The organism is Legionella sp. (genome assembly GCF_965140895.1).
Classification (GTDB): domain Bacteria; phylum Pseudomonadota; class Gammaproteobacteria; order Legionellales; family Legionellaceae; genus Legionella.
Window position 1 is genome coordinate 1 of the sequence record NZ_CBCSKT010000036.1, and the last position, 115,343, is coordinate 115,343.

Below are 115,343 nucleotides of genomic sequence, written 5' to 3' on the forward strand. Positions count from 1 at the left end.
TTTAGTTCGCGTGCACTGGCGTGCTCTGAATGAACCATCATCCACCGTTGGGCTACCCCACCATACCCCGCATCCTTTAGTGGCGTATAGCGATACCCATTGCCCAACGCGCTCCAGCCGCTCGGGCACACGAGACAGCCAAAAAAATGGAACCTCCTCGCTTCTATAGTAAGGTATACTTTTTGAGTATCCGAAAAAAATAACCGAAAGATAATCCGTGCAATAAGCGTGTAGTCCATTTTAAAGAGTGCAAAAAAACGCTGAAGCCTTTTATAACGAGAATTTTTCTCAGCTTTAGAAGGAAACGCTACCGCTAGTTCACTTAAATTAACCGTGCGAACAGTAAATAAAGCAAGTAACATGCGCACAAAACAATCCAATCTGGCTTTGTTCCAAGGTAGATTTTCACTTAATATTCTCTTTAACTCGTTGATTTTATCCATACAACCCTCTTTTTAGTCGAGGTGGATTATATGAAATCATATTGAAATCAGCGAGTTATCTCTTATTTATTTTGCTCATTTAAAAAATTGTCCTGTGCAAAGCTTTTTTTCAGGGCGATCTCATCTTTATGTTGATGAAATCGCTCTGATTAGCGAAAGGGTTGTGTGAATTTTATTCCATTTGCGCGGGTTGAATAAGAGAAATATGCTAGATTTATAGTAAGTTTGGTCAAGGAAGGGGTTAACTAATGAAAGGGTATAAGCTAATTACATTGATTTCATTTTTTTTCTTAGCGTTTACAGCTAATGCATCGCAACTGGAGGCACAAGAGCTATGCGTTAAAAAAACTGTTTCTCGTTGTATGGAGCAGTGTCAAAAAACTAAAACTATCAATTGCGCTACTGCTTGTTCGGAGACGGCCCATAATCAATGTCGCCAGGCAGGGGAGTAGATAGAGAAGAATGCTGCAATTGGGTTTAATTGCTCATTATGATTATAAATGAATCAAGTTGTTTGTTTTTGCATGATTTTTTTGTGGTATGATCCGTTTTGCTTTATTCACGATTGAAATTAAGGAGTTAAAATGGGTTATAAACGTTGCCTGACATTCGCACTACTACTCAGTGTTCCCTCATTGCTATTTGCAGAGACACTTATTTTTGCCGTGGATATTATTCGCCATGGGGATAGAACACCAATAGTATCTATTCCTGGCTTAAATTATGAGTGGGCAGCAGGTTTAGGGCAGCTAACCGCAGAAGGGATGCAACAAGAACATAATATGGGTATGGAGTTCCGTAAAAAATATGTGGAGCAGACACATCTATTACCAGAACACTATGAAGCAGGAACTATGTATGTTCGCTCAACAGATTATGAGCGGACGCTTATGAGTGCTCAATCCTTACTGATGGGATTGTATCCTCCAGGAACGGGGCCTAATACTTCAGAATCCGCTATGCCCGCCTTACCCTATTCGTTTCAACCTATACCGGTCTTTAGTGCACCCTACAAATACGATGATGTAATTGTACAACCTGTCAGCCCTCGGGTGCGAGAGAAGCTAATGCAACAGTATGTTTATCCTACCAAAGAGTGGCAACAAAAAAATAATGAATTGAAAGATAAATATGCGCGATGGAATTCTTTAACAGGAATGCAAATTAATAAATTGCAGGATTTGGGATTACTTGGCGACACCTTATACATTCATCAAATACATCATGCACCAATGCCCGAGGGATTAAGTTCGCACGATGTTAATGAGATTATTAATGCGTGTAGCTGGGCATTTATGGCACAAGAAAGGCCTCAGCAGGTTGCTCGTGTTTATAGTACTAAGATAATGACGAATGTTGCTAATTATCTTAGTAAGGGCAGTCAAAATAAATCCAAGCTGAAATATGTTTTATTATCGGCTCATGATACGACTATTGCCAGTTCATTAAGCTTTTTAGGTGCACCATTAGAGCAGCCACCACCGTATGCATCTAATCTTAATTTTTCTCTTTATGAAGGTGATTCCGGTTCTCATACGGTTAAAGTGACTTATAACGGTAAACCAGTCAGTATTCCTGGTTGTGGCGGCACAGTTTGTGACGTGCAACAGTTTATTCAATTGGCGAAAGGAACGTAGCTTTTTCTCTTCTGTCTTGTGGGTTAGACCATGGGCCTAGCCCACAAATCTATATCTAGGTAAATTCCAAAGTATGTTGGCAGGGTGGGTAGCCTTGATCTGCTGTTTTACGCAAAATTAAATCGCAACAGCGAATTAATTCATGATAAGCCTGTCTCATTTCGCTCTCGTTACTAAGTAATGATGCGGCTTTTCGAAAAAGCGTGACACTAGAAACTAATTTATAAGTATCAATGCTTCCTCCCATTAAGGTTCTAAGTGGTATTGTTTGTAATTGTTTTAAAACCAAATGCAGAATTTCATTATAGTGTTCAAAAAGTGTGGTATTTTGTAAATAATCACAGGCTTCTTGTAAATTTGTAATGCCAAAGTGCCTCGCTGTTGAACTATGCCCTAATGATTGCAGCTGGGGAAAGATGTACCATATCCAATGGCTGGTTTTACGACCCAGGGCAATTTCTTTATATGCCTCTGTGTAGGTAGGGAAAAAGTCTTGTCCTTGCTGGGCCTTTATAAATCGTTCGATACTCATTTGGTATCCTCACTTATTTAATCGGCACCTGTTTTAAATTATTATAGTGTAAGTTAACGTTCCAAGGAAAACAGTAATCATGGCTTCTTCTTTTTCAGCCGGACTAGTTATGGGGTGCATGATTGGTGCTATAGGCCAATATTGTGTGCAATTATTTTTAGGTGGTGGCGCTACAAGCTCGATAAAGAAAAATGAGAAACAAATGGCATTAAATGAGTTGTTTCAGGCTCACGCTCATTTTATGGAGCAATTTAAAAAAGATATTAATGAGCCGGTTAATGCACAGATTAGAGAGTTCTTTGTCGTAGACAAAATGGCAATTATGAATTCTTCTGCTCCTCGCTTACGTTATGATTTATCTGAAGAAATTACCCCTCTTTTAAATCAATTGGAAGATCTGGGTTACATCCAAAAGCTACCTAATGACTCTTTGCTTTATCAGATCAATGAACACTTTATCCGGGATTTGAATAGAATGAATACTTCTCTGGAGTTACTCTTGGTTAGCGAGGCAAATTAATGAATATTGAACAACATTCTATTTACCTGAATACTTCGGGTCGAGGAACTATCGATGTCACGGCTGAAGTTGACGCTGTTGTAGCGAATACAGCGATTGAGCAAGGCTTATGTCAGTTATTTCTTCAGCATACCAGTGCTTCATTAATTATTTGTGAAAACTATGATCAACAGGTTCGCATGGACTTGGAAAATTTTTTAGTGCGTTTGGTTCCTGATGGCGACCCTCTGTTCAAGCATGTAATTGAAGGCAAGGATGATATGCCAGCACATGTGCGTACCGTTCTGACCCAAACCAGCCTTACCATCCCCCTGCAGGATGGAAAATTAGCATTAGGCACATGGCAAGGGATTTATCTTTATGAACATCGATATCAGCCGCATAAGCGCCATTTATTGATTACGATTTTAGGACCGGTACGTACTTAAAAATTATCTTGTATGCCTATCCGATTCAGCTTATAACTATAATGATAAGAAATTTAATTTATGTGGTGCAAAATGGCTGGTAAGGAAATGAGTTGTATTAAAGTTTTGCACTTTCTATTACAAGACATCCGATGCTGTTTGGATTTACAGTATGTAGAAAAAATATTTCCTTTACCTCTGTTGGAAACCATCCCTGGAAGCCCGATTTATCTTGTAGGATTGATGAATTTACATGGAAAATGTATTCCCGTTGTTGATTTGCGAATTTGTGCCGGATTAACTCGTGATGAGCCTTATCCTTTGAGCATACCTATTCTTCTGTGTTCTGATGGAGCACATCGTCTTGGTCTTATTGTTGATAGAATTATAGGGCTTGGTGAGATTGATAAAAATAAAATTGAAATACATGAAGAATTTATTCGCAGTCATTCACTATTTTACGGCGCAGTAACGATTAATAAAGGTGTTTCATTGCTGATGGATGTTGCATCGCTCTTTGCATTGAAATTAATGGAAGAAATGGACCAGGCTTCTGCAGATCATGACTAACTTGCCAGATAGTATAAAAGTTCTTGAGCCTGAGTTTATCAAGTTAATCCATGAACGATTTGGTTTAGTGACTCATATTAATCAAGCAAGAGAGTTAACGAAGATTATTATGGAGACTTGCGTCACGTTTAATTTCCAGCCTGCTGAATATCTGGATAAGTTAAAACATTGCTCAAGTAGCTCTTCATTATTAGCGGACTTAGTTGCAGCAATTACCGTTGGGGAAAGTTATTTTTTCCGTGATAAATCGCAAATGCGATTATTAGAAAAAGAACTTTTACCGAATCTTATACAACAGAAAAAAGATACTCGTACCTTAAAAATTTGGAGTGCGGGGTGCTCGTCAGGTGAGGAACTATATACCATTGCTATGCTTCTTTTGAAGTTAATTCCTAATATTGAGCGCTGGGATTTGCAATTACTGGGTACAGATATTAATCTGACGGCACTCGAAAAGGCAATGACTGGCATTTATGGGCAATGGTCAATGCGTTCTATTCCTGATGAGTATTTGCAAACCTATTTTACCAAAGAAAAACGTACTTACGTTCTTTCTTCTAAGGTTCGCGACATGGTACGTTTTAAGTATCTGAATTTAAGTGATAATAGTTATCCTTCTATTATTAATGGCACTTATCAGGTCGATTTAATATTATGTCGTAATGTGCTAATTTATTTTGAGAATGATTTGGTTGTTAAAATCATGACAAAATTAAGCCAGTGTCTGGCGGAGAGAGCTTATCTTTTATTAGGGGCGTCAGATCCAATTATCATAGCCGATACTAATCTTGTGTTTCATCATGATGGCGCAATTTATTTTACTTTGAGCGACGATAATCAATAAAAAGGATTTTGGCAGTGGCGACTAAACAACAAAAACATGCTTCTGAACTTATGCCTCAAGGTACTGATGCGTTGCGTATTTTGAAAGCACGTGCAGAATTACTTGCCAAGCCAGAAGTGAGCGCAATAGATGTACGTGGTATTGATTACGTACGTTTTCAGCTGAGTCCCAAGGAACATTATGGGATTTCCTACCAGCATGTTTATGAAATCCTACATCACGTCACTGTTTCAAAACCTCCATGCATTCCGAATTTCGTTGTTGGTGTAATTAACTGGCGCGGTTCATTAATTACGGTTGTTGATTTGATGAAATTTTTTCACCCCGAATATTCTGGAGTGGCAGGAAAATTTATTATTATTGTGAGCGTCAATGACATGACGCTCGGGATACTCGCTTATTCCATTGAGGGGAGCCTAATGTATCAACCCAATCAACTAAGTATGCCATTGTCTTCAGCAAAAGTCGCAAATCCTGATTACATCTTAGGATTGCATCAATCAGTGACAGCAATTCTTAATATCGATGTGTTGATACCCGGTTTATACCAAGCAATTAAAGAAGGCATATATAGGATAGGAGATGGCCATGGAAGTAAATAAATCAGGCTTTTTTATTTCACTCCGTGCCCGTTTAATTATCGGGTTTTTAACACTGAGTTTACCCTTACTGCTATTAATCATGCTGTTAATACCCAAAGTTAATGCGGTGGTGTTTTACAGCAAAGAAATTTATGAGGAGAACTTATCTCAAGTTTTGGATACGGGAGTTTTTCAATCACAAAATTTAGTTATTGATTGGATTGTAACTGGGGATCCAAAATATAGAGTTCATTTCGAACACGTTTGGACTGAAATAAATGAAATAAAACAACGTTGGAATGAGGGGCTTACTCGTTTGGGGAATGAGGAGATATTAGATGAATGGAGAAAAGTCAGAGACTTATATGAACCTTTATATCAAGCTCAGTCGGCAGTAATTAATGCGCCAAGAAGTTTAGATATTGTTGACACCTTAAAAAAACACATCGAGACAACTCGACCTATTGAAAATCAAATGATTGATATAATTGATGGGGTTTTCGCTGAAGATATAGGTAGGCGTGTGGGCGGATTAACCAATAGCTTAGTAACTCAAATTGATAAAAATACCTCGCACATTAATCGTAATTTACTTTCCTTGACTCGCTCAGCATACGGGTTATTAATTTTAGGAGTTGTTTTAACTATTATTGTTCCGGTTGGCACGCTGGGTTATTTAGCGAGTCCAATTGACCGGGTGATTGAGATTGCTCAGAGGATTGCTGCGGGTGAGCGTGATATAGAAATTGAGATTCCTGTCTTGGACAGACTTGGCCGTATGTTACTTTCGATTAAAACCATGCAACAGGCCATTAAGGAAAATGAAGAAAAGCTCCGTGAGCAGGAGGAAGAGTCGCGACAATTGTTTGAGCAATTAGTGAAGACATCGAAAAAATTTAGTGAATACAGTAGCAAAGTAGCCGCGGGTGACCTTAGAGAACGGTTAAGTGTAGATAGAGACGATGTATTATATGAGTTAGGGAACGATTTAGATTTAATGACTGACGGCTTGGCATCAATTACCAAAAAAATCACCCAGGTAAGTAGTGATATTGTTGCCATGGCGGATAAGGTTCTTACCTCAGCAAATGAACAAACTGAAAGTATTAATTCGCAAGCATCTGCAATTAATGAAATCTCTGCTTCTTTAGAGGAAATTGATAAAAGCTCTAAACAAACCATGAATAAAGCTCAAACTTTGCGTGAAGTGGCAAAAAATACCTATGAACAAGGAAAGTGGGGTAGTGAGTCAGTTGCTCAAAGTATTGAGGGGATTAAAGCTTCTGAAGAAAAAATGCAGTTAATTGCCCAAACGATTCTTGATTTAAGTACGCATACCCAACAAATTGGTGAGATTACGGCAGTGGTCAATACACTTGCTCAACAATCTAAAATGTTGGCTTTAAATGCGGCAATTGAAGCATCAAAAGCTGGAGAGGCTGGAAGGGGCTTTGCGGCAGTGGCAACAGAGGTAAGAAATCTGGCCGAGCAATCTGAACAATCAACTGCACAGGTGCAAAAAATTCTTGAGGATATTCGTCGGACTACTGAAAAAGCAGTTGAGGTAACTGAAGAAGGTGCTAAATCTTTAGGATCCGGCATGCAGTTAATTGAAAAAGCAGGGGACGTTATCCAAACTTTAAGTCAGATGATTAATGATGCATCCATTTCAAGCCAACATATTGAAGTGGCTATACGCCAGGAGGCGGTTGGGATTGAGCAGATTGTTGAAAGCATGAAGGAGATTAATCGAACGACCTCGACTTTTTCTGGTGGCTTAACGGAGAGGATGAATTTCATTCACAAGCTAAATGAAATCGCCAAACACCTTAAAGATGACGTAAATATCTATAAAGTTTAGGAACTATTATGACTCCAGACGATTCATTACTAAAACAACTGATAGAAACCTTTAGTACCGAACTCGAGTCATTGATTTCAGCAATTATTGATAATTTGCAAAAAATTCAAAAAGAGACGCCTGAGGCAGAACTACACCAAATTGCAGCAGAAATTTCGCGTTCAGGACGTAATATTAAAGTCTCCGCACTTTCTGTAGGCATTAATGACTTGGGTTCTATTGCTCAATGTATTGAAAAGCTTTTTATGCCAACAGAGCAGATTTCGCCAGAACGAGTGAGCTTAACCTACAATGCAGTGGAGGGGATGCGGGACTCTTTGCAAGATTTTATTGCAAAAAGACAATCGTCGATTACGCTGCGTGAGTTAATACATCAACTTCGGCGACAAGCACGTATTCCCGATGGAGAGGAAGACGTAGCTGAGAAGCCTGCATCAGCAGAATCTGCTTTTTCTAAATCCATCATGCCTGAAAGCCCTTCGGAGCGAGAGTTTTTAAAGAAAATCGTTGAAACCTTTAAAAGCGAGCTTCAAGAAAATTTAATGACGATTACAGACGGTTTATTACAGCTTGAAAAAAGGGAGAGCCATGGAGATGACCTTCAGCATTTATTCAAGGTGATTTTTCGAGCAGCACATAACATTAAAGGTTCCGCTCGTGGCGTTGGGGCAATTGATGTGGGGGAAATTGCTCATCAGATAGAAACTTTATTTGCAGAGATCCAGCAACAAAATCTTGAAATATCCCCGGCAATTATCAATCTTTGCTTACAGTCTATTGATTTCATGAATGAAGCGATGCGCTGTTACAGTGAAGAGATACCTTCAACTATTGATCTGCAAGGCCATTTGAAGCAACTTAAATACTATACAGAACACCCTCAGGCTGAATTGCAGCAAGCAGTTGTTGAGACATCGAAGGAAGTGCATGTAGAGAAGACAAAAGCATTAGAGACACGCTTTGGAGCCGGTGAGTTTGAATCAATTCGTGTCTCACTACAAAATCTGGATCGTATCTCTGCTGATATGGAAGAACTTCAGGCAATTAAGATTATTATTGAAGAGTATTACTCTGATTTAATTAAAATAAACTACAAAATGGATTATTTTGTGCACGCTTGGAAAAAGAATTTAGCGAATGTTAAAAACCTGTTTAATAATGAAGACGAGCGTTTTAATGCCTTATTTTCTACACCAGTCACTGAATTAACTGAAATCAATAATTCCATGCATACGATGCAACGTTCGCTGCGCATGCCGATTAATGAATTATCCACCTTACTCAGTTCTCTACAGGATGAGGTCCGTCGAATTCGCTTGATTCCGGTTGACGCACAATTGCGTTACTTACCGCGTGTGGTGCGTGATTTAGCGTATGGATTAAAAAAACAAGTGAATTTCGACATTATCAACAATGATGTCAAAATTGATAAAATGATTCTTGATGGTTTAAAAGATCCAATAGTGCATTTGTTACGTAATGCCATTGATCATGGGATTGAACTGCCTGAGATGCGCCAAGCTGCTGGTAAATCCGCACAGGGAAATATTCTCATTGAAGTGCGCCAGGAAGATCACCAAATTATTTTTGAAATCTCAGATGACGGTGCAGGGATTAATCCCGAAGTGATCATTCAATCTGCCTTGAAAAAAAATATCATTACCCCAGCTGAGCTTGAGGGGATGAGTTCGGAGGCCGCTCTTGATTTAATTTTTCGACCCGGTTTTTCTACGCGTGACATTGCCACAGATATTTCGGGGCGAGGGGTGGGCCTGGATGTGGTTCGTTCTAATTTAGTGCAATTAAAAGGTCAAGTCAGTGTGACAACTCAATTAGGCAACGGGACTCATTTTCTTTTACAAGTACCGATTACTTTGGTCACTGAGCGTGGATTGATTATTTCCTGTAGTGATCAATTATTTGTTCTTATTACTCGGGCGGTGGACAGCGTATTTTTGTTAAAACGACAAGATATTATTGAGGTTGAAGGAAGCCCAACGGTGCTTGTCAATCAACAACCGATTTTGCTATGCTCATTGTCTAAGGTATTGCATCTTAATGAAAAAATACATGAAAAAGAGCATTTGTCTGTGGTTGTGATCCATAAGGAACAGGAGCGCATAGCGTTACTTGTTGATGAAATTATTGGGGAACGCGAAATTGTCTTGAAGCCACTTCAAGAACCTTTAACCAATATACCTTGTGTTACCGGTGCTACTTTATCCGGCAGCAACCAAATTAATTTTGTCTTAAATTCTGCTGAACTTATTAAAAAAGCATTGATTTAACACTAGGCAGGCCATCCAGAATTCGGTACGACTAGTAGAACCAAGCGAGGTAACTCCTCGGGATGACGAGGGTTCGGGATGAAGTGTATTACAAATATAAGTGAACTATTGCCTATGATAAGCGTTCTAATTGTCGATGACTCACCGACGGAAGTTGCCTTGATTCAGCACCTTATTGAGTCGACACACGATATGATTGTGGTTGGCGTTGCCAAAAATGGAAAAGAGGCAATAGAATTAACTGCCAAATTAAAGCCTGATCTGATTACCATGGATATTCAAATGCCGGTCCTCGATGGGCTTGAGGCAACGCGTATCATTATGGCACAGCATCCAACTCCTATTGTTGTGATTAGTTCCACGGTAAGTGATGAATCGCTTAATGCTACCTTCCACATCCTGGAGGCCGGGGCGTTAACCGCTTTGGCAAAGCCCGTTAATATTTTTTCTCCTTCGTTTAAAGACCGAAGTGCTTATATCATTGATACATTACGCAGCCTTTCAGAAATTCGCGTTACTAAAAAACCATTGAAAGGGCCTTTTGAAGAAACAAGAAATATAACTAAGCATGAACATAACGCCCAAGCAGGGCATTACGAACTAATTGCTATGGGTGCCTCAGTGGGGGGGCCTATGGCAATAAAAACTATTTTATCTCGTCTAACTCCTGATTTTCCCTTACCAATTGTCGTTGTTCAGCATATGAGTAATGGATTTATCGATGGCTTTGTTCAATGGCTAGAACAAAATGTAAGCATTAAAGTGAAAGTCTCAACAAACGGTGAATTATTAGAAAAGGGGACTGTCTATATAGCACCAGATCAAAAGCATTTACAAATCAGGCGTGAGCATGACCAATTGGTCAGTAAGCTTGTTGAGGGGGATTCTAGTGATAGTTTTTGCCCCTCAATTACAGCGTTATTGCAATCAGTGGCTAAAGTTTCAGGTAAGAAAGCGATAGGAGTGCTTTTAACTGGCATGAGTGATGATGGTGCTGAAGGTTTATTGGCATTAAAACAAGCACATGGTCATACTTTAATTCAGGACTCTGGAAGTGCAGTAGTTTTTGGAATGGGGGCTGTTGCTCAGTCAATAGATGCTGTTGATCGGGTCATTGAATTAGACAGCATCGCAAGTTATTTAACTACGATTTGTATCTAAGGCTGCGTGACGTGATGGACAAAGAAAATGTGTTGGTCTTAATTGTGGATGATAGCGCTACGATGCGTCTGCTTACCAGTAATGCATTAACTAAAGCAGGGTTCACAATTGTGCAGGCGGAAAATGGGGAACAGGCCTTATCCATCCTAAATACAACAAAACCCGATGCGATTCTCTTAGATGTGGAAATGCCTGGGTTAAATGGTTTTGAAGTCTGTGCTCAAATTCGCAAATTAGCCGAGTATCAGTACACACCAATTATGATGGTTACTGGTTTAGAAGATTATGAATCTATTAACAAAGCATTTGAGGTGGGAGCTACGGATTTCACCACGAAGCCTTTGAATTCAGACTTAATTGGTTATCGTGTTCGTTATATGGTGCGAACTAGTTTTTATTTTCAAGAGCTTCAGGTTGCTGAGAAAAAAGTGCATGCACTTAATGATGAGCTCATTAGTAAACTCATGGAAATTCAACAAAATGCAACTGCTGTGGCTCGTTTCGTCCCTCAGAATTTCTTGAAAATGCTCAATCGAAAAAATATCGCAGACATAAGGGTCGGGGATTGTGTGGAAAAGGTCATGACCGTTTTATTTATGGATATTAAATCGTTTACGATGCTTTCTGAACAGTTAACCTCAGTTGAAATTTTTAATCTGGTCAATACCTTAATGAGTTATATGGACCCGGTTATTGTTAAGCATTCAGGTTTTATTGATAAATATATTGGCGATGCCATTATGGCTTTATTTGATGATGCGGATGATGCCGTATTCGCCGCATTGGATATGTTGAATGCATTAAATATCTTTAATACCGAGCGAGCTAGTCATAACCTGCCTCCAGTAAATGTGGGAATAGGGCTTAATACCGGGCCATTAATTGTGGGAACTGTTGGTTTTGAAGCACGTATGGATTGCAGTGTGATTAGTGATGCGGTCAATATTGCTTCACGCGTTGAGTCTTTAACTCGCGATTTTAATATTGAGTTACTAATTAGTGGTCAAACTTACCAACAACTTAAGTTCCATCAGAACTATCATTTGCGCTCATTGGGGCTAACTTCGGTTAAGGGGAAGAGCTTACCCATAGCCATTTATGAAATATTTAATCACAATAGCTTTGCAGAAATAAAGCTGAAGGAAGATGCTGCCTCTGTGTTTGCTAGTGCTTTAAAATACTATGAGGAAAAGCAATATAGCAATGCGGCAAATTTTTTCGAGCAAATACTCATAACAAATCCCAATGATTCTTCCGTACATTATTTTTTACAGCAATGCCAATTGAAGCTGCAGTAACCCTCATTTAAGCGAATCTCTTTTTCTATCGAGCTGGGCTAGGGTATTGTTATTTATCCCACACATATCGTATAATTATTATACGTAGTGATCGATATTTAAAGTTCGGGTTCTCGAGAGGTTACATCATGGGTTATTTAGGTCAGGATTTATTAATAGAAAACTTAAATCAAGAGTTTAAAAAATTACGCCTTCCTGCTCAATTTCGTTTTAACGAGGGAGGAGTATGTAACGGCTTAGCTATGGTTTATGCTCAATATGCATTGCAAGGGCCTAAAAAAGAAGACGAATTTTTTAAAGTGCTAAAGATAATTGCTGATGGAAAACTGAACGAAGAAGAAATACATGGATTGGAACAAGGAGCCATTTTATTGTTTGCAAGCCAAGTATTACTGGCCTTTCAACCAGGTAGGTACAATCTAAGCCAAACTCAGTCCACTGGTATGGAAATGCTAAAAATTAATGGCAAGCCAATGAAATCCTCATTTGATTTTGCTCTGGCAGCAGGGGATAAGGAATGGAGCAACGTTATTGCCAAAATAGGACTCCAAAATGATGAGGTGATGGTAATACAAAGTATCAATCATGCTATTTCAGTTCGTAAAGTCAACGATAAATACCGCGTATACGACCCAAATTATGCTTCAGGATTTAAAGAATTTGCATCAGAGGCTGCTTTAGTCAAGGAATTACATAAAGAGGTATTTGGTTATGGGCGAGGGAATTTAGGTATGGAGGTGCACGTGGTTCGAAATCCTGATGCAGTTCCTAGACAAGTTCCTTTTCCTGGTGTTCAAGAGCTTTATAATGAAAATTGGCCTCGTAAAAAGGCAACTGCAAAGTTGGACTCTAAAACATTTGATACACTAGTAGTTGCTGCTGCTGTTGTTACAGATCCACAAGTAATAGAGTATTTAATCATTAAAAGCGAAGCGAATTCTGAAGCAATTTTTACGGCTGCAAAACGTGCGGTTGCAAATAATAATGTTGTTGCAGTAGGGGCTTTATTAAGTAAGATAAATGGAGATTCTGCGCGAACTCAAAAATTAAAATCATTAATTGAAATTGCAATTGTGAGCGGTCGTTTAGAGACTTATGAGCAAATCGAACAATATTTTCCTGAATGTTTTATTAACGAAAATTCTAGTTACCTTTTAATCCTGGCCGCAAAGGGTGGAAATGAGAAAATATTGGGGCGAGTTTTAGATGCCATACAGCCTTCCTTAGGGGCATATGTTGATAAATTTGTAACCCAAAATATGGATAATAGACTATTAGGTCTGAAAAAAATGAGTAAGGAGGACGCAAAAGAGTATTATTTGAACATTTATATCCATGCTGCGATGGGTCATGCTATAGAGAAAGGCCATACAGAATGTATTCAAGTCTTGTTAAATAAATTGGTTGATTACAAAAAACCGCTTGATGAAAAACAACTTCTGGATTATTGCCTGAAGGCAATAGAACATAATCAAAATTATGCATTAGAGAAATTAATTGCTGTAAATCCTCAAATGTCTAAGAACGTGTTAGAACTAGTGTCTATGTCTCCTTTGTCTGTTCAACGAACAGAGTTAGAGGTATTAAGGCTATTACGAAATAATGGCGTGACTTTCTCTGCTAAAGCAGAAAACATTATTCAGAGTAAAGAGAAAAATCAATATAGTTCATTCTTTACAACAATAAATCTACTCATTAATTTTATCCAGGATTTTTTTGGCAAGAAGCAAGTAAAATACGATGAAAAGCAGTTGTTGACGATGAAAAAGGATGATTGTAAGAAGACGATTCAAGAAATAGAGCAACACTTATCTGAATTAAAAGAAACAGATGAAGCAGCATATCTAGAATACGCTCAAAAAATCGAGCTAGTAAAGGAAAAACTTGAAGGTGAGCTGAATTTCTCCAATATTGCGCTAATTAATAGTTACTTGAATAACTTGCTAAACGGGTTGGATGAACTAGTTCCTATCTCTTCTTTTAATTTAGACGATTTGATGATTGATGACGATGAGGAATATGGTCTAGAGGATATTTCTGGGTTGTTCGAAGAAAGTGAACCGGAAAAAGAAGAGACGTGGTCTGAGGAAGTTCGAGAAATACCAGAAGATAAGCCAGTTGAAGAGCAAAGTGTAACGAATAAATTTAAAGAGCATATGGAGGTAATAAGGAAGGATGCGCAGACCGAGGAAATCCAGGAAGACATACGGAACACTCCCTAAGGCTCTATTGCTTCTTGCTTTAGTTACCCCCTTCGTTGCGAACGAAGGAGCAACCCAGGTTCTGTACTGCGAACCTCTGGGTTGCCTCCTTATAATATAATTATTGTCGATTTATAAATCAAATCTAGCTATAATTTAGGATTCCTGGCCGATAGAATGTTCTACTTTGACACTTTGTTTTTCGAAGAGCACTAAGACAATAACCAGAGACATTATTCTATAGCTGATTTACGAAAGGTGCGGAGGACTTTTTGGGTTTGATTATCGATTATTTCTCCATGAATGTTTCCCATATGCGTACTTGCTTGGGTTAGCATCCAAGTATAGAGCACATCAATGTCATTCCCAGCCTGGTTAGCAATCTGTTCTTCTCCACAGTATACAGACGCGGTGTATTGCTCATTCATTTGGGGACCTTTTGGGAAGGCTACTCTCTATTCTAAGTTTAGATTCACTTACGTCAAATTGTCAATAATTTGAACAATAAATAAAATGTTGTTGAACAGAGGCATTTTTTGTTAAATTACCTTTTTTAATTCGAATGAGAATCTTATGCCATCTTTTGATATTGTTTCAGAAACGAATGAGGTAGAGCTGCGCAATGCGGTAGATAACGCAGTACGTGAAATGGGAACCCGTTTTGATTTTCGTGGGGTTGAATCAAGCATTGAGCTGAAAGAGCTTACTGTCACGTTACGTGCTGAATCGGACTTCCAAGTCCGTCAATTGGAAGATTTGTTCCGCAATCATTGCAGCAAACGTAACCTGGATGCATCCGGTGTCGATATGGAAGACAAGCCGGTACATACTGGCAAATTTTATTCGTTGAACATGACTTTTAAGCAGGGGATTGATCAACCTACTGCAAAAGAAATTGTGAAGTATTTGAAAGACGCCAAGTTAAAAGTACAAAGTTCTATTCAAGGTGATAAGGTGCGTGTGACTGGTAAGAAACGTGATGATCTTCAAGAAGCGATTGCTATGCTGAAGAAGTCTGATATTAAGTTGCCTATGCAGTATGAGAATTTTAGGGATTAAGTAGGGCTCTTATTTGTAGCAACTGTCTTGAATTTGATTTCAAGACAGTTGCTACGGGTTAATTAACAATCTCATCAATCTTAGCCGTAATTCTTGCTTGCAAGTATTCATCATTTTTCGCAAGACCACGAGCAACTTTCAATTGTGCCACTGCCGCTCTTTTTTGTCCCTCAAGTAATAAACACTGAGCCTGCGTAAAATAAGCATAACCTTTTTGGTTTGACTTGGCCTGAGCCCTCGCTAGTTCTCGACAAAGTGGAAGGTCGTGTTTGTACTGACGACTACCTTTAAGCAATATGCTGGTTGCTTTTGCATTCTGATCCGCGGCCAATAAGGCTTGGGCATGGGCCATAAGTACAGCATAGCTGTTAGGATAATTACTTTGCATTTCCGCCATGCGCGTTACCGCTGCTTGATGCAGAGATAGTCCTGTTTGCGCTTGGCTCATTGCTATTTGGAAATAGAGATTATTATTTTGTGATAATAAGGGATTCAGCAAGGCTTGAGCTTGAGAAAATTTATTCATATTTAATAGCGCCAACACCTGCCCATATTGGCAAGCATCGATTGGACTGACTTTGGGGCATTGGTGGGTATAGTATTCAAATAATAATTTAGGATCGGAGGCCACTGCGTTGCGAATGATTTCTTTAACAAAGAAGTAATCTGTAGAGCTTGGATAGCTCTTTTGGGCAAATTGAGTAGTACGGCTCTCTGCTTCGGCAATACGGTCTGAATCCAGAGGGTGAGTACGCAGGATCGCCGGCACATTGGCGGTATAATAGTAACGTGAGTTTTCCTGCATTTTTTTAAAAAAGGCAGCCATGCTGTGCGGGTTATAACCTGCTTTGATCAGCATATCGATACCAATTCGGTCTGCTTCTTTTTCTTTTGAGCGTGTAAAATTTATATTTTCCTGGTTAAAACCAGATAAGGAACCCATCATCGCACCCATGCCCACGGTAGGATTAATCACACCTAAAGCTGCAGAAGCAAGTAAGGATGCAAGCATAGGGATACGCATTTGCTTTTGATGTTCGATGGCGCTGTACAGGTGATGTAAACGTACGTGCGCAATCTCGTGAGCCATTACTCCGGCTAGCTCACTTTCGTTATGGGTGATTAGAATAAGCTGCGAATTAATTCCTATATGTCCTCCGGGACCGGCAAAGGCATTAATTTCATGAGATTTTACAATAAAAAAATCAGGCGTTTTGATGCGTCCATGAGTTGCCAGGTTTTTTCCTATCTGATTCACGTACTGAGTGGCTAAAGGATTACGCTCTACGCTATCTGATTGATTAATCTGCTGAACAAATTCTTTTTCTAATTGTTCCAGCTCACTTGTAGAATAGGGAGACAACCCTTGAGCCACGACAGGTTGAATTAAAGTGCTTGCCAGAAGCATTCCAAAAACATAGTTTTTAATTTTCAATCTAATCATTAGGCTACTCAAAAATTGAATAATTTGTTATCATTCGTACAGCGTTTAAAGGTACTATACATCAATGCATAAAAAATTTTTGCTCGCAGCACTCGAACAAGCCCGACTAGGGCTCGGTTTTTGCGCTCCCAATCCCTGTGTTGGAGCTGTAGCTGTGCAAAATGGAAATATTATAGCACAGGCAAGTCATCGTGGGGCAGGAACTCCACATGCTGAGCCATTATTGTTAGCACAGATCCCACCTAAAACGCCAGGAATTAGTCTTTATATTTCTCTTGAGCCGTGTAATCACTGGGGACGAACCCCTCCTTGTGTTGATGCAATTATCAACCACGGTGGCGTTGAACATGTGATTTTTGCTTATTCGGATCCCAATCCAATTGTGGCTCAAAATAATTCGTCTCAAAAGCTACGTGCTCAAGGAATTAAGGTAACTCATTATCCGGTAGAAGAGATTACTGAATTTTATAAAAGTTATACCCATTGGGTTTTGACCCGCAGGCCACGAGTGACGGTGAAGATGGCCCATACCCTAAATGGTAAAATTGGCCGAGCAGTTGGTGATCGGGTTATGTTATCGAATTCACTTTGTGGGGAGTTTACCCATCAAAGACGCGCAGAAACGGATGTAATTCTGACGAGTGCGCGCACAATTCATCTAGATAATCCTAAGTTAAATGTACGCTTAGGGAATGAAGAAAGGGCAAAGCCTATAGCCATTATTGATAGGCAATTAACACTGAATAAAGAAGCAACCATTTTTTCAACTGCCTCTCATTGTCATGTTTATCATGGTAATGAGAGGCAAGTTACTTATCCAAACAGTAGTCTGTATTTAATGCCTATGGTGGATGGGAGGATGAATTTAGCTGCAGTAATTCAGCACTTAGGTGAATTGGGGTATCATGATGTTTGGGTCGAAGCCGGTGGTGCAATTTTTAGCGCCTTACATCGTGAGGGATTAGTTCATCGAACTTATTTGTATCTCATTCCAACCAGTTTGGAGCCAAATGCAATTTCTGCATACCAGCAAGAAGAGATATTTAACCGTCCACATACTGTCTCATGGAAGGCTATGGGGGATAATATGATCGCATGTATCGATTGGCAAGAAGACCAATCTACTCTGCATTAAATGAGGTCGCGTTTATGAAGCATTTACTCGCAACAATAGAACAGGCAGTGGAAACACTAAAAGCAGGTAACATGATCATCTTAATCGATGATGAGGATAGGGAAAATGAAGGGGATTTAATCATCGCCGCCGAGCATGCTACCCCTGAAGCAATCAACTTCATGTCACGTTATGGTTGTGGCTTAATCTGTTTGTCGATGGCTGAAGAGCTCGTGGACAAATTACAATTACCCATGATGGCTCAAAAGAATAAATCGCCTTACGGTACTGCGTTTACTGTTTCTATTGAAGCAGCAGAAGGTGTTTCGACTGGGATTTCAGCCAAAGATAGATCTCATACAATTCAGGTCGCCATTAATTCTGCAAGCACCGCTGCAGATATTATTTCTCCTGGACATGTCTTTCCTCTACGCGCTCGAAAAAAAGGTGTGTTAGAACGACAAGGTCAAACTGAGGGCAGTGTTGATTTAGCAAAGCTTGCAGGTTTAACTCCTGCTGCTGTGATTTGTGAAATTATTAATGAAGATGGCACCATGAGCCGTTTTGACGATTTAGTTCGTTTTTCACAAGAGCACAATATTCCTTTAGTTACGATTAAAGACTTAATCGATTACAGAGTACGACATGAGGTTTTAGTCAGCGAGGCAGCATCCGCGCGTATTCCCTTGCAGGATAAGGGGAATTTTAATATGACTGTCTTTACTAATGAGTTGGATTTAAAAGAGCATTTTGCTTTAGTTAAGCCATCGCAACATGCAAATCGTGTGCCTCTGGTTCGTATTCATTCTGAATGCATTACGGGTGATATTTTCGGTTCATGTAAGTGTGATTGTGGCAAGCAACTTGACCAATCATTAGCACAGATTGCTGAAGAAGGGGGCGTATTAATTTATTTGCGCCAAGAAGGACGAGGCATTGGCTTAGCTAATAAGTTAAAGGCTTATGCGTTGCAAGATCAAGGATTGGATACGGTGGATGCAAATTGCAAGTTAGGTCTGCCTGTGGATAATCGTGATTACACTATTGCTTATCAAATATTAAAGCATTTTGGAATTGATAACATAAGGCTGCTAACGAATAACCCACTTAAAATTTCTGCCATTGAGAATTTTGGTGTAACGGTAACCCAACGTATTCCTTTAGAGGTTGATCCCACGATAGAGAGTCAGGGGTATTTAAAAACTAAAAAGGAAAAAATGGGTCATTTTTTGGAAATTAATTAGTATTGATTCAGAAGCTAACCCTTCATGGAGATTGAGTTCTGGCATAATGGCACATAACTAAAGACATTACGCTAATGATTGCTCATTTGGTTACTCTGCTTAATGTATGCTGCGCTGATAAGCCCAGCATACAACTATAAATAATCGTATGTTTCGGATATTTTCCCATCAAAAAATTTAAAGATACTCTTTTCTTTTATATAAATAAGAAATTGGTGTCATTTTTATCTGCATTTTGATAGAATTAAATCCCGTTTACATGCGAATGTAATTTTCATGTATTTAGGGGCACAGGCCCTAGTGGATTAAGCATTTCGAACGGGGTCAATATGACAAACTTTATTTTTATTACTGGTGGTGTTGTTTCTTCTTTAGGGAAGGGTATCGCTGCTGCATCTTTAGCTGCCATTCTTGAGGCACGCGGTCTTAGTGTTACATTAATCAAACTTGATCCATACATTAACGTCGACCCTGGCACCATGAGTCCTTTTCAACATGGAGAGGTTTTCGTAACCAATGATGGTGCTGAAACTGATCTGGATTTAGGACACTATGAGCGTTTTGTCAATACCATCATGACAAAACGTAATAATTTCACTTCGGGAAAAATTTACGAAAACGTAATTAAAAAAGAACGACGCGGAGATTATTTAGGAGGTACGGTTCAGGTTATTCCTCACATCACTAATGAAATCAAACGATGCATTAAATTAGGTGCTGATGGTTTTGATGTGGCTATGGTTGAAATCGGTGGAACTGTAGGGGATATTGAATCCTTGCCTTTCCTAGAAGCAATTCGTCAGCTACGCATTGAATTGGGTTCACAAAGAGCAATTTTTATTCATTTAACTTTGGTTCCTTATATCGCTACTTCAGGTGAGACCAAAACCAAACCGACTCAGCATTCTGTAAAAGAATTACGTTCTATTGGTATTCAACCAGATATTTTAATTTGCCGGTCTGAAAAAGCCGTATCAATGGCTGATCGCGCTAAAATTGCATTGTTTACGAACGTGGATAAAGAAGGTGTAATTCCATTAGAAGATGCGCCTAGTATTTATCAAATTCCAATGATTTTACATGAACAAGGCTTGGATGAGATTGTTGTTAAAAAACTGGCTTTGAATGCTAAACCAGCAGATCTCAGTGAATGGCAACGTGTTGTTGACATGCAAAAGACGCGAACCATGACGGTAAAAGTAGCCATGGTTGGTAAGTATATTGAATTAAACGATGCCTACAAATCCATAAATGAAGCTTTATTGCATGCCGGAATTCATACGCAAACTAAAGTAGAAATTGTATATGTTGATGCAGAACTCATTGAAAAGCATGGTACTGAATTACTGGATACTGTAGATGCGATTCTGGTTCCTGGTGGCTTTGGTGAGCGTGGTGTTGAGGGTAAGATTAAAGCCATCCAATATGCTCGTGAGCGTAAAGTACCATTCTTAGGAATTTGTTTGGGAATGCAAACTGCGGTAATTGAGTTTGCGCGTCATGTTGTCGGTTTAACTGGGGCAAACTCTACTGAATTCGATAAGAACACGCCATATCCTGTGCTTGGGTTGATCAATGAGTGGATGGATGCTGATGGTTCTAAGCAATTACGTGATGAGCACACCGATTTAGGTGGTACCATGCGTTTAGGCGCTCAGTTATGCCAATTGGAAGAGGGCACTTTAGCACGCAACGTTTATGCAAAACCACAAATTATTGAGCGTCATCGTCACCGATATGAGGTGAATAATAAATTTGTGGAAAGCTTAGTTGAACATGGCATGATTATTTCAGGTCGGTCAGCAGATAACACCTTGGTGGAAATGGTTGAGTTAGCGGATCATCCTTGGTTTTTAGCCTGCCAATTTCATCCAGAATTTACGTCAACGCCAAGAGGCAGTCATCCGTTGTTTAAACAATTTGTACTTGCTGCGCGGACTAAACATCAAAACAAGGATAACGCATGAAATTATGTGGATTTGAAGTAGGCTTGGATAAACCTTTATTCTTAATCGCAGGCCCCTGTGTTATTGAAAGTGAAGGTTTAGCCTTGGAAACAGCGGGCTATTTAAAAGAGTTATGTAGCGAGCTTAATATTCCTTTTATTTACAAATCATCTTTTGATAAAGCAAATCGTTCGTCTTTATCCAGCTATCGTGGCCCTGGTTTTGAAAAGGGCTTGGCGATTTTGGAGAAAGTGAAGGCACAAATTGGGGTGCCAGTATTAACAGATGTCCATGAAGATACGCCTTTAGTGGAGGTATCTAGTGTCGTTGATGTGTTGCAGACCCCAGCATTTTTATGCCGACAAACGAATTTTATTCAAAAAGTAGCGGCAATGAATAAGCCTGTAAACATCAAAAAAGGGCAGTTTTTAGCTCCTTGGGAAATGCAACATGTCATTACTAAAGCTAAGGCTGGGGGTAATGAGCAAATTATGGCTTGTGAGCGAGGTGTGAGTTTCGGTTATAACAATTTAGTTTCCGATATGCGCTCTTTAGCAATTATGCGTGAAACGGGCTGCCCAGTAGTTTATGACGCGACTCATTCAGTTCAGCTTCCAGGTGGAAATAATGGGGTTTCAGGTGGGCAACGAGAGTTTGTTCCTGTTCTTGCCCGTGCTGCGGTAGCGGCAGGTATTTCGGGTATTTTTATGGAAACTCATCCTAATCCTGATCAGGCTTTAAGTGATGGTCCTAATAGCTGGCCTTTAGAGAAGATGAAACCATTGTTAGAGTCGTTAATGGCTATTGATGCTGTCTTTAAAAAGACTGGTGAAATTACTCTGTAGTGGAAAAACCTAGCCCGTATTAGACCAAGTCGTAATACGGGGTCGGAGCTTGATTGATGCTATGCTAATAGCTATGCGAGCTTTATAGTGTAACCTGGTTGCTGGCAACCAGGTTACACCAATGTTATTGGTTCATGGCAGGAGCATTTCCTGCTTCTTTATCGTGCTCTTTTCCAGTATCTTCATCTTGTGCGGATTTTATAGCTAAACCAGCAACCTTCTCTTTCAATGTTGATGCTGAACCATTAAAAAAAGTATAGTGGCCAGTTGCTACACGGTTCACACCAGCAGCCACGATATAACCAACAATTAATAAAGAAAGAGCCAACAATATATTTGAAATGATAAATCTGGAACTTTCATGTTTTTCTAATTCCGCTCTAGGCTTTAATAACTCATTGATACACGTATTTTTAAAATCAACAAGCGCTTTTTCTTCATTCACAGTGGGATTATTACAATATTGGGTAATAATATTCTGAAGGGCTAAAATTAACTGTTCAGCTTCAACTGCTGCATTTTTCGGTAAGCTTTTATTTAGCTCAACCAGATTATTAATATCGTTTAGAATCGGAGTAATTCTTGTCATACGTGCCTGGGCTATCATTCCTTGTTTTAGTAGCTGCTCATATTGTTGTTTCGCTTCGTATAGTTCAGCCCGCAGTTCTTGTTGTGCCTTTAAATTTTCGTCTGCTAGTTTTTGTTGCTCCACTAAATACGCTTGTTTTTGATGTGTTAGGGCTGTATCTGTAAGTGATTTATAGTTTGCAAACTCTTGTTCAAGTTGCTTTCTTTTTTCTTTTTCTTGTGCCAATAAATTTTGTTGCTCATCCATTGCAGCTTGTGAATGCAATTTAGGTGTTTGGCCTAAAAGGGTACGACATTGTTGAATTTGCTGCTCTAATTCTCTAACCTTTTCTTCACTAATCCCTGATACCGGATTAATTACAATTACGCTCAGCGCTAAATCAGTTTGAGTTACGGACAATGAGTCGTCCTGGGGCTGGAGAAATAAATCTAATTGCCGTTGTAAATCTAAAAGGAAATTGGAAATCCCCGAATCGTTATTAATATGCTCCGATTCAAAATACTGCTTGATTGCAACTATTTTTTGCACAAGCTCATTTCGTTCTTCCTGAAACGCCTCATACCGTGCTTTTAACATTAATTCTCGATGCGTATCCTTAAGCTCAGTATCAAGATTATTTTGTAAGATAAACAGTTCCTTAATACGCGCAATAGCCTCTTTATATTGGGTAGGTATTGCTTCTGTGGTTGTGATTTTATCGACTCGCTTAATAAGCTCTTTATAAGACTCAATTTCACCTTCCTGGAGTTTTTTAATCAGCTCTAATAACTCATTTTGTAAGGTTTGTAATTTCAGTTGCTCATTTTGATCTAAACTGCTGTTTTTAATGAACGCAGTATAAACACGTTTTAAATAAGCTTTAAAATCAAGGGCGATATAACTTACGTATTCTTGTTTTTGGGGACTAGCAGTTGTTGGTTTTTGCAAAAGATGTTGTACGAGTTCATTTTCTGATTTTTTGGCTGCTGCTTGCTTGAGTCCATCTAAGAAGCTTTTAATAGCTGGCCAATTATCATCAGTCAAGGTCACTTGCATCGCACCATATTTTTCCGGTGGGAAACAACCTTTTTCCAATACGAGTTTAGCTTGATATACCGGGTCACTAAAATATAAGGACGCAGCCGCGGTATATACGTCAGAGGCTCCCGTTAACGAGTGCCCTTGACCAAATTGGTCATTATGCTGTTGTTCCTCTTCACTGGATGTCTGATGTCCGGTGAATAATTCCCAAATAGACGCAGATGGTGCACTTTGTTCCAGTCCAACCATTAGCAAATTATCATAGTCATTTTTGTGAAAATAAACATGACCACTAAATCCATTGGTAGAAATTGTTTTATCATAGAAATTCTGTTTGCCTTCACCACCCATAGCGATATTAACCCCAAAATCGCGAGGCGTATTTAATAGCTGAGGTAATTGTCCGAGCAAGCCTATTATTATTCCTTTACCTTCAGTAATCGTTTCACCCTTGCGGAATACATTATGAGTCGCTGAGCGAGAAAATACTGAATTTATTGAGTCAGGCGCTGGAAAATAGCTTAGTAACTCTGTTCTATGAGTCTCAGAAAGCCCTTGATAATCGATAATAATACGGCTGGCATGCGATAAATAATCAGCGATTGTTAATTGATCATTCGGGGCTTGTAATTCTTTAGATGAAGAAAAGGCTGGGCGGGTTTTAAAATTGCCAGCAGCGACACAGGCACTTAATAATTGCATGATTTGCGTGCCCAGATCATTGGGATTATTGTGTAAAAAAGTATTTGCCCATTGACTAGCTACAGTTTGTTGGTCTTGTTCAATAGTGGATGCTACGATGTCTATTTTTTTATCAGTCATTTTTATGTATTTTTCTAAAGGCAAAATAGTTAGTAATAATAACAAATGGAGCTTAAGGAAATATTATGCAATGAACTTTTTATTTTCTTTTTGATCCATTTAGCTCTTAGTGAATGGTAAATATTTTTAACAATGTTTGTCAATTTAATGTAGATTGAAAAAATAGTGTAAATTAGGGGCTTGACCTATTTTATTTAATATTTGGTTAATATTTGGTGAGCTAAGCTAATGCATATAGCGTTACTAAATGGTAATCATTATGAAAGAGAAGGTTGATGGGGTTCATAACCGAGTAAATGCAATTATTGGGTATATTGAAAGGAATTTTCCAAGTCCAGATGAGGCGGTTAATACACATTTTATCTATATTAAATCTTTATTAAAACAAAGCTCAGCTGGAATCAATAGCGATGAAATTAACATTGCTAAGCTTTATGAAGCGATTCATTACATTGAAACTATAGAAATCCGAACTAAACCCTCTTTCTTTTTTCAACAAAAAGCAAAAGCCACGACTATGGCTGATAAGATGGTCCAGAAGGGGGAGTGTATTCTTCCAGTTCATGAGCGATCGCAAAAAGCGATTAGCGTAACCACTTCGGTCGGCTCTGTTCCTGTTAAGGCTGAAAAGCATTTTGGTGCAGTACATCATGCCTTGGTTGAATTGGTTTCTTCTCGTTATCAGTTTTTAAAGAATGAAGAGAAAAATGTAAAGGTTAAAAAGGCTCCTTTGAGTTGGAATTATAATTATCCACTTGATGAGGAGTTGGGTGAAGTGATGAATCAAAGCATTGGGGAATGGCAGGCACGTCAAACGCTAATGAAATCTGACCCTACCAACGCTTATAGCGATTTCAAACGAAATATATATGTTCGTGGGATTACTGCTACAACAGATAAAGAAGCAGATGACCTATTAGAATATTTAGTTCAAGGAAGCTCTTATTCATTAGAACAGCAAAAAGTTATAAAACAATGGTTGCAATCTAATGGCGGGCAGGACATGAACCGCTTTTTGGATTTATTATTGATGGGGGGCGAGTTTACTCCCAATCCTTCTTCCTTGGTAAATGTAGAAACTATAGAGCAGGGATGGAGTATTGAAAATGGTAAGATTGTGTTTTCCTATGAGTCTGTTATTTATTCGATGAATATGGATGGTGACGTAAGGGTGAGTAATGGTAAAGGCCGATTGGTAATCGAAGAAAACCTCGAAAACATCAAAGATAAATCAGGCAATTATTCGGTTCCTCCGTTAATGAGAGTTAAAAGTAAAATTGAATTAAATATCAGTGAGGGTGTAGTTACCCCGTCAATTACTGCATTAAATGTTCAAAGTTATAATTCTGTATTATTAAATCCTGAATCAAAAATATTGAACGATAAAGAACTTTCAATGTACAATAAGTGATTCACTTCTTAAAAATACGATCAAAATATGGATGACTTACCTGTCGAAATGATAGAGCATGTATTTCAGTTTTTAGATGCAAAATCCTTATCTACAGTGAACTATCTCTCTCATTTTTTTAAAAAGGTTGCTGAAGAGCAATTGCAGTGGCTTAAACTGTGTTTTACCAAACCTCTATGTCAACCTCTACTGCGTGCGGCCATGCTTGAAGAGGAACTGTTAAATAGAGAACTTGACGCAAAATCTTTATATACAAGTATCCAAGAAGGAAATATAGGCCAAATAAAGGACTTACTATTTTCCAAACAGCCGGTTAGGGAGTTTTCACTCTATGCTCCTTTCTATGAAAGGGCGATCCCTCTATTTTTCCCTCGTGCTGTATTTCCTGAGAGAACACTATACCTGACTGAAGAGGCTGCAAAGATCAATACACCTAATGCAGTCAAGGTAAAACATTGGCTTAGGGTAAAAGTGTCTGTTGATGAGAATAGCTTTGTGGCCTTGTATCATTGTCAACAACTGCAATCTGCGGAATCAGTTAAATCTATGCCAATTATTGCTCAAGGCTATCAAAAATATAGCGTATCTTCTTCGGCAGAGGAGTCTAGGCTTGCAGTAAACTCTCAGGGAATATCGTAGTTTAATTACTCACCACAAATGAAATACTCCAATCGGTTCTTGGTTTCTTGGAACCAAGTTCAACGTAATCAGATTGAATTGCATAATAATAGAAGCTAAAGAGTAAATTCACCAAATGAAACCCACAAATTACTGAGCTATCCACAGGGGAAATTAAATTTAAAATCAATAGGTTTGAGGAGGCGCGCGTAGCCTAAATCAGGTTTGAAGTATGGGCTAAAGTTAAGCTTTAACCCAAGAGCATAATATATTTAAGCTAAATCACTCATTGTAGAAACCGCATGATAACCTGCATCAACATGTACTATCTCACCAGTAATACCTGAAGCCAAGCTGGAACATAAAAATGCAGCAGTATTACCTACTTCTTCAATAGTCACGTTTCTATGCAGTGGAGTGATATTTGCATAAGCAGTTTGAATCTTACGAAAATCTTTAATTCCCGCTGCCGCTAAAGTTTTGATTGGTCCTGCAGAGATGGCATTAACACGTAAACCGCGTTGACCCAAACTTGCTGCTAAATAACGTACAGAAGCCTCTAAGCTCGCTTTAGCAATCCCCATTACATTGTAATTAGGTACGGCTTTCTCAGCACCATAATAGCTAAGAGTAATGATAGAACCTTCAGTTCCTTCCATCATCGGTAGCGCTGCTTGCGCTAAACCAACTAAGCTATATGCGCTGATATCATGAGCAATTTTAAAACCCTCACGAGTACAAGAAGTCACAAAGTCGCCACTTATTTGGTCTGCCGGTGCATAAGCAACAGAATGAACCATGCTATCTAATTTATCCCAATGCTGTCCTAAGTTAGCAAACAGAGTTTTAATTTCTTCATCATGAGCAACATCACAGGGGAATACAAGCTTTGAATTAAACTCAGCGGCCATTGACTCAACACGCTCTTTTAAGCGGTCGTTTTGGTAGGTGAATGCTAATTCAGCGCCTTGCTCATGAAAGGCTTTGGCAATTCCATAAGCAATAGATCGGTTGCTCGCTAGACCAATGATCAGTGCCTTTTTACCAGCTAAAAAACCCACAGTTATTCTCCTATTACTATTTGGTATTAGTATGTGAAGCTAATAATTCACGCATTTTAGCTTGAATCATTTCGATAGCAATTCTATTTTCTCCGCCACGAGGCACAATAATGTCAGCATAACGGCTTGATGGTTCAATAAACTGCAAATACATAGGACGTACGGTTGTTTCATATTGGTGAACTACGGACTCAAATGTTCTATGGCGTTCTACAACATCTCTCTTTAAACGTCGTGTCAGGCAGACATCAAGAGGAGTAGACATAAAAATTCGAATGTCCATAATGTCACGTAATTCTTTATCACTAAAGAGCAAAATACCTTCCAGTATAATAATAGCATGTTTGCCGATAGTTCTGGTTTCTGGCAATCGAAGGTGTTTTGAATGAGAGTAAATGGGAATCTCAACAGGCTTGCCTTCTCGGAGTTGACGTAAATGCTCACATAATAGTGCATGATCAAACGAATCTGGATGATCATAATTTATTTTTTCTCGATCAGCGAAAGGCAAATGCCCATTATCTTTGTAGTACGCATCTTCAGAGATAACTACTACATGATCGGAGCCTAGCTCGTTAACAATAGTATTTGCAAAAAGACTTTTACCAGACGCGGAAGGGCCTGAAATCCCAATAATAATGACTTCTTTGTTCATGATGATTTCGCTCAAATTTTGGTGCAAATGGTAATAGTTTTTTGTATCAAATTCAATCTTTAATTGTGGAACTGGGCAACGTAGCTTGTATTAGCGTAGCGTAATACGGGGATTTTTGCCCATTTTTCCCCGTATTATGCTTGAGCCTAAGGCGGGCTACATGGTTTGGACGTCACTATTAAATGCTCCCAATACCTCTTCTAAAGGTTGTCCAACTGCCGCTGAAGGGGCTTTGATCATCAGCAAAGAAGATAAGGTCGTTGCGATGTCCGTTGTATAAACTTTACGGAAAATACGTTGTGCTTTGAAACTTGGGTGCACAAATAATAACGGAACATAACTGTCATAATTCCATGGGCTACCATGGGAGACACGATAAATGCCTTTGGCTCCATTCGATTGGTTTGGAGGCTGCACAATGTACACATCACCGGATCGATCAGGAAAATACATTTTATTCACTTTTGCGCTTAGCCAATCTTTTTCAATTTGGGTAACGGGAAGGGAATAAGCTTTAAATATCCTGGGTTTCAATGTTAATTGTTGGGCAAGGTAATTACTTACTTTACGAGGACTTAAGTGATGTTTTTTTATTACGTGATGGTTCAGATAAATATAAGGTGGCATTACTGACATGAGGGCTTTTCTAGGAAGCTTGTAGTGTTTTTTTAAAGTCTTATGAATGAATTGTTCCATCTCCATAATTTTGATAGGCTGAATTTCAATAATATTATGTGCCTTAAGATAAGCCGGACCATCATTAACGCCATGATCCGCAGTAAGTACAATTAAGGTATTGTTTAATCCAACCTGCTTATCAATTACTCCAAGTAGATGCGCTAATGTTTTATCTAATTCCAATAAATTATCTTCAGCCTCGAGGCTATTGGGGCCAAACTGATGCCCAATCGCATCAACTCCAGAAAAACTAATGGCTAAATAATCGGTTTGGTTCGCACTTAGTCCTAGTTTCTCTTCAGTTAATAATTGTTCTGCAAAACTTGCTGTCAGCTGATCCGCTCTTGGGGTTTTAGACAGGGCTTTGAAATAGTCTTGATTTTCCTCATGCCGCACATGATGCGGAAAACTCTGTCCAAAAGGCTGGTCTGCTTGTGGGAAGATAGGGGAGTTTGCATTTTGATACTCTGTTTTTGATTTGCTTAAATTCCACTCAAAATTGGGAGAATGGTAATGCTGGTTCCAAGTTTTTACCCAAATTGGGTATTCCTTAGCATAATAGTTACTGGTTACAAAGCCTCCATTGGTCGTATCAAACCAAAAAGCCTTACCTGCATGTCCGGCAAGTGTTATTGCCGAGCGATCTTTAAATGAAACGCCAAAAGCCCGTCCTTTTTTCGCTAAAATTACTTCATCACTTAAGGTAGAGGCGTATAAATTTCTTGGTGAACGTCCGGGGATGTTGGATTTAGTATGTTGTGTGGGTAATACTTGTGTTTTTAAATCTTCCATGCAATAGATTGTTTGCTTGGATTTTCTGTTGTACCAGTCATTATTGATAATGCCATGCATGGCAGGGTAAGTACCAGTTGAAATAGTGGCATGCCCTGCACAAGTAGTGGTATTCGCATGAGGATGATGTGCATTACTGTAATTGATAGAATGGCTTAATAAGAAAGTAAATCCTGAGCTACCGAATTGTTGTTGATGCTTGTGAATTAAGTCGCCACGTAATTGATCAACTACTATTTGTACAACTAATTTAGGCTGATTGGTCTCAGCATGGGTATTAAAGCAACTCAAGGTTAATAGAGCAGAGCAGATATATTTTTTCATAAGGCTACACCTCCATTGGGGGAATGCGTAACTTAACTTAATGTACTAGGATAATGCAACCATCAGAGGAATAAGAGGAGATCAAAATAGGTTAGGTTTGATATAAAAAATAACATTATTTTTTATATCGGACTCACATTAATTAGTTTAGAATTCCTTTACAATGGAATTTTATCTATACCTCTAAGGTATAAGTCTTAGTGAACACGCTTGCTTTCTACGGTGTATACTAATAGTGCTTTATAGGTGGCTATCTTTAGAAGTTTATGGAGGAATGAAATGGCTTTTACATTAGTTAAATATGATTTACTTAGAAATAATATAATTAGTAGTATTAAGTCCCTAGCAAAGCATTACAAATACTTTGACATAACAGACCTCATTAATGCGTACTTGGTGGACCAAACGGTAGATCCCGCAATATGGAAAAATAAATACAGTCATATTTCCGAAATAAGACGTTCTCAATCGGCGTTTTTATTAACGATGATTCGTTGCCTGGATGATCAGATTACAGATAAACCCGAAGCTTTAGATCATTGTGAATATTTACTTAATGCTGCAGTATGTTACGTCCGCGATATTATTAATCTGTCTTATGATGCTAAAGCGTCTTGGAATAATTATTGGGCATCCTTTATAACATCAGTCGACAACAGTAAGTTTTATAATCTTTTGGGTTCGGCGTTGCTTTTTAATCGTGGTAATCAGCCGACGAATAATGAAGCATCAACAATGTACTCTAGTTTAAAACAATTTATTCTGTATCAGACTTATGCCGATCCTCATAATCCCGAACAAGGGTATTTAGTTGTTGATAGCCAACAAGCGCCACAAGTCTCGAAAACAACGACCTCTTCTATAGTATTTTCCAGTGCACGAATAGAAGGATTTATTGTTGAAGATTTTATTGGCGAATTAATTGCTCGTATTGCGACACTAGAACAGAAAGTCATGGATTCTGTAAAGAAAGAATGCAAGAGTAATGTGGAGGTAAGCAAAATAGGGCTGTTTCGTACTGAAGTGGCTACTGAGGAAAATGGGCAGAATACACTTGATGAAGTGGATCCCAATGCTCCTGAAAGAGCACATAACTTATTTATTTATTGTATGCAGTAGGTGGGATACTACGTCATCCTGAGCCTTTACTGTGTTGGGGATGACGTATGTACGAATTATTGCTCGATAGGATAACCAAACATAGCCCATTCCATGATACCGCCATCTACGGAATAAACTTCTTGATATCCTAAATCCATTAAAGACTGAGCGGCATATAAAGAACGCACACCGCCTTTGCAGTGAAGATAAATAGGATTATTTTTATCCGCCATGTGGGCTTCAATATTAGCGCCAATGCTGTCTTTAGGGATATGAATAGCATTTGGTATCCGTACTGATTGCCATTCCTCTTGCTCACGAACATCAATTAGGCATAATTGAGGATTCTGTTCCATTTTGTTTTTCAATTCATGCACATCAATTGTTTTAATATTGGGGTTTGTCATAACGTACTTCTCTTATTTGTGGTCTTGTTAGTGTTGAGTGATGTAATAACCAGTAAATGGTCGCAGTTAATACACCTCCAATTAAAGTTGCAAATGCCCAGGTTGATGCAGATACAAGGACTGTTTTTTGTCCTAGACGACTCAAGCCGCCTGCATCACGAGCAACAGCTCCCGAAAAAACTAAATGCAAAATACCATTGATTATCATGATCAGATAAAAAAAAGTTTGAATTTGGTTAGTAAACTGTTTTGCCAGTTCAGAGATCACTTATTGTCTTCCTTCTCTATGAAAATCAAGTACTAATATGATAACAGAAAATGATACAGATCTTTTATTTCTTTGCTAACCTCGGTAACATGCGGTGAATAAAAATAATAAGAGAGATAACATGAACGCTTCTGAAGTCCCTGTTCCTCATTTAACCACAGCCAATCCTGGTCCTTTGTATCACGTTGAAAAAGTTGTTTTAAATCAAGTCGCTGCAATCGAGTCCTGGTTTAGAAAACAATGGAAACAAACGCCTCCATCCTTAACTTCATCAGTTGATTTACGTCAAGCAGGTTTCAAGTTAGCGCCCGTGGATACGAACTTATTTCCGGCCGGTTTTAATAATTTAAATCCCGAATTTCTTCCTTTATGCATTCAGGCGGCTCAGTCTGTTTTAGCCGATTACGTACCTTATTGCACTCGGATTTTATTGCTTCCAGAAAGCCATACAAGAAATAAATTTTACATGCAAAGCTTACATGTATTGCGCACGATTTTTAGTAAAGCAGGTTTTGTTGTACGTATTGGCAGTTTAGATCCAGAGCTTAAAGAACCAACAGAAATTACTCTTGAAAGTGGTGACACGTTATTAATTGAACCAATACAACGACAGGGCGATCGCATTGGCTTATCTGATTTCAATCCTTGCTTTATCATGTTGAATAATGATTTATCCCAAGGAATTCCTGAAATTTTACAAGGCTTGCAGCAAAAAATCAGACCAACAGAAAAATTAGGATGGTCCTCACGATTAAAGTCCAGTCATTTTAGTTTTTTTGATGAAGTAGCGGCTGAGTTTTCTGAGTTAGTGGGTATGGATTCATGGCTTATTAATCCTTACTTCAGTGCGATTGATGGGGTTGATTTTATGGCTCAGGAAGGTATTGAGCAGCTTGCTACAGAAGTGGATAAGCTTCTTAAATCAATACAAGATAAATATGCTACCTATGGAATCAAAGAAAAACCATTCGTAGTGATTAAAGCGGATAATGGTACTTATGGCATGAGCGTGATGATGGTGCATAATGCCGACCAAGTGCGTCAGTTAAATAGAAAGCAACGTACCAAAATGTCAGCCAGTAAAGGCAGCCAAAAAGTAGAGCGTGTGATCATCCAAGAAGGGGTCTACACCTTTGAAACCATGCCTAATGGTGCTGTTGCTGAACCTGTTGTGTATATGATCGGACAATTTGTCGTTGGTGGTTTTTATCGAGTGCATCAGGAACGAGGTATTGATGAAAATCTGAATGCTCCAGGAATGCATTTTGAACCATTAGCATTTGCACAAGCCTGCAACATACCTTCGGATGAATTAGAAGTAGTTGATTGTCCTAATCGCTTTTATGTTTACGGCGTGATTGCTCGCTTAGCTGCTCTTGCAGCGGCACGAGAAATTGATGCAATTGGGGGATAATAAATGAGATTAGCCATATTGATAGATCCCTTAGAGTATTTAAAACCGTACAAAGATACCACTATTGCTATGATTAAAAGAGCACAGGAGCTAGGTTGGTCATGTGCTTATTTTACCCAACAGGATCTATTTTGCCGTGAAGGACGTGCTTATGCTCATGTTTATCAGCTCATTATTGGCGATGAGCATAGCCGTGATTGGGCTCAAACCAATGATTTAGGTGAAAAACCTTTAGCTGATTTTGATATTATTTTGATGCGTAAGGATCCTCCTTTTAATACGGAATATATTTACACAACCTACTTACTAGAGTTGGCTGAGCGTGAAGGGGTTTTGGTCGCTAATAAACCTCAAAGTTTACGTGATGCTAATGAGAAATTCTTTACCTTAAATTTTCCGCAATGTTGCCCAACAACCTTGGTTTCACGTGATATAAAAAAGCTACGGTCCTTTTGGGAAACTCACCAACAAGTTATTTTTAAACCTGCGGAAGGAATGGGGGGGAGTTCTGTTTTTCATGTGGATGAGCATGGACGTAATTTATCCGTTATTTTAGAAGTACTTACTGAGAACCAAACACGAACTATTATTGCGCAACGTTATATTCCGGAGATTAAGACAGCAGGGGATAAGCGTATTTTAGTAATTAATGGTGAACCAGTACCCTATGCTTTAGCTCGTATTCCTGCTCAAGGCGAATTACGTGGAAATTTAGCTGCTGGTGCGCGTGGTGAAGTAGTTCCAATTAATGAGCGCGATCGTTGGATTTGTCAGCAAATTGGCCCTACATTGAAAGCCAAAGGCTTGTATTTTGTTGGTATCGATGTGATTGGTGATTATTTAACTGAAATTAACGTAACTAGCCCTACATGCTTAAGGGAAATTACTGCGGAAACAGGATTGGATATTGCTGGTGATTTCTTGCAAGGTCTTAAAAGTATTTGTTTAGGTTAGAGTAGTCTGGGCTGTTAAGCCCAGCAAACAAGCGTCCAAATGCTGGGCTTAACCGCCCAGACTATGCCTACTTATTCATCTACGTAATCATTACCCGCATTTGCTGTAGCTGCCAGAGCAGTTTTATCAGCTTCGACATCATCAACATAAAGTTCGCCATTATCCTGCTTAGCACCCGAAATGAGGTAGTTACGGTGTTGCAGATAAGCATCACGCATGAATGCATATTTATCCAAAGCTTCATCCATAATGCGATCGGTCGCCAGCAACTGAGAACGTAAATCAACGTAACGTAGTGCCAGTAAGCTGTAAACTACAGCATCCTCATTAATGTAAACATATGGGCTGTACAGAGCAAATTGGAATAGCCATCCTGCACCATCACGAATGGTACTTGGGCCTAAGAAGGGGAGAACCAGATAAGGTGAGTTTTTATCGCCCCATTTCGCCAAGGTAAGGCCTAAATCATTAGAGTGTGGCTGTAGACTAAATTCTTTAGCTACATCTAAAATACCACCCACCCCTAGGGTTGAGTTAATGAGGAAACGCCAGGTATCTCTAATAGCCCATTTGCCTTCGGCTTGTAACAGGTCGTTACCTACAGTAGGAATTAGATCCAAGTTACTGTAAAAATTATTTACACCTTTGCGAACAAAGGCAGGAAGGACCGCTCGATATACTTTTGCTGATGGCTTTAAAACCACTTTATCAAGCGCCGAATTGAACTTATAAACTTTGCGGTTAAATGGTTCATAAGGATCCGCGGGGTTTGTTCCTTTACTTACACAGCCCGCTAATGCAAGGCTTCCTGCCAAACTGATACTTATTAATTTTAATCGCATGATTTTTATAACTTATTAAACCAACCTAGGAATGATGTTACACGAGTTTATCGTTCTTGCAAACGAGTAGATTTAAAATTGCATTAAAAAGGTAACCGGGCCATCATTGCACAAATGAACTTGCATGTCGGCACCAAAACAACCACTTTGAGTTCCTGGATGGAGCTGTGTCGCACGAGTCAATAAATGATCAAATAATTGGCGGCCAAGCTCGGGTGGAGCAGCGGATGAAAAGCTTGGACGTAAACCTTTTTGAGTATCTGCCATTAAGGTGAATTGAGGTACTAATAATAAACTGCCATTAACCTCTTTCAAGCTTAAATTCATTTTGCCCTGTGCATCATTAAATATGCGATAGCTAATGCATTTTTGCAGCATTTTTTCGATGGTTTGCTCGTTATCGTTAGGTTCAAAACCACAGAGAACCATCAGTCCCTGATTTATTTTCCCCGCGGTTTCATTATCAATATCAACACGAGCTTCACTGACTCGTTGAATTACAATTAGCATGCATCAGGCTCTTGTTTAGAAATTTCTTTACTGGCATAAATGAGGGCATCAATAATTCCTGATTCTCGATCCGAATGGCCTGCATCACGTACAACTCTCAAATTAGAGGCAGGGATCGCCTGATGTAATTCATAAGCGGCTGCAAGTGGTGATACGAGGTCAAATCGACCATGCACGATGTAGGTTGGAATATGTCTTATCTTATGGACATTCTCGAGCACCTGGTTTTCTTCAATAAAGTAGTTATTCGTAATGTAATGCGTTTCAAGTGTTGCCAGGGCCAAAGCAAAGTGCGGGTCGCTGTATTGATCAATGACATACAAATGAGGTTGTAAGCTACTGCAACGCGCTTCCCAAAGTGCCCAGTTTTTTGCAGCACTCATGCGGATTAAATCATTAGTACCTTGCAAGCATTGAGCATAATATTGCGGAATTGCATCGCGCATGTGCTGTGGAATACAACTAATGAATTCTTGCCAATAATCAGGATAAACCAGACTGGCCCCTTCTCGGTAGAACCAGTTATCATCTTGTCGACGACCTAAAAAGATTTGGTGTAACAACAATGCTTTAACTTGTTGAGGAAATTTCTGTGCATAAAGTAGAGCAAGCAGAGAGCCCCAGCCGCCACCAGATAACACAAATTCGGATAAGCCTAAAAAATCTCTAATGGCATCGATATCGTCTAATAAAAAAGGAGTCGTATTGTCTCTGATTTCTAAATGGGGAGTAGAACGACCACAACCGCGTTGATCAAATAAAATAATGCGGAAGTGTTGTGGATCAAAAAAACGACGCAGATACCCTTCAGCGGAACAGCCCCCTGGTCCTTGATGCAAAACAATAACTGGGATTCCTTCGGGATTTCCTGTTTCTTCAACATACAGTGTATGTAAATCGCTGACTTTCAACTCATGTTGTTTATACGGTTTAATGGCAGGGTAAAGAGAATGCATCTTAATCCTTTAAAGAATCAATGGGTTTAATGCCCTTTATTCTGCTCTGGGAACAGGCAGAAAGCAAGGGGCTCATAGAAAACAGGATCTTATGCTTCAAACACCACTGATTTGTTTGGGTACTCGCTCTAAAATACGCTCCGAATTTCCGCAGCTTCCTAGATGCTGCGAGATCGTCAGTCACGGGAAAGACAATATTTTTATAGTTTTTATATACTAAATTAATGATAATATGCGCACAGTTTTTAGTTGGAATAAATGTATGAGTATCGCTGCACTTCTCAATGGCCTTAATGAGCGACAACGCGAAGCGGTTTCGGCACCGCTTGGTAATACTTTGGTTTTGGCTGGGGCAGGTAGTGGTAAGACGAAAGTTTTAGTTAGCCGTATCGCCTGGTTGATTGAGAAAGAACAGCTTTCACCCCATGGTATTCTTGCGGTAACCTTCACTAATAAAGCAGCTGGAGAAATGCGGGCGCGTCTTAATAACATGCTAACAACCCCAGTATTGGGTTTATGGGTTGGTACGTTCCATGGTTTATGCCACCGCTTATTACGTCGCCACTATAAAGAAGCGAATTTACCGGAGCAATTCCATATTCTGGATTCAGAAGATCAAGCGCGAGTAATTAAACGGGTTATCGCAGCATTGAATTTAGATTCGGAGCAATGGCCGGTGAAACAAGCACAATCTTTTATTAATGGTCGCAAAGATGAAGGCCTTCGACCTCAGCATGTGCACACCCTAAGTTATGGTCCTGGTAGAACCTTATTGGCGATTTATACTGCTTATGAACAAGCTTGCCAGACTGCTGGGGTTATTGATTTTGCCGAATTATTACTCCGCACCCATGAGTTACTGCGTGATAATCCAGATATTTTGGCACATTACCGCCAGCGTTTTCAGGCCATTTTGGTTGATGAGTTTCAGGATACCAATACAATACAATATGCCTGGATACGTCTTTTAGCTGGAGAAGATACGGCGGTACTTGCGGTGGGTGATGATGATCAGTCCATTTATGGTTGGCGTGGTGCAAAGGTTGAAAATATTCAGCAATTTGCTCGTGATTTTAAAGGGACACAAGTTATTCGCCTAGAACAAAACTACCGTTCTACCTCGACTATTCTTGACGCAGCCAATGCCTTAATTACTCATAACAATTCGCGTATGGGGAAAGACTTATGGACGGCCGGGGGGGCTGGTGAAAAGATTTTAGTATTCAGTGCGTTTAACGAGTTGGAAGAGGCCCGTTTCATTAGCGAGCGCATCATGATGGAAATTAATCAAGGCGCTAGTGCCGATGAAATCGCTATTTTATATCGTTCCAACGCCCAGTCGCGGGTAATTGAAGAAGCACTTTTACGTGCGGGTATTGCTTATCGTATCTATGGTGGTTTGCGCTTCTTTGATCGAGCAGAAGTTAAAGATACCTTAGCTTATTTACGTATGCTGGTTAATCCTGGGGATGATACGGCATTTGAACGGGTGGTGAATTTCCCAACGCGCGGTATTGGCGAAAAAACTTTGGATGATGTACGCCTTCATGCGAAAGCAAAAGAATCTTCTTTATGGCATGCGGCTAAAGACTTGCTTCAATCTGGAGCCTTACCTCAACGCGCAGGCTCCTCATTAGCTAAATTTATTGATCTCATCGAAGAGTTACAACGGAATACCGCGGATATAGCGTTGGATGAACAATTATCCTCAGTCATTCAGATGAGTGGCTTATATGCGCACTTTAGCAAGATCAAAGGAGATAAATCAGAATCGCGTCTTGATAACTTGCAAGAATTGATCAATGCCGCGAAGCAATTCCGTTATGAGCAAGACGAAGACGAAGAGCTACCTTTAGTCAATGCTTTTTTGGCACATGCTTCTTTAGAGGCAGGTGAAATGCAAGCAGATGATCATGAGCGTTCCGTCCATTTAATGACCTTGCATGCGGCTAAAGGTTTGGAATTTCCTACCGTGTTTTTAGTCGGTTTGGAGGAGGGGGTATTTCCAGGAAAACAATCCATGGAAGAGCCTGGACGTTTAGAAGAAGAACGCCGCTTATGTTATGTCGGTATGACTCGGGCAATGAAGAAACTAATTTTGTCTTACGCCGAGGTTCGACGACAGTACGGACGTGAAGAATATCACCGTCCTTCCCGATTTTTACGTGAATTGCCGCAAGAGTTGTTGGATGAGGTGCGGGTTAAAGCACGTTTCCAATCACCTGCTTCTACAAATTTTGCTCCACGAACTAAAGAGCCGATGATTGCGAAAGTCCAGGCTCAAGATGCGGGCCTACCTTTGGGGCAAAGTGTATCCCATGCAAAATTTGGTCAGGGTGTTGTTCTGGCAGTTGAAGGGAGTGGGGCGCATACTCGCGTGCAGGTTAAATTTAGAGAGCATGGGGTGAAATGGTTGGTGTTAGCATATGCAAATTTGATCATCGAAGCCTAGCTGCGTCAAGTTTAAAATACCCTAACTATTGAATTTTTCCCTAGTGAATGCTAGGGTGCCGATTGGAAGTATATTACTATTAAATAAGGGGAATTGTGTGAAATTTACAAATCTGTTAACAGTTGGAGCACTGACTGCATCTTTAGTATCACCCGCAGTTATGGCAGATGATAATACTGCTCCTACTATGTCTGATGCACAAAAAAAGGAAGTTGAAAAAGTTGTGCATGATTATTTAGTAGCTAACCCAGAAGTTTTATTGGAAGCCTCACAAGCGCTGCAACAAAAACAACAACAAAATATGCAGCAACAAGCTCAATCAGCAATTAAAGAAAATACTGATCAATTATTCATGGGTAAAACGACAATTGTTGGTAACCCAAAAGGTAATGTAACTATTGTTGAATTTTTTGACTACCAATGCATTCATTGCAAAAAAATGGCGCCAGTTATTAGCAGCCTACTTAAGAAAGACAGTGACTTAAGAGTAATTTACAAAGAGTTCCCAATTTTTGGTAAGAGCTCAGAATTAGCTTCAAAAGCAGCTTTAGCAGCTGGTATGCAAGGTAAATACCAACAAATGCACCATGCTTTAATCAGCATTGATAAGCGCTTAAATGATAAAATGGTTATGGATGCAGCCAAGTCAATTGGTTTAGATATGAAGAAATTCAAAACTGATATGGATGGCAAAGAAGTTGCTCAAGTATTAGAAGCAAACCGCGCATTAGCTGAAAAATTACACTTGATGGGAACTCCTGCCTTTATCGTTGCCTCTACTCCAGACGGCCAATTTAAAGCAGGTACTGAGCCTTCATTCATTCCTGGTGCTGCGAGCGAAGAATCATTACAAGAGTTAATTAAGAAAGCAGCTGGCAACTAAGCCTAAATATATAATTCCTTTTGAACTGTAAATAATTCAGTCAGGCATGTTATCCCGAACGAGGTGGGGCCTCCTGGGGCTGGTATAGTACCTGCTTCAGGGGCCTTCATCGTAAACTCTTCAGGATGACGAGCCACTATCACGGCCAGTTCATATTTCGTATATTCTGCGTTAAAATAATCACCATCGCTTTTTTTTGAGATTTTCATGACAAAACCAACTACATTTCAGGATATTATTCTCACCCTGCAACAATATTGGGCGGCTCAAGGATGCGTTATATTGCAACCCTTTGATATGGAGGTAGGTGCGGGTACTTTTCATCCGGCAACGTTTTTACGCGCTATAGGGCCAGAGCCTTGGTATGCTGCCTACGTTCAACCTTCAAGACGACCTACAGATGGCCGTTACGGCGATAACCCCAACAGGGTACAGCATTACTACCAATTTCAGGTTGTGCTAAAGCCATCTCCTTTAGATATCCAAGAAAAATATTTGGATTCCTTGCGCGCATTGGGCGTGGATCCTTTAGGTGATGACATCCGTTTTGTTGAAGACAACTGGGAGTCACCTACTTTAGGAGCCTGGGGCTTAGGTTGGGAAGTCTGGCAAAATGGTATGGAAGTATCTCAATTTACTTATTTCCAACAAGCGGGTGGTTTACCCTGTAAGCCTGTGACCGGCGAATTGACTTATGGTCTTGAGCGACTGGCGATGTATATTCTTGGTGTAGATAATTTATTTGATTTACCATGGAGCAATACGGCAAATGGTATGGTGACCTATGGAAATGTGTTCCATCAAAACGAAGTAGAAATGTCTGCATATAATTTTGAACATGCCAATGTAGACGAGTTATTTAAGCAATTCGATTATTATGAAGGTGAGGCGCAAAAGTTGATTGCCTTGCAATTACCACTTCCTGCATATGAAATGGTGATTAAAGCGTCTCACTCATTTAATCTTCTTGATGCGCGTAAAGCGATTTCTGTTACTGAAAGACAGCGTTATATCTTACGTGTACGACAATTATCAAGAGCAGTGGCGCAAGCTTATTATGAAGCACGCGAAGCATTGGGCTTTCCTATGGCAAAAGGTGTGTAATGGTCAACGATTTTATATTTGAATTAGGTTGTGAAGAGCTACCTTCTGGTTCCGTTTGGCCTTTGGCAGACGAGTTTGCAAATCAATTATTAGCAGCTTTAGATAAAGCTCAATTAAGTTATGGGCAAGTAAAACGTTTTGCTACTCCGAGACGTATTGCTCTGATTATCCAGGAGTTACAAGCGGAACAACAAAGCCAACTGGTAGTTAGACGTGGTCCAGCAGTGGCTGCTGCTTATGACAAAGAAGGGAAACCTGCTCCAGCATTACTTGGTTTTGCTAAATCCTGTGGTGTTGAGTTAGAGCAACTTTCTCGGATCGCTACGGATAAAGGCGATTGGATTATCTATGAAAGTATGAGCGATGGGAAAAAGACAAGCGAATTATTACCAGGCTTAGTAAGCCAGGCATTGGCTGCATTGCCGATTGCAAAATCCATGCGTTGGGGCGATGGTGATGATGAGTTTGCTCGCCCTGTGCATTGGGCTGTCATGCTTTATGGCGATGAGGTAATTGAGCATCAATTACTGGGTATTAAGACGGGTCGGCATAGTAGAGGACATCGTTTCCATCATCCAGAACCGATAGAAATAGCGTCAGCACAAAGCTATGAAGCACAAATGAAAGAAGGATTGGTTCTTGCGGATTTCGCATTTAGAAAACAAGTGATCAAAGAGCAAATTGAAAAATTGGCCGCTAGCCGACAAGCTAATGTAGTAATGCCGGATGATTTATTGGATGAGGTCACATCCATTGTTGAATGGCCACAGGCTTTAATGGCAAATTTTGAAGAAGAGTTTCTTGAGGTTCCTGCTGAATCGTTAATCGCTTCTATGCAATCGCATCAGAAGTGTTTTGCTTTAAAAGATCAGCAAGGAAAATTATTACCTCATTTCATCACTGTTTCTAACATTGCGAGCAAAAACCCACAGCAAGTTATTTTAGGTAATGAAAAAGTAATGCGTGCCCGTTTAAGTGACGCGGCGTTTTTCTTTAGACAAGATAAAAAACAACCACTAAGTAGTCATATCGCAGCGACTGAGCAGGTTGTGTTTCAGGCTAAGCTGGGTAGTCTGCAGGATAAGGCTTTGCGTGTTAAATTAATGATGAGTTACTTAAGTCCGGCATTGAATTTGTCTTTAGAGCAGGCTGAGCGTGCTGCGGAGTTGAGTAAGTGTGATTTATTAACGGGAATGGTAGGCGAGTTTCCTGAATTACAAGGCTTAATGGGGTACTATTATGCTGTTCATGATGGTGAAAACCCAGCGGTAGCACAAGCGCTAAATGAGCAATATATGCCTCGTTTTGCCGCGGATGCTTTACCTGAGTCTACTTTAGGTATGGCTTTATCTTTAGCGGATCGTATTGATACCTTAGTAGGAATTTTTGCTATTGGGCAAAAACCTTCTGGAGCTAAAGATCCATTTAAATTAAGACGCCATGCTTTAGCGGTTGTGCGTTTATTAATTGCAATTCCTGCGCCTTTAAGTTTGAACACCATACTTGAGCAAGCGGTAGTGCATTATGGGAATGCGATAAGTATTGAGCCGAATTTAATTCTTGAGTTAAAAACATTTATTCTCGAGCGGTTACAATCTTATTATCAAGCTCAGGGCTTAGGTGTTGACTTAGTTCATGCAGTATGTGCTCGTCAAGATCATTGGTTATATGATTTGGACAAGCGTTTACATGCATTGCAAATCTTTATTAGCCTTCCTGAAGCCGCTTCACTTTCAGCGGCATGTAAGCGTGTAAATAACTTATTGAATCATGCTGGAGAAAATACGCTGGCAGCGATTAATGAATCTTTACTCGAAGAGGGGGCAGAACAGTCTTTATTTAGTCATATTAATCAAGTTAAACAAGCTGTTGAGCCTTTGTATGTGTCTGCCGAGTATGGTGCGTTGTTGAAGTTACTGGCAAGCCTCAAAGAACCTGTAGATGCATTTTTTGATAAAGTGATGGTTATGGTCGACGATGAGGCAATCAAGGCGAATCGTTTGGCCCTGTTAGCGAGTTTACAAAAGTTACTGCAGGGTGTTGCTGACATTTCTTTATTACAGCTCGCATGATTACTGTTTCTGCTGTAGGTTATGCTGATAACTGCTTGCATGACCAAGCTTTAGTATTGGCAGAACAGTTACACTTTGATTTAGACAAGGATGCAAATCCTTGCCTTTTTCTTAGTGAAGAAGGCCTTGCCTTAAAAATGCATCGTTTTTCTTTGCTTTCTCCCGACTTTCAGGCGGCTCATTGGATGAAACGCCGACAAGAGGGGAAAAAGCAGGGGTTAGTACGCGCATGCAAGCCAACACAGGGTTTAAAAATTATCGATGCTACTGCCGGTTGGGGGCGTGATGCGGCTGTTTTAGCAAGTTTTGGTGCTGAAGTACTGATGTTAGAGCGGCATCCTGTTATGGCTGCTTTGCTGGCAGATGCTTTATCTCGCCAAGGGGAACAAGATAAGCAGCAATTACCATTACCATTACCATTATCATTACATGCATGCGATACGATGTCTTTTTTAAAGCAACTACCCACAACAGAATATCCCGATGTTATTTACATTGATCCAATGCATCCCGAACGCAACAAATCTGCTTTAGTCAAAAAAGACATGCAAGCCTTACAGCAAATGATAGGCGCGGATGAGGATGCGCTGGAGTTAATTGAAACAGCGATTACTCGTGTAAAGCAAAGGGTCGTAGTGAAATGGCCGCAAAAAGTAAAACCATTGCTACCCGCTAATGCTAGTATAGAAGGTAAAACTATACGCTTTGATATCTATGTGCCTTAAAAAATTAAAATAACAGAGCCTGGTTACTTGCATTATTTGCAACCAAGACTTCCTTTAACGGCAACTAAACAGCGAGTTCCTTCAGTGTTGTATTTTGCTATCAAGCTGCGGGTGTTCGAGAAAGTCTAACAGGGATATATAAAATTGTTATTGGATATTGAGGTAGGATATAGGAACCTGGGTTAGTCTACGCTAGCTAACCCAGGTTAAAATTAGCCGAATTCTGCTATCTCTTCTCTTAAGAGTTTCTCTTCCAGTAATTCCTCTATTTTACGTCTGCGTTCTAACTTTGTAGAGGGGTTTGCTTCAGTAGCGATGATAGCGCTGTCGCTATCATCTTCCAGTTCATTTTCTTCTTCATCAAAACCACGAGCACTCATAGCCATCTCCTTTTAGCTTTAACCCGTTATTTCCGCGTACAAAATAACAGAATTAAGGATTAAGGAACAGTGGAATTTTTTGAACAGCCTCTACTAGTGACTCAAAGTACGAGTATCATCATGCTCTTGATTAGATACTGGATTAACGCCCATACTAACTTCTGCTGATCTGCGTTTTAATTCCTGTAACTCATTTTTAATTGAAGTAAGATCTCCAGGAGCTGAACTTTTAAGTCTGTCCTTAACTCCTTCTTTAATTATATTATCTAAAGCCTCACGAGTTTTCGCTGAGTCCTTGACAACTGTTTCATATCTTGCCCTTTTATTTTTATCTGGGTTCTTATCATCATAATAGAGGCTTGAAATAGCTTGATTTTCCGGTTTACCATCTTTTTCGGCAGGTTTATAAGTATAAAGAACACCATTGACTTTGATATTGATATTTTCAGGTGGAAAACCACTTTTTAAACAGGCTTCAAAAGCCTGGCGTCCCCGTTCTTGGGCTATTTTCTCATTTTTAAAATTAAGCGACATGGTAATGCTTTCAGAGCCAGAAGCACGGATTGCTTGTGCCATGGTCTCCATGTCTTTTTTATGATGATCATTAAAATAGTAACGAGGATTAGTAAACTTCATCCCCATATCTAATGAATAGGATAGGCTGCCATCTTCCGCTTTAGTGGTTTTTATTTCTCCTCCACCCAGCCGTTGAATAAACTTCAATTGATCAAGTTTCACACAGTTTATCTCGGCTCTATCCTCAGAGATATCTACTAAAATATTTGCTGCATTTTCTCGATTCTCTTCAGCGAGGCGTTCGATCATTGCATGCATTTTAGGATCATTTTTATTTAAATCAGCCATAAATAAGAATGCTTTTAGTTGTTGTTCTGCTGCTTTATGTAAATCAGCTTTTGCCTGGATAACATTCTTGTCAAAAGCTTTTAATTGCTCTTCATGTTTATTTGATAAATCTTTGCACATGCTTACTTTAACAGCTTCTAAAGCCTTTTTATTTTCCTCTTCATCATCAGGAAGATCGAGTGCTGTTGTAATATTAGCTTGAAAATCTTCATCTTCAAAGAGTGTATTTAGTTGCTCGATTTCACTTTTTTGTTGTTTTTCCAGGGAAGTTCGGGTCTTATTAGTAATGTCTTCCAAAAGTCCATGTACTTCTTGTACATGAAACTTTTTTGGGCCGGCTAATAATTGCTGGAATGCTGCCATCGATGCGTTGTATTCTTTCTTAGCCCCTTCTTCAAGAGCTTTACTGCTTAATAGTTCATTTATTTCTTTTTTGACCGCTCTAATCGCATCTTTTTTATCTGCAGCAGCATCACTTAATTTTTCATGAATTAAGGTGCCACTTGGAGTTTTTGCTTCTTTTAGCTTCAGAACATCATCCACTCGATTGGCAACAAATTTATCAACAGCATCAGTAGCTAATTTGGCATTTTTTCCTAGGCCAATGCTGGGCAGATATTCTAGGTGTTCTTCAGAAAGTTGCTGTAGGGCACCAGGGCTAAATCGTGGATAGGCGACTCGGTCACCAATAATCCTATTTAACAGGCCACGTTCTTCAGGTCTTGTTGGGTTTTGATCTGAACCACCAATCAAGGGAGCTGATGGGGTTAGCTTATTTCGTAGGGCATTTGCAACACGATTGAAAAAACCAGTAGCCATAATCTGATACCTCTATACTTGATAATAAGCTAAGTATAACACTATTTTTATTAAGGTAGGATTAAGATAGTTTAGAAATTAAGAGTTTAGATGCCGTTCTACAAGAGTTTATTTTTAACGTAACCTGGTTGCTCTCAAGCAGGTTACGTTAATGATTTATTTTACCATGCGGGAATGGCTGCATCACCGAATAGTGTTTTCGCTTTTTCTTTTACTGCATCAGAGTTTAATGCTTTCACAAATAATTCCAGCTGAGCTTTTTTAGGGCTATCACTGCGAATTACAATGATGTTGGCATAAGGTGAATCTTTATCTTCAGTAAAGAGCGCATCACGAGATGGCGTTAAGCCTGCAGGTAGCGCAAAGGTAGTGTTGATAACCGCAGCATCCACATCAGGTAGTACTCTTGGTAATTGTGCTGCATCCATTTCTTTAAATTGAAAGTGATGAGGATTGGTAGCTATGTCTTTTAATCCGCTACTTTCATTATTTTTTAAAGTAATTAAATGTGCTTTTTCTAATAATTGTAATGCACGTAGCTCATTACTTGGATCATTAGGTATGGCAATCACTGCGTTTTCAGGCAGGTTATCTAGCTCTTTGAACTTCGTGGAATAGATACCCACTGGGTAAACGAAGGTACGTCCAATCGCCTCCAGATTATAATGGTGTGCTTTAACTGCAGCTTGAAGATAGGGTAAGTGCTGGTAAACGTTGGCATCTAGGCTACCATCTTGTAATGCTTCATTAGGTAAGTTGTAATCGTTAAAAGAAATAATTTTAACATCAATCCCATATTTATTTTTCGCAACTTCTCTGGCTGTTTCGATGATTTCCGTTTCAGGCCCTGCAATTGCTCCTACGACTAACGTATTAGGGGAGGGCTTATTGCATGCCACCAGACTAAATAATAAAACAATATAAGTTAAAATCCGCATTTACAACTCCAATAATTAATTATGTACAAAACGTTTTGCTAAATAATCACCGAACATTTGAGTTAACTGCACCATGATAATTAATACGACTACAGTTGCGAGCATAATCCCAGCGTCGAAACGTTGATAACCGTAATTAATGGCCAAAGTACCTAATCCGCCAGCGCCTACGGTTCCTGCCATGGCTGAGTAATTTACCAGAGTAATTGCAGTAACCGTGACTGCATGAACTAAAGCTGGTTTTGCTTCGGGAAGTAAGATATGAAAAATAATCTGTTTCGTATTTGCACCCATTGCATAACCTGTTTCTATCAGTCCATTGGGTAAACTTTGGTAGACATTATCGACAAGTCTGGCAAAGAAGGGGATAGCTCCTAAAGTTAAGGGAACGATCGCTGCATTCATACCAATTGAAGTACCCACAATGAGTCGGGTAAAAGGAATGATTGCCACTAATAAAATAATAAAGGGTATAGAACGTGCCATATTAATAAATACAGATAAGAATTTATGTAATTTTGGCATCTGCTTTATATGATTTGATGAATACAATAAGGTACCCAAAGGAAGTCCAAGTAATACTGCAAATACAGTACTGGTAACGACCATATAGAGCGTTTCGGCAGTTGCAATTAATAAATCATATGCCATCGGGAAGGACATAACCTAAAACCTCCACAGTTAGTTTTACTTGCTCACAGCGCTCAATGAATGCTTCGAGTAATAATGGGTGGGCGGTTAATTCAACGATTAGAACGCCACAAGTTATCGTGTCAAAACGATCAATGTTCGCCAGCAATATATTGATATCCAGATTTAATTCACGGCTTGTTTGGCTAATGAAGGGAACAGTAGCCTCTTCACCTTGGAAAAATAAACGCAGCAACGGTTTATCTGTAACATAAGAGGCGAGCCGGCTTGTTAAGCATTCTGGGAGTTCTGGACTCAATTGAGCATAAAGCATACTGCGGGCTAAGCTATCTTTTTTGTTAAATACATTGGCTAGGGACGTGGTTTCGGTCAGACGGCCGTGTTCAATAACTGCAAGTCGTTTGCAAATGCGTTTCACTACATCCATTTCATGGGTAATCAGAATAATGGTAATACCATAGAGGCCATTAATCTTTTTCAATAAGGTTAAAATTGAATCGGTAGTTTCAGGATCCAGGGCCGATGTTGCTTCATCACAAAGTAAAATTTTAGGTGAACAGCTTAACGCACGTGCAATCGCTACACGTTGTTTTTGGCCACCACTTAGTTGACTTGGATAAGCCAGTTTTTTATCGGACAACTCAACTATTGGCAATAGCTCTTCAATTTTAATACGGATGTTTTCTTCGTCTATGCCTTGTATGCGCATGGGGAGCGCAATATTGTCATAGACTGTTTTTGAGCTAAGCAAGTTAAATTGTTGGAAGATCATCGCCATTTTATGGCGTGCTCGTGCTAAATCCTTGTGCGAAAGACTGGTCAGGTATTGGCCATCAATGATGACATCACCTTGATCAGGTCGCTCTAATAGATTCATACATCTTAATAAAGTAGATTTTCCCGCACCACTTTTGCCAATGATACCGAAAATTTCACCTTCCTGGATAAATAAGTTGATATCCTGTAAAACAGGTTTGCCAGAAAAGGATTTGTTTAATCCCACTAATTCAATCATTGTTATAACCTGAGATTATGTATTTATGCTTTTGGGAGGGCTTGGTGGGAATGGTGTACACTACCCGCTTTAGCCGTATTTTCAAAAAAGAAGTCTTTTTTGAGCGTCCGCAAGCTGAATTTCAAATCGACGCCGTGCTTAGAATTATACACAAACTACTTGCTTAAACAAAGGATTATTTTGGTAGTTATGGGACAGAGGGTTTTAAAAACCATGTCGATTATATATAAATCTATTGCCAGAATAGTTCGCTACATTGTATGATTTTCCCTTTTTTCACAAGGATGTTCCATGTATTTGTGTAACACGAAGTACAATGCCGCAGTCGTAGCATTATTATCAACTTTGAGTTGTTCAGCAGCATTTTCAGGCTCGATGGGTCCTGTAAGCTCCGCGTTTAAAGGGCACTTTCTTGCTCAAATTGGCGGTTATTCTGCAATTCAGGGAAAGGCGCAAACAATCCATATTGCCGAAGATTTAATAGGTAATCGCTATACAGTAACGACTCACAATCAAGGTAATGGCTTGGTTGGATTGGGGTATTTGTTTGATGGTCCAGTAATTCAGGGGAAATTTCCAATTTCCTATGGAATAAATGCTTTTTTCTTAGGCCAGACTTCGGTTCGTGGTACTATTATTCAAGAAGACGAATTTACCAATCTTTCTTATCGCTATAAATTGCAACACATCCCTCTTTATTTTGTTGCTAAAACAGTACTTGATACCAAAGTAGAAAAACTAAAACTTGCTTTTGATGCAGGTATTGGCCCAAATTTCATGAGTGCAAGTCATTATGAAGAACAGGCACTGGCTTCTTTTGTTATTCCTGACCGCGCATTTTCCAGTCGAAATAACACTACATTCTCGGCAACGGTGGGGGCAAGTATTCGTTTTATAAACGCACCTGATAGTATTCCCTTAGAATGTGGTTATCGCTTTTTCTATTTAGGACAAGGAAAGTTCCGTACTAATAATGACCAAGTGCTTAATGCGGTTAAAACGGGTGATAATTACGCGAATGCGTTTGTGTGTACGGTCACTGTTTAATTTTACCTTATCGAAGATCAAATTACTCCGGTTTGAGCGTGGTATTCAGACTTATCTTGTATTTTACTTCGAACGTATGGATACCGCGGTGACCGCGGTATCCATACTTATCTTGCCTCTCACTCCGAACTTATTATGTATACCATGGCCAGGCCTTGGTATTAGCTCTTAACTCATAAGTTCTTTGCGATTTTTGAAATTTTCTAATGCTTGAGGATTTGCAAGTGATTGCAAGTTATTTACGGGTTGGCCATGAACCACTTGTCGAACTGCCACTTCAACTATTTTCCCACTAATGGTGCGGGGAATGTCAGTTACTTGCACTATTTTGCTTGGGACATGGCGTGGAGATGCATTTTTGCGAATAGTGGAACGTATTTTATCCATTAACGCTTCATTCAAATCAACTTCTTCACGTAATTTAACAAATAAAATGACGCGAACATCATCTTCCCAGTCTTGGCCAATGACAATGCTGTCGAGTACTTCATCAATTTTTTCGACTTGGCGATAGATTTCTGCTGTACCTATGCGGACTCCGCCAGGGTTTAATATTGCATCAGAGCGGCCGTAGATAATCAGTCCGTGATGGGAGGTTATTTCCGCAAAATCACCATGAGCCCAGACCTCTGGGAAATGATTGAAATAGGCACGATGATACAATTCGCGATTCTTATCATTCCAAAAACTTACAGGCATGGACGGAAAGGGCATAGTACACACTAATTCGCCGCGTTCTTCTTGAATGGAGTTTCCTTCATCATCAAAGACTTCTACCGCCATTCCTAAGCCTAGACATTGTAATTCACCACGATAAACCGGCAACATGGGGTTACCTAAAGCAAAACAGGAAATAATATCGGTCCCGCCGGAAATAGAGCTAAGTTGGATATCACTTTTTATTTGTTCGTATACATAATCATAGTTCTTAGGCAGCAAGGGCGAGCCTGTGGAAAGAATGCATCGCAATGTGCTTAAATCAAATTCTTCCTTCGGTTTGACTCCAGCTTTTTCAACGCTAGAAATAAACTTAGCACTAGTACCAAATACGGTAACTTTTTCTTCTTCAAGCAGTTTGAACAGACGATTATTTTCAGGATAGGTTGGCGAACCTTCATATAAGGTTAGAGTAACTCCTAATGCTAAGGCAGAGACGGTCCAGTTCCACATCATCCAGCCGCAGGTCGTATAAAAGCATAAATTATCTTTAGCTTGTAGATCTGTATGTAATCCCAATTCTTTAATATGTTGAACTAAGGTTCCGCCTGCTCCATGAACGATGCATTTAGGCTTTCCAGTGGTACCTGAGGAAAACATAATATAAACAGGATGCTCAAAGGGGACAGAAGCAAATTCACATTCTTTGGCAGGTTTTAGAAAGTCATCCCAGAAACTGGCTTTAGGTAAGTCAGATAAATCCATTCGTTCATTAACATTAGGGCATATGATGGTATGTTTTAGAGAACTCATTGCGCTGCTAAGGTGCTTAATTTTTTCTGCACCACTAAATTTTTTGCCATTGTATTGATGACCATCGCAAATGAATAAGACTTTAGGCTCCACTTGCCCTAAGCGGTCCAGTGCTGCTTGAGTACCAAAATCAGGGGAGCATGAAGACCATATTGCGCCCAACGAGGTTGCTGCTAACATTGCAATAATGGTGTAATGAGTATTTGGCATTAAGGCGACAACACGATCTCCGCTGATAACCCCGGCGGATTGTAAGCCTGCAGCACATTGCGCTACTGCGGCATATAATTCTGCATAGCTCATTACATGCCGTTCGTTATTTTCATTTCTACTGATTAATGCGATGTGGCCATCTCGTCGAGATAAGAGTTTCTGTGCAAAATTGAATTTGGCTCCAGAAAACCAACGAGCCTCCATCATTTCATTGTAATAATTTAAAATTTGATGGGCTGGGGTATCAAACTTTAAGTGAAAGAAATCACATAGGGTAGACCAAAATGAGTCTGGGTGTTTGATGGACCAGGTATGTAAATCCTGGTAACTTTCAAACAGTTGGCAATGCTTTTCCGCAGCAAAATCCATAAATTGCCACATTCTAGTGGTTTGTGGATTGTTTGGTTTCCATACGAGCTCATTCATTCTTAATTCTCTATTTTTAGGGAAATGTAAGCAACCCCATCAGTTACAAGGATTAGCCAATAAGGCATTGGCAACTTTTGATTGATTTTTGCGGCCGAGGATCTTACAAATAAGATCGCCAACAGCCACAATTTTAAATACGTCAACACCGGTCTCTATTCCTAAGCCGTGCATTAAATATAAAACGTCTTCAGTTGCCACATTCCCTGTAGCCCCCAAAGCATAAGGGCAGCCACCAAGACCCGCAACAGAACTATCAAAACGATGTACTCCATGGTGTAATGAGGCATAAATATTCGCAATCGCCTGACCATAAGTATCATGAAAATGCATTGCCAATTGGTCTAAAGGTAAGATTTTAAGTACTTCATCTAAGAGTAATTGGGTTTGCTTGGGGGTACCTACACCAATGGTGTCCCCTAAAGAAACTTCATCTATATCTAAATCCCAGAGCTTTTTTGCTACATCAGCTACTTGGGTAGGAGAGATACTTCCTTCATAAGGACAACCTAAAACACAGGAAATATAAGCACGCACTTTGATGTTTTGTTCTTTGGCTAAGGCAAGAACTGGTTTAAAACGCTCGATGCTTTCATCAATAGAGCAGTTAATGTTGCGCTCATTAAATGCTTCGCTGGCAGCGGTAAATATTGCGATTTCTTTCACACCGGCCTCTAAGGCTTTTTGCATTCCCCGTTCATTGGGAACCAATGCTGAATAGTGTATAGATGGTGCTTTATTGATTGCACGGAAGACTTCCTGATTATCTGCTAACTGAGGAATGGCTTTTGCAGAAACAAAGCTGGTGACTTCAATGTATTCTAGGCCGGTTTGGCTCAATGCATTGATTAACTCAATTTTATGTTTACTGGACACAAAAGCCGATTCATTTTGTAGTCCATCACGTGGTCCTACTTCGATAATTGTCACGCGCTGCGGATAGTCCATATTTATCTCTTTGTGTTCGCTGTTAAGCTGGATTAGGCGGTAGCCGTAATCCAGGAATTAATTAGGGTCGCTTAACGATAATAGTTCTTCACCTTCATTAACCTGCGCGCCTACTGTATAAAAAATTTCGGCAAGAATCCCATCATTTGGGGCATGAATGGTATGTTCCATTTTCATGGCTTCGAGCACAATTAGGCGATCACCTGTTTTAACTTGCTCGCCTATATTTTTTAGTATAGCTACTACAGTTGCGGGCATTGGAGCGGTTAATTGGCCTTTATGTGCTGATGATTGAGCACCTGGTGTATTCCAATTAAATCGTTCAAGAGTAATCTGACCCTGAGCGGTATATAAGGTCAAAGCATCTTTTGTATTTTCTACTACGGCCGTGTGTTTTTTTTGATCCAATTCAATAGTCAGTTGCATCTCATTTAAGGATGCGCGAAGACTATGTTCTTGTTCATTAATTGTTACCTTAAATTGGTTGGCATTAATGGGAGTAATCATAGCGTCAATTCGTGTTTCAGCACCTTGATAACGGTATATCCAATTTCCCAAGCCATGAGATTGCCAGGAGAAGGCATCACGTAATAAAGGATCGCCAATTTCATTGATGGTATTTAAATAATCAAAGCTCACTGCCATCAGCTGTGCGATTTCTTTATCAGGAGCCGATAAATGAATCGATTCTTTAGCCAAAAAGTCAGTGCTTAGTTCGGCATGACTAAACTTGGGGTGTTGGCAGATTGCTTTAAGAAAGGGAATATTCGTTTTTAAGCCACCAATATGGTAATGATTCAGCGCCTGTTCCAAGCGTTGTAATGCTTCTTCGCGAGTTGCTCCCCAGATGATGAGTTTGGCGATCATCGGGTCATAATACATGGTAATTTGCGAGAGGCGTTCAACCCCGGTATCTACGCGGATACCGTCACCGGCAGGTTCTTTTAAAAAATGAATTTGGCCTATAGAGGGAATAAATTCATTATAGGGGTCTTCTGCATAAATACGGCATTCAATAGAATGCCCCTGAGATTTAATTTGTTCTTGAGCAAGAGGTAACGGCTCACCGGCAGCAATCTTTAATTGCCAGGAAACTAAATCAAGGCCCGTAATCATTTCTGTAACCGGATGCTCAACCTGTAATCGAGTATTCATTTCCATAAAGTAGAATTGTTCTTGGGAATCGACCAAAAATTCTACGGTTCCTGCACCACGGTATTCTATGGATCGCGCAACCTCACAAGCTGCATCTGCTAGTCTTTTGCGTAAAGCAGGGGAGAGGTTTGGAGCTGGAGCCTCTTCAATAATTTTTTGATGACGGCGTTGAATGGAACAATCACGTTCAAAAATATGGACCACATTGCCATGGTTATCTGCCATAATTTGCAATTCAACATGACGAGGATGTAAAACCAGTTTCTCGATAATCATTGTATCATCAGCAAAACTTGCCATTGATTCACGTTTTGCGCCAGCTAAGGCCGCACTAAATTCTTCTTCAGAATGAACCGTGCGCATACCTTTACCGCCACCGCCATTCGCCGCCTTGATTAAAACGGGGAAGCCAATTTTTTTTGCTTGGCTTAGCAAATGCTCTTCTGATTGTTCACTGCCGTGATAACCTGGAGTTAGAGGTACGTTGGACCTTTCCAAAAGTTGTTTGGCCAATTGTTTGGAAGCCATCGCCTCCATAGCCGCTACGGATGGGCCAATAAATACAATGCCTGCTTCTTCACATGCTTGGGCAAACTCGGGATTCTCAGATAAAAAACCATAGCCTGGATGAATGGCTTGAGCGCCACTTTCTTTAGCGACACGGATAATGGCGGCAGCATTTAAGTAGCTTTCTTTCGCTGTTGCTTCACCGATATAATAAGCACTATCGGCACTGCGTACATGCAAACTGTCTTTATCCACTGAAGAATAAATCGCTATAGTATGAATGCCCATGGAGCGTGCTGTTTTGATGATTCTGCAGGCGATTTCACCGCGGTTAGCAATAAGAATTTTATTAAACATGCAAGCCTCTAATTCCAGTTAGGTGTTTCTTTATTTAAAAATGCATTAAGACCCTGTTGTCCCTCAGGCGATACTCTCTTTTTAGCAATCAATGAAGCGGTATAATAAAGCAGCTCTTCGTTAATTGGTTGATTAGCTACGTAAGCTGCCAAGTTTTTAGAGGCTTTCACTGCTTCTGGAGCGTTATTACTAATTTTTTGGGCATAATTTAAGGTGAATTCTAATAATTCTTCTTCGGCAACACAGTGTTGTACCAGACCTAATGCAAGGGCTTTACTGGCATCAAACACCTCGGCACTCATGAATAATGTTTTCGCACTGCGTTCACCAATAGCTTTTACCACATAGGGGCTAATTACGGCAGGAATTAATCCTAGTTTTACTTCCGAAAAACAAAAACGTGCAGACGTTGCTGCTATAGCAATATCGCAGGCTGCAGCAAGCCCCGCGCCACCACCAAAGGCTGCGCCATGCACCATTGCTAAGGTTGGCTTGGGGCTTTGATTCAAGGTAAACATCAAACGTGCAAGCACCATGGCATCGTTTAGATTTTCTTCTTCACTAAAACGTGCCATATCCTGCATCCAGCCGAGGTCGGCGCCGGCAGAAAAATGTTTGCCATTTGCTTTAATGATAATAACGCGCACTTGCGGATCAGCGATTGCTGCATCAAGTTTGCTTTGCATTTCTGCTAGCACAGTATTATCAAAGGCATTATGTTTGCCTACGCGATTTAATGTTAGTAAACAAAGATGATCTTCAATTTCAAATAATAGGTCGCTCACGTGTTAGCCCTTACATGCGAAATACGCCAAAGCGTGTAGGTTTAATTGGTGCATTTAATGTTGCAGACAAGCCTAAGCCTAATATCTTACGCGTATCTTGGGGCGCAATCACGCCATCATCCCATAAGCGTGCACTTGCATAGAAGGGGTGACCTTGAGTTTCATATTGCGAGCGCATTTGCTTTTTAAATAGTTCTTCTTCTTCTTCAGACCATTCATGCCCTTGTTTCGCTAGCTTATCACGATTGACTTGAGCCAGAACATTGGCTGCTTGTTCACCACCCATCACCGAAATTCGTGAATTGGGCCAGGACCAAATAAAATTGGGTGAATAGGCACGTCCACACATGGCATAATTTCCTGCACCAAAACTTCCACCAACAATAACGGTAAATTTAGGCACATTTGCATTGGCAACCGCAGTCACCATTTTGGCTCCATGCTTGGCAATACCTGAGGCTTCATATTTAGAGCCGACCATAAAACCTGTAATGTTTTGTAAGAAGATTAAAGGGATCTTTCGTTGACAGCATAGTTCAATAAAATGACTTCCTTTAAGAGCGCTTTCACTAAAGAGGATGCCGTTATTGGCGATAATGCCTACTGGATAGCCATATAAATGAGCGAAACCACAAACCAGGGTGGTACCAAAAAGTGCTTTGAATTCGTCAAACTCAGAGCCATCCACAATACGTGCAATGATTTCACGGATATCAAAAGGTTTTCTTGGATCTGAGGGAACAATTCCAGCTAGTTCCTTACTGTCATATAGGGGTTCAATGGTTTCAATACGTTTTAATGTGATTTCTTTTTTTCGATTTAAATTCGTAACCGCAACTCGGGCTAGATGCAATGCATGTGCATCATTTTCAGCATAATGGTCAGACACGCCAGAGTGTCGGCAGTGTACTTCAGCACCGCCTAATTCTTCTGCACTAATTACTTCCCCGGTAGCTGCTTTTACTAACGGTGGGCCACCAAGGAAAATAGTGGCTTGGTTTTTTACCATAATGGATTCATCAGCCATTGCCGGTACATAAGCACCTCCCGCGGTACAGGAGCCCATTACTACAGCAATTTGAGGGATGTTTTGCGCGGACATTTGTGCTTGATTAAAAAAGATTCGACCAAAATGGTCCCTATCCGGAAATACTTCGTCTTGATGGGGTAAAAAGGCACCACCAGAGTCAACCAAATAAATACAAGGCAGATTATTCCTTTGTGCAATTTCTTGCGCACGCAAATGCTTTTTAACAGTGAGCGGATAATAGGTACCGCCTTTAACCGTTGCATCGTTAACGACGATCACACATTCCACACCTGAAACCCAGCCAATACCGGTAATGATTCCTGCTGCGGGTACTACATCATCGTATACTTGATAAGCTGCTAGCTGTGAAAGTTCCAGAAAAGGGCTTCCTGGGTCAAGCAATTGTTGCAAACGCTCCCGAGGTAATAGTTTGCCATGTTTTAAATGTCGGGCACGAGCCTTTTCATCACCACCAAGTACTATGCGTTGAATGTGGTTTTTCAGGTCATCAACTAATGTTTGCATCGCAGTTTGATTTTCTCTGAACTCTTGACTGCCAGTATTAATTTGACTGATTAATTTTGCCATGCTTTAGTCCTTAACGTACCAAAATATCGCTTAAAACGATTACCGTCCAAATGGTCCATGTGATTGCAATAAAGTGAGGCATCTCTTTGCCCTTAATTGCTTTGTATAAGAGTGCTGGAATTGCTGTTAGAGTAACAGGCAGTAGCACTAATACCAGGATTTTACGAATGACCAGTCCCCAGCCAGTTTGACTGAAAATAGGGGTTAATTTTACGTTTACATAAGTAAAAAACATATCAACATAAACAACGACAAGATGGGCGTATTTTGCAAATATGACTACTAGGATACTAAGCCCCAGATAGATAAGACTTTGTCTTAGCATGTACATCCTTTAAAGGTTATTATTTTTATTAACGGTACAGCTAAGTAGCCCGTATTAGACAAAGTCGTAATATGGGCTACTTTCTTATTGCATTGGTAAAGGTGTTTAAGAGCGGACCTTATACTAATTCAATCGCCATTGCTGTTCCTTCACCACCACCAATACATAATGCAGCGATACCTCGTTTTTTACCTTGATGCTTCAGAGCATGAAGTAGGGTAACTAAAATACGGGCACCTGATGCACCAATTGGATGGCCTAAAGCGCAAGCTCCGCCGTGAATATTAACCTGTTCTGGATTTAATTCAAGCTGTTGAATCGCTGCCATAGCAACTACTGCAAATGCTTCATTAATTTCGTACAAGTCTACATCGCTTTGTTTCCAATTTGCTTTGCTCATTACTTTGCGAATCGCATCGATTGGCGCGGTAGTAAACCATTGTGGTGCTTGTGCATGAGTTGCATGAGCTACAATGCGAGCTAATGGACGAATACCACGTTTCTCTGCTTGAGCAGCAGTCATTAGAATTAAGCTGGCAGCACCATCAGAAATAGAGCTTGAGTTTGCTGCAGTGACGGTACCATCTGCTTTAAATGCGGGTTTTAATTGCGCAATTTTAGACAGTTTTGACGCATCAGGGCCTTCATCAGTAGTTACACTGACATCCCCTTTACGGGTATTGATGGTTACTGCCGCAATTTCTTCAGCAAAAGCGCCACTTTCAATTGCTTTGATTGCTTTGCTCATCGATTGAGTGGCATATTCATCTTGCTGCTCACGGGTGAAGTTGAAATGAGCTGCAGTTTCTTCCGCAAAACATCCCATAAGCTGGCCACGAGTGTAGGCATCTTCAAGTCCATCAAGAAACATATGGTCTTTAACTTCCCCATGTCCTAGACGGTATCCTGCTCGCGCCTTAGGTAATAGGTAGGGGGCATTACTCATGCTTTCCATACCGCTAGCTAAAACGATATTTGCTGAACCTGCTTTAATTAAGTCATGGGCTAGCATCACTGCTTTCATCCCAGAACCACACATTTTATTGAGGGTAGTTGCACCTGCTGAATCAGGAACACCTGCTTTGATGGCTGCTTGTCTTGCTGGCGCTTGGCCAATGCCTGCCTGGAGTACGCAACCACTAATTACCTCTTCAATTTCAGCAGGGTTAATACCGGCTTGTTCTAAAGCTGCTTTATGAGCAATTGCATTTAATTCTGGCGCGCTAAGTGCAGAAAGAGCACCTAATAGACCTCCCATAGGCGTTCTTTTAGCTGCAACAATTACTATATCATTCTGATCCATGTCGATATTCCTTATGCTGTTTCTTTAAAAAGTTCACGTCCAATAAGCATTCTTCTGATTTCAGAAGTGCCAGCTCCTATTTCATACAGCTTAGCATCACGTAGTAGACGACCCGCTGGATACTCATTAATGTATCCATTGCCACCTAGAATTTGAATTGCCTGTAATGCCATTTGCGTTGCTCTTTCTGCAGTATACAAAATCACACTTGCAGCATCTTTACGACTGACGTTTCCACAATCACAGGCTTTAGCAATTGCATATAAATAGGCTCTACTTGCATTTAAATCGGTATACATATCCGCCAATTTGCCTTGTATAAATTGGAATTCACCAATAGGTTGTTCAAATTGTTTGCGTTCATGCACATAAGGTAGAACAACATCCATACACGCCTGCATAATGCCTACGGGACCTGCCGCAAGAATAGTACGTTCGTAGTCAAGACCACTCATTAATACTTTAACACCCTGATTTACTTCGCCTAAAATCTGTTCTGCAGGAACTTCGCATTGTTCAAAGACCAATTCGCAGGTGTTTGAGCCACGCATTCCTAGCTTATCCAGTTTTTGAGCGGTTTTAAATCCGGGCATTCCTTTTTCAATTAAAAACGCTGTGATGCCTTTGCTTCCTGCCTGCTTGTCTGTTTTAGCATAAACAACTAAAACATTTGCATCAGGGCCATTGGTAATCCACATTTTGGTGCCATTGAGAATGAATTTGTCGCCGGAAGCTTGAGCGTGTAATTGCATACTGACTACATCAGAGCCTGAATTGGATTCACTCATTGCCAGCGCGCCAACATATTCACCACTAATCAGTTTAGGCAAATATGTCTCTTTTTGCCTGGTATTACCGTTTAAATAAATTTGATTGACGCATAAATTGGAGTGTGCACCATAACTTAAGCCCACAGAGGCGGAGGCGCGAGAAATTTCCTCCATAGCAATTGTATGAGCAAGGTACCCCATATTGGCTCCACCGTATTCTTCACTGACGGTAATACCCAATAAGCCCATATCGCCTAATTTTCGCCATAAATGATTAGGAAAAATATTGCTTGCGTCTATTTCTGCAGCTAAGGGAGCGATTTCGGTACGAGCAAATTGGCGAACGCTGTCTCGTAAAAGATCATGGGTTTCGCCTAATTGGTAGTTTGGCCCTGTATACATAGATGACTTCCTGTAATTTTTGTAAATGCACTAACTATACCCAATCGCATTGAAGTTGCAACCAGAATTTTTTCCTGTTTTTGCTCTTATCTATTTATTGATTAATAAATCATTGTCTCCATACCAAATGGTTTGATTTTGCGCAGCGATTTAAAGTGTTTGATCTGGGGTTGTTTTTTGTCAGAATGCAATAAATAAAGTCACCTTGGCTGGTATTAGAATTGAACCAGCTTATCAATTGCATGAATATATTAAAGAAAGGTGAAAATTTATCGAGTTAAGGTTAGCATACACTACCATTGATTAAAATGGACACAAACTTCCAGCACGGTAGCATTATTTATGACGAAAATGATAATCGGTTTTTTTTGTGGTACGGATTATATTCGCGAAGATGATAAGCTCTATGAGACGCTTCATTCCAACATTAATGCAAGTAAAACTGCCTTACGAGTATATGATGGCTGTCAGAGTCATGCAGGACTATTTGCGATTGGAATACAAAGCCAGGCTGATGCATTTATCACCGACTTGAAAAAAGAAATTGACTCTTTGGATAACACAGAAAAGATTCAAATTAATTTCATTGCGCATTCACAAGGCGGTTTTTCTGCCTTATTAGCTATTAAAAAAATTCAAGCAGATCCTGAATTAAGGGGGCGAGTTGATATCACTGTAGATTTGCATGAGCTGGTTCCTCGTAGTTTTCGCTGGTCCACGGCAATTGGCGGTAATTTAATAACAGCGAATATGGTTCATGATCTAAGTGATTGCGATTTGGTTAAACACGCTCATTTGACTTTACACGAGAGAGGTTTAGGTTCTGTTGGATGGGACGCATTCATTCCCAAATTCCATGCAGCCACGACCGTTGAAGTAGAGGCTTTGCCAGGTTGGTATGATGTTCAACATAATGGGCAAATTAGGCCAGCGGTCGAGGATCCTGCTCTGTTTGAACTTGGGGTGGCAAAGACTATGGCCATTCTCGAGGCGGATGGTCATGATGTTGGTTCTGATGGACATACCTTACAACGCCAACAAATTGAGGCTTATAAAAAAATTCTTATGTGGGTAAAAAAAAGGATTCATCCCTTTGAAGAACGAAATCTTCATTATGGAGGACATCTTATTGCAAACAATACTGAAAAAGAGGGTTTGGAAGCAATTAATTGGCAGCATGCTCGATTGATTAATGCTGTGCCTGATCATGTTCTTTATGGGGTTACCCACCCTTATTATAATTATAAGAAAACGAATCTTGAGCATTATTGCAATTTTACTTTGATACTTGATGCCTATTTGGCAACCCATCCAGAACAAAGTAAATTAGTTCAAGATCTTAATTATTCTGCTCAAGAATATATTGCCGCAGGGCATACTGGTTTAGACACATTTTACGCCGATTGTCTGCTATTTCTTAATAAAGCAGGGGTTCAGGATAAGCAACTTTACGTAGCTATTAATTCTTTGTGTGTGAATGGTTATCTTCAGGGGCTGTGCAAGGTTTTAGATGGAACTCCCGCAAACGCTGTGCTTCAGGCTAATTTGTTGGCTTTGGTTTCAGTACTAAAAGAAGAATTGAATGTTGAAATTTGTTTAGGAAAAAATAGTACTCTTATTCAAAGTTCAGAAGTATTGATGGTTGCAAAAAATACGGTCGCGTTTCTTAGTGCGATTTATGCTCCCAATGTAAGTTCGGATAGTATTCTTACCGCTGCTACTGATTATGTTAAAGCAAATCTGCGCTGTGGAAAACAGTGGGATGTGAGGAATAAGGTGCTTGCTAGCTTAGTGCTTGGCCTTGCTGCTGCTGTTGTTGGGTGTATGGCAGGGGCGATAATTGGTTTGGGTATTGGATGGGCTGCGGGAACAATTACAGGCTCAGGAACATTCATCACCACGCTTGTTAGTGCGTTTTTAGGTTGCTTTCAAGGAGCAATGATTACTGCAAGTGTTGCTGGCACTGCAGCAGGTCTTGCCGGGGGCTGTGCAGCAGCTTATGGATTCTTTGCGCTTACAGCAAGAGAAAGGCAGGTTCAAGAATTGGCTGAAGCGGTTATTAGCAACGAATGGCCCGATATAACCAATTGAATGTATTTGTTATTTAATAAAGCTGTAGCCCGTATTAGGCCTGGTCCTAATGTGGGTTAACTTTACAGGACTTTATTTCTTGCTTCTTTTTCACCCATCTTTGATATTAATTTTATAAAAAGCTCCTTTACCTGATTTAAAAAATCGCCTAATCTTAAGCCAACGTTAGAGGATGTAAACAAGCGTAGAACGCTTAATGCTGTCGTAACCTGATAGAGCGCAGCACTGAAAGAATACCGATGTTCTGTAACATCGTCGAAGGTTTGGCGATGAGAGAATCTTTCAGCGTTGTATTCCATCCAGGTTGCAATCAAAATTTATATTTATAAGGAGAGTTGCTTATGCGGAAGTTAGTGCTCTGGGGACATAATGTTGATGAATATCGCGAGATGTTTGATTTATCTATCGAAGATATGAATGCCCGAATTTTAGAATATGGATGTGGCCCAAGTGCAGTCAATGTGCAACAATTTCACGAAGCGCATGAAGCTGTAAGTTGTGATCCTTTATTTGTTTTAGATAAAGATACCTTATCCTCTAAAGCCGTGATGATTTTTTCTGAAATGGTCCACGAAATACAAACTGAGCAGGATAAATTTGATTTTAGTGAATACGGCAGTTTAGAACAATTAATTGAAAAACGCCAAAAAGGCATGAATGAGTTTTTTGCTGATTATGAGCAGGGCAAGGCAGAAGGCCGTTATTATGGTGCTGCAGATTATCATCTACCTTATCCTGATTTTTCCTTTGATTTTGCTTTGAGTGCTCATTATCTTTTTGCTGATTTAGAAGATCAGACATTAGACTTTCATTTAAATGTAATTCGCGAATTGGCTCGAGTAGCAAAAGAAGTACGTGTTTTCCCGCTTATCGATCGCGAAGGTAAAACCTCAGAGCTTTTAGGTCCCGTTTTACTGCAACTTCAACAAGAAAACTACGGTGTTGAAGTAAGAGAAGTGGATTATCATTTGCATCAAGCAGAAAATGCGATGCTTCGAGTGTGGGCGCAGAAGTGTGATGTCTAATTTGTATTCTATTGTACGCCCTTTATTGTTTTGTATGAGTGCGGAAAGGGCGCATTCCTTTAGTTTATCTGCTTTGCATTTTATCCCGCAAACCTGTTTTAAAACAGCAAAATCAAACCAGGTTCAGGCAATGGGAATACAATTCCCTCATGCAGTGGGATTAGCTGCCGGATTAGATAAAAACGGTGAACATCTGGATGCTTTGGCCAAAGTTGGATTTTCTTTTATTGAATTAGGAACGGTAACACCTCGACCTCAAGAGGGGAATCCCAAACCTCGTCTATTTCGCATTCCTCAAGCACAAGCCATTATTAATAGGATGGGATTTAATAATCAAGGTGTTGATGCTTTGGTTGCTCATGTGGAAAAAGCGCATTATCGAGGCATTGTGGGAATTAATATTGGTAAAAATAAAGATACGCCTTTAGATCGAGCTGCAGATGATTACCTCTATTGTTTAGAAAAAGTGTATGGGCATGCTACTTATATAACCATTAATATATCATCACCCAATACTCCTGATCTGCGTCAATTACAGCAGAAGGTTTATTTTGCGGATTTGCTCTCGCAATTACAGCAGGCACAAAAGCGTTTGTCTGACACGTTTCAGCGCCATGTTCCGTTGGTTGTTAAAGTATCTCCTGATGAAGAAATGGAAACGCTGAAACAAATGACAGAAGTAATTTTAAGTCATGGTATTGAAGGAATTATTGCAACAAATACTACCTGTTCTCGTGATGGTGTGGCTAATTTACCCAATGTTCAAGAAGCCGGTGGATTAAGCGGCCAACCGTTACAAGAGCGTTCATTGCAGTGTTTGCGTTTGCTCAAAGAATATGTGGGCAATGCCGTAACCTTAATAGGGGTTGGTGGCATCAATAGCTGTGAAAGTGCCCAAGCTAAATTGGATGCCGGTGCTTCATTAGTGCAGGTATACAGTGGTTTGGTTTATCAGGGACCAGGATTAGTTCATGAACTGGTTGCTGGGTTAAAAACAAAATGAGATGCATCACCAAAGATTTAGCCACTTAAATTGAATGATGTATTAAACAGACCCATATTGAAGTAACCAAACTATATACTCAAGGAAAAATATTAGATATTAATGGCGGAGCTGCTTGTTTTTCTGGGGCTAATTCTTATTTATCTCAGGTAGTAGGTTGGGGATTTTTGAGTCAGCCCATACTACATAAAAAGATAAAAAACAATTTTCAACATAAGCTATTGGTTTAATGATAAAATATTACAAAAAAGCACTTTAATCACGCTCTAAGTGTATTGATCATTAGCACTTCGGGTTAATAAGCGATACAATCTGAGCCATTTACTAACAACCCAAATTCCTGATTGATGAAAACTAAACTTACGGTTAAAACCAGCGTCTTATATAAGCGTTTACTTTCCTATGTCAAACCATTTTGGCCAGTTTTGGCATTAGGTATTGGCGCCAATATTTTTTATTCGCTGATCGATGCAGGTTTTACGTACATGATGCGGCCATTTTTTGATAAGGGCTTTATTAACATCGACATAGAATTCATTAAAAAAATTCCATATATTGTTTTAATTGGTATTACCTTAAGAGGATTAGTGAGTTCTCTGGGAAGTTATTGCATGACCTGGGTTGCTCGTTCTGTAGTTAAAGTACTGCGAGAGAAAGTATTTACTCATGTCTCACGTTTACCTGCTGATTTTTATGACGAAGCTACTTCAGGGCAATTGCTGTCTAAAATTCTCTATGACGTAGAACAAGTAGCCCAAGTTAGTGCGGAGGCTTTAACTGATTTCGTGCAAAATACTTGTTTGATTCTGGGATTATTGACCGTCATGATGGTTATCTGCTGGCAATTATCGCTGATGTTTTTATTGACCATCCCCTTTGTTGGATTCATTGTCAGCTATACCAACAAGCGTGTGCGACGTATTAGTCATAAAGTACAAAAAACTATGGGTGAAGTAACCGAGATTGCCAGTGAAGCAATTGATGGTTATCGTGTGGTGCGTATTTTTGGAGGCCTTGATTATGAAACGGCCAAGTTTAGTAAGGCAATAGAGCGTTCACGACAAAATGATATGAAGGTTGCGGTGAGTAAAGCAATTAATGTATCTGGTGTGCAAATCGTAATTGCGATTGGTATTGCAGCCATCATTGCTGCGGCAATCCAACTCTCCACTGTAGTGATTGTATCTGCGGGTTCCTTTTTAGCGATTATTGCCGCGATGTTGCAATTAATTAAGCCAATGAAAACACTAACTAACTTAAATGCAGTAATTCAAAAAGGATTAGCTGGGGCTGAAAGTGTATTCAATTTATTAGACCAACCCATTGAGAACGAGCCGGGGGTGGTACTTAATCAACGGGCGGGGGGGGAAATTGCGTTTAAACATGTTTCCTATGCATACCGTCAAGGCCAACAGGTATTACATGACGTGAGCTTTACTGCAGAAGCAGGCAAGACCATTGCCTTGGTAGGTCATTCAGGAAGTGGCAAAACAACAATCGCCAGCTTACTGCCACGTTTTTATGAGATATCTCAGGGTGAGATTACCCTCGATGGCATGCCAATTAACCAAATTAATCTACGTAGTTTACGTGAGCAAATGGCTCTGGTGAGCCAAAATGTTATCCTTTTTAATGATAGTTTAGCGAACAATATTGCTTATGGTCGTTTGGATGTAAGCCGAGAACAAATTATTCATGCAGCGAAGTTAGCTTTTGCTGATGAATTTATTAGTAAATTACCCGATGGCTATGATACGAGAGTTGGTGAAAATGGCGTGTTACTGTCTGGTGGACAACGTCAACGGATCGCGATTGCACGCGCTATTTTAAAAGATGCACCCATATTAATTTTGGATGAAGCAACCTCGGCTCTAGATAGTGAATCAGAACGTTATATTCAAGTTGCATTGGAAGGGGTCATGAAAAACCGCACCACTTTAGTGATTGCTCATCGACTTTCTACTATTCAGCATGCGGATAAAATTATTGTGATGCAACATGGACGAATCGTAGAAGAGGGCGCTCATCAAGAGCTATTAGCATTACATGGGCATTATGCGCAATTGCACGGCGTACAACAAACTAATCTACGATATGAGGAAGCATTAATTTGATGTCTTCATTCATCGAAAATTTATGGTATGAAAACCATGCGTTACGATGGGTGCTTAGCCCTTTTTCTTGGGCTTACCAAGAGATTGTTTCCTTTCGGCGTTGGTACTTAGAGCGTTATTGCCAAATTAAATGCCCAGTACCTTTAATTGTTGTAGGTAATATTAGCGTTGGCGGGGTAGGTAAAACACCTTTAGTTGTCGAGCTTGCTCGTCAATGCCAGGCCAAAGGATTATCTGTAGGCATCGTTAGCCGTGGCTATGGTGCAGCAATCAAAACTTTTCCTCATGAGGTGAGTATTCACGACGCCGCTAAAGATGTAGGGGATGAGCCCTTATTATTGGCGCAACGAGCTCAATGCCCTGTGGTGATTGCGCCGAAACGCACAGATGCAGTGCACTATCTTTTAGAAAAGCACTCGTGCCAAATCATCATCAGTGATGATGGACTACAACATTATCGCATGGGACGTGCCATTGAAATTGCCGTAATTGATGGGACCCGAGGCTTGGGAAATGGCTTATGTTTACCAGCAGGTCCTTTGCGAGAATCGGCCACTCGCTTATGCGAGGTAGATTTTGTTATCGTAAACCAGGGTAGTTGGACAAATGCGTATTCGATGCAGCTAAGGCCCGGTAAAATAACGCAACTTAGCACTGGCAAGGAAATAAATCCTGAGTCAGTTAGTGGGAAATGGGAGGCGATTGCAGCAATTGGGAATCCACAACGTTTTTATTCCACTTTAAGCCAATTAGAGATAGAATTCGATACCTGTTCTTATCCCGATCACTATCAGTTTAAGCCACAGGATCTGAACTATTTGAGTTCGCCTATTATTATGACTGAAAAGGATGCAGTAAAATGTCGCTCATTTAGCTCGGATAATATGTATTATTTGCCCGTAGACGCAGTATTGGATGATGCATTTTGGAACGCATTGTGGTCACATCAACAGTTAAAAGGTTATTACTAATATGTTACCTATTCGACGTTGTGCTTTTTTATTTGGAATCTTATTGTTGATTAGTACAGGCTTGTTTTCAGCTACAACAGAAGAAATAAAACCTGAAAATAAACCTGTTGATCCAACTATTGGCAGTTGGACTTTCTCAGGAATGGTTAACAATGAAAGTGGTGATAAATACGGATATTTTTTTGAGATGCAACGTCAAGGCGAAAAATTCCATACCAAAGCTGCAGTGATTGATGGCCAAACCAATCAGTTAGTTTTTTTCTATGAAGGCAATGAAAAAATTGAAGAGGCCTCTACTGCTTCTTTAGATTGGCACGTTGGGCATTCATTTATTCGTTATAACCCAATTAATGACAGCTGGATTTTTGGAGTTAAGGAACAGGATAAAAAAGGATTTAATTTTAAAGTGGATATGCTAAAACAAGAAAATCATAGCAGCGAAACTTTAGTTTTACGCCCTGGAGTTAAATTACAGGCTTTACAAACCAGTCAACTAAATGGGCATATCCAAGTTGATGACAAAGAGCAGTTTGTTACCGGAAATAAAACCTGGTTTGGTAAGTTAGTTTTAAATGAAGGTCAAAAAGATACCCATGACATTAGCACTACTTTTTGTCGTTTGAGTGATGATAATGGCTTTTATTCTGCGAACTTAAAAGAAAAAGATGCAACTAGTGCCGCTGTTGCGGGTTGGCTTGATCCTACGGGAAATCGAGTGAAAATGTCGCAATTCGTTTCCATCAAATCTTTAGATAAAGATCAATGTATTGTTAATGTAGGATTGCCTAAATTAACTTTAAAATTATTGAATACATTGAAGTCTGATGATTCTTCTCATTCCATCGCTGGTTTTTCCAAAGAAAATAAAGGTGCTTTTTGCTTTGTTACGGAGCAATCATTTAAAGAACAAGCAGCCGCATAAAACAGCGGCCCCTGTGTGCCAGTATGGTACAGCTCTGGGGGCAGATTCGTTCGCCGCCGTTGACTTCGCGCTTTGGCGAGTCGGTTTCGGGGGCACGTCCAGGAATCTTTTACCAGGTAGTGCGACCCTTTGTGGGATTTTTGAGCCAGCAAAAAAACTTAGCCCTACAAGCTCCCGACTTACACTATTTGTACTTAACCCTCTTGAAACGGTAAAACCTATTCCTAAAACCAGTACACGCATTGCTGATAAAACACTAAAGTAATTTACTTGTTTTTGGGTAAAAAAATATTAATTTAGTGTTTCTTTAATAAAAATGCGTTAAAATTAAGCATAAGCAAAAAACACAAGCAAGGTAATACAGACGCTATAATCAACCCTTACTTCTCAATATGGAACAAACGTTTTATCCTCAACCACCAATGGCTGGACCAGTACCTAAAGGCGTAGCTGAAATTAGAAGGCCTGCTAATAGAGCCGAAAATCAAATAATACCAAACCAGAATGAACTTAATCCAGCGTAAAGTACACATACTGTAAGCGTGCACACGACCGTTGCTGACTCTCTTACTCGATTAAATAATCGATACTCCAAACACATGAACGTGGAGCATAATCTTAAGCAACTGGAACAGTTCTCAAAAAAAATTACTGCTGACCAACAGATAAGTATGGTTTCTTCTATAGAACAAGTTAATATGCCAGCCACGGTTAGAAAAAGATGACTTTTCTGCAGCACAATCCGTTATTAGCGAATTAAAAAAGAAGCTTGAATCAGAGTTTGGGCAAAACAATTTTTTTGGAAAAAAATCAGAATCCTTCAAGCTCGTTGAATCAATAGAAATGAAACTAATTAATGCGGTGGATCAATCCAATGCGGTTAAAGAACGGCTACACGAAATCAAAGAAGAAGGACAACAGACACCTGCTATAAATAATAATCTATCCTGACGCCCCTCTTTTACCAAGAGGGCCTCATTTAAGTTGTTCTAGCCTACTGTCTAGCAGTTCTATGGATTCAATAACTGCATAAGTTTTTTGTTCAAATTGCTCTCGTATGAAAGCAATTTTATTTTCATCGAGTTCTTTGCGCAAAGAAAACGCATCACTTGGAGCATGGCAGTAGTCAGATAGTTTAATGTTGAGTACATTTCTGCAAGGAAGAATTATCTTTTTGAATATTCTCTATTCCCTCGCTGTTTTTTTCAGGCAGGTATTGTGACAGAATACTGGCAATAACTAGAGCTATAGGGACACTTAAAAGCGCAAATTGGTAATCTGCTAAAGTATAATGTCCTGAGGTATTACTCGAGCAATCCAAAAAGTAGCCCACTAGTGGTTGCATGAGTGGGGCAGAGAGCATTCCTAATGTATTGGTAAATCCAGTAGATGCAGATAATGATTCTGGTGGTGCAAGCTCATTAGATATAGTAAATGCAAGCATATAAGCACCGCAGAGCAGTCCCATTAAAAAGAACAGAAGTCCGGTAAATAGGGTGCTGTGTATTGGCAAATAAAGAACAACTAATAGCAGTAATGCTGTTGATAAACAAGAAAAATGAATTAGTGGCTTGCGTTTGCTGAGTATGATGGATAACCAGCCATAAATAGGGCAGCTTAATCCGGCACCGAATAAAACCATAGAGGTCAGGATGCTCGCTGTTTTAATATCACAATGCAATTTAAGTTGGACAAAAGGAACAGCCCACATTGCTGCAAAAACGGTGATTACGGAAAACTCCAGCCCGACAAATAAACCATTAATCCAAATCAGTTTATTTTTCAGCATGAGTACTAATTGCTTGTTATATTGCTGTTGGTTTTGCGGTTCTGGCTTATTGCTAGGAATAACCATACGGCATAGGCCAGCAATAAATACTCCCACAGTCCCCGCAATAGCAATAAAGTATCTCCAGCTAATTTGGCTAATCAGGGCTCCCATACCCACCATACCCGTTACGGTGACAGTAAATCCTAAGGTTTCGGATAAACCAATCATAAACGCGTATTGTTTTAAGGGGAAGTTTTGGCGTAATACTCGTGTTAAACCGACAAAAGCAAAAGCAGAACCAGCACCAATAATCAGGCGGCCACAGAATAATACCGGCAGAGTATGTCCCATAGAAAAGATAAAACAGCCGCAGGCGCATAAAAGGGCATTAACGGATAATAAGGTTCGTGTATTATAGCGATCAAACAGTAAACCTACGGGGATTTGTAAACTGGTATAGACATAATAAAATGAACTGCTTAATAGTCCAGCAGTTAATGCAGAGAGACCTTGCTCGTGCATAATTGCACCGATAACGATCCCAGACGATAACTGTAAAAAAAATTGGAATAATAAAAAGGAAACGCCGACTAGCCAGATGATAATACTTTTGGATCTTTGCGCTGGTGATGTATTCAATACGATCATTCCCCATATTTAACCGTGTACTTAGAATACACATTTTAAATAAAAGCCCCAATATATAGGATTGCGAGCGATGTGTAAATTTATTTTAGAGGGTTGGATTTAATTATTCTTAATTAGAATTATTTCGCAATAGGAGTTTGTTTATGCCAAGACACGCAACAAATACGGAAAAAGTTGCACATACTGCAATCGTAGTAGGTTTATCCAATTTAATTTCAATCCCCGCTTTTTGGGCCGACTCTCGTCTGGGTGCTGGTTTATGCCTATTGATAACAGGAACAGCGCTTTATCAGTTTAATAAGATAGGCGAACCAACGCGGCCAATCGGGAATATGGTGAATAAAATGAATAATTTCTTTGCGCCATACACAGGAGATCCGAGTACAGAGTTAGAGAATACTGCTCGTAATATAATTAACGGTGGTGAGTCTGTATATCAACGGTTGTTTTCTTAGGGCAGGTTTGTAGCCGTATTAGCGTAGCGTAATTGATACGGGATCGAAGCATGATTCACGCACAGATCCCGAATTAAGCTCCATCTAATCTACGATACTTGATGAATCTTCACGACCATTCCCAAATGATCATTATCTAAATAATAAACCGTATCCCCTTTTAAACGTTGCTTTTGGCTTATCGTCATTGATGCTTGTGGGGTGCTCGGAGGAGATACCTGAATATTCGCATCGAAATTATAATAATTACTTTGTGTGATGCGCAGAGTACCTTGCATTTGCCATCCATTATGTTCGACTAAAGGCAGTGCAACAGAGCTTTGGCTATTCGCAGGTTGTCTCCATGAATAATGCCCTAGAACTGGGTGAGGGGAGCGTCGGCTTAATAGATAATATTGATCTTTTAAGCTGGAGTAGGAGTTAGAAAGCAAGCAATAAGGCTTCGGTGTTTTCTCCGGACTGGATCTTAAGGATATGGCATTTGTGTAGGTCATGGGGATTAAGGGGGAATCTAAGCCAGGTCCTGAATTTTGTGCGGCTGATGGTTGTTGTGCAAAGACAATGAGGTCAATTTGATAACTTGGTTTTGCCAAACTAAGGCAAGAATACAGTAGGGTTATTGTTATTATGAGTAGTCGTTGCATGATTCAAATTCTTTGGTTTTTCAGCATTATATACTCAAGAAATATCAAAACGCTATTAGGCTTTATGTTAATGTGAATTAACTCTTCAGCAGGGACTGTAAGGCTTGGAAATGCTAGCTGGGCTTTACGTCCCTGCTAACCTGTTCTAGCAAGGGACAGAACAAAGTTCATTAAAAGAAATGTCTTAATATGCTATTAAAGATATTTCATGTTAATGATCTAAACCAGCATAATAATTTATAATTTCCTTGTATTTTTTAGGATGTAGCATCCGGATTAACAACGATATAGCCATGCTAATGGGGGAAAAAATTAAAATAGCGATAATTAAATAAAGTTGAAATAATTTTATTTTAAATTTTTTCTTCAGAGGTTTTTTTTCTTTATCAATCAGTTGGGCGAATTTTAAAAAAATTATGAAGGCTCTTTTTTCCATAAGAGCTAAATGAGGGATGATCTTTACTGCTCCTAAGTTGACTAATGCTTGTTGAGCAATAGGTTCATTTTTTATTATTACATCGTTAACATACTTACCATAAATTTTATTTTGTTCTATATCTTTTTTATTTACACCAGAATTGCCTTTTTGCCCTCTAAGCATCCACCTTAGTATAGTAAACAAGCTTACAAAGTTATAAGCTTTATCGTATAAAGTAATATTTCCTACCCAATGTGCATTAACATCTTTGATTAACCCTTTAACGGTTTCTTGTGCTTGAGTCCACATATTGCGACATCCAATTATTGTGATAACCGCTTTGCCTGGTAAGATTTTTTTAGCAAAATCAGATTGTAAAAATGTGGATATTGGTATGGAGGGTGATAAAAACCAAGGTTGATAGCCTAAGATAACCAGATCATATTTTTTGTCATATTTTTCATCATAATCTAACATGAAGTGCGATTCGGTCTTTTTTAAGACCGAATCGGGGAATACGCCAAAAAAGCTTTGCATAGACCAGGGAAATTTATAGTTATAAATCTCATCGAGCTTTATGTAATCAATATGAATTTTATTGCTAAAACCAGATAAAAAGGATTCAACTATTGCTGTAAGCTGGCCTGTCTGAGAATAGCTTATTACGAGTATATTTTTTTTCACATCAATAAACCTTTGCACGTAACATGACATAATAAAAGTTAAAACGGGAGCTTTCAGGAATAAATAATAAAATTCTATTACCATCTTCAATTTCTTTTACTTTTGAAAGCATATCTAGAGCAATATAAATTGAAGCTGATCCAACATTTCCTACATCAGATAAGGGTGTATACCACTTAGATTCTTTAATATCTATGTTGTTTTCAATGTAGTCGCTTAATAATTTTTTATAAAAATACATGGAAGAGATATGAGGCAAGAAAAAATCTACAGTAGTAAAATCAATATTTCTCTTTTTTTGAGATTTCAATAAACTTTTAGTTGCCAACGGCACGCAATATTCCACCAGATGAGTATCTTGCTTTACAGCAAATACACTTTTCGCATCCCATTCTTTGGGTGGAATTTCCTTCCAAAAAACCCATTCGTTTTCATTTTTTGCATAACCGCCCTGGGTCATACAGGGTGGCATTTCATTAGCATACGAATAAGAATCAATCCATTCAATTTCGTAATTTAACCCTTTGGATAATGTATTGCTTAGTAAAAATGCACCTGCACCATCAGATAGCATGAATCTTAAAAAGTCTTTTTCGAATGCAATGGTAGGATTATTTTGTAATTCAGCAATGCGACTGTATTCACTTTCAAAAAATAATGCCTTAAACAAAGGGGATGCTAATTCTGAGCCAGTCGAGATGGCATTCTCAATGCTACCTGCTTTAATTGCATTGTAGCAATATGCTAATCCTTGCATTGCAGAAGCACACACACCACTAGGACTAAAAATTTCCAGAGTATTTGTTTCCTTGAGTAGCCCGTGAACCATTGAGGCGTGACTGGGCATTATAAGATCGGGGCTTGACGTACCGCAACAGAGAGCTTGTAGCTTATGTGCGGGAAAGTCTTTTGAAAATAGCTTTCTCACTGCGCTTGCTGCCATGTCTGCGTTGGAGAATGCAGTGGTACCCTGTCGGGTTAGACTATAATATCGTGTGGTAATTTTGTTTTTGTTTAGAATAATATTCTTGATTCGGGACGCATTACCGCCTATTCTTCCTAAGATTTCTTCCATGTCTTCATTTTTAACTGGTTCATTAGGTAAAAAATGACTGCTTTTATTAATAAAAACGTGATTCATGATGTATTCCAGCGAAGATGTCAGTAAAATTATAGTACTAAATGGCGCTTATTGGCGGATTGCGTATTTTTTTACCCTCTATTTTTTAATGGTTTTAAAGTTAACTTTCTAAAATTTCATTATTTTATGATCAAAATAAAATCTATTTAGGTAAAATAATGAGAGTCTTACATACAACATGAGCATACTTACAATTTGTTTATTATTATCATAATGCGATTAGAATTATCCTTTCAAAGGAGTTCGGTGTGTTCCATTTCTAGGTGTGAGCGTATAATCAAGCTCTATTTTAATTTCATCCTGAAAAACCTATTTATTCTACTAAAACCGGAGGAAACTTATCCGCATAATTAATTGGCTTTTTGCCAAGGTCAATCGCGGCACGCATAGCTGTTTTTATAAATGCATCCGTTAGATTACTACGGGTCTGAGTTGCGGTTGGGCGGCCTTCGTCACAATGTTCGCGAATGGAGCCATTCAATGGAAGCTGACCTAACAAGCGGCATTGATGGGTTGCACATAAGGCCTGCGCACCGCCAGCACCAAAAATGGCTTCTTGATGACCGCATTCGCTGCAAATATGGGTGGACATGTTTTCAATCACACCGAGTACATCGATTCCAGTTTTAGCAAACATGTTTATCGCTTTTTGTGCATCTAAGGTCGCAACATTTTGAGGGGTGGTAACTACAATTGCCGCAGTAAGTGGGATTTTTTGTACTAATGTAAGTTGGATATCACCAGTTCCTGGTGGTAAATCAATAAATAAATAATCTAATTCATCCCAAAGGGTAATGTCTAGCATTTGGATTAATGATTTAGCAAGCATGGGGCCGCGCCAAATTAATGCTTGTTCATCGTTGGTCAAATAACCAATAGACATCGCTTGGACGCCATGGGCTTCAACTGGCAAATAGAAATCACCTTTAAGTTGTACTGGCTCTGCTTTTCCCAGCATAAGCGGTATACTTGGGCCATAAATATCCGCATCAAGAATACCTACACGTGCGCCAGTACGTGCTAGAGCAGTGGCTAAATTAACCGTTACGGTTGATTTACCGACACCACCTTTACCTGAGGCGACCGCAATCGTGTTTTTGACGCCACGCAATCCTTTGCCAACTAATTGAGTTCGATGAGGTTTAATCAATTGCTCAACAGTGATTGTAATTTCATGATTTGGGGATTGGGACTGTAATGCGGAAAGCAATAGTGGTTTATAATTTGCCTCAAGCAAGAGGGCGGGGAAGCCGGCTAGAAGATTGATAGTCAGTTTATCCGCTGTAGCTTCGACCTTGCACTGTAAATTCATCTCTTTGCCAGTACAATCTAAAAATGGATCTTTTAGGGTGTTTAATAAGCTTAGTACCGTGCTTTCAACAGTCATTACGAACCTTTATTGCAAAAGGGGAATAATAGCTCAGGGCTTTGTTCATAACAAGTGCAATAATCAAGGTTTCCTGTCACAGCAATCTTGATTAGGTTGCGCTGCATCAGGATTACAGGCTATGAGCCGGTTCGTATTGCCACTTCACCCAGTGATTTGTGGGTAGGTAATAAATCCCACAGTAAATAGTGAGAAGCGTGCGCTCAGATAGATAAACACCATACTCATTTAGCTGGGCTTGATGTTTTACTAAGGTATTTTTATCTTCCTTACCCGTTTTAAAGTCGATAATCCACCGTTTGCCATCGTCTTCAAAAGTTCGGTCAATGATGCGTGTAATGGGGCGATTTTGTGGAGCCACTAGCAATTCATATTCGTTTTGTTCTTTATCATGGGGGGCTATAATCCAGGAGCCTACTTGATCCTTAATAAGGCGGGTTATTTGTTCTTGAAGCGCCCGCATGGCTTCGTTTTGCATGCGTTCGTCGAAACCTAGTTTTTTGAATTCATAGTGTGCTAAATTCCAAGGGACATCGCCTAATGATTCAGGATGATTATCACAGATCCATTGTAAGAGTTGATGGGTAACAATACCGGTTAAACGAGGAATGTTCGATACTAAAGTGGGGGGGGCATTCCGCGCAAAAGGCTCTTCGGTTTCCGATTGTTGATCTTGGTAATGATGTAAGGGGAGTTGCGCTAATTTGGGTAACGGGCGCTCTAGCTCTTCCATATTGCCTGCAGAGTCATCATCAGCAAAATTTTGATTTTTTAACAAATTACGAAACGAGCTTTTTGATGATTTTTGGCTATGGTCCATCAGGTATAAACGTGATTTTGCACGGGTTACGGCAACATAAAGCAGGCGTTGTGTTTCATAGCTTCCTTTGATTTCATCCAATTGCCCCAGATAATCATAGACGGGGCAACGATCATGATGCGCTGCTTGTATGGGGGACATAAGTAATAAATTACCTTGGTCTTGGGTGGGTAAATTCAGCCAGCGTAACATTGGTGAATCACCTCGGTTTGCTTGGGAGCCTAAACCAGGTAAAAAAACGGTATCAAACTCTAGTCCTTTCGATTTATGAATAGTCATCACTTGTAATGAGGATGGGGTTACTTGTTGGGAATACAATTTATTAAATTCTTGTATGAATTCTTTCATATTTGACAAGCGGCCGTCGAGCTCGTAGCGATCAAGAAGGGTCCAGAATTGCTCTAAGTCATTCAGTTGTGCTTGATTCAGCACCTTATTAACATGCAAGGTATTGAGAGTATTAATCACCCAAGTTGATAGCTTGCTCTCGTAGCGATGAGACAATGCTTGTTGCATAATGCGAATAAAAAATTCTGCTCGAACTAATCCATCCTCACTTAATCCAGAAATTTTATTTAGCTGTAATAACGCAGCATAAATGGATTTTTTTTTATTGAATTGCGCAATGGTATGTACGTCTGCTAAGGACATACCACAATAAGGGCTACGCAGCATCGACAACCATGTAAGGCGATTAGCCGGTGATAGTAACGCTTGAGTAAGTGACCAAACATCACGTAAGTGAGGCAGGTTTGCCAATAAGGTAATGTCTGTACCTTGGTAGGGAATTTGGTATTGCCGCAATAAGCGAATAATTTCGGCAAGTTGGCTGCGTGAACGTACTAAAATGGCTATGCTTTGCTCGGGATTTGTTTGCATCTCAGTTTGGATAAGCTGCATCATTTTTTCTGCTTCTTGTTCACGACTTTGAAGTTGCCATGCATGAACGGCACTGTGTTCATCATTTTGAATCACGTTAACGCTGGGATGAAAAGATACAGCACCTGATTCAATATCCACTTGTTGTGGAAAGATTTGTGCGAACTGTTGATTGACCCAGCTGACAATGGTTTCTGTTGAACGAAAATTACAACTAAGTTCTAAGGGGCTAAGTTGTACAGGACCAATTCCTTGCTCTTTCGCACGGAAAAATAAACCTACTTCCGCTTGTCTGAAGCGATAAATTGATTGCATGGGATCGCCTACCAGAAATAGAGTCCTACCATCTCCAGGTTGCCAACCATGGACTAATCTATTGAGTAATTCAAATTGCGTGATGGAGGTATCTTGAAATTCATCAACCAATAAATGGTGGATGGAGTTATCTAAATACAAGGCTAAGTCAGTAGGATTATCGGATTCACCCAGAGCAATTAGCGCCTGTTGCGAAATCGCCGTAAAATCGACTTCATTATGTTCACTAAAGAGCAGATACAAATGGCCAACAAGCAGTGGCAGTAACAGAAATAGGGCTTGTAATACTTCCCATTGTTCTGGATCGTACTCAGGCTTAGGCAGATTACTGACTTGGATTAAGGTGTCAATAAAGTCTGGATAATCACTCAATTGCGTTAATAGCTCCTTGCTGGCATTTTTAAGTTGTTTGTATTCAGCAGCAGGACAGGAGCTACTTAACAGCCCGACATGATGATCAAAACTTTTACGTAAACTTAAATCACCTGTTAAGATGGCTTTGCTTAAGGCGGTTGCAATTCGCTGATTTGTCTGTTGAAAACTCTGCCAATCTTGTAGTAAATAGCGAGGAGAGTCTGGATTATTTTCAATGCACGCGAGTTCACGTACTCGTTGCACTAATTCATCGGCTAACTGAAAGGGAAGACTTTCTTTAAAACGGGCTAATTCATGTTCTTCGATTAAACCTAATGCTTGTTCAAAAATAGATTTATCCTGGGTCCTTGCTTGAAAAAGGGGATAGAGCCATTGATCTCGTTGGGCTAGTAGCTCTTTAAATAAATCTAACAAACGTTCTTGGCGATTATCTACATGTAATAAGAGGATTTTAATTGCATGCTGATATTCAGGATTCGCTAAAGCAAATTGAATACAGGCTCTGCCCGCATTTAAATAATGGCTTTCTGCTTTATCCGTAATTTGCGAGTAAGCAATTTGTTTCTCCAGTAATGGAATCGCCTGATTAATGCTTTGGCATAACGAGTCAATGGTGACGATTCTTAGACGACTAGGTTGGTTTAGTAAATCCCATTGATATTGGTTATTGCGCTGGAGTGCACTCCGAGCAAACTCAAGCGTCATTTGCTGATGAGCACTTTTGGCTTCGACATTTTGCGCAGCGTGTTGCAAGGCTAGAAGAATACGTTCACGCATTTCACTTGCAGCTTTACGGGTAAAGGTGAGGGCGATGATTTGTTCTGGTGCCGTGACCGTACTTAACAAACGCAGATAGCGTTGTGTCAAGATTTCTGTTTTTCCTGAGCCGGCAGGAGCTTGTACGATGAATGATTGAGTCGGATTAGTCGCTTGACTTCTTTGATGGCTATCAACAAGCATGATTGGTGTAAAACTCCTTACAAAAGGTATGTGTTATCTTGAGAAAATTGTAACATTAATGCTTACATCCTCTTATTTTTTCGACCTCCCGCAGTACATCGGGATTGGGGTAAAATAAGAGGATTTCTGCGCTGTGCTCCATCTAGGCTACAATTCACAACGATACTATGCCAGGACAATTTCCTGAGCAGGTGGGCGTAAATTATAATGTGAACTCATACAACGTCCATAGGCGCCTGTATTCGCAATTAATAAGATATCCCCTTCTTGGGTGACCGGTAATAATCGGTCATAACCTAGAGTATCCCCTGATTCACAAATAGGGCCAACGATGTGCGAAAAACCAGCTTTTTCTTCGTACAAACGGCTTAAGTTGACGATTTCATGATAAGCACCATACAAGGAAGGTCTAATCAACGAATTCATCCCGGTTTCAATACCGACAAATCGAACTTTTCCTTTTTCTTTGCACTGGGTTACTTTTGCTAAAATAACCCCGCTTTCTGCTACAAAAAAACGTCCGGGTTCTAGCCATAATTCCAGATGCGGATAGCGTGATTTCACGGCCATGAGTAAGGCATCTAAATTGGCGAAATCCAATGGTTGTTGTCCAGGTTTTTCAACAATACCTAAGCCTCCACCTAGATTAATCACTTTAACCTCAGGGAACTGATGGGCTAATGAAGCTAACATGGATGCAGTTTGCTGCCACAATTCTGGCGTAAGTATGCCGCTACCTGAATGTGCGTGTAAGCCAATTACATGAATATTATGCTTCTTGGTTAGCGCCACAACATGAGCTATATCATTTTGGGTAATACCAAATTTGGATTCGTTACCAGCGGTAGATACATGTTTATGGTGGCCTGCTCCAGTACCTGGGTCAATACGAATAATTACGTCTTTGTTTTTAAATAATGGCGCCCAGTTTTCTAATGGATAGAGGCTGTCAATTGTGATATAGCAACCGACTTTTAGTGCATATTCATATTCAGATTTAGGTGCAAAGTTTGGCGTAAATAAAATACGTTTGCGATCAATTCCTGGGAATAATTCTAAGACTCTATCCAGTTCCTGAATCGAGACACACTCAAAACCAACACCTTCTTTTTCTAATGTTTGTAAAATAGAAGGGTATGGGTTTGCTTTAATGGCATAGAAGACGGTGTCTATAGACTTTAACGCTAATAATTGTTTCGCGCGTTCAGCTTGCGTTGGGCTATGATAGACATAGCAAGGAGAGTGCTGTATCGCAGTAGTCAGTAAACGATCGCGCTCTTTTTCCCACCAGGGTACGGATCGTACTGATGGCGCTCCAAATTCTTCATGCCAGCTTTTAGAATAATAGAAAATTTGAGGGTTATTTTCTATTAGTAAGTGATGTAGTTTTTGACACAGTAAATTTGCCTGAGACTCATCAACCACAAAGGTTAAGTTTAAGTCATTAGAAGCTAATGACATTAAGTACACTTGCTTGGAATCAAAAACTTCTAAAGCGGGACCCAGTTGTGGCAATACAGTTCTAATATGGTGTCCTACTAAGCTCACCGCACTGCATGGCTCAATAAGTTTCGCACGACCAAATTGGTTTAGTTCGTCTAATAGGGCATTGATTGCCGCTCGATCATGTATTTTCGTATTAATATCCAGCGATAAAGTCACGTTGAATTCGGATGAAGACAATAAGTCTACAGAAAAGCCGTGATGCTTAAATGCGGAAAACACATCCGATAAGAAACCTACTTGTTGCCACATATGTAAGGTATCTATAGAAATAAGCAGGATACTGTTTTTAATTTGAATTGATTTAATAAATGGAGCTGATTCATCAATATCTTTAGTGATCAAAGTACCTGAGTGCTCGGGCAATTGAGTGTATTTCACCGACATGGGGATATTGGCTCGGCGCACAGGTGGTATGCAGTTGGGGTGCAATACTTTTGCTCCCATGGATGCAATCTCTTGAGCCTCATCATAATTCAATTTTTTTAATAGACGTGCATGCGGTAATTGATGAGGATTAGCAGTGTAAATACCGGGAACATCAGTCCATATTTCGCAGGCGGCGGCTTGTAATTTTCCGGCAAGCAAGGCTGCGGAAGTATCGGAACCACCACGACCTAATAATACGGTTTCACCTTCAGGATTTGCAGCAAAGAAACCTTGAGTGATAATTGCCTCCGCGCCACTAGAAAGGAATTTCTCCACTAATTTTGGATCATGTTCGCTTTCGCAACGAGCTGAAAGATAGTTTGCTGATTGACCATCAGGGAAGGGGGTGCTGATTAATAATTCACGAGCATCATACCATTTGCAATAAATTCCCTGGCGTTCTAAAAATAGATGTCCCAAACGAGTCATCATTAATTCGCCCATACTCAATATCTGCGCATGAGTTTTTGCAGGGGCCTGCTTAAGTAAAGCAATTCCGGTCAGCCATTGTTCTAATTGATGTAAGTCATCGAGGATCACTTCAGGATTAACTTCCAATGCTTCAGCAAGGTTAAGATGACTATTACGAATATCCAGCAGAATACTTTGATGCTCATTGAGCAGAGCGGCATCAATTGCCTTTTCAAGTTTATTTGAAATTTGAGTTAACGCAGAACAAACGATGACTGGCTGTACACCAGTACTTAAGTGTTTTTTAGTAATTGAGGCAACATTATTCCAAGTACTACGGGTTGAAACACTCGTCCCACCAAATTTTGTTACGATCTGCTGCATGGTTTATTTCCGCACTAAATTAGTACACCTTAGCATGGACTGAAGTAGGGATACAAGATTCTTTAGACAAATTATCACTCTGGCTTGAATATAAATTATTTTGAGCAAATACCAACCTGAAAATTATTCGGAAGATAAACTAAAATTGCTATTCGTTGATGAAATCCCCCTGTTGATTGCTTATTAATTAACTATCGTGAATCCAATTGGTTCATCATGAATTAATATTTCTTACTTACTGAATGCAAAAAGAAAAAAATGTTTTTAAAGCTTTGAAAACAAGGTACACTCTTTTCATCGAACGGATTTTATTCAACTGTTGATGTACTGATTATTAAAGGAGTGTATAGGAGTGATGAATATGCATAAGCCCTTAAGAACGCTGGTTAGTGCAGCTGTTCTTGGTGTTTTTACGACTGGCGCAGCTCATGCGGCTGGTTTTGCTTTATACGGCGAAAGCGCTGGTTATACAACCGGTAACTATGCTGCTGGTTCTGCAGCAGAAGCTGCTGATGCGTCAACTGGTTGGTACAACCCAGCTGGTTTGGCTCTTCTTCATGAAAAAGAAGCAGTCTTTGGTGGAGTAGGTGTTTTCCCTACTATCCAAATGGATGGTACAAGTACTTTTAATACAAAAGGATTGCCTCCATATACTCAACAGTATCGTGGTTTAGCCGGCGATTATAATGCTTTTATTCCATCCTCTCATTTTGCTTTACCAGTAGGTGAGCGTACCACACTTGGTTTAAGTGTAACGGCACCTTTTGGTTTAGCTACTGATTGGAAACCTTCTTCTCCAGTTCGTTATTCTGCTACCTTTACTGAGTTGTTAACTGCGAATATTTCTCCGGAAATTGGTACTCAAGTATCTGAGCACTTTGCTGTTGGTGCGGGTATGGATTTCCAATATTCACGTGTTAAATTCAACCAAATGGTTGGTGCGCCAGCTTTATTCCAAGCTCTTGAAGAGGACCCCACTATTGTTGACTCATCCAGTAAGAATAAAGGTGCGTCATGGGGCTTAGGTTTCCATGTAGGTGTTTTGGGAATGTTTAACGACAACCATACTCGTATTGGGGTGAATTACCAATCAAGAGTAAGACATGTATTCTATGGCCATAGCTTCTTCAAAGGTCGTTTAGCGAATGATTTTGATTTAGTTGCACCTGAGCTTCCTACTTCTAACGAATGGAAAAACTATGATCTATTCAGTAACTCCATTGTATTCCCAGATGTGGTAACAATCAGTGGTTATCAAGATATTAATGACAAACTCGCGTTATTAGGTTCTGTTGTTTATACTGCATGGGGCACGTTCAAGGATATTAAATTAAGTAATGTTCCTGTTCCTAACATTAGCAGTACGCCTCCATTTCCTGTGAGCCAGGCAAACGCGATTAGCTCGGTGCCAGAAAACTTTACTGATGCTTGGCGTGTAGCAATCGGCGCGAACTATCATGTTAATGACCGATTCATGCTTCGTCTTGGTGGTGGTTACGATCAGAGTCCAACTAACAATAAAGATAGAAATATTCGTTTACCAGACGTTGATCGCTGGGCTGTTGCGGTAGGTGCTCATTACCAAATGAAACCAAATCTTGGGTTTGATCTTGGATATACTCACCTGTTCCCAGGTAGCAAACCAAGTATTCATTCTTATCAACAATTGTCATCAACATCTTCTTATAGTGTTGATTCTGACAATGGTAAGTTCGCGGCTGATCTCGTGGGTGGACAAGTTGTTTGGGTTCTTGATAAAGCAGATCCTGCACCAATGAAATAATTTTGAATTTTTTCAAAGGTTGAAAAAGCCACGCATGCGTGGCTTTTTTATTGTTTTAAACTTAATTATTTTCGCGCTACATAAGAGCCTGTTCAGTTTTATAAATAAACGAATTCCCGCGGTAATTAGGTCTTAGCCTTTAGGCTCGGGTGTTTTAGAACACTCCCTCGTTTATCATTAGCGCATCCATGACATCTTAACTCCTTTATAGTTGCATCCTATTCTTAACTGCAAGCAACATCATTGGTGATCTATTTATTTTGCTTCGACAGAAAAAGATCAAAAGTTGATCTGGAAACGCTTTGACATGTACAATATGCACTCAAAAATCTCACCTAGCGAAACATTCATGCCATATAATTCTTCTTTACTTGACTACTTGGATGCAAATCTTCCAAACTCAGGTACCATTATAATTTGGAATTATTTAAGCAAGATCGCCTATATCAACAGGTTTGTAAGCCCAGAGGATGAAACCATTTCTGAATTAAGAAACAAGGTCGATCAAGCAAAAAAAGACACAACAAATTTTGAATATTTAATTTACTATAAAATGAATGTTCATTACTTAACTTCTAGACTGAATCTTATCAAGGAGCAGTTTAGTTATTCTGAAACTGAAACGAATATGATAAAACGGTCAACAAATGTTAGTAATACAGACCATAAATTGACGGATTTACAGCAAGAAATGGGAGGCGAAATTGAAAAATTTCTCCCGGAAGTAAAAAAAGATGCTACGCACAAATCAATGGATGAACAGGGTAAATCGGCGCTCGCGTTAGCCTCGAATAGTTCCTACAACCTTTTCCAACCTCATCGACTACTCACCGCTTTACTCACAAGCGTCGTCCATGGGAACCAGGATAATGCCGAGAAGATATTGAAACGATACCCTGAACTCCTTATGCAAAGAGGAACAGTGACAGATTACTCAGGAAGAACCTTTACAAACATCACCGCCTTTCAATGCGCATTATGGGCATTGGATACTCGGTATATGTGCACCATGATGTTGGACTGCTTATCCAAGAATGAACAGGCGGAAGAACTAAGAATAGAGTTACTAAATCAATTCAATGAACATGAAGTAAAAGGGGTTTGTTATATGCTTGAAGGCAAGACCTATCAAGAGAAACACTATAATTTTTCACTGCTAATAACCACTTTGCAAACGTATATTGATAATTTTACGTACTGGATTGACAATGACCAAAAAGATCTAATGGCGACTCATTGGAGTACACAGATAGGTGGTGCACAGCGTTATGTTCCTGCTCATGTCGCTCAGCATTATTGTGATCCTGATGAAAGCTTTAATTCTATGTCTTCATTTACAAAACCAAGATTCAAACGGACTTTAACTTTCTATAATCCGATAACATTTCAAAAGTCCTCGTGGTTTTCCTCGTTTACTCTGGATGCTGGCTTAGGAGTCGATTTTGCTGTTCTTAGATTTAGATGGTTGAATGAGGCGATGGCTCTGGACAAAACACTTGTGTCCACTAGGAATTTTGGAGAAGATGCCGGTGTTGTTAATTTAAATGTGTTAACCTCTTTATTTAAAGTGAGAACTGACGATCTCGTCCTGCTCAGAGAGCGTTTGGAAAATCCCATTTATGTGCATGAAGAAAATCCTGAGATAAGTCCAGCAGGGCGACCATAATTTTCACAGCATGGTAACGCGCTCTCGCGGCGTAAACAGGGAGAGCGTGTTTTAATTTCTGTTTTCTGAACCTTAATAAACAACATTATATTGAAGATTATATCTGTTTCAATGCGGCGCATTACACGCAGTATATAAATATACTCATAATGTCTTAAGAAAGCGCCATGAGGAGCAGGCTTTGAACTTTGAATTTAAATATTTGGAATAAGTAAGGATTTGACGATTAGCAATAAGTTATCTGATAACCAAGCCTAATTCTTCTCGCAACAGCACTCGGAAGAATTAGGTAATACAAGCGAACCGCAAGAAAAGTTAATTAATAGAGAGGGATATCAAATAAAAAAATAATCCCGTAACGTTCTTCTTTCTTCTAATCGTTTGAATAGGGGCTATTATTACCAAACTCGCTTGTTACTCCTTCCTTAATGATGAAAGAAATGCATCTATTTGAATTGGTATTCCTTCAGGAGTTATAGAATTTTTAAAAAATGTACGTGCACTTGTTTCATCTCTAGTATCAAGTACTACAAAATCGATAATTTTATCTTCGGAGTCAATTAACGTATATAAATAAATATTTTTACCGTGATATTTGGTTGGATATCTTTTTATCCTCCAGTTTCCAGGAACTGGTTTCGCAAGCCATTTATTATCTCCAATGGGAAAGAAGGTGTTTTGCATTATATATCTGAGTAATAGGCTGGATAGTTTTATATGAACACCTCGCTCTGCTGCTATTTCTTCAAGATTATTTCTAGTCACCGGATATGCTTGACCCCACCCCAATAAAGGATAAAGAACATTTTTAATGTAAACACGCGGCATTACACAAGAAAGAGGGAAGCCCATATTAAATAATATCGCTCTAGGCCAAGTATATAATTTTATCAATGACATCGTAGTGTACTCCAAAAGGAACATGGGTTCTCGTCTTGCCTTATTGCTCAATAATGGGTGTTATTACAGGCATGGGGAAAATGCGACCAACACCACTTATTTCTGTAAATAATTTAACCATTTTAGGCTAAATATAAAATTTTATCTACTGAAAAACTTTACTGGCTTACGCCTGAAAATCAACTAATATCGTATACATAATGGGTTAGTCACTATAATCGGCACTGTCATGTATGAATCCAGAAGCTCAAAAAATAGGCGTGTTAGTGGGGTTTGGATTTTTAATAATTTAAACGTTTGGGAATTAAATAGAAAATGCACACTCAATTTACACTATGATGCTTTATATCAATGTTCTTATTTATAAAAAAGGTATTCAAGATGATCTGACTGCAGATCAAAAGAAAATGTTCTGGCAATTCAATGAGGGTATAACGCGCCAAGAACATTCCCGACACGTTATAGGAATAACTTAGTTTTTGCTGATAGTCGATTCGCCAGGACCATCTACGGTTACTGTGTAACCATTTCCTGTGATTTGTTTTGGATTAATTTCGCCAGTACTAACATCCATCTCTACCGTACCAACTACGATAGGATTTGCAGTATTAGTTGCCATCTTAATTACCGCAGGGCATTTGCCATTAGTAGTGTGACCATGGCACGCTAACTTCACCAAATTCCAATAAACTTTACGAGATGAATAAGGAGCAGTTGGGTAAATTGATGGGGCGCCTGCAACAAATGCATTAGATTCTTCATTTGTATTATTGTGAGTTATTAAATAAGCCGGAGCAGCAAAAGAAGTGATCGCGCTTAAACTCAACGCCACTGCTGAAAGACTTTTAGCAATTAAATTCATTATTTCTCCATTGTAATTATAAGCAATTGGCCCGCGGCCAATTTAATTGTAATTTCATACAACGCGGGCCGATTATACCGTAAAAAAGGTGAGTATTATATATAATTCACGGATTTTTGTCTAAAAAACGGGCAGCATCTTTGGCGAAATAGGTAATAATAAAATCAGCTCCAGAACGTTTAATTGCAATTAAGCTTTCAATCATTGCTTGCTCTTCGTTAATAAGTTGATGTTGGGCTGCAATTTTGATCATGGAATATTCGCCACTAACTTGGTAAGCGCAAAGAGGAACCTCGGGGAAGTTCTGCTTCAGTTTGGCAATCACATCAAGGTAGTATCCGGCGGGTTTAACCATAATCATATCCGCGCCTTCATCAAGGTCCAGTGCTGTTTCACGAATGGCTTCATTACCATTAGCGGGATCCATCTGATAGGCTTTTCTATCGCCAAATTTAGGTGCCCCTTGAGCTGCTTCTCTAAATGGACCATAGAGACAAGAACAGTATTTTGCACTGTAACTTAGAATCGGGATATTTTTATAGCCTTCAGAATCCAGCGCCTCACGAATAGTACTAACCATACCATCTGTCATACCACTAGGAGCAACCCAATCAGCACCTGCCTTAGCATGACTGATAGCTTGTTTCGCAAGCAGATCTAAGGTTTTGTCATTATCAATATGCTCTTCCGAAACCACCCCACAATGGCCATGATCGGTGTATTCACAAAAACATAAATCAGAAATAATTAAAATGTCTTTATTTACGGCACGTATTTTTCTTATGGCTTGTTGAATAATGCCTTCATCGTTAAATGATTCACTTCCACAAGCATCTTTGTGCTTGGGAATACCAAACAGCAGCACGGCTTGAATACCTAATGCACTTAGAGTTTCAATTTCATTGGGAAGACAATCAAGACTTAATTGATATTGCCCAGGCATTGCACTGATTTCTTTAGGAGCAGTTAATTCTTCACTGATAAATAAGGGCATAATCAATTGTTGGGAATGCAGCCGGGTTTCTCTAACTAAAGCACGCGTTGCTGGATTGCTTCTTAAACGTGTTAAGCGCAGAGGGATGTTGTAATCGGTCATAAGTATTGCCTCTTTAAGGGGTTGTACACGATCATTTGGTATTCTTGTGTTTTTTCTTGTGTGAAGTATATAAAAAATCAATAGCACTACTCGTATTACTGGTGCTGATTTGGATACTAAAAAACTTATTCAGCATGTATTTTAACGTCAACATGTTGGTATTAGTTTGTGACAAGCCGATGTTATAGCTCAAATACAGGCGTTTGGAAAGGGATTTTCCTACCACAAAAGCGGTTGAATCACTTACTGTATTCGTTAATTGATTGTAATTCGTATTGGTTTGTACGTTAAAATCTAAGCCTGAACTTTGCTTCAATTGTTCTAACAGTTGGCTACTGCTTGTACCGCCAACATTCATCGAGGAAATAGCAGTTAACAGCAATTGCGCCCCGGCTTTATTTGCTTGGCTGGCTGGACGACCAAGTACCAACATAGAGAGAATATCTGCCTGAGAAAAAATTGCAGGCTCTGAATAAAGTTGAATCTGCGGTTTCATTAATCTACCGGTTACCTCTACACCCAGTGTAATCGTGTCGCCAAAACCAGTATTTTGTAAGTTCGAACTATTAAAATCAAAAACTTGAGATGCATTAGTATAGGTTGATGTATTATTAATTTTTTTCGCTGCGCGCAGGCTAATCCCAGGGTTATCAATGGGGCCACCGGTAAAGACTAATTCGCCTTGCTTAATGGTTAAGTCTTGCCCGTATGCTTTATAAGTACCATCACGAACAGACAGTTCACCATAAGCATTGATTGCACCTTGAGGTTGTTGCTTTAGGTTTAAAGCGCCATCCAGATGGCCTTTTAATCCTTTGACATTTAATGCAACATTTTCTCCAAGCTTTACTAAAATATCTATACTAGTACCAGCAATGGAGGAGGGGGACTCGGGTTTTTGTTGCTTATAAACAACCTCATCGGGTAAGGACACACTATTGCTAAATGTTTGAAGATTGATTTGTGCATTGGGAATGAGTACGGAACCTGAAATCGCACGTATAGTAGGAGTTACATGGAATTTAAGCTGCGGTGAAATAGTGATGTCGAGTTCATTGATTTTCATCAGTGGGAAATCACTGCCTTCAAGGCTCAGATCCGCAACATAAGCAGTATCAATGGAGCCTTTACCTTTAAGGCGTAACGTATGTCCCGTAGAAACGATAGAACCATTAGCATCCCAAGTTTTTTTCTTACTGCGAACATCAAGATCAATCGAATCTAAATTCAACTTTAGTTTGGGAATAAATAGGCTGGTCTTCGTCAGGAGTAATTGACTATTTATTTGCGGTTTCCCAATGCTACCTTGCGCGCTAAGTGAGGCGACTAATTGTCCTTTTAGCTTTTCTACCTCGGGGCTGATATTTTGTAAAAAATCCAGGTTGTTAATTTCTAGACGAAGTTCACTATTAAGTTGTTGTTTCGCATTGAAACCTTCTTTAAGCGAGAACTTAGGTAATTGAAATGCTAATTTTAAATTTTTATTTGGATCAATCATAAAGCTGCCTGAACCAGATAGTCTTTGTGGTGAAAGGGCTACATTGAGTTTGCCACCTTTGAATTCCAATACTGGAATCGTTGTATTATCCGGGACTTGGTAAGTACCAGGAGAGAGTGTGAATACTAAATTTCCCTTATTCTTCGCAGTGATTTTCCCATTTAATGATAATTTGGCATGTAAGCCAGTATGTTTTGTAGACGTGCCTGATGTGGGTGACAGATTAGCACTAAAAGTCCACTGCCATGGTATAGCCCCCAACAGTCTGGCATTCATTTGCCAATGTTCTTCAGCAGAAGGATTTATTTGGGTATTTAATTCCACGCTTAAATCAGGGAGAGTTGCGGTTGCGCTCAGCTTACCATGCGGGCTACTGAATTTTTTTTCTGGGTTTAGTGTTCCTTTTAAGATATCCCATTGCACTGTTACCTGATGATTTTTTAACGAGGGACCGGGATGCCATTGTACATGGAGATTATTTATTTTTATGTTGGTGTCTTGATGCTTATATTCAAGCGATTCCAAGGTAAAGTCATTGAGCAAACTACCTCTAACCTGTTGAATTTTTAGGGTACCAGAAATATAGGCGCGCCCCAAATCAATTAATGTTTCTAAACCAGGTGTTGTTGAAATTAAAGAAACCACAACTCCTGCAAGTAAAATAAAAAACATCATCAAGCCATATAATGTTTTTACCAGGAAGCGAATCATAAATCTGGCCCCATACTAATAACTAACCGTGGACTGTGGCTGGTGCGTTGCCAATGATTATTAATTTCTTGAGCCACTCCTACTTTGATGGGGCCTATAGGAGATACCCACATTAATCCTCCTCCTACATCCTGTTGGAAGGCTGCTGGAGTTGGATTATATACATCTCCGACATCATAGAAGGCGATTAGGTACCAATTTTTTTTCGTCTCTTTTTGAATCTCAAAGCCTGCATAAGTTAATATCCTTCCAGGACCTATGGAATTAAAGCTGTATGCTTTTAAATTATCCATGCCTCCTAATAAGAGGGCGAGGGAGAGAGGCTGCTGTGTAATATTATCAATGGCAGTAAAACCTTGTATTGCATGCCCATACAAACGCAAACGCCAGGGTTCGATTCTTAACGCGGCTTTAGCATCTACTGAAAATTGGGCAAAATTAATGGTTGATAAGGTTGCAGTACTCGCAGCTAAGCCATTAATAGTAATGTTATAACCTGAGGGCGAAAATAAGATACTCTGCGTTTTAATAAAGGATAGAGTAGCTTTAGGATAGAGCAAAAATTGCTTTGTATTTTCTTGTGCGTTGTAATGAAATCCTTCATAAAGGCCGTTTACTGAAAGTATTCGCTTATAGCGTGCCAGGTGATGCTGTTGTGCTAAAGACAGTAACCAGGCATTACTATAACCCGCACTGTAATTTAAATTAGAGTAATTTCCAGTAATACTGTATTGATCGGTAATTGGGTTGAATCCAGGAATAACGTATTGACCTTGCAACGCACTTTGTACAAAAGAACCTTGTGCCAGTGCATTAAATTTATGTCCACTGCGGTTAACGGGAATGACATGCAGGGCCGCTCGTCCACGAATCCCTGTGTCAGTTCCATAACCAGCCCCTAAGGTGTAGGAATATTTTGGCACGGGTTCAACATGAACCAATACCGGAACCATAGTATTGTCGGTAATTTGTGGTTTTACGACCACGGAACTAAAGTACCCACTATTAGTTAAATCATTATTAAGCTGCAGAATCTTATCGCCTGAATAGGCTTGTCCTGGACGAAAGGGAATAAATCGATGCAGTAATTTAGGATTAATGTAGGTGGGATCGAATTGGGCTTGGCCAAAATAATATAAGGGGCCTGTATCAAAGATAAGGGTGATTTCGGCGGTATAGCCTTCTTGATCAATTAAAATTTCATTCGTTTTAAAATTAGCATGCATATAGCCTTGGCTTTCTGCTGCGTTAATAAGATTTTGTTTGGCTTGATTGTATTCTTCCGTAAGTAAGGGGGTCGCTAATCTTAATGGTATGTTTTTTAAGGTGTTTTGCACCGAATCGTTATGTGCTCCCTCACCAATCACTTCAATTGTTACTCGAGAAATCAAAATTTGTGGCCCCGCATGTACGAATACCACAAATTTTTTCGCATTGAGCTGGTCTATAGATACTTGAGCTTTAAAATAGCCAAAAGGTTGTACTGCCTTGATGATTTGTTCACGCAACTCATCTTGAGAAAAAGCAGTTAATGGTTTTAACTGCTGAAGTTCTCGCAAGTGTTTCTCGACATTTGTTTGTACTTTGCCATTGATACCCGTGATTTTAATCGGCAGGGCATCATTGCTTTTAGCAAAAGGGGAGGTATATACAATGAGAAGTATCAGGCAGAGTGCAACCAGGCTACCTCGCATCCACCATCTCCATTTTTTTTAACCGGTAAATCAAATCAAGAGCTTCTCTAGCAGATAATTGATCTGGGTCAATCCGCTCTAATTCACGCAGTATTGGTGATTGCGCTGCGACTACAGGTTGAAATTGCTCCCCGGTTGGTGTGCTATTTTGCATATGGCTTAAATGAGAGTGAGCTATTTTAAGTACCGCCGCAGGGATACCCGCTAACTCAGCAACTTCCAGACCATAACTACGATTGGCCGAGCCTGATTCTACACGATACAAAAAGATAATGCGTCCAGTATCTAATGAGGCTTGTAAATGCACATTGCGGATGCAAGGAAATTGTTCGGGTAAATTAGTTAACTCGAAATAATGAGTCGAAAACAACGTGTAGGCTTTAATTGACGTGGCAAGATACACGCAGCTGGCATAGGCTAAGGCCATACCATCATAGGTACTGGTTCCGCGTCCAATTTCATCGATTAAAACCAAGCTTTCTTCCGTTGCCTGTCTTAAAATTTGCGCAGTTTCGGTCATTTCAACCATAAAGGTGGAGCGACCAGAGGCTAAGTCATCACTCGCGCCAATCCGGGTGAAAATGCGGTCAATTGGCCCTAGCGTCACTGTTTCTGCGGGTACAAAACTACCGATATGCGCTAAAAGCACAATTAATGCGGTTTGTCGCATGTAGGTAGATTTTCCACCCATATTAGGTCCAGTGATCAATAAAATATTTTGTGAAGGGTTGAGCAGTAAGTCATTTGCAATAAAGCGCTCTTGCAGTAAATTTTCAATTACTGGATGACGGCCTTCCTTAATAGAGATTTGCGATTGATCAACCAGTTTGGGACAACACCAATTTAAGCTCTGCGCACGTTCAGCCAGAGTAACCAGTACATCCAATTGCGCTAAGGCTCGAGCAAGCTGGGTGAGTTCGCTAATACTGCGTTGGATTTCTTCCAATAGATTGTCATACAACCACTTCTCACGCGCCAAGGCTTTTACTTGAGCAGAAAGAACTTTTTCTTCAAATACTTTGAGTTCAGGAGTGATGTACCGTTCAACATTTTTTAATGTCTGTTTTCGATGATAATGAACCGGGGCTTTTTCTGATTGGGCTTTTGACAATTCAATATAATAACCTTGTACGTTATTAAAGCCAAATTTCAAGCTCGACAAGCCTGTACTTTGTCGCTCGTCTTGCTCCAGCTTATCTAAGGTTTCATTGGCGCGAGTACTCAGCATTCTTAATTCATCAAGTTCCTCATCAAAGCCTGAGGCAATGACACCACCATCTCGAATTAACATTGGAGGATTATCGATAATTGCGGCGGCAAGCAGCTGTTGTAATTCAGGTAAGGGCTTGGTGTGCTCTTTGAGTTCTAATGCACGCATGCTTTGCAGGGGTATAAGGGCGGCATTAAGCTCAGGGAGCAGGGTTAAGGTATTGCCCAAGGCTTGCAAATCACGTGGACGTGCTGATTTAAGTGCAATACGTGACACAATACGTTCTACATCACAAACCTGGCGCAGGATTTGGTGTAATCCTGCATCAGACTGTCGCTGAATCATTTCGCTAATTGTTTGTTGCCGGGCCTGGATCAAATGATGTTGTTTGAGCGGTCTACTTAGCCAACGTTTTAAAAGACGACCACCCATAGTGCATGCCGTTCTATCCAGTACAGAAATCAGGCTGTTTTCCTGACTGCCTTGCACGTTTTCAAATAATTCTAAGTGCTTTTGCGTGGAGGCATCCAGCTGTAAATAATCCTGAGAGTTTTCCAGGGTGATGGCATTTAGATGAGGCAGAGCCTGTTTCTGAGTTGTTTGCAAATAAGTTAATAGCGCACCAGCAGCAATTAATGCCGTAGGGTAGTCGTGTTCACCGAAGGCCGCCAGATCAGTTACTTTAAATTGTTCGCGTAAACGATGTTGCGCGCTGTCTATATTAAATTCCCAGCCTGGTCTTTGTTTCACTGGGAAGTTTTGGCAGTATTCTTCTAAAGGAGAAGCTTCTTGCAATAGTAACTCTGCTGGTTGTAAGCGGGTTAACTCCGCACTGAGCTGGCTGCTTTCGATGAGTTCAAGTAAATGAAAGCGACCACTGCTTAAATCAACCCAAGCCAGACCGATTTTTTGTTTTTGCTGATGCAATGCGAGTAGTAAATTATCTTTTTTAGCATCAAGTAGTGCCTCATCAGTGACCGTACCCGGGGTAATAATACGGGTTACTTGTCGCTCCACTGGTCCTTTACTCGTGGCGGGATCACCTATTTGTTCGCATATGGCAACGGATTCCCCTTTTTTGATTAGCCTTGCCAAGTAGTTTTCTACTGCATGATAAGGTACACCAGCCATGGGGATTGGTTTATCAGCAGATTGACCACGGTGTGTCAGTGTAAGATCAAGCAATTGAGCCGCACGCTTTGCATCATCGAAAAATAATTCATAAAAATCACCCATACGATAAAGTAAGAGCATATCGGGATATTCGGATTTGATGCGTAAATATTGTTGCATCATGGGTGTGTGTGCAGCAGTCATAGTAATTGGCTAACAATAAAATTGCCCCGATTCTAACAAAAGCACCTCGGGAAGTCAGTATCTCAGGATATTCCTTAGGATGATTAAACGGATTTTTCCTTTGAATTATCAGTAGGTCATGGTTGAATTTAAATTTCTTTGCTAAACTCAAGATGGAAATATATAAAACTAATAGGGAGAATTAATTATGAATCGTTTGGCTCTTATTGCTGTAACTGGATTTTTGGCATTAGCTTTAACTGCTTGCGGTGAGCACGGTAACAAACAACCACCAGTAGCTACTGACAATACTCAGCAGCAACAAGGCGCGGCTCCTGCTCCACAGCAACAATCAACTGAAGGCCAAGGTCACTAATATTTTTGTTTCACAATGCCGGTCGGGTTTTGACTCCGTTATTGTTAAGTTAAGAGTTGTCATCTCTGCCTACGCGGGGATGACAATTACATATTTAATTTAAATAGTAAGAAGTCATTGGCCTGACCAATTTTCTGGTGCCTCATGAATTCCTTAATCCTCGAAATAGCAATTCTGTTAAAAAAAATGAGTTGGCAATTAGTAACGGCTGAATCATGTACTGGCGGATTAGTGTCTGGATATCTTACCGAAATTCCCGGAAGCTCAATTTGGTTTGAACGTGGTTTTGTCACTTACAGTAATCAAGCTAAAGAAGAAATGCTGGCGGTTCCTAAACAATTGCTTCTTGAGTATGGGGCCGTTAGTGAGCTCGTTGCGGCTGCTATGGCAACTGGAGCAGTACACAACAGCGCAGGACAGATTGCGGTATCCGTTACAGGCATTGCCGGTCCTGACGGAGGAAGTGTGGATAAACCAGTAGGTACTGTATGCTTCGGTTGGTTTGCCCAGGGTATGCGGAGTGCCAAAACCGTGAGAAGGCAATTTTCGGGTACTCGTCATGAGATCCGTTTGGCAGCCTGCCAAGAGGCTTTAACCGGTGTTCATTCACTCCTGAAAAATATTCCTATCAATCCTGCTTAATTCAGTTTGCTGCTTGTTCTTATCTGTGTGATAATTTTGTCCTTGCATTAACATCTACCTGGAAAAAATTATGGAAGAGAACAAACAAAAAGCTTTAGCAGCAGCTCTCTCGCAAATTGAACGCCAATTTGGTAAGGGCTCAGTGATGCGTATGGGAGACAGCAATGTATCTCGCGATATCGAAGCAGTCTCAACCGGTTCATTAGGTTTGGATATTGCTTTGGGAATCGGTGGTTTACCCAAAGGCCGTATCGTTGAAATTTATGGTCCTGAATCTTCCGGTAAAACCACTCTTACTCTGCAAGTTATTGCTGAGTGCCAAAAAATGGGTGGCACCGCAGCATTCGTTGACGCAGAACATGCTTTAGATCCAAACTATGCACAAAAACTTGGGGTTAATGTCGATGAGTTATTAGTTTCTCAGCCAGATACTGGTGAGCAAGCTTTAGAAATTACCGACATGCTCGTGCGTTCTGCTGCCGTTGATGTGATTATCGTTGACTCGGTTGCTGCACTAACACCTAAAGCAGAAATCGAAGGGGAAATGGGTGATTCTCACGTAGGCTTGCAAGCGCGCCTTATGTCTCAAGCATTACGCAAGCTGACCGCGAACATCAAACGTTCGAATACCCTGGTAATTTTCATTAACCAAATTCGGATGAAAATTGGTGTAATGTTTGGTAGCCCTGAAACGACTACAGGCGGTAATGCATTGAAGTTCTATGCTTCTGTGCGTTTAGACATTCGTCGTATTGGTTCGATTAAAAAAGGTGAAGAGATCTTAGGTAGTGAGACTCGCGTTAAAGTAGTGAAGAATAAAGTAGCGCCGCCATTTAAGATGACCGAATTTGATATCCTTTATAATGAAGGTATTTCTCGCGAAAGCGAAATTATTAATTTGGCCGTTCAATTGAACCTTATTGAAAAAGCTGGTGCATGGTACAGCTACAAACAAGAGAAAATTGGTCAAGGTAAAGAGAATGTTCGCATGTATCTGAAAGACAATCCTCAAGTTGCTGCTGAACTAGAGAAGCAAATTCGCTCTGAATTATTAGAGAAGAAGCAACCTATGCTGGCTTCTGCTAAAGAAGATGAGTTTGAGGCTATTGATGACTAAAGCATTTGACTGTGCTGTGCGCCTATTATCCAGGCGTGAGCACGGTGCAATAGAGCTTTATGAGAAAGTAAGGCAGAAGGGATTTAGCTCGAACGAAGCACAAGAAGCAGTGGATACTTGCCAACAAATGGATTTACAAAATGATCATCGTTTTGTTGAAGTATACAGTCGCTCACGTATTCGCCAGGGCTATGGTCCTTTAAAAATTCGCCAGGAATTAAATAATAAAGGGATCGATAAAGACATAATTCAAGATGTTTTGCAGCAAGAAGACGACAATTGGTTGGCTTATGCTTTAGATGTTTGGCAGAAAAAAAGTAAAGGTCAGCAAGAGATGTCATTTAGCGAGATGCAGAAACAGCAACGTTTTTTACTTTATCGTGGATTTAGTATGGATATTATTGCTCAGGTAACAAAGGAGTTGGAACTGTAGCAAGAATTAACTCAATTTGGGGCTTGATGCATATGGATTACCTACGTTTATTCTTTTAATCATCCCCCTCTATTTGGTATCGATTTGAATATGAAAAGTTCTGAAATTAGACAAGCATTCACTGATTTTTTTGCACAACGAGGCCATCAGCCGGTAGAGTCTAGCTCATTGATTCCCGCTAATGATCCTACTTTATTGTTTACTAATGCCGGTATGGTGCAATTTAAGGATTTATTTTTAGGGCTTGAATCTCGTTCTTACCAACGAGCGGTCACTGCACAACGTTGTGTTCGTGCCGGAGGCAAACATAATGATTTAGAAAATGTTGGTTATACCGCACGTCACCATACCTTTTTTGAAATGCTGGGTAATTTCAGCTTTGGCGATTATTTTAAGCGTGAAGCCATTAAGTTCGCGTGGGAATTTTTGACCGAAGTTTTATGTTTGCCTGAAGAGCGCCTATGGGTCACTGTATACAAAGACGACCAAGAAGCTGAGGATATTTGGCTTAAAGAAATGAATGTTTCTGCACAGCGTTTTTCCCGTTGTGGAGAAAAAGATAATTTCTGGTCAATGGGAGATACTGGTCCTTGTGGTCCATGTACGGAAATTTTCTACGATCATGGTGCAGAGATTGCTGGAGGCCCTCCAGGAAGCCCTGATGAAGATGGTGATCGCTACATCGAGATTTGGAACTTGGTATTCATGCAATTTAACCGTGATAAAGACGGTAATTTGCACCCACTACCTAAGCCATCTGTAGATACGGGTATGGGACTAGAGCGTCTTGCTGCGGTGGTACAAGGCGTACACAGTAACTATGAAATTGATTCATTCCAATACCTAATTAAGTCCATTGCTAAGCTGGGTACTATTCCTGATCTCAACCATACTTCCTTAAAAGTTATTGCCGATCACATTCGCTCCTGTGCGTTTTTAATTGCTGATGGCATTATTCCAGGTAATGAAGGCCGTGGTTATGTATTAAGAAGAATTATTCGCCGTGCGGTACGTCACGGGAATAAACTGGGCTTACCTACCCCATTCTTCTCTAAACTCGTTCAGCCTTTAATTGATGTTATGGGCGATGCTTATCCTGAGCTAGTCAGTGCCAAAGCGCATGTAGAAAAAATCTTAGCTCAAGAGGAAAATCAGTTTGCGCGTACTTTGGATCAAGGATTGCGTTTACTACAAGAGCAAATGCATTCTTTAGGGGGGCAGGAAATTACCGGCCAAATCGCATTCAAACTTTATGACACCTACGGTTTTCCAGTTGATTTAACAGCAGACATTGCAAGAGAGCAGGGTTTGTATGTTGATATGGATGGTTTTAACCAGTTAATGCAACAACAACGAGAACAGTCTCAAGCTGCCAGTCAGTTCACAACGGATTATCATGCTGCATCTCAACTTGATCACCAATCAGATTTCCATGGCTATGAAAAAGACAGAATGGAAGGACAAGTTGTTGCTTTATTGCAAGATGGGACTGAAGTCCAGTCCTTAAGTGCGGGCATGAAAGGAGCGGTTGTACTAGACCATACCCCTTTTTATGCTGAAAGTGGTGGTCAAGTGGGGGACCGTGGTGTTCTGCTAGCCAACCAATTGCACTTCCGCGTGGATGATACGCAAAAAAATGGTCCGGCCATTGTGCATTATGGTGAAGTAGTTGAAGGTTCTATTTTTGTGGACCAATTGGTTGATGCACAAATTGATGTGCAACGTCGTGAGGCAATTCGTTTAAATCATACTGCAACGCACTTAGTACATGCAGCATTAAAAACTATAGTGGGTCCACAAGTGCAACAAAAGGGTTCTCTGGTTGATGTTGAGCGTGCACGTTTTGACTTTTCTCATTTCGAGGCAGTAACAGCAGACCAAATACAACAGATTGAAATTTTGGTTAATGAGCAGATTCGTGCAAATAACGAAGTGGCCACTCGGGTCATGGACATTGAAACAGCTAAAAAGAGTGGTGCGGTTGCTCTATTTGGCGAGAAATATGCAGATGATGTACGTGTATTGGCTATGGGGGAGTTTTCCAAAGAGCTTTGTGGTGGAACGCATGCACGACGTACCGGTGATATTGGCTTATTTAAGATTGTTGCAGAATATGGGATTGCTAGTGGAGTACGCCGTATTGAGCTAGTTACTGGAAGTCATGCTTTAGCTTGGGTTAATCAGCAACAAGACTTACTGGCTGAACTGGCTTCTTTATTGAAAACTAATGTGGCTACTTTAGCAGAGAAAGTCTCTCAATTAATTCTTGATGGCAAAGCGCTTGAAAAGGAAGTGGCTAAGCTGCAAAGCGAGAAAGCGCAGAAATCAGGTGCTGATCTTGCCAGTGAAGTTGAAGACATCAATGGAGTGCATTTATTGGTGAAACAACTGGAAGGGGCTGATAGTCAGGTTCTGCGTGCTACTTTAGATCAATTAAAATCAAGATTGGATTCAGCGGTTATTGTACTCTTTGTTATTGATCAAGATAAAATGAATGTGATTGCTGGTGTAAGTAAGAATATTCTAGGAAAAGTTCCTGCTGCCGCAGCCTTAGTGCGCCATCTTTGTGGCAAAGGCGGTGGTCGTGATGACATGGCTCAAGGTGGGGGTGTTGTTCCTGCTGATTTAGATGCGAAAATTAATGCAATAAAGGACATGGTTCGTAATTCGCAATAGAATAGGAGCGTAGATACTGTCTTAAAGGCAGTATCTACGTGGTTTTAAATCAAAACTCGCTATAAGGAGATAACATGAGTTTTATGAAGGAGTTTAAAGAGTTTGCCGTCAAAGGCATTTCCCTCATAAGAAAAGAGGAAAAAAAAGAGACTCCTCCAACTCGAGAAGAAGAGTTATTAACCGAAATTCGTGATCTTTTAAAAAGCAAAACGAATATCTAATAAAGTTATCTTTCAGGGTGTCTGTTTGCTTGCAACTAAAGCCGCAGTAATAATTTGGCCCTCTATAAGCTCCCCGACACGTTTAAAAGCAATTTACTCACCATTCGGCCTGTGTTGTTTTTGAACAAAAAATCTCCACTATGCTATAATTTCAATATTAGCAATTAAAAAGGACATTTATGAGCGAGCTACTAAACCTGATTGTGTTAATTATTGTCTTTGGGGTGGCCTTGTGGCTTATCAATGCGTTTATCCCAATGCCTGGCGCAATTAAAAGCCTTTTAAACATTTTAGTATTAATTATTTTAATAATTTATATTTTGCAATTTTTTGGCTTAATTAAAACTATCTTACCGATGATTCATATTTTAAAATGACGAAGCTCCCAAATCCTCCTAGCCCGTAAAAGAATACGGGCTACTCAACTGATTACAACGAGGGCTTAGCGGATGTCTCAATCAAATGGAACTCCTGCAGGAGTTCAACTAATGCATCAGAAAAGCTAAAAATAGGGAATTTGTGTTGTTCAGTAAACTCCATATACAGGGCATTAAGATTAAAGTCTCGTATCAGGAAATCCTCTTTTAATAACTCTTGAGCTGGTCGAAATAGGCTTTGGGTCTTCAGCAACCGATGTACCCCCTACCTGGTCGGGAGCTTTTTCTTGAACATTCACCGTACTAGTTTCGTGAAAAATAGCCTGTTTTTCGAGCAAAGTTGGCACAACCGTAGACGTTGGGGGCGCGCTTAATGTGCTCGGTATTTCCTGTTATTCTTCCTTTTTACTGGAAAATAGTGGCAATGGAATAAAAGTCCAACGTACCGCTGCATGTCGGAGAATTATAGCGTGTTAAGTAAAACTTAAGTTTAGTTTGAAGAACAGATTCTTAAAATTACTCGTAGCTGTAAGTAGAGTAGTTTTGGCTTACAGGTTCATATAAATGGTTCGACTTGAAGTTGCTTAGAAACTTCACCCCTTCTTCAATATCTGCAATTTGCTGATCTACGATGAAACGTGCATCAACATACAAACTATAAGCTGCAAGTACAGTGATTGTGGCAGCTAAAATAGCCATTCCCATAGAGAAGAGCACTGCGCTAGCGGGTCCGGTAAGCGCGGCAGCGGTAAGTAAAAGAGTACTAGTGCCTCCGAATCCCAAAAGAAATGAATTCGATATTACGTTCAAGCAACTCAAAGTAACCTCCCAACATGCATAATCTAACAGTTCATTGTGCAAATGAAATAAACTATTTTGTACTTGATTAAGTAGCGTAGGGTTAAGTTTGCCCCCTCTAATTACTAGATCAAATGCTTCTGTAGTATATTTGTTTAAATCGTTCATCGATGATTTATTGTGTACAATCGATTTCAGTTCATGGAGGCTTGCTGCGACTTTTTCCGCATGTATTTTTAATTTCCATAACTCATTGTAGTCTTTATTAGCTAAGGCTAATGTTTCTGGCTGGCGAAGTTTTTTGTTAATTTTTGTTTCATACGATGTGCTAAAAAAAGCTGGGATATATAGTTTCATTGATGCAACTCACCAGGCTGATCATTAAGTGAGCAAATTATACATGTTTTATATTTTGTTACAAGAACGGCATGATATTTTTGTGTAAAATTAAACCGAGTTCATCCTTTTATAAACAAAAAATGGAATTCTGCTTATAATTGCCATAATGCCTCGCCAAAAAAAAGGATAATAAATAAGCCGCTTCTTTTTGTGCAAAGCTTTCCAGCAGGCTTGGGCACAAGCCTGTGGTGGGCCGGCATAAAAGATCCCTGGTCGTCCATAGGTTTGACGGGTATCTATAAAGCCTAGGCGTGCAATAGTAATTTGTTGATTGCTGCTTGCCGCTTGTTGCAAGCCTTGCAGGTACACTTCAATGCAGGCTTTAGTCGCACCATAAAGACTGTTTTTAGCTCGCCCACGGCAGGCCGCGACGGAACTTAAATACACTAGGTGGTGTTGTGTTTGTGTTTTATTTAAGTAGGCATTGATAAGTAGGGTTGTTGCGTGAATATTTACTTGGATTAAATGCTGTATCGATTGCGGATTTAAGTGATCATTCTCCGTAAAGTCACTATGAGCAATAAATAAATCCAGCTCCTGTTCACACTTATTTAAAACGGTAGGTAGGGTTTCAGGAGCGGTCATATCTACAACAAAAAATTCGCATGGAACGTGATAACGTAGCTGAATATCTTGGGCTATTAAATGTAATTGCTCAGCTTGACGACCAATTAAGCGTAAGTGATGTCCTGCCTGTGCTGCGATATGAGCGAATTTTTCGGCAATAATTGATGTAGCTCCTAAAATTACCCAAGTTCTTTGTGTCATTTTATTATTCCTAAACGTCGAGCCAGATCCGACTGTGCAGTACAGCCATAGTGTTTTAATACAGAAAAAAATGCATTTTGCTGCCCATACATTTTTTGATATTGCTCCGCATTAAGCAGTTGATCTTTGGCTAAATATACACGTCCGCTACACTCTGTAATTAACTGATTCATGGCGTTTACAGCGTTTACCGCATAATCATTATGGATAAAATCAACGGCAAGAGTGAAACCGGGTTGGCAAAACGAAAGCAAGCCATGGCCTGATTGGGTGAATAGCTTAAGTACAGCAAGTGTTGGCGTGGCTTTGTGAGTTTTGATTAATTGTACTAACTGTTCTAAGATTTTGGTTGCTTGTTCTTGAGAAAATGCTGCTTGAAATTGCATCAGTCCTTTAGGGCCGTAGAGTCGATTCCAATGATTTAATTTATCGAGTGGATTATTAAATTGCAGGAGTTCAAGTGTCTCTTCTGACTTTTTCTGTTTAAAAAACAGAGAATTAAATAATTTCATGTTCCATTTTTTTATGCAGCTAAAGGGGAGTTTGGGCACTGTAAGTGCTTTGTGTTTTTGGAGGGGGGGCGTGGAAATCGAATGATCCGCCAAAGAGAGTACTGAACGAGGTGTTGTATGCAGCAAATCCAGCCAGGCAACTTGATAGTCATGTTCACGGCCATAACTCGACATGGCTTCAGTTAAGTTATTTAGAGCGTTAAATTGCTCGCGTTTAATTTGCAGTACCCGCGATCTTTTTTGTAGCCGGATAGCTGCACGTATAATGATTCCGGTGAGCCCAAGACCTGCAATTGTGGCATAGAACAGTTCCTGATTTTCCTCCGGACTACAACGTAGTTGTTTTGCTCCTAAAAGTAAATCAAACCAAAGAATATGATTACCAAAACTACCGGCAAGCGGATTATTTTTTCCATGAACATCATGGGCAATTCCTCCCGCAACGGTTGCATGAATTGTTCCTGGGATTACTGGTGGAATAAAATCTGGATGTACTAAGAACAAATCCTTAATCGGCAGTCCACCTTGGCAGATGACAACACCTGTATTCTCATCAAAACTGATTAAGTGATTGAAACGTTGTGTATCAATAATAAAGCCATCCGTATTGAAGCAGCTGTCGTTATAGCTTAATCCAGCGCCTCGAGGGAGCATCGATTGTTGTGGGTGCTGGGTGCTGTATGCAATCAACTCATGTTCATTCTCAGGGCGCACACATAAAGATTGACTGAACATTGCATGGCTAAAATTGGACAGTAGGATTTTCTTACTGTGCATGTATCATTGCCTGATTAGTGAAGATATAAAAACTATAACGATTTAGATAATGATTGAAAAGAAATTGTTGGCGATATTTGGGGTTGTAAATACAAATAGTTCGTTTTAATTACAGTTATTTCCTAATAGAAGTGTTATTTTTCTTAACTCATTGACGAGGGCCTCTTTTTTATGTCAAATTGCGTAGTCTAAATGGATCAGCTGTTTGATTTTTAATTAATTTTTAGAAATATGCAATTTGCATAGAAACATCAAAAAACAGTATTGAATTTTAGTATTTTTAGTATGGATTGCTTATGGCTGAGAAAAACGTTTTATCGCAAGAAGAAGTAGATGCTCTTCTAAAGTCAGTTGATGAGTCGGCTGAACAAGAAGAAGCACAACATGCTGAGTTTCAAGGAACAGCCAAAAAAAAATCTTCCCGCAAAAAAAGTAGTGTTGCTAAACAAGAAGCAGTAGGTGATGTTGCCGAAGGGGCTGCTGAGTTTATTATTACTTTTGAAGAGAGTGAGGTAAAAACACTCAATTTTTCCACTCAAGAACGGATTATCAAAGGTAAATTACCTGTACTCGAGAGAATTTATGATCGCGCAGTACGTTCATTTGCTGCGGATATTTATCAGTTAACTGCCAAAGACTTCGAGATTACTCAAGATCAGTTACAAATTGTTAAAAACCGTGAGTTCATGGAAAGCCTTCCCAACCCCAGTTTGATGCATGTCTATAAATTCAAGCCATTGCGTGGCAAAGGAATTATCATGTTTGATAGTATCTTTGTTTATGATTTGGTTGATTATTATTTTGGTGGTAGTTCACAATTCTTCGCCCAAAAAGATCGCACTGACTTTACCGCAACTGAATTGCGGGTGATGGATGCTGTGTCTAAAAAGTTGGTTGCTGATTTGATGTTAGCATGGAAGCCCATTATTCAGTTAGATATTACTAAATTTAATGATGAAACAAACCCCCAACTCGTGAACATCGCAGAACCCGAAGAGATGTTGTTGGTGGTGCGCTTTACCCTGGATTTTGGTAAGGAAACAGGGGATTTTTATTTTGTCCTTCCTTATTCCATGGTTGAACCTATTAAAGAACAACTAGAATTGGGTGCTGCTCGTCCCGAGGATGAAATTGATCCGAACTGGGTCAAATCCCTAAAAGAAGAATTGATGGATGTTGAATTGGTCATCAGCTCAGCAATGGCTCAGGCAAAAACTACTTTAGGTGGAGTAATGGCTTGGCAGGCAGGGGATTTTATACCGGTAGAAATGAAAGAAATTGTCACACTGGATATTGAGGGTACGCCGGGTTTTACAGCAACTCAGGGTACTGCAAATGATAAACGCGCCATAAAGATAATCAGGCATATTAGTTATTAGGGGATTGAGATGACAGATTCAGCAATGGAGCAGCCAAAACAAGTAAGTGCATTAACTCATGAAAATGACGAAGAAAAAATGGCGTTGATTTCAGACATTCCTGTTGCGATAACGGTAGAAATTGGTCGTACTAAAATGACTATTCGTAACTTACTGCAATTAAATCAGGGGGGGATTGTACCTCTGGACCGTTTAGCGGGTGATCCTCTTGATGTGTTAGTTAATGGTACTTTGGTTGCCCACGGGGAAGTTGTTGTGATTAACGATAAATTCGGTGTTCGATTAACAGACATTGTGAGTAAGGCTGAGCGGATTAGACGATTAAGATGATTCAACACGCAATTACTCAAGGCGAGCTTGTGCGTCTTGTGCTGGGCTTGCTTTCTGTTCTGTTAGTTATCATGGTTTTATCTTGGGTGGTAAAGCGATTGCAAGGAGCACACTTAGGCTCGTCTAAAGGATTTCAATCTGTTGCCAGTATGATTCTTGGGCCTAAGGAAAAGATTATGCTGTTGAAAGTTGGTACGCGATATCTATTACTGGGTTCTGGTTCCGGTCACATCACACTTCTGTATGATTTTGGCGAAGAGTTACCTTCAGGTTTTGATGCACCAAATAAACCTTCATTTGCGGAGCTGCTTAAATCGGCGGTAGTGAAATCATAAGATGAAAATAAAAAATTATGTAATTTTTGGTGCTTTATTAAGTGTTTTACCTTTTGTAACACAAGCTGCAAATTCTTTATCTTTACCCGCAATGACGGTGCTACCTGGCTCTCATGGCGGCGAATCATATAGCGTCAATTTGCAAATCCTTCTCTTTATGGCTTTGCTAACGGTCTTGCCAGGTTTACTGATGGCAATGACCGCATTTACTCGAATCATTATTGTTTTATCCATTTTACGTCAGGCAATTGGTTTGGCCCAGGCACCAACAAATCAGGTATTAATTGGTATTGCCTTGTTCATGACTTATTTTGTGATGGCACCTACATTTAATAAAATTAATGATACGGCGATTCAACCTTATTTAGCCGAAACCATGGAGTTTCCTCAGGCTATGGCAAATGCGCAAGCGCCATTACGGCAGTTTATGCTCAATCAAACCCGTAAAAATGATTTGGCTTTATTTGAAAAGTTTGCCAATAAAGAGCCTGCTTCCTTAGATGATTTACCAATGAGTGTGATTATTCCTGCTTTTATTACCAGTGAATTGAAAACAGCATTTCAAATTGGGTTTATTTTATTTTTACCGTTTTTAATTATTGATTTGGTTGTATCAAGCGTATTGATTGCGATGGGGATGATGATGTTGTCACCTTTAATTATTTCATTACCGTTTAAGATTATGTTGTTTGTTATGGTTGATGGTTGGACATTAATCCTTGGTTCATTGGCATCGAGTTTTGCGGTGTAATTTTTGCACAGAGCCGTAGCCCGGATGAACGAATAGGGCGATTAAAGTGAAAACCTGCTTGCAAGCAGGTTACGCGTAAGTTTTTTATGTATTTTTACAGGGAGAACCAATGACACCGCAGTCGGTTGTTGCCATATTCAGCGAAGGTGTTTACCTGATGCTGTTACTGATTACCGTGTTAGTTGTGCCAGGTATGGTCGTTGGATTAGTTGTTTCCATGTTTCAGGCGGCAACACAAATTAATGAATCAAGTATCAGCTTTATTCCCAAATTATTTGCCACTTTTTTAGTGATGATATTTGCAGGGCCATGGCTATTAAAAACGGTGATCAATTATACAAGCTCTTTGATTAGTAATATTCCTTATTTGATAGGTTAATGCGGCAATGAATATTGATTATCCAACACTAATACGTTACATCAGCCAGGTTGTCTGGCCGTTTGCACGTGTTGGCGGATTATTAATTGCTGTCCCAGTCTTTTCATCGGTGCTAATACCGACTCGAGTGAAGATTATTTTTCTTTTTGTTCTAAGCTGGATTTGTTCAACTTTAGTGCCTCCAGAGCTTAGTTTTCTTAATTTTAATGCCGCTTATCCCTTATACATTACCCAGGAAGTATTATTAGGCTTGTTGATGGGCTTTGTGTTGCAGCTGTCCTTCCAAGTATTTATTTTAGGCGGGCAAATTATTTCTATGCAAACAGGGATGGGGTTTGCAGTAATGGTGGATCCAGCCAGTAAGGCCAGTGTTCCTTTGGTTGGCCAGCTTTATTTAATGATGATGACCTTAATTTTTTTAGCCTTGAATGGACACTTACTTGTGGTCGAAACGCTAATGGATAGTTTTAGAACAATGCCTATAGGTAAGGCTTCAGTGAGTTCCAATATGTTATGGAATGTTATTACTTTTTCAGGATGGATGTTTAAAAAAGCATTGCTAATTTCTATTCCTGCTTTATTGTCTTTACTCATAGTTAGTTTATCATTTGGAGTTATGGCGCGTGCTGCGCCCCAGTTGAATATTTTCTCTTTAGGTTTTCCTATTACTTTGGTGATGGGAATTGTAGTGATTAAAATTGGCTTGCCTAGTGTGGCAGCTCAGATGACAGATATCATTGATGATGGAATACGATTTGTAGTAGGGATGTTACGTTAATGTCAGAACAAGAGAGCGATGAAAAAACCGAACAACCCTCGCCCAAACGACTTAAAGAAGCGCGTGAAAAAGGTCAGGTTGCTCGTTCGAAAGACTTTAATACTACCTTTGCTTTACTATTCACAGCAGTAGGTTTTTTGGTTTTCGGCAAACAGTTATCAACACAATTAGCATTGATGATGCGCGAGGCCTTTGAGTTTGATACGGAAGTGATTATTACGCCTGTAGTTAGTCTGGAGCGTTTGTTCTTTACGGCTAAAATGGGTGTTATGGCACTATTCCCTCTGCTGATTGTTATTTTCCTTGTTTCTTTAGCCGCACCTCTTTTAATGGGAGGCTGGGTATTTAGCGGTCAAGTTGTAAAACCAAAGTTTTCCCGCTTAAACGTATTGCAAGGTTTGAAGCGTATGGTTTCGCTCAAGAACTTTGTCGAAATGATTAAGTCCTTTTTTAAGTTTGTCTTAGTGGCCATCGTTGCAGTTGTCGTACTTAATCTGCAAGTTCCTATGTTGCTCGCCTTAGCGCATTCGCCTATTGAAATAGCAATTAGTACTGGTGCACTTATTGTTATCAAATCCTTTCTTTGGGTTTCTGCAAGTCTGCTTTTAATTGCTGCGGTGGATGTTCCTTTTCAATTGTATCAGCACAATAAAAGCTTGAAGATGACTAAACAGGAATTACGTGAAGAGTACAAAGATACTGAAGGAAAGCCAGAGGTTAAAAATGCCATTCGTCGTGCACAACAAGAAATTGCCAGAAGACGAATGATGGCGGAGCTGCCCAAAGCGAATGTTGTATTAACGAACCCAACTCATTATGCCGTAGCGTTGAGGTATAAGGAAAAGGGGAGTAAGGCACCGGTTGTAATTGCTAAAGGAAAAGATTTAGTCGCTTTTCAAATTAATGGGGTTGCTAAAGAGCATGACATTCCAATTATCTCTGTACCTCCCTTGGCACGAGCACTTTATTTCTCCACCAAATTGAATGCAGAAATTCCCAGAGGACTTTATGTTGCAGTAGCGCAAGTATTAGCTTACGTGTTTCAACTACGTGATAAAACACGTTATGACCATAAACCGGAAGTATTACAAAATGTGCCTATTCCACCTGAATTAGCGCGTGAGGAGGATGTTTAATGAGTAGTACTAAAAATGCCTGGCAACATGTTCAATTTTGGATGCGCCAAGGCCTAGGCACGCCGCTCATGTTGGTGATCATGCTTGGCATGATGATATTGCCCTTACCTCCCTTTTTACTGGATGTGTTTTTTACCTTTAATATCGCTTTATCATTAGTGGTTTTACTGGCCGTAATTTATAGTGAAAGGCCTTTGGATTTTGCAGTATTTCCTACGGTTATTTTGCTTGCTACCTTGCTTCGTTTAGCGCTAAATGTTGCCTCCACCCGTGTTGTTTTATTGAATGGACACAATGGGACAGATGCTGCCGGTCATGTGATTCAATCATTTGGAGAGGTGGTTATTGGTGGTAATTACACCGTTGGTTTAGTCGTGTTTATGATTTTGCTGGTGATTAACTTTGTGGTGGTCACCAAAGGTGCGGGGCGAGTTTCAGAAGTAAGCGCTCGTTTTACTTTGGATTCTTTGCCCGGAAAGCAAATGGCGATTGATGCGGATTTGAATGCTGGCCTAATTAATCAAGAACAAGCGATTAAGCGTCGTCTGGAAGTGGCTCAGGAGGCTGATTTTTATGGTTCAATGGATGGTGCGAGTAAATTCGTGCGTGGGGATGCTGTTGCGGGGATATTGATTCTCGTAGTTAATATTATTGGTGGTTTAATCATCGGTGTATTTCAACATAGCATGAGCATCTCGGATGCCTTACATAATTATATTTTGTTAACGATTGGTGATGGCTTGGTTGCGCAAGTACCTTCATTAGTTTTATCTACTGCAGCCGCAATTATTGTCACACGCGTTTCCAGTGCACAAAACATGGGGCATGCAGTTGTTTCGCAAGTTCTGGCTAATCCTCGTTCATTAATTATCGCTTCAGCGATTTTGGGTGTGATTGGTATTATTCCCGGAATGCCTCATGTTGCATTTATCCTCTTGTCCGTAGGCCTTGGAGGAATGGCTTATTTATTTGCACAGCAAGAAAAAGAAAAACACAAAAAGAAGGTGGTCAGAGAAAGCGATGCTCCTGCAGCTCAAAGCCCAAGTGTGTCAACCGAATTATCATGGGATGATGTAAACCCCGTTGATGTGATTAGTCTTGAAGTGGGTTATCGATTGATACCGCTGGTTGATAATTCTCAAGGTGGTGTGTTGTTGGCACGTATTAAAGGAATACGTAAGAAGATATCGCAAGAATTAGGCTTCTTAATTCCCTCGGTGCATGTGCGTGATAACTTGGATTTAAAACCCAACCAATATCGAATTAGCCTTGCGGGTGTAATCATGGGGGAGGCGATTATTCATCCCGATCGCTCTTTGGCAATTAACTCTGGACAAGTGTTTGGTGAGTTGGATGGAATAAAAGGCCGCGATCCGGCATTTGGTATGGAGGCGGTATGGATTACTGAAGCACAAAAAGAGCAGGCTCATACTCTAGGCTATACAGTGGTTGATGTCTCCACCGTAGTGGCCACACATTTAAGTCAAATCCTCGAACGTAATAGCCAACAGTTGCTTGGCTATGAAGAAACACAGCAATTGTTAGATAAACTGGCAATTTCCTCACCGAAGTTAGTGAAAGAGCTAGTACCAGATGGATTAACGTTAGGAATGGTGAATAAGGTTCTGCAAGGCTTGCTCACAGAACATATACCATTAACGGATATTCGCACGATTGTTGAAACCTTGGCTGAAATGGCGCCAAAGTCTAAGGATAGTGAATTTTTAATTAGCCAAGTACGCATTGCTTTATCTCGATTGATTACACAGAAAATAAGCGGTATGAATGAAGAGCTACCCATTATTACGTTAAAACCTGAGTTGGAACAATTACTGCAGAACACGATTCAAAGTGGTAATTCCAATGGCGTAAGTTTTGAGCCTGGTATGGCTGACAAAATACAACATTCTTTAGCGCAGCTAGCTATGCAACAGCAAGCAAAACAAGAAAGTTCAGTATTGGTCGTTCAACCAGGAATACGCTCTGTACTGGCTCGATTTGTACGTAATATTTCCCATGATTTCCATGTTTTGTCCTATCAGGAAATTCCTGATAATAAACAAATAAGAATCATTGGCACCGTGGGGTAAGTGATATAGAATTTTTGTAAACGGTTAGCCTATCTGCCTACTTTCCGCGTTGGATTGAGGTTAGGGGCTGACTTTTTATGATTTTTCATGTAACTATTTGTTTTATATAAAAAAATGGAAGTAGTACTTAATTTTTAATATTGACGATTGGGTACGCGTCATAGCAGGGGGAGCTTTATGAAATTAAAACGATTTGTCGCCGCAGATACACGAACAGCAATGCAGCAAATTAAGGCGACATTTGGTTCTGATGCAGTTATTTTATCCAGCAGTGATGTTGATGGTGGAGTTGAAATCGTCGCAGCGATTGATTTTGACGAAACGATTCTTTCAACAGAAGCTGCGGTTGCGTGTGCAGAACCACCAAGTCAAGTCGATAAATTCCAAACCCAAACACCATTTGATGATTTGCGTATGGAAATTCAAACTCTGCGTGGCATGCTTGAGGCTCAATTAAGAGGCGGAAGCGTAGGGGGAAGCACTGAACCTTTACATACAGTATTATTACAAAAGCTTTTGTATTTAGGTGTTAGCCCAACAACGGCGGCAGCTTGGACTCGTTCAGTTCGCCCTGATTTAAATCAACAACGCGCATGGCAAGCGGTTTTAACCCACATTACTGAGCAATTACCTATTCGTGATACACGTCGAATCGAAGAAGGCGGTATTTATGCATTTTTAGGGCCTACCGGTGTTGGTAAAACAACAACGCTCGCTAAGATTGGTGCTCGCTTTGCTCTGCGTTTCGGTGCAGATAAATTAGGTATGGTAACTATGGATACCTACCGTATGGCAGCACAAGAACAATTAATGCTTTATGGAAAAATTTTGGGTGTGCAAGTATGTCTTGCCAATGATGAAGTGTCTTTATCTCGAGTATTGCGCCAATTAAGTGATAAAAAACTTATTCTCATCGATACAGCAGGAATGAATCCTTCCGATGAGCGCGTCATTCGTCAAATGCAAATTCTAAGCAATCACATGCAATCCATTTCTAAGGTATTGGTTCTGCCGGCAACCAGTCATTACCAAGTGCTTGTTGATGCGATTCATCGCTATGAAACCAATTGTGTGGATCAATGTATTTTAACCAAACTGGATGAGGCCCAAGCAATTGGTGGTGCTTTAAGTGCTGCAATTGAAACAGGATTACGCATCAGTTATTTAACACATGGCCAACGCGTTCCAGAAGATATTAAATTAGCTACCCGCCATCAGCTTGTTGAATTATTTGCTCAGCAAGAACAGCAATTGTTCCCAGTAGAAGCGAACTACATGAGTAAAGAGCGACACCCTTCTGGGAGAGAATATTATGTTGAGAGTTAATGATATTATTGGCGATCAAGCTTCGGGCCTGAGAAGTTTATCTCGAGTTAAGCCAATGAACATCATCGCGGTTACGGCAGGTAAGGGTGGCGTGGGCAAAAGCAATGTTTCGGTGAATTTAGCCGTTGCATTGTCCCAGCTGAATAATAAAGTGATGCTCTTGGATGCTGATTTAGGCTTAGGAAACATCGATATTATGTTGGGTTTACATACCAAATATGATTTGTCGCATGTGATCCAAGGATCCTGCCAATTAAATGATGTGATTTTGCAAGGTCCCAACGGATTAAAAATAATTCCGGCAGCCTCTGGTACTGAGTTCATGGCGCAACTTGGTAGCCGACAGCATGCTGGGATTATTGATGCATTTAATCAGCTCACTGAAAACTTGGATTACCTGATTATCGATACTGCGGCAGGGATTTCAGATACGGTTTTAAGCTTTACTCGTTCTGCTCAGGAACTACTCGTAGTGGTTTGTGATGAACCCACTTCACTTACTGATGCTTATGCATTGATCAAAGTAATGAGTAAGCGTTATGGATGGCCCAATTTTCATATCGTAGCCAATATGGTTCGAAGAGAGAAAGATGGACGTGATTTATTTAATAAATTATTCCGAGTTTCCGAGCAATTTCTTGAGGTTAAGCTAGACTATTTAGGAGCGATACCGTTTGATGAGTATGTTCATAAAGCGGTTAAAAGTCAAAAACCTGTATTAATGGCTTATCCGGATTCCAATGCTGCGGCTTCTATAAGAGAAATTGCTGCAAGTGTAGCTAATTGGCCATTAACGTCTTTATTAGGTGGCAATACGAGTTTCTTTTTAGAGCGTTTAGTAATGGATGAAGTATAAATTTGAAGGGTAGTTTGCGATAAGGAGAGTGTCGTGGATGCTTTGGCTGCGTACAGCAAAGTAAATCAACAAATCCAGGAAACGCTGGTAAAGAATCATGCTTTGTTAGTGAAACGCATCGCCCATCATTTGTTGGGACGTTTACCGAGTAGTGTTCAGCTTGATGATTTAATTCAAGCTGGGATGCTGGGTTTGTTAGAAGCTACAAGACATTATGATTCCTCCAAAGGCGCTTCATTTGAAACTTATGCTGGAATTCGTATTAGAGGCTACATGCTTGATGAGGTTAGAAGGAATGATTGGGTCCCACGCTCAGTATACCGAAACTCAAGAATGATTTCTGAAGCAGTGAAGCATGTGGAACATCAACTTGGACGCGAGGCAAAAGATTTTGAAATTGCTGCAGAGCTTGGTATTCCGCTTAATGAATATCATGAAATGCTGCAAGACTCAGCCAGTAGCCACTTATATGGTTTTGAAGATTTAGGCGTTACGGATGATGCTTTGCAAGGAGAGGATCGACAAACCTCTACTGAACCCCATGCAAACGTGTTTCATAATGATTTAATGAGCCGTTTGTCAGAGGTGATAAAAGGGTTACCCCATAAAGAGCAAATGGTGCTGTCTTTGTATTATGAACACGATTTGAATTTGAAAGAAATTGGGGAGGTTCTAGGAGTAAGTGAATCACGCGTTTCACAAATTCTTAGTCAAGCAACACATCGTGTTAAATCACGATTACCGGAATAGTAGGGAATAGTAGAGCGTATGGATGCATTAACATTTATGGGTCTTGTGACCAGTTTTCTAGCCATCATTATTGGGCAAATGCTTGAAGGTGGTTCTCTTCAATCTTTATTGAACTTTTCTGCTTTACTTATTGTTCTTGGAGGTACAATTGGTGCGGTGCTTGTGCAGTCACCACTACATACCTTTAAGCGGGCAATAAAGATCTTACCCTGGATTTTTAAACCGCCCCATCTCGATTTCGAAGCGTGCAGAACGCGTATGTTTGAATTAGCGCGCAAGGCTCGCCAGCTTGGAATGCTCTCTCTTGAAGATCATTTGGAGGTAGAAAAAACACCACTGATTAATAAAGGGTTGGAGCTATTAGTTATTGGGGTGGATAAGCAGACGATTAGACAAGTTTTAGAAGCAGAGATTGATCGCATTGAATACAATAACTTACGCGCAGCCCACGTTTATGAAAGTATGGGGGGATATAGCCCAACTTTAGGAATTTTAGGTGCGGTACTTGGATTAATTCAGGTAATGCGTCATTTATCTCAGCCAAATGAACTGGGGGCGGGTATTGCGGTAGCTTTCGTTGCTACTGTATATGGTGTTGGCTTAGCAAACCTGGTTTTTCTTCCTATAGCAAATAAGTTAAGAGCCTGCATTGCGCGCCAGGTTCATTATGATGAAATGATTGTTGAAGGGATGGTTTCTATTGCCGCCAGTGAAAGTCCCGGCATTTTATTGTTAAAACTTAATAATTTTGGACAGCAGAAGAAAAATGAGATCAAGAAAATCAAAGCCTGAGGAACCTGTAGATCATCATCGTTGGGTTATCTCATACGCTGATTTTATTACCTTACTGTTTGCGTTTTTTGTGGTGATGTATGCTATTTCATCCGTGAATACCGCAAAGTACAAGTCACTTTCTGAAGGGATGAAAACAGCCTTTAGTAAAATGGATAAACCGCATGAAGAGCAGTCTAAAGAAGATCAAAAAAAGGGTCCCTACACGAAAAAAGTATACGGGCAATACCAAGATGGTTTGGATGAAATAAATCAATCTTTGTCTGAGTTGGAAGATAAAAATTACAAGATTAATCGGCAACAAGGTTGGATTGAGTTAGACATTAAATCAGGCGCTTTATTTGGTTCCGGAGATGTAGATTTGAAGGCAGATGCATTAGTGAAATTGATGCAACTTGCTGGAAAGCTTAAAAAATCGCATGCTATTGTTTCTATAGAAGGTTATACTGACAACATGCCAATAGAAACACCGCAGTATCCATCAAACTGGGAACTTTCAGCCGCTCGTGCGGCGGCAGTGGGTCGCATTTTAAACTCTTATGGTATTGATACGAGCCGCTTGATGGTAACAGGATATGGAGAGCAGTATCCTATGTCTGATAATGCTTCAGAGATAGGAAGGGCATTAAATCGCAGGGTAAGCATCATTATTGCTGTAGACAGAAATAGCAAACGTCTTCTTAATCCAGCATTAAATAAACAGGTGCATAGAGTCGTTGTAGGGAAATAAGGAAATAAAATGATAAATAGTATTATTATGAGTTTAAATGTAGGACTCTTCGTGTTATTTGGCAATTTTTTATGGGTCCAGCGCAAGAAAATGATGGCACTTGAAGAGCGTATGGAAAGCCTTTCTAAGTCTGTAGAACAAATTGCTAAAGATCATCCTGTTTTGATTCATGCCGATTTATTATTCTCGAAGCAACTTAAAGAATTAAACTCTCAATTAGTCAGTATGGACAGCCAAATCCAAGGTTTAGAAAATAAACGTGATAACGACGGTGGTTACCAGCATGCGATGAAAATCCTGGAAATGGGAGGTAATCGTGAAGAGATTGTTGATAGCTGCCATCTTTCTCATGCGGAAGCAGAATTTTTAATGAATTTGCAGGCATATCGTGCCGCGATGAAGACCGTTTAACTATCAAATCCTAGCCCGCGTTCGCGAACCGGAATGCGGGTACACCTTTATTACTCCCTGACCATAAGAATTACCTTGCGTGGGCTTTTTATCTTGCTGAAAAACAAAATAAGACAAATGGCTTGTTTGAGCGTTAAATGGTCTTTACTCCCATGAAGAATTAGGCTCTCCGTTTGAACTATTTGATAATGAGGAGCAATTTCTTCTCGATAAAGAAAAAGATTATTTAACAAATAATCAATTTTGTTATAGAAACAAGGCGTATTGTATATTTCCTAAAAACAAATATTACCCGTTTTTGACTGAGATGGTAATGATTTATTATTTTTCGAAAATGTTATGTAAATCTCCTAAAAAAGTATCGAAAACTTTTCAGAATGATTCTTTAATCAAGCGCTTTCATATGAAGCGGGGTTTGGCAAAATTTTATCAAGGTCATGATTCAGAGGGGGATTTAATTTATTTTTTGATTGCTAACCATGGTTTATTAGT

The 115,343-nt window shown here is 39.8% G+C and carries 101 protein-coding genes and 2 pseudogenes (1 of these 103 running past the window's edge); 60 read left to right on the forward strand and 43 right to left on the reverse strand.

What is annotated here, in order from left to right:
* A pseudogene (locus ACQY7T_RS04375) lies at positions 1-443 on the reverse strand (hypothetical protein); the annotation flags it as partial.
* A 248-nt stretch (positions 444-691) separates the two neighbouring features.
* Between ACQY7T_RS04375 and ACQY7T_RS04380 the strand changes: the two are divergent.
* Positions 692-895, forward strand: coding sequence for a hypothetical protein (locus ACQY7T_RS04380; protein ID WP_428411492.1), 204 nt, complete (start codon positions 692-694; stop codon positions 893-895).
* 132 nt (positions 896-1,027) lie between these two features.
* Positions 1,028-2,080 (forward strand): histidine phosphatase family protein, encoded by a 1,053-nt coding sequence (locus ACQY7T_RS04385; protein ID WP_428411493.1) that lies wholly within the window; start codon positions 1,028-1,030, stop codon positions 2,078-2,080.
* 55 nt (positions 2,081-2,135) lie between these two features.
* Here ACQY7T_RS04385 and ACQY7T_RS04390 read toward each other — a convergent pair whose 3' ends face one another.
* A complete protein-coding gene (locus tag ACQY7T_RS04390; protein WP_428411494.1) occupies positions 2,136-2,612 on the reverse strand; it encodes a DUF1810 family protein in 477 nt (158 codons plus the stop codon).
* Positions 2,613-2,691: 79 nt separating this feature from the next.
* Between ACQY7T_RS04390 and ACQY7T_RS04395 the strand changes: the two genes are divergently transcribed.
* The 10 genes from ACQY7T_RS04395 (at position 2,692) to ACQY7T_RS04440 (ending at position 14,364) form a co-directional block, all read left to right on the forward strand.
* On the forward strand, positions 2,692-3,132 hold the full coding sequence (locus tag ACQY7T_RS04395) for a hypothetical protein (protein ID WP_428411495.1): 441 nt from the start codon (positions 2,692-2,694) through the stop codon (positions 3,130-3,132).
* Positions 3,132-3,560, forward strand: coding sequence for a secondary thiamine-phosphate synthase enzyme YjbQ (locus ACQY7T_RS04400; RefSeq protein ID WP_428411496.1), 429 nt, complete (start codon positions 3,132-3,134; stop codon positions 3,558-3,560). The genes ACQY7T_RS04395 and ACQY7T_RS04400 overlap by 1 nt, the downstream gene beginning before the upstream one ends.
* A gap of 72 nt (positions 3,561-3,632) precedes the next feature.
* On the forward strand, positions 3,633-4,109 hold the full coding sequence (locus ACQY7T_RS04405; RefSeq protein ID WP_428411497.1) for a chemotaxis protein CheW: 477 nt from the start codon (positions 3,633-3,635) through the stop codon (positions 4,107-4,109).
* Positions 4,102-4,953 carry a CheR family methyltransferase gene (locus tag ACQY7T_RS04410; protein ID WP_428411498.1) on the forward strand — a complete coding sequence of 284 codons (852 nt, stop codon included), beginning with the start codon at positions 4,102-4,104 and terminating at the stop codon, positions 4,951-4,953. Before ACQY7T_RS04405 ends, ACQY7T_RS04410 begins: the two co-directional genes overlap by 8 nt.
* A gap of 14 nt (positions 4,954-4,967) precedes the next feature.
* Complete coding sequence (locus ACQY7T_RS04415; RefSeq protein ID WP_428411499.1) at positions 4,968-5,555, forward strand: chemotaxis protein CheW; 588 nt, start codon at positions 4,968-4,970, stop codon at positions 5,553-5,555.
* Positions 5,536-7,395, forward strand: coding sequence for a methyl-accepting chemotaxis protein (locus ACQY7T_RS04420; protein ID WP_428411500.1), 1,860 nt, complete (start codon positions 5,536-5,538; stop codon positions 7,393-7,395). The genes ACQY7T_RS04415 and ACQY7T_RS04420 overlap by 20 nt, the downstream gene beginning before the upstream one ends.
* 8 nt (positions 7,396-7,403) lie before the next feature.
* Positions 7,404-9,683 carry a chemotaxis protein CheA gene (locus ACQY7T_RS04425; protein WP_428411501.1) on the forward strand — a complete coding sequence of 760 codons (2,280 nt, stop codon included), beginning with the start codon at positions 7,404-7,406 and terminating at the stop codon, positions 9,681-9,683.
* 114 nt (positions 9,684-9,797) lie between these two features.
* Positions 9,798-10,844: a chemotaxis-specific protein-glutamate methyltransferase CheB gene (cheB, locus tag ACQY7T_RS04430; RefSeq protein WP_428411502.1), complete on the forward strand. Its 1,047-nt coding sequence runs from the start codon at positions 9,798-9,800 to the stop codon at positions 10,842-10,844.
* 14 nt (positions 10,845-10,858) lie between these two features.
* Positions 10,859-12,142 (forward strand): response regulator, encoded by a 1,284-nt coding sequence (locus ACQY7T_RS04435; protein WP_428411711.1) that lies wholly within the window; start codon positions 10,859-10,861, stop codon positions 12,140-12,142.
* A 128-nt stretch (positions 12,143-12,270) separates the two neighbouring features.
* Positions 12,271-14,364: a hypothetical protein gene (locus ACQY7T_RS04440; protein ID WP_428411503.1), complete on the forward strand. Its 2,094-nt coding sequence runs from the start codon at positions 12,271-12,273 to the stop codon at positions 14,362-14,364.
* 212 nt (positions 14,365-14,576) lie between these two features.
* Here the strand turns inward: ACQY7T_RS04440 and ACQY7T_RS04445 are convergent, their stop codons facing one another.
* A complete protein-coding gene (locus ACQY7T_RS04445) occupies positions 14,577-14,771 on the reverse strand; it encodes a hypothetical protein (protein WP_428411504.1) in 195 nt (64 codons plus the stop codon).
* Between the two features lie 145 nt (positions 14,772-14,916).
* Between ACQY7T_RS04445 and ACQY7T_RS04450 the strand changes: the two genes are divergently transcribed.
* A complete protein-coding gene (locus ACQY7T_RS04450; RefSeq protein ID WP_428411505.1) occupies positions 14,917-15,402 on the forward strand; it encodes a YajQ family cyclic di-GMP-binding protein in 486 nt (161 codons plus the stop codon).
* A 58-nt stretch (positions 15,403-15,460) separates the two neighbouring features.
* Here the strand turns inward: ACQY7T_RS04450 and ACQY7T_RS04455 are convergent, their stop codons facing one another.
* Positions 15,461-16,810, reverse strand: coding sequence for a M48 family metalloprotease (locus ACQY7T_RS04455; RefSeq protein WP_428411713.1), 1,350 nt, complete (start codon positions 16,808-16,810; stop codon positions 15,461-15,463).
* Positions 16,811-16,910: 100 nt separating this feature from the next.
* Here ACQY7T_RS04455 and ribD point away from each other — a divergent pair, with 100 nt between their 5' ends.
* The 4 genes from ribD to kdsA all read left to right on the forward strand — a co-directional run bounded on the left by ribD (position 16,911) and on the right by kdsA (position 21,995).
* Positions 16,911-17,981 carry a bifunctional diaminohydroxyphosphoribosylaminopyrimidine deaminase/5-amino-6-(5-phosphoribosylamino)uracil reductase RibD gene (ribD, locus tag ACQY7T_RS04460; RefSeq protein ID WP_428411506.1) on the forward strand — a complete coding sequence of 357 codons (1,071 nt, stop codon included), beginning with the start codon at positions 16,911-16,913 and terminating at the stop codon, positions 17,979-17,981.
* A gap of 14 nt (positions 17,982-17,995) precedes the next feature.
* Positions 17,996-19,204: a 3,4-dihydroxy-2-butanone-4-phosphate synthase gene (gene ribB / locus ACQY7T_RS04465; protein ID WP_428411715.1), complete on the forward strand. Its 1,209-nt coding sequence runs from the start codon at positions 17,996-17,998 to the stop codon at positions 19,202-19,204.
* A 329-nt stretch (positions 19,205-19,533) separates the two neighbouring features.
* Positions 19,534-21,171 (forward strand): CTP synthase, encoded by a 1,638-nt coding sequence (locus ACQY7T_RS04470; RefSeq protein WP_428411507.1) that lies wholly within the window; start codon positions 19,534-19,536, stop codon positions 21,169-21,171.
* Positions 21,168-21,995, forward strand: a complete 828-nt coding sequence (gene kdsA, locus ACQY7T_RS04475) for a 3-deoxy-8-phosphooctulonate synthase (RefSeq protein ID WP_428411508.1) — start codon at positions 21,168-21,170, stop codon at positions 21,993-21,995. The genes ACQY7T_RS04470 and kdsA overlap by 4 nt, the downstream gene beginning before the upstream one ends.
* A 124-nt stretch (positions 21,996-22,119) precedes the next feature.
* Here the strand turns inward: kdsA and ACQY7T_RS04480 are convergent, their stop codons facing one another.
* On the reverse strand, positions 22,120-24,426 hold the full coding sequence (locus ACQY7T_RS04480; protein ID WP_428411509.1) for a hypothetical protein: 2,307 nt from the start codon (positions 24,424-24,426) through the stop codon (positions 22,120-22,122).
* Positions 24,427-24,685: 259 nt separating this feature from the next.
* Between ACQY7T_RS04480 and ACQY7T_RS04485 the strand changes: the two genes are divergently transcribed.
* Together ACQY7T_RS04485 and ACQY7T_RS04490 are read left to right on the forward strand one after the other, a co-directional pair.
* Positions 24,686-25,837 carry a hypothetical protein gene (locus tag ACQY7T_RS04485; protein WP_428411510.1) on the forward strand — a complete coding sequence of 384 codons (1,152 nt, stop codon included), beginning with the start codon at positions 24,686-24,688 and terminating at the stop codon, positions 25,835-25,837.
* A 27-nt stretch (positions 25,838-25,864) separates the two neighbouring features.
* Positions 25,865-26,476, forward strand: coding sequence for an F-box-like domain-containing protein (locus ACQY7T_RS04490; RefSeq protein WP_428411511.1), 612 nt, complete (start codon positions 25,865-25,867; stop codon positions 26,474-26,476).
* Positions 26,477-26,727: 251 nt separating this feature from the next.
* On the opposite strand, the gene ACQY7T_RS04495 is transcribed toward ACQY7T_RS04490, so the two are convergent.
* From ACQY7T_RS04495 to ACQY7T_RS04505, 3 genes are all read right to left on the reverse strand, one after another.
* Entirely contained in the window at positions 26,728-27,516 is a 789-nt protein-coding gene (locus ACQY7T_RS04495) for an enoyl-ACP reductase FabI (RefSeq protein WP_428411512.1), read from the reverse strand.
* A 16-nt stretch (positions 27,517-27,532) separates the two neighbouring features.
* Positions 27,533-28,171, reverse strand: coding sequence for a uridine kinase (gene udk, locus ACQY7T_RS04500; RefSeq protein WP_058534773.1), 639 nt, complete (start codon positions 28,169-28,171; stop codon positions 27,533-27,535).
* Positions 28,172-28,327: 156 nt separating this feature from the next.
* Positions 28,328-29,965 carry an alkaline phosphatase family protein gene (locus tag ACQY7T_RS04505; protein WP_428411513.1) on the reverse strand — a complete coding sequence of 546 codons (1,638 nt, stop codon included), beginning with the start codon at positions 29,963-29,965 and terminating at the stop codon, positions 28,328-28,330.
* 279 nt (positions 29,966-30,244) lie between these two features.
* On the opposite strand from ACQY7T_RS04505, the gene ACQY7T_RS04510 reads away from it, so the two are divergent.
* On the forward strand, positions 30,245-31,084 hold the full coding sequence (locus ACQY7T_RS04510) for a hypothetical protein (protein WP_428411514.1): 840 nt from the start codon (positions 30,245-30,247) through the stop codon (positions 31,082-31,084).
* A gap of 56 nt (positions 31,085-31,140) precedes the next feature.
* Here the strand turns inward: ACQY7T_RS04510 and ACQY7T_RS04515 are convergent, their stop codons facing one another.
* The gene (locus tag ACQY7T_RS04515; RefSeq protein WP_428411515.1) at positions 31,141-31,473 is read right to left on the reverse strand and encodes a rhodanese-like domain-containing protein; all 333 of its coding nucleotides are present in this window, start codon (positions 31,471-31,473) and stop codon (positions 31,141-31,143) included.
* Positions 31,454-31,741, reverse strand: a complete 288-nt coding sequence (locus ACQY7T_RS04520) for a hypothetical protein (RefSeq protein ID WP_428411516.1) — start codon at positions 31,739-31,741, stop codon at positions 31,454-31,456. Before ACQY7T_RS04520 ends, ACQY7T_RS04515 begins: the two co-directional genes overlap by 20 nt.
* Positions 31,742-31,862: 121 nt before the next feature.
* Here ACQY7T_RS04520 and gshA point away from each other — a divergent pair, with 121 nt between their 5' ends.
* Positions 31,863-33,155 (forward strand): glutamate--cysteine ligase, encoded by a 1,293-nt coding sequence (gshA, locus tag ACQY7T_RS04525; protein WP_428411517.1) that lies wholly within the window; start codon positions 31,863-31,865, stop codon positions 33,153-33,155.
* 3 nt (positions 33,156-33,158) lie between these two features.
* Positions 33,159-34,109 (forward strand): glutathione synthase, encoded by a 951-nt coding sequence (gene gshB, locus ACQY7T_RS04530; protein ID WP_428411518.1) that lies wholly within the window; start codon positions 33,159-33,161, stop codon positions 34,107-34,109.
* A 71-nt stretch (positions 34,110-34,180) separates the two neighbouring features.
* Here the strand turns inward: gshB and ACQY7T_RS04535 are convergent, their stop codons facing one another.
* The 3 genes from ACQY7T_RS04535 to pip all read right to left on the reverse strand — a co-directional run bounded on the left by ACQY7T_RS04535 (position 34,181) and on the right by pip (position 36,417).
* Complete coding sequence (locus ACQY7T_RS04535; protein WP_428411519.1) at positions 34,181-34,951, reverse strand: MlaA family lipoprotein; 771 nt, start codon at positions 34,949-34,951, stop codon at positions 34,181-34,183.
* A 72-nt stretch (positions 34,952-35,023) separates the two neighbouring features.
* Positions 35,024-35,461, reverse strand: coding sequence for a D-aminoacyl-tRNA deacylase (dtd, locus tag ACQY7T_RS04540; protein WP_428411520.1), 438 nt, complete (start codon positions 35,459-35,461; stop codon positions 35,024-35,026).
* Entirely contained in the window at positions 35,455-36,417 is a 963-nt protein-coding gene (gene pip, locus ACQY7T_RS04545; protein WP_428411521.1) for a prolyl aminopeptidase, read from the reverse strand. The genes dtd and pip overlap by 7 nt, the downstream gene beginning before the upstream one ends.
* A gap of 262 nt (positions 36,418-36,679) precedes the next feature.
* Here pip and uvrD point away from each other — a divergent pair, with 262 nt between their 5' ends.
* A complete protein-coding gene (gene uvrD, locus ACQY7T_RS04550) occupies positions 36,680-38,869 on the forward strand; it encodes a DNA helicase II (protein WP_428411522.1) in 2,190 nt (729 codons plus the stop codon).
* A 97-nt stretch (positions 38,870-38,966) separates the two neighbouring features.
* The gene (locus ACQY7T_RS04555) at positions 38,967-39,752 is read left to right on the forward strand and encodes a DsbA family protein (protein ID WP_428411523.1); all 786 of its coding nucleotides are present in this window, start codon (positions 38,967-38,969) and stop codon (positions 39,750-39,752) included.
* 2 nt (positions 39,753-39,754) lie between these two features.
* On the opposite strand, the gene ACQY7T_RS04560 is transcribed toward ACQY7T_RS04555, so the two are convergent.
* Positions 39,755-39,961, reverse strand: a complete 207-nt coding sequence (locus ACQY7T_RS04560) for a hypothetical protein (protein ID WP_428411524.1) — start codon at positions 39,959-39,961, stop codon at positions 39,755-39,757.
* Here ACQY7T_RS04560 and glyQ point away from each other — a divergent pair.
* From glyQ to ACQY7T_RS04575, 3 genes are read left to right on the forward strand one after another with little or no spacing between them, the layout of a single operon-like run.
* A complete protein-coding gene (glyQ, locus tag ACQY7T_RS04565) occupies positions 39,960-40,856 on the forward strand; it encodes a glycine--tRNA ligase subunit alpha (protein WP_428411525.1) in 897 nt (298 codons plus the stop codon). The genes ACQY7T_RS04560 and glyQ overlap by 2 nt on opposite strands.
* Entirely contained in the window at positions 40,856-42,928 is a 2,073-nt protein-coding gene (gene glyS, locus ACQY7T_RS04570) for a glycine--tRNA ligase subunit beta (RefSeq protein WP_428411526.1), read from the forward strand. Before glyQ ends, glyS begins: the two co-directional genes overlap by 1 nt.
* A complete protein-coding gene (locus ACQY7T_RS04575) occupies positions 42,925-43,653 on the forward strand; it encodes a class I SAM-dependent methyltransferase (RefSeq protein ID WP_428411527.1) in 729 nt (242 codons plus the stop codon). Before glyS ends, ACQY7T_RS04575 begins: the two co-directional genes overlap by 4 nt.
* A 212-nt stretch (positions 43,654-43,865) precedes the next feature.
* Here ACQY7T_RS04575 and ACQY7T_RS04580 read toward each other — a convergent pair whose 3' ends face one another.
* The 5 genes from ACQY7T_RS04580 to ACQY7T_RS04600 form a co-directional block, all read right to left on the reverse strand.
* Positions 43,866-44,033 carry a PA3496 family putative envelope integrity protein gene (locus ACQY7T_RS04580; RefSeq protein ID WP_428411528.1) on the reverse strand — a complete coding sequence of 56 codons (168 nt, stop codon included), beginning with the start codon at positions 44,031-44,033 and terminating at the stop codon, positions 43,866-43,868.
* A gap of 93 nt (positions 44,034-44,126) precedes the next feature.
* Positions 44,127-45,716 carry a hypothetical protein gene (locus ACQY7T_RS04585; protein WP_428411529.1) on the reverse strand — a complete coding sequence of 530 codons (1,590 nt, stop codon included), beginning with the start codon at positions 45,714-45,716 and terminating at the stop codon, positions 44,127-44,129.
* 161 nt (positions 45,717-45,877) lie between these two features.
* Positions 45,878-46,654: a MetQ/NlpA family ABC transporter substrate-binding protein gene (locus ACQY7T_RS04590; protein WP_428411530.1), complete on the reverse strand. Its 777-nt coding sequence runs from the start codon at positions 46,652-46,654 to the stop codon at positions 45,878-45,880.
* A 15-nt stretch (positions 46,655-46,669) separates the two neighbouring features.
* Positions 46,670-47,317 (reverse strand): methionine ABC transporter permease, encoded by a 648-nt coding sequence (locus ACQY7T_RS04595; protein ID WP_428411531.1) that lies wholly within the window; start codon positions 47,315-47,317, stop codon positions 46,670-46,672.
* Entirely contained in the window at positions 47,295-48,320 is a 1,026-nt protein-coding gene (locus tag ACQY7T_RS04600) for a methionine ABC transporter ATP-binding protein (protein ID WP_428411532.1), read from the reverse strand. The genes ACQY7T_RS04595 and ACQY7T_RS04600 overlap by 23 nt, the downstream gene beginning before the upstream one ends.
* Positions 48,321-48,611: 291 nt before the next feature.
* On the opposite strand from ACQY7T_RS04600, the gene ACQY7T_RS04605 reads away from it, so the two are divergent.
* Complete coding sequence (locus ACQY7T_RS04605) at positions 48,612-49,367, forward strand: hypothetical protein (protein WP_428411533.1); 756 nt, start codon at positions 48,612-48,614, stop codon at positions 49,365-49,367.
* Between the two features lie 168 nt (positions 49,368-49,535).
* Here ACQY7T_RS04605 and ACQY7T_RS04610 read toward each other — a convergent pair whose 3' ends face one another.
* From ACQY7T_RS04610 to ACQY7T_RS04645, 8 genes are all read right to left on the reverse strand, one after another.
* On the reverse strand, positions 49,536-51,476 hold the full coding sequence (locus tag ACQY7T_RS04610; protein ID WP_428411534.1) for an acetoacetate--CoA ligase: 1,941 nt from the start codon (positions 51,474-51,476) through the stop codon (positions 49,536-49,538).
* A gap of 39 nt (positions 51,477-51,515) precedes the next feature.
* Positions 51,516-52,424 carry a hydroxymethylglutaryl-CoA lyase gene (locus tag ACQY7T_RS04615; protein ID WP_428411535.1) on the reverse strand — a complete coding sequence of 303 codons (909 nt, stop codon included), beginning with the start codon at positions 52,422-52,424 and terminating at the stop codon, positions 51,516-51,518.
* Between the two features lie 57 nt (positions 52,425-52,481).
* Positions 52,482-54,443, reverse strand: coding sequence for an acetyl/propionyl/methylcrotonyl-CoA carboxylase subunit alpha (locus ACQY7T_RS04620; protein ID WP_428411536.1), 1,962 nt, complete (start codon positions 54,441-54,443; stop codon positions 52,482-52,484).
* Between the two features lie 8 nt (positions 54,444-54,451).
* Positions 54,452-55,228: an enoyl-CoA hydratase-related protein gene (locus ACQY7T_RS04625; RefSeq protein ID WP_428411537.1), complete on the reverse strand. Its 777-nt coding sequence runs from the start codon at positions 55,226-55,228 to the stop codon at positions 54,452-54,454.
* 10 nt (positions 55,229-55,238) lie between these two features.
* The gene (locus tag ACQY7T_RS04630; protein WP_428411538.1) at positions 55,239-56,846 is read right to left on the reverse strand and encodes a carboxyl transferase domain-containing protein; all 1,608 of its coding nucleotides are present in this window, start codon (positions 56,844-56,846) and stop codon (positions 55,239-55,241) included.
* Between the two features lie 10 nt (positions 56,847-56,856).
* Positions 56,857-57,171 carry a hypothetical protein gene (locus ACQY7T_RS04635; protein ID WP_133137322.1) on the reverse strand — a complete coding sequence of 105 codons (315 nt, stop codon included), beginning with the start codon at positions 57,169-57,171 and terminating at the stop codon, positions 56,857-56,859.
* Positions 57,172-57,289: 118 nt separating this feature from the next.
* Entirely contained in the window at positions 57,290-58,474 is a 1,185-nt protein-coding gene (locus ACQY7T_RS04640) for an acetyl-CoA C-acyltransferase (protein ID WP_428411539.1), read from the reverse strand.
* An 11-nt stretch (positions 58,475-58,485) separates the two neighbouring features.
* On the reverse strand, positions 58,486-59,646 hold the full coding sequence (locus tag ACQY7T_RS04645) for an isovaleryl-CoA dehydrogenase (protein ID WP_428411540.1): 1,161 nt from the start codon (positions 59,644-59,646) through the stop codon (positions 58,486-58,488).
* 342 nt (positions 59,647-59,988) lie between these two features.
* On the opposite strand from ACQY7T_RS04645, the gene ACQY7T_RS04650 reads away from it, so the two are divergent.
* From ACQY7T_RS04650 to ACQY7T_RS04680, 7 genes and pseudogenes are all read left to right on the forward strand, one after another.
* Positions 59,989-61,737 carry a hypothetical protein gene (locus ACQY7T_RS04650; protein ID WP_428411541.1) on the forward strand — a complete coding sequence of 583 codons (1,749 nt, stop codon included), beginning with the start codon at positions 59,989-59,991 and terminating at the stop codon, positions 61,735-61,737.
* A gap of 341 nt (positions 61,738-62,078) precedes the next feature.
* Entirely contained in the window at positions 62,079-62,762 is a 684-nt protein-coding gene (locus ACQY7T_RS04655) for a hypothetical protein (RefSeq protein ID WP_428411542.1), read from the forward strand.
* A 1-nt stretch (position 62,763) separates the two neighbouring features.
* A complete protein-coding gene (locus ACQY7T_RS04660; RefSeq protein WP_428411717.1) occupies positions 62,764-63,765 on the forward strand; it encodes a quinone-dependent dihydroorotate dehydrogenase in 1,002 nt (333 codons plus the stop codon).
* Between the two features lie 29 nt (positions 63,766-63,794).
* Positions 63,795-63,956 (forward strand): annotated as a pseudogene (locus ACQY7T_RS04665) (GNAT family N-acetyltransferase); the annotation flags it as partial.
* Between the two features lie 156 nt (positions 63,957-64,112).
* On the forward strand, positions 64,113-65,879 hold the full coding sequence (gene msbA, locus ACQY7T_RS04670; protein WP_428411543.1) for a lipid A export permease/ATP-binding protein MsbA: 1,767 nt from the start codon (positions 64,113-64,115) through the stop codon (positions 65,877-65,879).
* Complete coding sequence (gene lpxK, locus ACQY7T_RS04675) at positions 65,879-66,850, forward strand: tetraacyldisaccharide 4'-kinase (protein WP_428411544.1); 972 nt, start codon at positions 65,879-65,881, stop codon at positions 66,848-66,850. The genes msbA and lpxK overlap by 1 nt, the downstream gene beginning before the upstream one ends.
* A 1-nt stretch (position 66,851) precedes the next feature.
* Complete coding sequence (locus ACQY7T_RS04680) at positions 66,852-67,772, forward strand: hypothetical protein (protein ID WP_428411545.1); 921 nt, start codon at positions 66,852-66,854, stop codon at positions 67,770-67,772.
* Positions 67,773-68,907: 1,135 nt separating this feature from the next.
* Here ACQY7T_RS04680 and ACQY7T_RS04685 read toward each other — a convergent pair.
* Positions 68,908-70,182 (reverse strand): MFS transporter, encoded by a 1,275-nt coding sequence (locus ACQY7T_RS04685; protein ID WP_428411546.1) that lies wholly within the window; start codon positions 70,180-70,182, stop codon positions 68,908-68,910.
* 152 nt (positions 70,183-70,334) lie between these two features.
* Between ACQY7T_RS04685 and ACQY7T_RS04690 the strand changes: the two genes are divergently transcribed.
* A complete protein-coding gene (locus ACQY7T_RS04690) occupies positions 70,335-70,646 on the forward strand; it encodes a hypothetical protein (RefSeq protein WP_428411547.1) in 312 nt (103 codons plus the stop codon).
* An 89-nt stretch (positions 70,647-70,735) separates the two neighbouring features.
* On the opposite strand, the gene ACQY7T_RS04695 is transcribed toward ACQY7T_RS04690, so the two are convergent.
* The 6 genes from ACQY7T_RS04695 to ACQY7T_RS04720 all read right to left on the reverse strand — a co-directional run bounded on the left by ACQY7T_RS04695 (position 70,736) and on the right by ACQY7T_RS04720 (position 80,996).
* The gene (locus tag ACQY7T_RS04695; RefSeq protein WP_428411548.1) at positions 70,736-71,290 is read right to left on the reverse strand and encodes a CsiV family protein; all 555 of its coding nucleotides are present in this window, start codon (positions 71,288-71,290) and stop codon (positions 70,736-70,738) included.
* A 211-nt stretch (positions 71,291-71,501) separates the two neighbouring features.
* Complete coding sequence (locus tag ACQY7T_RS04700) at positions 71,502-72,392, reverse strand: hypothetical protein (RefSeq protein ID WP_428411549.1); 891 nt, start codon at positions 72,390-72,392, stop codon at positions 71,502-71,504.
* Between the two features lies 1 nt (position 72,393).
* On the reverse strand, positions 72,394-73,533 hold the full coding sequence (locus ACQY7T_RS04705) for a StlD/DarB family beta-ketosynthase (RefSeq protein WP_428411550.1): 1,140 nt from the start codon (positions 73,531-73,533) through the stop codon (positions 72,394-72,396).
* A gap of 313 nt (positions 73,534-73,846) precedes the next feature.
* On the reverse strand, positions 73,847-74,920 hold the full coding sequence (gene apbC, locus ACQY7T_RS04710) for an iron-sulfur cluster carrier protein ApbC (RefSeq protein WP_428411551.1): 1,074 nt from the start codon (positions 74,918-74,920) through the stop codon (positions 73,847-73,849).
* Between the two features lie 112 nt (positions 74,921-75,032).
* Positions 75,033-78,269 (reverse strand): UvrD-helicase domain-containing protein, encoded by a 3,237-nt coding sequence (locus tag ACQY7T_RS04715; RefSeq protein WP_428411552.1) that lies wholly within the window; start codon positions 78,267-78,269, stop codon positions 75,033-75,035.
* Between the two features lie 165 nt (positions 78,270-78,434).
* Positions 78,435-80,996 carry a bifunctional aspartate kinase/diaminopimelate decarboxylase gene (locus ACQY7T_RS04720; RefSeq protein WP_428411553.1) on the reverse strand — a complete coding sequence of 854 codons (2,562 nt, stop codon included), beginning with the start codon at positions 80,994-80,996 and terminating at the stop codon, positions 78,435-78,437.
* Positions 80,997-81,357: 361 nt separating this feature from the next.
* Between ACQY7T_RS04720 and ACQY7T_RS04725 the strand changes: the two genes are divergently transcribed.
* Positions 81,358-82,779: an OmpP1/FadL family transporter gene (locus ACQY7T_RS04725; RefSeq protein ID WP_428411719.1), complete on the forward strand. Its 1,422-nt coding sequence runs from the start codon at positions 81,358-81,360 to the stop codon at positions 82,777-82,779.
* 349 nt (positions 82,780-83,128) lie between these two features.
* Entirely contained in the window at positions 83,129-84,445 is a 1,317-nt protein-coding gene (locus tag ACQY7T_RS04730; protein WP_428411554.1) for a hypothetical protein, read from the forward strand.
* Between the two features lie 414 nt (positions 84,446-84,859).
* Here ACQY7T_RS04730 and ACQY7T_RS04735 read toward each other — a convergent pair whose 3' ends face one another.
* From ACQY7T_RS04735 to mutS, 6 genes are all read right to left on the reverse strand, one after another.
* The gene (locus ACQY7T_RS04735; protein ID WP_428411555.1) at positions 84,860-85,345 is read right to left on the reverse strand and encodes a DDE-type integrase/transposase/recombinase; all 486 of its coding nucleotides are present in this window, start codon (positions 85,343-85,345) and stop codon (positions 84,860-84,862) included.
* Positions 85,346-85,817: 472 nt separating this feature from the next.
* Positions 85,818-86,207, reverse strand: a complete 390-nt coding sequence (locus ACQY7T_RS04740; protein WP_428411556.1) for a hypothetical protein — start codon at positions 86,205-86,207, stop codon at positions 85,818-85,820.
* 106 nt (positions 86,208-86,313) lie between these two features.
* Complete coding sequence (gene hemB / locus ACQY7T_RS04745) at positions 86,314-87,303, reverse strand: porphobilinogen synthase (RefSeq protein ID WP_428411557.1); 990 nt, start codon at positions 87,301-87,303, stop codon at positions 86,314-86,316.
* A gap of 31 nt (positions 87,304-87,334) precedes the next feature.
* On the reverse strand, positions 87,335-89,512 hold the full coding sequence (locus tag ACQY7T_RS04750; protein WP_428411558.1) for a translocation/assembly module TamB domain-containing protein: 2,178 nt from the start codon (positions 89,510-89,512) through the stop codon (positions 87,335-87,337).
* Positions 89,509-91,206, reverse strand: a complete 1,698-nt coding sequence (locus ACQY7T_RS04755; RefSeq protein WP_428411559.1) for an autotransporter assembly complex protein TamA — start codon at positions 91,204-91,206, stop codon at positions 89,509-89,511. The genes ACQY7T_RS04750 and ACQY7T_RS04755 overlap by 4 nt, the downstream gene beginning before the upstream one ends.
* Complete coding sequence (gene mutS / locus ACQY7T_RS04760) at positions 91,196-93,733, reverse strand: DNA mismatch repair protein MutS (RefSeq protein WP_428411560.1); 2,538 nt, start codon at positions 93,731-93,733, stop codon at positions 91,196-91,198. Before mutS ends, ACQY7T_RS04755 begins: the two co-directional genes overlap by 11 nt.
* Before the next feature lie 187 nt (positions 93,734-93,920).
* On the opposite strand from mutS, the gene ACQY7T_RS04765 reads away from it, so the two are divergent.
* The 7 genes from ACQY7T_RS04765 (at position 93,921) to ACQY7T_RS04795 (ending at position 99,554) form a co-directional block, all read left to right on the forward strand.
* Positions 93,921-94,088, forward strand: coding sequence for a hypothetical protein (locus ACQY7T_RS04765; RefSeq protein WP_428411561.1), 168 nt, complete (start codon positions 93,921-93,923; stop codon positions 94,086-94,088).
* 144 nt (positions 94,089-94,232) lie between these two features.
* On the forward strand, positions 94,233-94,730 hold the full coding sequence (locus ACQY7T_RS04770) for a CinA family protein (RefSeq protein ID WP_428411562.1): 498 nt from the start codon (positions 94,233-94,235) through the stop codon (positions 94,728-94,730).
* Between the two features lie 70 nt (positions 94,731-94,800).
* Complete coding sequence (recA, locus tag ACQY7T_RS04775) at positions 94,801-95,847, forward strand: recombinase RecA (RefSeq protein WP_428411563.1); 1,047 nt, start codon at positions 94,801-94,803, stop codon at positions 95,845-95,847.
* Positions 95,840-96,280 (forward strand): recombination regulator RecX, encoded by a 441-nt coding sequence (gene recX / locus ACQY7T_RS04780; protein ID WP_428411564.1) that lies wholly within the window; start codon positions 95,840-95,842, stop codon positions 96,278-96,280. The genes recA and recX overlap by 8 nt, the downstream gene beginning before the upstream one ends.
* Positions 96,281-96,370: 90 nt before the next feature.
* Entirely contained in the window at positions 96,371-98,956 is a 2,586-nt protein-coding gene (gene alaS, locus ACQY7T_RS04785; RefSeq protein WP_428411565.1) for an alanine--tRNA ligase, read from the forward strand.
* A 74-nt stretch (positions 98,957-99,030) separates the two neighbouring features.
* Positions 99,031-99,177, forward strand: a complete 147-nt coding sequence (locus tag ACQY7T_RS04790; RefSeq protein ID WP_428411566.1) for a hypothetical protein — start codon at positions 99,031-99,033, stop codon at positions 99,175-99,177.
* Between the two features lie 179 nt (positions 99,178-99,356).
* On the forward strand, positions 99,357-99,554 hold the full coding sequence (locus ACQY7T_RS04795; protein WP_428411567.1) for a Thivi_2564 family membrane protein: 198 nt from the start codon (positions 99,357-99,359) through the stop codon (positions 99,552-99,554).
* 516 nt (positions 99,555-100,070) lie between these two features.
* Here ACQY7T_RS04795 and ACQY7T_RS04800 read toward each other — a convergent pair.
* The 3 genes from ACQY7T_RS04800 to ACQY7T_RS04810 form a co-directional block, all read right to left on the reverse strand.
* Positions 100,071-100,709 carry a hypothetical protein gene (locus ACQY7T_RS04800; RefSeq protein ID WP_428411568.1) on the reverse strand — a complete coding sequence of 213 codons (639 nt, stop codon included), beginning with the start codon at positions 100,707-100,709 and terminating at the stop codon, positions 100,071-100,073.
* A gap of 90 nt (positions 100,710-100,799) precedes the next feature.
* Positions 100,800-101,519, reverse strand: a complete 720-nt coding sequence (locus ACQY7T_RS04805) for an SDR family NAD(P)-dependent oxidoreductase (RefSeq protein ID WP_428411569.1) — start codon at positions 101,517-101,519, stop codon at positions 100,800-100,802.
* Positions 101,516-102,808 (reverse strand): FAD-binding protein, encoded by a 1,293-nt coding sequence (locus ACQY7T_RS04810; protein ID WP_428411571.1) that lies wholly within the window; start codon positions 102,806-102,808, stop codon positions 101,516-101,518. Before ACQY7T_RS04810 ends, ACQY7T_RS04805 begins: the two co-directional genes overlap by 4 nt.
* A gap of 296 nt (positions 102,809-103,104) precedes the next feature.
* Between ACQY7T_RS04810 and fliM the strand changes: the two genes are divergently transcribed.
* The 15 genes from fliM to ACQY7T_RS04885 all read left to right on the forward strand — a co-directional run.
* Positions 103,105-104,187: a flagellar motor switch protein FliM gene (gene fliM / locus ACQY7T_RS04815; protein ID WP_428411573.1), complete on the forward strand. Its 1,083-nt coding sequence runs from the start codon at positions 103,105-103,107 to the stop codon at positions 104,185-104,187.
* A gap of 24 nt (positions 104,188-104,211) precedes the next feature.
* Positions 104,212-104,517, forward strand: coding sequence for a flagellar motor switch protein FliN (gene fliN / locus ACQY7T_RS04820; RefSeq protein ID WP_428411721.1), 306 nt, complete (start codon positions 104,212-104,214; stop codon positions 104,515-104,517).
* Positions 104,514-104,852, forward strand: coding sequence for a flagellar biosynthetic protein FliO (gene fliO, locus ACQY7T_RS04825; RefSeq protein ID WP_428411574.1), 339 nt, complete (start codon positions 104,514-104,516; stop codon positions 104,850-104,852). The genes fliN and fliO overlap by 4 nt, the downstream gene beginning before the upstream one ends.
* A gap of 1 nt (position 104,853) precedes the next feature.
* Complete coding sequence (gene fliP / locus ACQY7T_RS04830; RefSeq protein ID WP_428411575.1) at positions 104,854-105,603, forward strand: flagellar type III secretion system pore protein FliP; 750 nt, start codon at positions 104,854-104,856, stop codon at positions 105,601-105,603.
* 109 nt (positions 105,604-105,712) lie between these two features.
* Positions 105,713-105,982 (forward strand): flagellar biosynthesis protein FliQ, encoded by a 270-nt coding sequence (fliQ, locus tag ACQY7T_RS04835; RefSeq protein ID WP_428411576.1) that lies wholly within the window; start codon positions 105,713-105,715, stop codon positions 105,980-105,982.
* A gap of 7 nt (positions 105,983-105,989) precedes the next feature.
* Positions 105,990-106,760, forward strand: coding sequence for a flagellar biosynthetic protein FliR (fliR, locus tag ACQY7T_RS04840; RefSeq protein ID WP_428411577.1), 771 nt, complete (start codon positions 105,990-105,992; stop codon positions 106,758-106,760).
* Positions 106,760-107,896, forward strand: coding sequence for a flagellar biosynthesis protein FlhB (flhB, locus tag ACQY7T_RS04845; protein WP_428411579.1), 1,137 nt, complete (start codon positions 106,760-106,762; stop codon positions 107,894-107,896). The genes fliR and flhB overlap by 1 nt, the downstream gene beginning before the upstream one ends.
* Complete coding sequence (gene flhA / locus ACQY7T_RS04850; RefSeq protein WP_428411580.1) at positions 107,896-109,986, forward strand: flagellar biosynthesis protein FlhA; 2,091 nt, start codon at positions 107,896-107,898, stop codon at positions 109,984-109,986. The genes flhB and flhA overlap by 1 nt, the downstream gene beginning before the upstream one ends.
* 177 nt (positions 109,987-110,163) lie before the next feature.
* Positions 110,164-111,312, forward strand: a complete 1,149-nt coding sequence (flhF, locus tag ACQY7T_RS04855) for a flagellar biosynthesis protein FlhF (protein ID WP_428411582.1) — start codon at positions 110,164-110,166, stop codon at positions 111,310-111,312.
* Positions 111,299-112,168, forward strand: a complete 870-nt coding sequence (locus ACQY7T_RS04860) for a MinD/ParA family protein (protein ID WP_428411583.1) — start codon at positions 111,299-111,301, stop codon at positions 112,166-112,168. Before flhF ends, ACQY7T_RS04860 begins: the two co-directional genes overlap by 14 nt.
* Before the next feature lie 33 nt (positions 112,169-112,201).
* Entirely contained in the window at positions 112,202-112,918 is a 717-nt protein-coding gene (locus ACQY7T_RS04865) for an RNA polymerase sigma factor FliA (RefSeq protein ID WP_428411584.1), read from the forward strand.
* Between the two features lie 18 nt (positions 112,919-112,936).
* A complete protein-coding gene (locus ACQY7T_RS04870; protein ID WP_428411585.1) occupies positions 112,937-113,710 on the forward strand; it encodes a flagellar motor protein in 774 nt (257 codons plus the stop codon).
* Complete coding sequence (locus ACQY7T_RS04875) at positions 113,685-114,440, forward strand: flagellar motor protein MotB (RefSeq protein ID WP_428411587.1); 756 nt, start codon at positions 113,685-113,687, stop codon at positions 114,438-114,440. The genes ACQY7T_RS04870 and ACQY7T_RS04875 overlap by 26 nt, the downstream gene beginning before the upstream one ends.
* 12 nt (positions 114,441-114,452) lie before the next feature.
* Complete coding sequence (locus ACQY7T_RS04880; RefSeq protein WP_428411723.1) at positions 114,453-114,851, forward strand: DUF2802 domain-containing protein; 399 nt, start codon at positions 114,453-114,455, stop codon at positions 114,849-114,851.
* Positions 114,852-115,164: 313 nt separating this feature from the next.
* Positions 115,165-115,343 carry the 5' portion of a hypothetical protein gene (locus tag ACQY7T_RS04885; protein ID WP_428411589.1) on the forward strand. It continues 358 nt past the right edge of the window, so the window shows 179 of its 537 coding nt (coding positions 1-179); it begins with the start codon at positions 115,165-115,167; the stop codon falls past the right edge of the window.

What these genes read in the sequence shown, in the direction of transcription:
- ACQY7T_RS04380 (WP_428411492.1), top strand. Translation starts at nt 692, where the DNA reads ATGAAAGGGTATAAGCTAATTACATTGATTTCATTTTTTTTCTTAGCG.
- ACQY7T_RS04385 (WP_428411493.1), top strand. Translation starts at nt 1,028, where the DNA reads ATGGGTTATAAACGTTGCCTGACATTCGCACTACTACTCAGTGTTCCC.
- ACQY7T_RS04390 (WP_428411494.1), bottom strand. Translation starts at nt 2,612, where the DNA reads ATGAGTATCGAACGATTTATAAAGGCCCAGCAAGGACAAGACTTTTTC.
- ACQY7T_RS04395 (WP_428411495.1), top strand. Translation starts at nt 2,692, where the DNA reads ATGGCTTCTTCTTTTTCAGCCGGACTAGTTATGGGGTGCATGATTGGT.
- ACQY7T_RS04400 (WP_428411496.1), top strand. Translation starts at nt 3,132, where the DNA reads ATGAATATTGAACAACATTCTATTTACCTGAATACTTCGGGTCGAGGA.
- ACQY7T_RS04405 (WP_428411497.1), top strand. Translation starts at nt 3,633, where the DNA reads ATGGCTGGTAAGGAAATGAGTTGTATTAAAGTTTTGCACTTTCTATTA.
- ACQY7T_RS04410 (WP_428411498.1), top strand. Translation starts at nt 4,102, where the DNA reads ATGACTAACTTGCCAGATAGTATAAAAGTTCTTGAGCCTGAGTTTATC.
- ACQY7T_RS04420 (WP_428411500.1), top strand. Translation starts at nt 5,536, where the DNA reads ATGGCCATGGAAGTAAATAAATCAGGCTTTTTTATTTCACTCCGTGCC.
- ACQY7T_RS04425 (WP_428411501.1), top strand. Translation starts at nt 7,404, where the DNA reads ATGACTCCAGACGATTCATTACTAAAACAACTGATAGAAACCTTTAGT.
- cheB (WP_428411502.1), top strand. Translation starts at nt 9,798, where the DNA reads ATGATAAGCGTTCTAATTGTCGATGACTCACCGACGGAAGTTGCCTTG.
- ACQY7T_RS04435 (WP_428411711.1), top strand. Translation starts at nt 10,859, where the DNA reads ATGGACAAAGAAAATGTGTTGGTCTTAATTGTGGATGATAGCGCTACG.
- ACQY7T_RS04440 (WP_428411503.1), top strand. Translation starts at nt 12,271, where the DNA reads ATGGGTTATTTAGGTCAGGATTTATTAATAGAAAACTTAAATCAAGAG.
- ACQY7T_RS04445 (WP_428411504.1), bottom strand. Translation starts at nt 14,771, where the DNA reads ATGAATGAGCAATACACCGCGTCTGTATACTGTGGAGAAGAACAGATT.
- ACQY7T_RS04450 (WP_428411505.1), top strand. Translation starts at nt 14,917, where the DNA reads ATGCCATCTTTTGATATTGTTTCAGAAACGAATGAGGTAGAGCTGCGC.
- ACQY7T_RS04455 (WP_428411713.1), bottom strand. Translation starts at nt 16,810, where the DNA reads ATGCTTCTGGCAAGCACTTTAATTCAACCTGTCGTGGCTCAAGGGTTG.
- ribD (WP_428411506.1), top strand. Translation starts at nt 16,911, where the DNA reads ATGCATAAAAAATTTTTGCTCGCAGCACTCGAACAAGCCCGACTAGGG.
- ribB (WP_428411715.1), top strand. Translation starts at nt 17,996, where the DNA reads ATGAAGCATTTACTCGCAACAATAGAACAGGCAGTGGAAACACTAAAA.
- ACQY7T_RS04470 (WP_428411507.1), top strand. Translation starts at nt 19,534, where the DNA reads ATGACAAACTTTATTTTTATTACTGGTGGTGTTGTTTCTTCTTTAGGG.
- kdsA (WP_428411508.1), top strand. Translation starts at nt 21,168, where the DNA reads ATGAAATTATGTGGATTTGAAGTAGGCTTGGATAAACCTTTATTCTTA.
- ACQY7T_RS04480 (WP_428411509.1), bottom strand. Translation starts at nt 24,426, where the DNA reads ATGACTGATAAAAAAATAGACATCGTAGCATCCACTATTGAACAAGAC.
- ACQY7T_RS04485 (WP_428411510.1), top strand. Translation starts at nt 24,686, where the DNA reads ATGAAAGAGAAGGTTGATGGGGTTCATAACCGAGTAAATGCAATTATT.
- ACQY7T_RS04490 (WP_428411511.1), top strand. Translation starts at nt 25,865, where the DNA reads ATGGATGACTTACCTGTCGAAATGATAGAGCATGTATTTCAGTTTTTA.
- udk (WP_058534773.1), bottom strand. Translation starts at nt 28,171, where the DNA reads ATGAACAAAGAAGTCATTATTATTGGGATTTCAGGCCCTTCCGCGTCT.
- ACQY7T_RS04505 (WP_428411513.1), bottom strand. Translation starts at nt 29,965, where the DNA reads ATGAAAAAATATATCTGCTCTGCTCTATTAACCTTGAGTTGCTTTAAT.
- ACQY7T_RS04510 (WP_428411514.1), top strand. Translation starts at nt 30,245, where the DNA reads ATGGCTTTTACATTAGTTAAATATGATTTACTTAGAAATAATATAATT.
- ACQY7T_RS04515 (WP_428411515.1), bottom strand. Translation starts at nt 31,473, where the DNA reads ATGACAAACCCCAATATTAAAACAATTGATGTGCATGAATTGAAAAAC.
- gshA (WP_428411517.1), top strand. Translation starts at nt 31,863, where the DNA reads ATGAACGCTTCTGAAGTCCCTGTTCCTCATTTAACCACAGCCAATCCT.
- gshB (WP_428411518.1), top strand. Translation starts at nt 33,159, where the DNA reads ATGAGATTAGCCATATTGATAGATCCCTTAGAGTATTTAAAACCGTAC.
- ACQY7T_RS04535 (WP_428411519.1), bottom strand. Translation starts at nt 34,951, where the DNA reads ATGCGATTAAAATTAATAAGTATCAGTTTGGCAGGAAGCCTTGCATTA.
- dtd (WP_428411520.1), bottom strand. Translation starts at nt 35,461, where the DNA reads ATGCTAATTGTAATTCAACGAGTCAGTGAAGCTCGTGTTGATATTGAT.
- pip (WP_428411521.1), bottom strand. Translation starts at nt 36,417, where the DNA reads ATGCATTCTCTTTACCCTGCCATTAAACCGTATAAACAACATGAGTTG.
- uvrD (WP_428411522.1), top strand. Translation starts at nt 36,680, where the DNA reads ATGAGTATCGCTGCACTTCTCAATGGCCTTAATGAGCGACAACGCGAA.
- glyQ (WP_428411525.1), top strand. Translation starts at nt 39,960, where the DNA reads ATGACAAAACCAACTACATTTCAGGATATTATTCTCACCCTGCAACAA.
- ACQY7T_RS04560 (WP_428411524.1), bottom strand. Translation starts at nt 39,961, where the DNA reads ATGAAAATCTCAAAAAAAAGCGATGGTGATTATTTTAACGCAGAATAT.
- glyS (WP_428411526.1), top strand. Translation starts at nt 40,856, where the DNA reads ATGGTCAACGATTTTATATTTGAATTAGGTTGTGAAGAGCTACCTTCT.
- ACQY7T_RS04575 (WP_428411527.1), top strand. Translation starts at nt 42,925, where the DNA reads ATGATTACTGTTTCTGCTGTAGGTTATGCTGATAACTGCTTGCATGAC.
- ACQY7T_RS04580 (WP_428411528.1), bottom strand. Translation starts at nt 44,033, where the DNA reads ATGAGTGCTCGTGGTTTTGATGAAGAAGAAAATGAACTGGAAGATGAT.
- ACQY7T_RS04585 (WP_428411529.1), bottom strand. Translation starts at nt 45,716, where the DNA reads ATGGCTACTGGTTTTTTCAATCGTGTTGCAAATGCCCTACGAAATAAG.
- ACQY7T_RS04590 (WP_428411530.1), bottom strand. Translation starts at nt 46,654, where the DNA reads ATGCGGATTTTAACTTATATTGTTTTATTATTTAGTCTGGTGGCATGC.
- ACQY7T_RS04595 (WP_428411531.1), bottom strand. Translation starts at nt 47,317, where the DNA reads ATGTCCTTCCCGATGGCATATGATTTATTAATTGCAACTGCCGAAACG.
- ACQY7T_RS04600 (WP_428411532.1), bottom strand. Translation starts at nt 48,320, where the DNA reads ATGATTGAATTAGTGGGATTAAACAAATCCTTTTCTGGCAAACCTGTT.
- ACQY7T_RS04605 (WP_428411533.1), top strand. Translation starts at nt 48,612, where the DNA reads ATGTATTTGTGTAACACGAAGTACAATGCCGCAGTCGTAGCATTATTA.
- ACQY7T_RS04610 (WP_428411534.1), bottom strand. Translation starts at nt 51,476, where the DNA reads ATGAATGAGCTCGTATGGAAACCAAACAATCCACAAACCACTAGAATG.
- ACQY7T_RS04615 (WP_428411535.1), bottom strand. Translation starts at nt 52,424, where the DNA reads ATGGACTATCCGCAGCGCGTGACAATTATCGAAGTAGGACCACGTGAT.
- ACQY7T_RS04620 (WP_428411536.1), bottom strand. Translation starts at nt 54,443, where the DNA reads ATGTTTAATAAAATTCTTATTGCTAACCGCGGTGAAATCGCCTGCAGA.
- ACQY7T_RS04630 (WP_428411538.1), bottom strand. Translation starts at nt 56,846, where the DNA reads ATGGCAAAATTAATCAGTCAAATTAATACTGGCAGTCAAGAGTTCAGA.
- ACQY7T_RS04635 (WP_133137322.1), bottom strand. Translation starts at nt 57,171, where the DNA reads ATGCTAAGACAAAGTCTTATCTATCTGGGGCTTAGTATCCTAGTAGTC.
- ACQY7T_RS04640 (WP_428411539.1), bottom strand. Translation starts at nt 58,474, where the DNA reads ATGGATCAGAATGATATAGTAATTGTTGCAGCTAAAAGAACGCCTATG.
- ACQY7T_RS04645 (WP_428411540.1), bottom strand. Translation starts at nt 59,646, where the DNA reads ATGTATACAGGGCCAAACTACCAATTAGGCGAAACCCATGATCTTTTA.
- ACQY7T_RS04650 (WP_428411541.1), top strand. Translation starts at nt 59,989, where the DNA reads ATGACGAAAATGATAATCGGTTTTTTTTGTGGTACGGATTATATTCGC.
- ACQY7T_RS04655 (WP_428411542.1), top strand. Translation starts at nt 62,079, where the DNA reads ATGCGGAAGTTAGTGCTCTGGGGACATAATGTTGATGAATATCGCGAG.
- msbA (WP_428411543.1), top strand. Translation starts at nt 64,113, where the DNA reads ATGAAAACTAAACTTACGGTTAAAACCAGCGTCTTATATAAGCGTTTA.
- lpxK (WP_428411544.1), top strand. Translation starts at nt 65,879, where the DNA reads ATGTCTTCATTCATCGAAAATTTATGGTATGAAAACCATGCGTTACGA.
- ACQY7T_RS04680 (WP_428411545.1), top strand. Translation starts at nt 66,852, where the DNA reads ATGTTACCTATTCGACGTTGTGCTTTTTTATTTGGAATCTTATTGTTG.
- ACQY7T_RS04690 (WP_428411547.1), top strand. Translation starts at nt 70,335, where the DNA reads ATGCCAAGACACGCAACAAATACGGAAAAAGTTGCACATACTGCAATC.
- ACQY7T_RS04695 (WP_428411548.1), bottom strand. Translation starts at nt 71,290, where the DNA reads ATGCAACGACTACTCATAATAACAATAACCCTACTGTATTCTTGCCTT.
- ACQY7T_RS04705 (WP_428411550.1), bottom strand. Translation starts at nt 73,533, where the DNA reads ATGAATCACGTTTTTATTAATAAAAGCAGTCATTTTTTACCTAATGAA.
- apbC (WP_428411551.1), bottom strand. Translation starts at nt 74,920, where the DNA reads ATGACTGTTGAAAGCACGGTACTAAGCTTATTAAACACCCTAAAAGAT.
- ACQY7T_RS04715 (WP_428411552.1), bottom strand. Translation starts at nt 78,269, where the DNA reads ATGCTTGTTGATAGCCATCAAAGAAGTCAAGCGACTAATCCGACTCAA.
- ACQY7T_RS04720 (WP_428411553.1), bottom strand. Translation starts at nt 80,996, where the DNA reads ATGCAGCAGATCGTAACAAAATTTGGTGGGACGAGTGTTTCAACCCGT.
- ACQY7T_RS04725 (WP_428411719.1), top strand. Translation starts at nt 81,358, where the DNA reads ATGCATAAGCCCTTAAGAACGCTGGTTAGTGCAGCTGTTCTTGGTGTT.
- ACQY7T_RS04730 (WP_428411554.1), top strand. Translation starts at nt 83,129, where the DNA reads ATGCCATATAATTCTTCTTTACTTGACTACTTGGATGCAAATCTTCCA.
- ACQY7T_RS04735 (WP_428411555.1), bottom strand. Translation starts at nt 85,345, where the DNA reads ATGTCATTGATAAAATTATATACTTGGCCTAGAGCGATATTATTTAAT.
- ACQY7T_RS04740 (WP_428411556.1), bottom strand. Translation starts at nt 86,207, where the DNA reads ATGAATTTAATTGCTAAAAGTCTTTCAGCAGTGGCGTTGAGTTTAAGC.
- hemB (WP_428411557.1), bottom strand. Translation starts at nt 87,303, where the DNA reads ATGACCGATTACAACATCCCTCTGCGCTTAACACGTTTAAGAAGCAAT.
- ACQY7T_RS04750 (WP_428411558.1), bottom strand. Translation starts at nt 89,512, where the DNA reads ATGATTCGCTTCCTGGTAAAAACATTATATGGCTTGATGATGTTTTTT.
- ACQY7T_RS04755 (WP_428411559.1), bottom strand. Translation starts at nt 91,206, where the DNA reads ATGCGAGGTAGCCTGGTTGCACTCTGCCTGATACTTCTCATTGTATAT.
- mutS (WP_428411560.1), bottom strand. Translation starts at nt 93,733, where the DNA reads ATGACTGCTGCACACACACCCATGATGCAACAATATTTACGCATCAAA.
- ACQY7T_RS04765 (WP_428411561.1), top strand. Translation starts at nt 93,921, where the DNA reads ATGAATCGTTTGGCTCTTATTGCTGTAACTGGATTTTTGGCATTAGCT.
- ACQY7T_RS04770 (WP_428411562.1), top strand. Translation starts at nt 94,233, where the DNA reads ATGAATTCCTTAATCCTCGAAATAGCAATTCTGTTAAAAAAAATGAGT.
- recA (WP_428411563.1), top strand. Translation starts at nt 94,801, where the DNA reads ATGGAAGAGAACAAACAAAAAGCTTTAGCAGCAGCTCTCTCGCAAATT.
- recX (WP_428411564.1), top strand. Translation starts at nt 95,840, where the DNA reads ATGACTAAAGCATTTGACTGTGCTGTGCGCCTATTATCCAGGCGTGAG.
- alaS (WP_428411565.1), top strand. Translation starts at nt 96,371, where the DNA reads ATGAAAAGTTCTGAAATTAGACAAGCATTCACTGATTTTTTTGCACAA.
- ACQY7T_RS04790 (WP_428411566.1), top strand. Translation starts at nt 99,031, where the DNA reads ATGAGTTTTATGAAGGAGTTTAAAGAGTTTGCCGTCAAAGGCATTTCC.
- ACQY7T_RS04795 (WP_428411567.1), top strand. Translation starts at nt 99,357, where the DNA reads ATGAGCGAGCTACTAAACCTGATTGTGTTAATTATTGTCTTTGGGGTG.
- ACQY7T_RS04800 (WP_428411568.1), bottom strand. Translation starts at nt 100,709, where the DNA reads ATGAAACTATATATCCCAGCTTTTTTTAGCACATCGTATGAAACAAAA.
- ACQY7T_RS04805 (WP_428411569.1), bottom strand. Translation starts at nt 101,519, where the DNA reads ATGACACAAAGAACTTGGGTAATTTTAGGAGCTACATCAATTATTGCC.
- ACQY7T_RS04810 (WP_428411571.1), bottom strand. Translation starts at nt 102,808, where the DNA reads ATGCACAGTAAGAAAATCCTACTGTCCAATTTTAGCCATGCAATGTTC.
- fliM (WP_428411573.1), top strand. Translation starts at nt 103,105, where the DNA reads ATGGCTGAGAAAAACGTTTTATCGCAAGAAGAAGTAGATGCTCTTCTA.
- fliN (WP_428411721.1), top strand. Translation starts at nt 104,212, where the DNA reads ATGGAGCAGCCAAAACAAGTAAGTGCATTAACTCATGAAAATGACGAA.
- fliO (WP_428411574.1), top strand. Translation starts at nt 104,514, where the DNA reads ATGATTCAACACGCAATTACTCAAGGCGAGCTTGTGCGTCTTGTGCTG.
- fliP (WP_428411575.1), top strand. Translation starts at nt 104,854, where the DNA reads ATGAAAATAAAAAATTATGTAATTTTTGGTGCTTTATTAAGTGTTTTA.
- fliQ (WP_428411576.1), top strand. Translation starts at nt 105,713, where the DNA reads ATGACACCGCAGTCGGTTGTTGCCATATTCAGCGAAGGTGTTTACCTG.
- fliR (WP_428411577.1), top strand. Translation starts at nt 105,990, where the DNA reads ATGAATATTGATTATCCAACACTAATACGTTACATCAGCCAGGTTGTC.
- flhB (WP_428411579.1), top strand. Translation starts at nt 106,760, where the DNA reads ATGTCAGAACAAGAGAGCGATGAAAAAACCGAACAACCCTCGCCCAAA.
- flhA (WP_428411580.1), top strand. Translation starts at nt 107,896, where the DNA reads ATGAGTAGTACTAAAAATGCCTGGCAACATGTTCAATTTTGGATGCGC.
- flhF (WP_428411582.1), top strand. Translation starts at nt 110,164, where the DNA reads ATGAAATTAAAACGATTTGTCGCCGCAGATACACGAACAGCAATGCAG.
- ACQY7T_RS04860 (WP_428411583.1), top strand. Translation starts at nt 111,299, where the DNA reads ATGTTGAGAGTTAATGATATTATTGGCGATCAAGCTTCGGGCCTGAGA.
- ACQY7T_RS04870 (WP_428411585.1), top strand. Translation starts at nt 112,937, where the DNA reads ATGGATGCATTAACATTTATGGGTCTTGTGACCAGTTTTCTAGCCATC.
- ACQY7T_RS04875 (WP_428411587.1), top strand. Translation starts at nt 113,685, where the DNA reads ATGAGATCAAGAAAATCAAAGCCTGAGGAACCTGTAGATCATCATCGT.